Raw genomic sequence first — 112,932 nt, 5'->3', positions numbered from 1 at the left:
CCAGCTGCACCTGGCTGGTAACGGCCTCGGCGTCGAGCGCCTGCCGCTCCTCGGTACGGTCGCTGTTCGGGCGCAGGAACACGTTCTCGCGGCCGTCGATCAGGATGCGGGCCTCGGACTTGTAGCGCGGCGTGACGAGATTGACGACAGCGAGGGACGCAACGAGCGCCAGCACCGTCGGCACGATGATCCAGCCGCGCTTGCGCGCCAATGCCGCGCCGAGCGCGTGCAGGTCGATGTCGCCGGATTCGACTGCGGACTGCTTCGCGACAACGGGCGCAGGCTTTGCTTCGGCCTTGGCTTCGATCTTGGCTTCGACCTTGGCTTCGACCTTGGGCGCAGCTTCGCCTTTGGACTTCGAGACGGCTCGCTCGATCACCGCCTTGTCCTTGCCGGCACGCCAGAACGCTAAACGCATCGAACACTCCCGCAGGGCAACGCTGCGACTCTACCTCAACCGGGGCGATTACACTCCATTAAGGTTGCCGCTGGGTTAATCGCGGCATCGCGCGCCTCGCGCGCGTGCGCCCGTCACCGTTTGTTAACCACGAGGCCCCTTAATCCCTCTCGATTATTTCGTGAGAATTGTTCGGCAGTCGCCGTCGAGCTGGTTTTGATCATGCCCCCCTCTCCCGACCGGCCGCTTCGCATCCTGCACGCCGTGCGTGCTCCGGTCGGCGGAATCTTCCGCCACATCCTCGACGTCGCCAACGGCCAGGTCGACCGCGGCCATCATGTCGGCATCCTCGCTGACAGCCTCACCGGTGGCGAACGTGCCGACAAGGCGCTGGCCGAGCTCGCGCCGCGCCTGAAGCTCGGCGTGCACCGCATGGCGATCCGCCGCGAGCCGTCACCCGATGATGTCATGGTATGGCTGCGGATGCGGCGCCTGATCGCGAAGCTCAAGCCCGACGTGATGCACGGCCACGGCGCCAAGGCCGGCGCCTTCATCCGCATGCGGCGGCGCTCGGACGACACGATCCGCATCTACACCCCGCATGGCGGCTCGCTGCATTATCCCCTCAACACCTTCAAGGGCGAGTTCTACGCGCGGCTCGAACGCGCGCTGATGGACTCGACGGACCTGTTCCTGTTCGAGAGCGCGTTTGCCCGCGACACCTATCAGCGCATCGTCGGCACACCCAAGGGCGTGGTGCATTGCGTCTTCAATGGCGTCACTCCGGAGGAGTTCGAGCCTGTCTTAACGGCCGACGATGCGACCGACCTCTGCTATGTCGGCGAGTTCAGGCACATCAAGGGCGCCGACCTCTTGGTCGATGCCGTGGCACGCCTGCATGAAGGCGGCAAGAAGGTCACGCTCACGCTCGGCGGCGACGGCGAGGAGACGGCCGCGCTGAAGGCGCAGGTCGAAAGGCTCGGCCTCACCGGTGCCATCCGCTTCATCGGTCACGTCAAGGCGCGCTACGGTTTCTCCAAGGGACGGCTGCTGGTCGTCCCCTCGCGCGGCGATTCCATGCCCTACGTCGTGATCGAGGCCGGCGCCGCAGGCATTCCGATGATCGCATCCAAGATCGGCGGCATCCCCGAGATCTTGGGCGCCGAGAGCCCAGCTCTGTTCGCGCCGAGCGATCCCGAAGCCATGGCGGAGGCGATCGCCGCAGCGCTGGACGATCCGCAAACCACCACGCAGCGCGCGGTGTCCTTGCGCGAGCGCATCTCTGCGCATTTCTCGCAAGCGGCGATGGTCGAAGGCGTGCTTGCCGGCTATCGCGACGCATTTGCCAATCATTAACCATCCTTAAGCCCGCTTTAGAAAATCTTCCGATTTGTTCGATAATCGAAGCGCCAGGGGATGCTTGCCCGGGGCGCGCAAGGCCGTGCCGCGGGTTTTTGGAATGGACGTGGACGCCCGTGGAACCGCTCAACGCACGCTCGATGCTCGATGCCGCGACCAGCGCTGCGGCAAAGCCTGCTGACCAGCCCTTTGTGGAGCGCCGTCGCCGGCTCTCGCCTGCGGCGCTCGAAGTCGTCAACCAGAAGGTCGCCCGCGCCTATTCGCCGATCGTGATCGCCGGCTTCGTCCGACTGGCTGATTTCGCGCTGCTGAGCCTCGTCGGCATTGCGCTCTATGTCGGCTATGTCATGCCGCTCTCCGGCGCCTTCAGCTGGGTTTATCCCGCCGAGGTCATCGCCGTCGCCATCGCCGCCGTGATCTGCTTCCAGGCCGCCGACATCTATCAGGTGCAGTTGTTCCGCGGTCAGCTCCGGCAGATGACGCGGATGATCTCGTCCTGGTCGTTCGTCTTCCTGCTCTTCATCGGCATCTCCTTCTTCGCCAAGTACGGCAGCGAAATCTCGCGGCTGTGGCTGGCCGCCTTCTACTTCCTCGGGCTCTCTGCGCTGATGGCCGAGAGACTCGTGCTGCGCTCGCTGGTGCGCGGCTGGGCGCGCCAGGGCCGGCTCGACCGCCGCACCATCATCGTCGGCTCCGACAGCAACGGCGAGCAGCTGGTCGAGGCGCTGAAGGCGCAGGAGGATTCCGACATCCACGTGCTCGGCGTGTTCGACGACCGCAACGACAGCCGCGCGCTCGACACCTGCGCCGGCGCGCGCAAGCTCGGCAAGGTCGACGACATCGTCGAGTTCGCCCGTCGCACCCGCGTCGATCTCGTGCTGTTCGCGCTGCCGATCTCGGCGGAGACGCGCATCCTGGAGATGCTGAAGAAGCTCTGGGTGCTGCCGGTCGACATTCGCCTGTCCGCGCACACCAACAAGCTGCGCTTCCGTCCCCGCTCCTATTCCTATCTCGGCGAGGTGCCGACTCTCGACGTGTTCGAGGCGCCGATCACCGACTGGGACCTGGTGATGAAGTGGCTGTTCGACCGCATCGTCGGCGGCCTCGCGCTGCTCGCCGCCCTGCCGGTGATGGGACTGGTGGCGCTGGCCGTGAAGCTCGACAGCCCGGGCCCGGTGCTGTTCCGCCAGAAGCGCTTCGGCTTCAACAACGAACGCATCGACGTCTACAAATTCCGCTCGATGTACCACCATCAGGCCGATCCGACCGCTTCGAAGGTCGTGACCAAGAACGATCCGCGCGTCACCCGCGTCGGCCGCTTCATCCGCAAGACCAGCCTGGACGAGTTGCCGCAGCTCTTCAACGTGGTGTTCTCCGGCAATCTCTCTTTGGTGGGCCCGCGCCCGCATGCGGTGCAGGGCAAGCTGCAGAGCCGCCTGTTCGACGAGGCCGTCGACGGCTATTTCGCCCGCCACCGCGTCAAGCCCGGCATCACCGGCTGGGCCCAGATCAACGGCTGGCGCGGCGAGATCGACAACGAAGAGAAGATCCAGAAGCGCGTCGAGTTCGACCTCTATTACATCGAGAACTGGTCGGTGCTGTTCGACCTCTACATTCTCCTGAAGACACCGATCTCGCTGCTGACCAAGAACGAGAACGCGTATTGAGTTGAGTTTCTCCGTCATGCCCCGGCTTGACCGGGGCATCCAGTACGCCGCAGCGCCAGCCGTTTCCTGCAACGCGCGCCGCGGCGTACTGGATCGGCCGGTCAAGCCGGGCGATGACAGCGTGGTGTGTAGCGTACCAGTGGCGTGAGCGTGTGATGGCGTATGCGGCGACAGCCGGTGAAGTGAAATTGGCCGCGCCGGCTGCGCCCGGCGTGCTGGCGCTGCAGCGCGCGCTGGTGTGGCTGGTCGGCGCCTCCGGCGCCATCGTGTTCATCGAGCCGAGCCCGTACGAGATCGCGACACTGCTCGCGACCGTCGCCTTCTTCGCCACCGGCCTGCGCCTGCGGCTCGTGCTGATGCCGCTGGTGCTGATGCTGGTCCTGCTCAATGTCGGCTACACCATCAGCGCGATCCCGCTGTACGACCAGCCCGAGGTGGTGAGCTGGATCGCGACCTCCTGGTATATGGCAGTGACGGTGGTGTTCTTCGCGATGGTCACCTCCGAGGACACCGCGGCCCGGCTCGACATGCTCCGCCGCGGCCTCGTGGTCGGCGCGATGGTTGCCTCGCTGCTGGCGGTCGCCGGCTACTTCCACCTGGTCCCCGGCGGCAACGACCTCCTGACGCTCTACGGACGCGCGCGCGGCACGTTCAAGGACCCCAACGTGCTCGGCGCCTTTCTGATCCTGCCGGCGCTGTTCGCACTCCAAAGCGTGGTCTCGGACAAGTTGGCCAAGGCCTTCCGCAATGTCATCGCCTTCGGCATCATGTCGCTGGCGATCCTGCTTGCCTTCTCCCGCGCCGCCTGGGGCGGGCTGGTGCTGACCTCCGCCTTCATGCTGGCGCTGATGGTGCTGACCAGCCGCACCAATGCGCAACGCTCGCGCATCATCATCATGGCGATCGTCGCCGCGGTGCTGGGGCTGGCGCTGATCGCGGTGCTGCTGTCGTTCGATGCCACCGCCGAGATGTTCAAGCAACGCGCGAGCTTCGACCAGAGCTATGACGAAGGCCGCTTCGGCCGGTTCGGTCGGCACATTCTCGGCGCGGAGATGGCGCTCGAGCTGCCGTTCGGCATCGGCCCCCTGCAATTCCACCGCTACTTCCCCGAGGACACCCACAACTCCTACCTGAATGCCTTCATGTCCGGCGGCTGGCTCTCCGGCGTGTGCTATCCCGCGCTGGTCTTCACCACCGTCATCATGGGTTTCCGCCACGTCTTCATCCCTGTGCCGTGGCAGCGCGCCTATCTCGCGGTGTTCTCCGCCTTCCTCGGCACCGTCGGCGAAAGCTTCGTGATCGATACCGACCACTGGCGGCACTTCTGGATGATGCTGGGCGCGATGTGGGGCATGATCGCGGCCGCGCAGGCCTACAAGATCAGGGGTTCGGACGAAGCTTCTTCAGCTTGAGATCGGGACGCTTCTCCGGCGGCGTATCGAGCAGGCTCTTCAGCGCTTCCGTTGCCGCGAGAACGCCCTTGTAGCCCTCATTGGCGAAGCGCAGCAGCAGGCGCAATTCTTCTTCGGAATAGCCGGCAAACACCTTTTCCATCGCCTGCTGCATCGGCACGTAGAACTGGCCGATCTTCATGGCCGCTTCCGGCACGACGGCAATGAAGACCTTGCGGCGATCGGCCTCGTCGCGCTCGCGGCGCACGAGGCCAGCCTTTTCGAGCCGGTCGATCACGCCGGTGATCGCGCCCGTCGTCAGGCCCGTGACCTCGGCGAGCCGGCCCGCGGTGACGCGTCCCTCGAGATAGAGGATGTCCATGCATTCCAGGTCGGAATTGGCAATTCCGGCAACGTTGGCAACGGTCTGGCCGTAGAGCACGCCCTGCGCGGACGACCTGCGCATCGCCGCCTCGAGCTCCTGCAACAACGCCGCACGCGCCTTCGTCCTTGACAAGACAGGCCTCTTCTCTTACTCGATATATATCTTAGCCACTAAGAGATTTAGCGACCGTAATTTCTCCTAGCACCACGGAAACGTCGGGAGCAAGCCATGTCCTATCGTCCCCGCAAGGCCCTGATCATCGGCGCCGGTATCGCCGGACCCGTTGCCGCCATCCTGCTGCGCCGCGCCGGCATCGAGTCCGCGATCTATGAGGCCTGGCCCTATTCGAAGGGCATCGGCGGCGGCCTGCAGATCGCACCGAACGGCATGCAGGTCATGGACGAGATCGGGGTCGCGAACGAGCTGATCAGCCGCGGCTCGGTGGCGGAAGCCTTCGACTTCTATTCGCAGGACGGCGAGAAGCTGGGCTCGATCAACCGCGACTTGGCGCGGCGCTTCGGCCAGCCAGCCGTCAACATCTCCCGCGCCACGCTGAACGAGATCCTGATCGACAAGGCCTGGTGCGCCTGCGTCTCGCTGTATTTCGAGAAGCGCCTGATCAAGATCGAGGATCGCGGCGACCAGCCGATCATCGCCTACTTCGCCGACGGCACCACGGCCGAAGGCGACTTCCTGATCGGCGCCGACGGCGTCCACTCGGTGGTGCGCCGCCAGGTCGTGCCTGATGGGCCGCAGCCGTTCGACACCGGCCTGATCGGCTTCGGCGGCTTCGTGCCGTACGCCGTGCTCGACGGCAGGCCGATCGGCCGGCACGTCGAGACCACGTTCGGACAGAGCGGCTTCTTCGGCTACGGCTATTGCAGCCCCGATCCGAACGACGGCGTGATGTGGTGGAGCACGCAGCCCGCGCACGGCATGGACGCGGCGATGTTCCGCGCGCTCGATCACGCGACGCTGAAGCAGCATCTGCGCGGCTTCCATCGCGGCTGGCACGATCCGATCCCCGCCATCATCGAGGCAGCCGAGAACATCGTGGTCACCGACACGCTCGACGTCGCGACCCTGCCGACCTGGTCGCGCAAGCGTTCACTGCTGATCGGCGATGCCGCGCACGCAACCAGCCCCCATGCCGGCCAGGGCGCCTCGCTGGCGCTCGAGGACGCGATGCGGCTCGCGCGCTTGATGCAGGAGCGGCAGGAGCTCGGCGCCACCTTCCAGGCCTTCGAGGCCGAACGCCGCCCGCGCACCGAGAAGATCGTCGCGATCGCCCGCCGCAACGGCAACAGCAAGCGCGAGTTCAGCGCCACCGGCGCGTGGATGCGCAATCAGATGCTGAAATGGCTGTTGCCGCTGGGCGCCAAGGGTATGGATTTCATGTACGCCTATGACGCAAGGGCGGTGTAGCGATTGACGCTGTCATGCCCCGGCTTGACCGGGGCCCAGTACGCCGCGGCCTGTCGGTTCTTGTCTCATTGTCTCGGAGTACTGGATCGCCCGGTCAAGCCGGGCGATGACAGCGTATTTGCGGCGCGCGACTGCGCCTACTTCTCCACCTCAAATGTCAGCCCCGCATGGTCCCGCAGCCGCTTGATCAGCTTGTGCCGCATCGCTGCGCCCGGCGTCCAGAAGCCGGCCGGAACGTCCGCCGCGTCGCGCAGCAGGCAGATCGCGCATTCGGAGATCATCTTCGAGGTCGAGCCGTAGCCGGGATCGCGGTCACCGGTGACGCCGGCGCGGACCATGCGGCCGTCGGGGGCGATTGCGACGTAGAGCAGATTGAACAGGCCCTTCTCGCGCTCTTCTTTCGACGGCCCCTCGCCCGGCTTCGGCGCGTTCGGCCCGGTCTTCTCGGCATTGGCCGCCATCACGCGCTTGGCGTTGGTCTCGCCCTTCTCGCCGGGGCCGGTCAAAACCATCTCGTCGTAGACGAAGTCCTTGCCGTAGGGAAAGCCCAACAGCATGTTGGAGCGATGGACGTTGCGGGTGTTGATGAGCGCCATCATGAACGGCGCGGCCCAGGATTGCAGGTCCTCCTCGAAGACCGCCCTGTTGCCCTTGGGCTGCTTCGGGCCGGTGAAGCCCGGCGTCAGCGCGAAATGATCGTTGAGGATGGCGACGAGGCTGAGGTCCTTGGCGACGGCATCGAAGGTCGCCTTCGCGCTCGCCGCGGTGCCGCCAGACAGCGTGCCGCGCATGTCGCGCACGCGGCCCTTCACGCGCGCTGTCGGCGCGCCGAACACGCGCTTGGCCTCTTCCTGCACAAAGAACGTCCCAAGCTCGAACGGCACGGAATCATAGCCGCAGGAAAACACGATGCGTGCGCCGCTCGCCTTGGCCGCCGCCTCGTACTTGTCGATCATCTGCCGCATCCAGACCGGCTCGCCGCAGAGGTCGAAATAATCCGTACCCGCGGCGACGCAGGCCGCGAGCAGGTCCTCGCCATAGAATTGATACGGACCGACCGTCGTGATCACCGATTTGGTCTGCGCGACCATCGCCTTCAGCGACGCCGCGTCCGACGCATCCGCGACGATCAGCGGCGTGTCGGCGGGCGCGCCGATGGCATCACGCACCGCTTTCAGCTTATCGAGGCTGCGGCCCGCCATCGCCCATTTGAGCGCCTTGTCATCCTTGTAATGCGCCGCCAGATATTCGGCGACGAGCTGGCCGGTGAAACCGGTCGCGCCGTAGACGACGATGTCGAATTTCGCAGAGCTCATGATCGGCCTTTACTTCTTCGCGTAGCTCACGCCCATGCCGGCACGGACGTCGCTTTGAATGCCATAGGGCGGGATCGGATAGCGCAGGCCGTTCTTCGCCAGCGCCTTCATGCCCTCGATTGCCTTGGCGAGATGCGAGGGCTTCAAGGCCATCAGCATCTCCTCGTCCGGCACGCCGCCATAGCGCCGTTCGGCATAGCATGGCAAGGACAGGCTGGGCTCCCCGGTCTTGAGCGCCCGCCCCCAGGAATCCGCGCACGCGGTCTCGCCGACCACTCCCCATTCAAATTTCTTGTAGCCGGTATATTGCAGCCCGTTGATCAGGATGATCATCTGCCCCGGCGTCGCATAGACGAGGCAGATGTCGGGCGGATCGAGCCGGCCGCTCGCGAGCGGACTGACGGCGAGCGCCTGATAGTGTCCGAACGGAACCACGTCCAGCGCCTCCTGGCGCTTGCGTGCGTCCTCTGTGGTACCATGCCAGACCCCGACATAGTTTTCGCCGGCGAGCCATTTGTCGTCCTGGGGGCTGAGGCCGATCACCGCGCGGCACTGGCTGCCTACGAGATCGTCGGCGGTGATGCCGACGGTCCAGCCCAGACGCGCGGCCATGCTGACGATCTGGTCGGTGGTGTGAATTGCGTTCGGACGCCGGATCTTCGGGACCGCCTCCATCTCTGCCGCTGTTGCGAACAGCTTCATGCCGATCACGTTCGTCTTCAGCCGCAGCAGGCTGTTGAGATCGGCGACGAGGCGGGCAGGATCGATCGTGTCTGCACTCCGCTGTTGCATGGCTTCCTCCGCGCCGGCGATCGCGCGCCGGTTCTTGTCTTGGTGCCCTCGTTCTAGTCCTTGCCCGGCCCCGGAAGCAACTCGCCGGTCCGGCCCATCAGACGGTAAGCCACGAGGCCGATCCACTCGCGGACGGCCACTTCAGTTCGGCCCAGTCCGTCAGCGCCCATATTCGTGAAGGAGAACAGATCGTCTCGTCCCCCCATCCGCCAATCCACGGGATACGCCTCGACGTCAAATCCGGCCTTGCGGAATATCCCCATCGAGCGCGGCATGTGGAAGGCCGACGTCACCAGGAGCCAGCGCTCGCCCGGCTTTGGTGACACCAATTTCCTGGTGAAGATCGCATTCTCCCAGGTGTTGCGAGAGTTACGTTCGAGGATCAGGCGTTCCTTCGCGATGCCGAGATTCTCCAGGATCGGCGCGGAATAGTCGGCCTCCTTCGCCTCGGTCGAAACCAGGTTCGCTGTGCCTCCGGTGAAGACGATGCGCGCGTTGGGATAGCGGCGAGCGAGCTCGGCCGGCGCAAACAGACGATCGGCCGCGTGCGCGACAACCGGCGTGCGATGCGCCGCCGACAGATCGGTGTCGACCGAGCCGCCGAGCACGATGATGCCGTCGGGCGCGCCGCGCGACGGATCCCACGCCGGGAAGCGAGACTCCAGCGGATAGATCAGGAGATTGCCGAGCGGCGAGAACGCAGCGAGCGCCATCAGCACCAGCGTGGTCACGGCAAGCCTGCGGCCGAGCGCGGCAAAGCGCGTCGCCATCAGCACGACAGACAGGATTCCGAGCTCGACCAGGAGATTGATCGGCAGCAGCGCGGTGCCGAGGGTCTTGGAAAGAACGAAAAACAGGGGAGCCTCGCTGAAATCGTCTGGCCTGTCTGTGCGGGGCTTGACCGGCCCCGCCATCTTCAGAAATCTTCTTGAAAGAGGATCGATCGCCGGGTCAAGCCCGCGCTGATGAAACCGAACGGACGCGGCACATGACCCATCATCACCTGCATTCCAGCCCCGAAACCTGCCATTGGGGCTTCTTCGAAGCCGCGCTTCAGCCCGTGCTCACCATTGCCAGCGGCGATGAGGTGACGGTCGACACCATCAGCGGCGGACCCGACATGCTGCCCGATCGCGACAAATTTCACATTCCGCCCGAGATGCACGAGGTTCATGCCAAAAACGAGCGCATGCTGCCGGGCCACATCCTCACCGGTCCGATCGCTGTCGAAGGCGCCGAGCCCGGCGACGTGCTCGCGGTCGAGATCCTCGACGTCCAGCTCCGGCAGGATTGGGGCTGGAACATGATCAAGCCGCTGGCCGGCACCCTGCCCGACGATTTCCACGAGACGCGCATCCTGAACATCCCGCTCGACCGGACGCGGATGACCGGCCGCATGCCCTGGGGTTTGGACCTGCCGCTCAAGCCGTTCTTCGGCGTGATGGGCGTGTCGCCGCCACCAGCCTGGGGGCGCATCTCATCGCTGATCCCGCGCGCGATGGGCGGCAACCTCGACAACAAGGAGCTCGGCGCCGGTGCGACGCTGTACCTGCCGGTGTTCGTCCCCGGCGCGCTGTTCTCCTGCGGCGACGGCCATGGCGTGCAGGGCGACGGCGAGGTCTGCGTCACCGCCATCGAGACCGCGCTGCGGGGCCGCTTCCGCCTGACGCTGCGCAAGGACCTCAAGCTCGACTACCCCCGCGCCGAGACGCCGACGCACTACATGACCATGGCGATGGACCCCGATCTCGACCAATGCGTGGTGCGTGCGCTGCGCGACATGATCGCGCTGCTCGGCGAGACGCGAAACCTGTCGCGCGAGGATGCCTACACGCTGTGCAGCCTGGCCGCTGATCTCCGGGTGACCCAGACCGTCAACGGCGCCAAAGGCATCCATTGCATGATCGAAAAGGCGATCGTGCACGGCTGAGCCGCCGGGCCCTTCCCTGACCTGCCGACATCGAGCCGCCGCCCGGTCTTCCCCGCGGCGTGTCCGATTCTCAAGCGATTCCAACCAGGTGAGCCGCTGCTTGGCGCTGATTTGACTCCCACCCCCGAACCTAAATAGAGTCTTAATCGTTACTTTTATGTACCCGAGTAAGAGGCTAGCGTTCGCGCCATGGCCACCGAAAAAGCCGAGACTGACCGCATTCCCGTAACCTTGGCGCTCTCGACCATCGCCTATCTGGAGAAGCTGGTGAGACAGGGCACCCACGGCACCAGCGTTCCCGGCGTCGCACGGACATTGATCGAGGAGGGCATCCGCCTCGCCATCAAGGACGGGCTTCTGTCGATCCGCGACAATGGCAGGACGTGAGCGCGACGGACGTGAAGCGGACGGATCTCGAGACAGCGGATGGCCGACATCTGCAACCTTGGACCGCACCACATGCCTGCTCTCTCACCAGCCTCTTCACGAACCTGGACCGACGAACGCATTGAACTGTTGAAGCAGCACTTCGAGGCCGGCCTCTCCTGCAGCGAGATCGCCGCCGACATCGGCGTCAGCCGCAACGCCGTGATCGGCAAGCTGTCGCGGCTGAATCTGACGCGCGGCCGGACGGTCGACGACCGCAAGGTCCAGGACAGAGGCTTTGCGCCGGCGCGGGTGCGCAAGGCCGTGCCGCGGCTGCAATACGAGATGCTCGCCACCATCTATGGCGAGACCGACGCGCCGGTGGTTGCAGGCCCGATTGACGAGGCCAATCGCTGCTCGCTGCTGGAGCTGTCCGAGAACCGCTGCCGATGGCCGATCTCGACGCCGGGCGAAGACGATTTCTGCTTCTGCGGCAACGCTGCTCCCGACGGCCAGCCCTATTGCGCCGGTCACAGCCGCCTCGCCTACCGGCCGCATGCGCGCGCCCGCGTGATGCGCGGCTGACGCTGCGCCATCCAAAAACAAAAAACCTCCGGCGGGGCATCACCGGAGGTTTCTGGAGGCTTAGCATGAAGCTAAGAGCCGCAACTTTCGTATTTGGCTGAGAGCTATATGGCTTAGTAACTCAGGTAAGTAAATAAATCTGAGGCCGATCGAATCGCATGGCTCGTCTTCGCCCTCCGCACAGGGTTTTCCCAACACCGCTCCGTGCGAAAAAGCCCCGGCGGTTTCCCGCCGGGGCTTCATCAAGGTTCGGTAATCGCAGGGCTTACCAGTTGCGCTGGGCGCGCAGCAGCAGGCTGTAGGTGTCCTGGTCCTTCAGCTCGTAGGTCGCAGCCGGCTTGGCGACGCCCGTCAAGGCTCCGGTCGTGATCGCGCCCGAATACTTCTGGTCGAGATGGCTGTAAGTGAAGTCGGCCGAGAAGGTCAGGTTCTTCACGGGCGTCCAGCGGGTGATGACGCCGACCTGGCCGATGTTGAAGTCCGGGTTGCAGGTGCCGGTCAGGGTGGCGAACGCGGCGCTGCCGCAGATCAGGCTCTTCGCCGTGCCGCTGTAATTGACCGCAGCCCACGCGCCGTAGAGCGCGGTGTTCCAGTACGGGCTCCAGTTGTGGGTGTAGGCACCCCGGAAGCCGTAGGTCTTGGTCAGCTCGAGGTTGCCGCCGGGGCCGAACACCGCGTCAGAGACGCCGGCGAAGCCGATGCTCTGATAGGCAGCGTTCGAGCTGCCGAACATCGAGTAGCTGGTCGCTGCCAGCGACTGGAAGTTGTAGCGGCTCGCGCCCTCGGTATAGACGCCCGAGATGTTGATCACGTCGCCGGCGCCGGTCGGAATGTTCTTGATCGACAGAGCGAGCTGGACGGCCCAGCCCCACTTGTCTTCGGGATGACCGGTGACTTCAGTGGCGCCATAGTAGCCGACGTGATTGTCGTGCGCGGCGACCGACGCCTGGAACAGGCCCCAGGCCTGGTCGACGCGGACGGTACCGACGATGTCGGGCGACCGGGTGCCGCCGATGTCGTTCGAGCCGTAGGCGCCGCCGAGGACACCGCTGGTGCTCATGCCGGCCGTGTTCCAGATATTGGTCGTGAAGAACTGAGTCTGGTCCTGCGCCGAGATCGTCGCCGTCACGCCCTGGCCGAAATCGGCCGTGTAGGTGAACTGGGCGACGCCGTTGGTCGAGCCGCTGCCGCCGACCAGCTGGTCGAAGTTGTTGCCGGGATAGTTGATCCAGGGCGCGTCGAACTGCGAGACCGCCTTACCCATGGTGAAGCCGGCGAACTGGATGAAGGCATAATAGACGCCGAGCGAACCGCCCGAGATGCCGCCGTCCGTCGGGTTGATAGTGGACGAGCCAGCCGTCGTGGCACTGTAGGCGGTCGCACCTGTGCCAGAGCCGGTGCCGACATAGCTGCCGGTCGTCCAGGTGAAGACCGCATCGAAATAGGTGCGGACCACGCCGTATTCGGTCGCGGTGCGGGTGTCGATGTTGAGATCTTCACGAGCGCGCATCGAGTAGTAGTTGGTCAGGCGGTTGTTGGCCGCGAACACGCCGTTGTACTGGGCGCTGTAGTTGCCGCCGGCGTTGAGCGCCACTTCGGCACGCAGATAGCCGCCCAGCTTGATGCAGGTGTCGCTGCCCGGGATGTAGTAGAAGCCGGCGCCGTACAGCGTGCAGATCTTGACGTACTCGACCGCCTTGGCCTTGACCGGAAGATCGGCCGCCTGGGCTCCTCCGACGGCGATCAGACCCGCCGCAGTGCCGAGCAAAAGGCTCTTCACCACTTTCATATAAAACCTCCAAGTTGCTCATTTTACGGAGACCGGACCGTGAGGCCCCCCATGATCCCCGTCTCTCAAATCCGCTCGGCCGCTTTGCGCTTTCGGCCACACCCGCATTCGAGGCGAGGGACGTGAGCGAACCACCTGCAACGGGACGATCGAGTACCCCCCACCGTCGCGGATCAATATGCCTGCGCTGTTCCGCTAATCAAAATAGTTTATTAGATCAGCTATTGGTTTCGCCGAACCTGTGCCCTGCGGGCAACACCCCGGGTCGGGCCGATCTGCTGACTTGATCATCTTTGTAGTTTCAGTGACGAAATTACCCTGCTCTGCACTTGCGTCAGAGCAGGCTTGCGTGGACTATGGCATTCCACGAACACCGACCTGACCAATCGGTTCACGGAGTGACGCTGTGTCCACGACGAGGAAAGAAGGATCGCGCCTGCGCGCCATCGGCAATCTGGATATCATCAGGCGCTTCACCTGGGAGATATCGTCGATCAACATGTATCTCGAGGAGCTGCGTCAGTTCTGGGCGAGAACGCTCGGCATCAGCGGGCCGCAATGGCTGATCCTGATGGCGATCTCCGACCTCGACAAGGACGACGGTATTCCCGTCAACGTCGTGTCCAAGCTCCTCCACGTCGATCCGTCCTTCGTCACCACCCAGTCCAAGCTGCTGGAGAAGAAGGGCCTGTTGCGCCGCCGCCCCTCGCCGACCGACGCGCGCGTGGTCCGGCTGTCCCTGACCGAGAAGACGCAGAAGCACCTGGCGAGCCTCAACGAGCAGTACAAGACCATCAAGGAATTCGTCTTCCAGGAATTCGACGAAGCCGAGCTGACGGAATTCACCACCAAGCTTGCGACGCTGAAGACCCGCCTGGAAAAGGCCTGCGTCCGCCTCACGCTCGACTTCTGACGCGAAGCTAGATCCGCCCGGCGGCGCCGAGCCGCGATTCGAGCCAGTCGAAGATGTATTCGTTGGCGAGGCTCGGATTGTCGGCATGGGCCTGCGCCGCGCCCGTCTCCGCCGCAGTGAACACCTTCAGCATGACATCCGAACTGCCGAGCCGGGAGTTCTGGACGAGCTGACGCGCCCGATCGGCCTTGAGCCAGCCGTCCTCGCCGAGCGTGATCAGCACCGGACAGTCGGCGCTGGAGGCCATCAGCGGCGCGTGCGGCACCGGGACGATGCTGACGTCGCTCATCGCGAATCGGCTGGCAAAGAAGGCCCGCTCGTGCAGGTCCCACAGGCCGCCGTCGCAGACGGCGGCGGCCAGCCGCGGCTCCTGCAACACCGCGCGCGCCACGAAGGACGAGCCCCAGCCATCGGCGATGATCCCGACGCGCGCGAAGTCGACGTCGCCGCGCGTCTCCAGATAGTCCATGACGCCGGGGATCGCGCTCTCGAGATCCCGGCGCCGCAACAGCGCGTCGATAAAATCGTCGCGCTGGTCGCCGAACAGGTCGAGTGCCAGCAGCGAGAAGCCGCGCTCGCGCGCATGCGGCACGAGCTTGACCAGAAACTCTTCCTTGCGGTGACCGGGCTCGCCGATGCAGATCACGGTCGGAGCCCGCCCCTTCCCCGACGGCGCAGGAAGGAAGTAGCCCTGCAGCGGATGCCCATCGAGCCAGGGTATCGTCACCACCTCGCCGGCCGGGCTGCGCGCCGCGAGGTAGCGGCGCGCGCATTCCTGCATCGCCAGCACCGCGACCCAGCGGCGCTCGTCCGCGGGGTCGAGCGGCATCGCCGCGGCACCATAATAGTTCAGCGCGCGCAGCCAATTGCGCTGTGCGCTCGCAAGGTGGCCCTCTGCGAAGGCGGCCTCGGCGCGCTGCCGATTGGTTTGCGCCAGCTTCTTCCACTCGCGATGCCAGGACCGGTCGTCGCCGCGCTTCAGCTGCCGCGCGATCATGAGGCATTCGGCGATCGTGGCGCCGCCCTCCTGGGCCGCGGTGAGCAGCCGCGTGAACTCAGCGGAAATGTCCTCTCGTTCCGGGCAAAGGGTCCAGTCGTCGGAGAGGCATGCGGGCATCATCGGGAGCTACGCTCTATCGTCGCGTTACCCTCGATTGACTAGACCATTTCAGTTCGCCAACCAAGCGGCCGTGCGCCCGATGAGAGGCGTTTCAGATCACCATCGCTTGAACATCGTCATGTCGCATGCGTGACATTCCGATTGGTCATGGAGCGGGCGAACATTGGCAAGAGATGGCACGCAGAATTGCTGACGCATCCCTTGCTATGATGATCATCATACCTATATCGGCGCCCGCTCGGAGGCGGCCTCAACCAAGCCGCCAACCGACCTCCTGCGTGAAACTTTCGTAGAAGGCGCGGTCGTAGGCCTGCTCAGGGGTGGCGCGCACGCGCTCGTCGAGGCGCTTGGCGTCCTCGCCGACCAGGATGCGCCAGCGCTCCGCCTTGACGCCGTCGAGGATGATCTTCGCCGCCTGCGCAGCCGTCGTCGGCGCGTCCTCGAGGAAGCTGCGGGCGCGCTCGGCGAACGCCGCCTGGATGTCCTCGTCCGACATCTTGTCGGCATCGGGCACGCCGGCCGCGACCATGCGCTTGCGGGTCAGCGCCACCTCGTCGGCATTGAGCCGCTCCGAGCCGTCGGCGCTCTGCACCTTGCGCGAATTGGAGACGATCGAGGTACCGATGTGGCCGGGCATCACCACCGAGCATTTGACGTGCGGGGCGTGCAGGCGGAGGTCGTTGATCAGCGCTTCGGTAAATCCCTTCACGGCGAACTTGGCCGAGCTGTAGGCGGTGTGCGCCTGGTTCATGCCGATCGAGGCCCAGAAGCCGTTGACGCTCGCGGTGTTGACGATGTGGGCTTCGTCGGCCGCGACCAGCATCGGCAGGAAGGTGCGCACGCCGAGATAGACCCCGCCCCAGCAGATGTTGAAGGTGCGCTCCCACTGCTCGCGCGTGTTGGTGAACAGGCTGCCGCCACCGCCGATGCCGGCATTGTTGAACAAGAGATGGATCCTGTCCGTCTTCTGCTGCCCGGCGAGCTCATCGCGAAAGCGCTTGAGGTGATCCTCGATCGCGACGTCGGCGACATGCGTCGTGACGCGCAGGCCCTGCGGCAGCTTCTCGACCTCGCAGAGCCGCTTGGTCTCGGCCATCGCGGCTTCGGAGACGTCGCACATCGCCACATTGCAGCCTTCGGCGACGAGCTGCCGCGCGAGCTCGCGCCCCATTCCCGTGCCGCCGCCGGTGATGACCGCGATCTTTCCAGCAAAATCCTTCATGGGACTTTCGGCCCCTCCCTTGAACGGTGTGTTTCTTCGTGTCTGCCCATGCGGGCCGCGCAGAAACTGTAGCAGCGCCGCATCCGCGCGCAAAAGGGGGATCGGCCCGGCGCTGCGACCAAACATTCCGCCTTATTTCGACGGACGGAGTATTCCGCCGCAGATCCGGAGCGCCGTGTCGCCGGAACGGCTCGCGGCTGCGGGTCCCCTCTCATATCGCGCTATGTGCGAATCGGGTCGGGCCGTGGGACTGCCGCCACAGGCGGCCAGTTCGTCGACTTCCCCCGTATTCGCCCGGCTTCGGTTGAGAGGAAATTTTTTTACAATCCGAATCGTCAAATGAACGCCGGACGCTGAGGGGCGAGTCGGCTCGGCGGCCAGCGTGTTATCTGCGTCACAGACTCTGGCACTCCCCTTGCATTCTCTTCGTGGTCAGAAACAACCGATGAGGTGACAGGAATGTTCGTGACCGTCGTTGCCGTGCTCTGCCGGCTAGGTGCATCTGCCTCGGGCGCTTGCGTCGAGGAAATCGTGACCGACAGCAACATGACGCCCGAGATTTCGATGATGCAGTGCGCGGTCGGCGCACAGGCACCCCTGGCGAAATGGATGGGCGAGCATCCGATCTATCACGCCAATTGGCGCCTCGAGCGTTACAAATGCGTGCCGGGTCACTACGAGATCAAGGGCCACGCCTGAAGGCCCCGCAAAACGACTGATCCGAACACGACGGATCGAGGAAACGCCCCGGGGGCCGCCTCCGACGGGCCGCACCGCGCCAGTTCCGATGAGACGGCGCGCTCTGTGACAACGATCACGCCCCTCTCCAATCAAGCCACCTCACGCAGGATCATCGCACGCGCCCGTCGCCCTTCCGGCGTCGGCATCAACGCATAGTTGTGCGGCTGGTCGCGGAGCAGATGCAGCTCGACCGGCACGCCCACCGCCCTCGCCCTTTCGGCCAGATCGACGCTATCGGGATAGAGCAGGTCGCGCGTGCCGGAAAAGATCGTCATCGGCGCGAGCGCGCGGAAGGCGCCGTTGAGCGGGCTGACGAAGGGATGGCCGACATCGAGCTCGCCGGCATAGAGCCGCCCCGCCTCGACGATCCCCGGAATGTCCTGGATCGGATCGCGCGCCGCGATCGCCACCTGCTCCGGCCGGCTGACCGAGGCATCGGCCGCGGGCGAGATCAGCACCATCCGGCTCGGCTGCCGATGGCCGCGATCGCGCAGCCATTGGCACGCGGCGAGCGCGAGGCCTGCGCCGGCCGAATTGCCTGCGACCGTGACCTTTGCGCTTCCCGCATCCTCCAGCAGCATGCGCAGCAGCTCGGCCGTCGCCGGCACGATGTCCTTCGCCGTGGCCGCCGGCGCGAGTGGATAGATCGGCACGACGCAAACGACGCGCGCCTTGCGCGTCATCTCGCCAATGAAGCGCCAATGCGCCGGCACGATTTCGTTGATGAAGCCGCCGCCGTGCAGGAACATGACGTAGTTGCAGCCCTCGTGGCCGGACGACGGCGCGGTGTAATAGACCGGCCATCCGCCCATCCTGGTCAGCGTTGCGTCGACGCTGCGGCCAAGTCCCGTCGGCTCGAACGATGCCGGCTCCAACGCGAGCTTTTGCACATGCGCCTGCACCATCTCGGCTGACGCGAGCTGCTTCTTGAACGGAAGAAGGCGCAGCAGGACGTTGAAGCACCGGCTCTGCAGGCTCGCTGCGGGATCGTTTGACGCCGTGCCCTGCGTGAAATGACCTTCACCGCACAGCCGCCCGATCGACAGGATTTTCGCTACGCTCATGCCCGTGCCCTCATCTGCTGCGCCGGCCGCCGCGATTGTCTCTGTCCATCGGACGCCGCTTGCGCCTATAATGCGAGCATTCACTCGCTTTTCCTACTCGCATTCGGATCGCTGGGGCATGGCTCGCAAAACGCCGACAAAACCCCGGAAAAATGCCTCGCAGGCGAGATCCCGCGCCACCGTCGACGCACTGGTCGAGGCGACTGCTCGCATTCTGGTCCGCGAAGGCTTTGAGAAGGCGAGCACCAACCGCATCGCGGAAGTAGCCGGCGTCAGCGTCGGTTCGCTCTACCAGTATTTTCCGAGCAAGGAGGCGCTCGTCGCCGCGGTGATCGAGCGGCACAACGAGGAGATCATGGGGCTGGTGCGCAGCGCGCTGGCCGAAGTCGCCGACCTGCCGATCGACAAGGCCGTGCGAAAACTCGTCACCGTCGCAATCGAAGCCCACCGCATCAACCCGAAACTCCATCGGGTGCTCGCCGAGCAGATCCCCCGCACCGGCCAGCTGAAGGACGTCGAAGCCTTCAACCGCGAGGTCCACGCTTTGGTGCGCACCTATCTCGAAAGCCGGCGGAAGGAGATGCGCAAGGTCGACCCGGGGCTGGCGACGTTCATCTGCGTCAGCACGATCGAAGCGGTCGCGCACAACACGGTGCTGAACCAGGCGGAGATGCTGACGGAGAAGACGGTGCGGACGCTGGTGGAGGAGACGACAAGGATGGTGGTGGGGTATTTGAGGTAGGTGAGTCGCTCAGGACGCTATTAGCATTCGCGGGGTCGCGAGAAGAGAGACGTCTATTCCTTCGGCGCGGCAATTAGCTCCGCGTCTGCAAGCGACGACAGTGCAATCTCAATTGTACGATCTTCGAACAACCTCAACTTCCGCTCGCCCGCTTCCTTTCCTCCCGGCCAGCTAGCGAGCCGCTCGCGCACCGCGCCTTCCCCGTATTCACAGTGTCATCGTCCTAAGCGACAACGCACACCAAGAACAAACTACGAACAACTTAAGATTCGGTCAATAGGAAGTCGGCTAACGCTGGAAGCCGTTGGGATCAGACAATGCCGCTTGCGGCGGTAACGAGGGCGAAGCTGTAAAGTCGCTATAGGACGAGTTCTTAGAACGCGAGAGGAAGATCGTTCTTCGCAGGGTATGTTTTCACCCCACAAGCCGGAAGGATAACATATGCCCTTGTTTTGCCCGACGCGTCAAATCGCTTCGGAAAAACATCATTCCGCCAATAACTTCGCTACTGTGCATGGGGTTGTTTTCGGCATTTTGATTGACGGACCACCAAATAGCCATCTGCCACTGACCGTCACGCACGCGTCACCGCCGGGAGCAGCCCCACGCCGACCGTCATCCACCCGACAGATGCTTTGAGAAAAATGGTCGGAGCGAGAGGATTTGAACCTCCGACCCCTAGTCTCCCAGACTAGTGCGCTAACCGGGCTGCGCCACGCTCCGAATGCCGTTCCATTAGCTAGGATCGCCGCTTTGCGCAAGGCGACGTCACAGCATTTTGGTGTATCCGCCCAAACCGCCCCGGAACTGCAGGCGAAGCCGGCGGAAAGCGGCCCCTAGCCGTCCTTCAGCGCCTGATCCAGCATCTCCTTGGCCGCGACGAGGTCGGCGAGCGCCCGGCCCAAGCGCTCCCGGTCGAGCGCGCTGGGGCCGGCGGGCGCAGCAGTGGCGCCGCCCTTGCGGAAGGTGGTGAGGATGTCCTCGTCGTCGATCTCGGTGAAGCGGAAGTCGATGCCTTCCGCCTCATCGCCCTGGAAGTCGTCATCGTCGGTGTCGGTGATGCCCTTGATGGGCGCCTCGTCCTCGGGCTCCATCAGGCTCGCGCCGATGGCGTCCTCGATCGCCCCGAACGAGACCGCGGCCGCGCTGTCGGCGAGGCCCTGCACCGATTTGACGCCGTGCTCTTTGAGGATCCGCTGCACCCCGCGGATGGTGTAGCCCTCGCCGTAGAGCAGCCGGCGGATGCCCTTGAGCAGGTCGACGTCGTCGGGGCGGTAATAGCGGCGGCCGCCGCTGCGCTTCATCGGCTTGATCTGGGAGAAGCGGGTCTCCCAGAACCGCAGCACGTGCTGCGGGATGTCGAGCTCCAGCGCTACTTCGCTGATGGTTCGGAACGCATCCGGCGCCTTGTCCAAATGCCAGTCCTTTCCGAAAGGCGGTTACGCCTCTTCTTGAGCCTTGGTGGTGGCGTCGCCATTGGTGCGATGCTGGGCGTTGATCCGCTGCTTCAGGATCGCCGACGGCTTGAACACCATGACGCGGCGCGGCGAGATCGGCACCTCGGTGCCGGTCTTCGGGTTGCGGCCGATGCGCTGACCCTTCTTGCGCACCATGAAGGAACCGAACGAGGACAATTTCACCGTCTCGCCCTTCTCAAGGCAGTCGGTGATCTCCTTCAGCACGAGTTCCACGAAGGCGGACGATTCCGTGCGCGACAGGCCCACCTTCTGGTAGACGGCTTCGCACAGATCGACACGCGTTACGGTTTTACTTTGATCGGTCATCGCCCTGCCCCACATCACGGCGAACAATTGTTGTCTGAAATTAGGAGGTTACGATACGGCGGTCAACAGCGCTCATCAATCCGACGCGTCGATAATCGGCGCGGATTCCGGCAAAATTTTATCTGATGTGGCTTACCAGCGCACCAGCGCGGAACCCCAGGTGAAGCCGCCGCCCATGGCTTCCAGCAGGACCAGATCGCCCTTCTTGATGCGACCGTCCTTGCGCGCCACCGCCAGCGCCAGCGGGATCGAGGCGGCCGAGGTGTTGCCGTGACGGTCCACCGTCAGCACCACCTTCTCCGGCGCGATATGCAGCTTGTGCGCGGAGGCGTCGATGATTCGCTTGTTGGCCTGGTGCGGCACGAACCAGTCGATGCTGTCGGCATTGAGCCCGGTTGCGTTGAAGGCATCGACGATGACGTCAGTGATCATGCCGACCGCATGCTTGAAGACCTCGCGGCCCTCCATGCGCAGATGGCCGACGGTCTGGGTCGAGGACGGGCCGCCGTCGACGAACAGCTTGGCCTTGTGGCGGCCGTCGGAGCGCAAGTGAGTGGTCACGACGCCGCGGTCGGTCGCGGCATTGCCCGGCTGCTCCTGCGCCTCCAGCACCACGGCGCCGGCGCCGTCGCCGAACAGCACGCAGGTGCCGCGATCGTTCCAGTCGAGGATGCGCGAGAAGGTCTCGGCGCCGATCACCAGCGCGCGCTTGTAGGCGCCGGTGCGCAGGAAATTGTCGGCGGTGGCAAGCGCGAACACGAAGCCCGAGCACACCGCCTGGAGATCGAACGCCGCGCCGTGATTGATGCCGAGCCCGTGCTGCACGGCGACTGCGGTTGCAGGGAAGGTGTTGTCGGGCGTCGAGGTCGCCAGCACGATCAGCTCGATCGACTGCGCATCCACGCCGGCATCGGTCAGCGCCGCCTGCGCCGCCTTGAGTGCCAGGTGCGAGGTGAACTCACCCTCGGCCGCGATGTGCCGCTCGCGAATGCCGGTGCGCTGCACGATCCACTCGTCGGAGGTGTCGATGCGCGCCGCCAATTGGGCGTTGGTCACCACCTGCTCCGGCAGATAAGAGCCGCAGCCGAGCACGACCGAACGAATTTTCGTCACGAAACAGCCTCCTGCGCGGCCTGCACGGAACTGAGTGCACCACCCTCGCGGTTGAGCATCTGATTGATCTTGTTCAGGAGATCGTAGTGAGCCATCTCATAGCCAACATCGATCGCATAGGCAAAGCCTTCGGCGTTGGTTCCGCCATGGCTCTTGACCACCACCCCGTTCAGTCCCAGCAGCACGCCGCCATTGGACTTGTTGGGGTCCATCTTGTCGCGCAGGGCCTGGAAGGCGCTGCGGGCGAAGACATAGCCGAGCTTGGAGAGCCAGCTCCGTTGCATCTCGTTACGGAGCAATTCCGCCATCTGCCGCGCGGTTCCCTCGGCGGCCTTGAGCGCGATGTTGCCGCTGAAGCCCTCGGTCACGATCACGTCGGCCAGCCCCTTGCCGATGCCGTCGCCCTCGACGAAGCCGATATAGTCGAGCTCCGGCAGGTTCCGCGCCCGCAGGATCTCGCTGGCCTCGCGGATCTCCTCGTGCCCTTTGATCTCCTCGGCGCCGATGTTGAGCAGCCCGACCGTGGGCCGCGTCTTGTTGAACAGCACGCTCGCCTTGGCCGCGCCCATCACCGCCATCGACACCAGGTGATGGGCATCGCCGCCGAGGGTGGCGCCGAGGTCGAGCACGACGGATTCGCCGCGCATGGTCGGCCAGATCGCGGAGATGGCCGGGCGGTCGATGCCCGGCAGCGTCCGCAGGTGGAAGCGCGCCATCGCCATCAGCGCGCCGGTATTGCCGGCGGAGATCGCGACGTCCGCCTCGCCCTTCTTGACCGCATCGATCGCGAGCCACATCGAGGAGCTCTTGCGGCCGCGCCGCAGCGCCTGGCTCGGCTTGTCCTCCATGCTGACGGCGACGTCGGTATGGACAATTTTGGAGGCGGCTTTCAGCTTCGGGTGCTTTTCGAGCTCGGGCTCGATCCTGGCGCGATCGCCGACCAGCAGAAACTCGGTATCGCGATGCCGCCCAAGCGAGATGGCGGCGCCCGGAATGACCACGGCGGGGCCGACATCGCCTCCCATGGCGTCCAGCGCGATGCGAACCTTGCTTGGCATAAAAGTCCTGGAAACCTGGTCTGGTGCGGTCTTGAGCTAGCGGGGCCGCAAAATGGGTTCGCCACGGACATGGCGATCGGCCAAGCGCCACGCCGCACCCGGACCGGGGCGCGACAATAGCGTTTTGTGCCCCCGAAACAACCTCTTGCCCCCAGCCTTTTGCATTCGGGGCGATCCGGCCACGAGCCCCGCATTTCGCAGGAAAGACATTGAAATCAGACAGATAAGCGGTTCTTTCAAACCATCAAGGCAAACGGCTCGCGTCCCCTATTGGCCCTTCTTCTTATCCTGAAGCGCCTTCAGCGCCGCGAAGGGATGGTCCTCGGGATCGGGAGCGGTGACCTCCGCCTCGAACACGGCCCCGTCCTTGCGAGGATAGGGATCGATCGCCAGGAACAGCGCGTCGGTGGCGAGACGGCCGAGGTCGATGATGCCATTGACGATCGGCTCGGGAGGGTCGGCGACCTCAGGCGGCTCCTCGTCGTCCCGCCCCTCCTCGATCAGGTCCGCCAGCCGGCGCGCCTCGGCCTCGGGGGCGAAGATCAGGTCCACCTCCTCCTCGATCTCGCTCTCGATCGGATCCAGCGTGACGACGCAGGTCTGGCCGATCCGGCCGCGGACCAGCCCCGTGACCTGCACACGACCGCCGCTTTTCGGCACGACATCGAAGCTGGCATGCGCGGACAGGACCTCGCGGAGGCCTGCGGCCTCCGCCATGGCCTGCCGCTCGGCCACTGATGCCTCGAGCTCGCGATGCAGCCCGGCGTCGGGGATCTGCGCAACGATGATGGGCGCCCGCCAGGGATCGGGCTCGGATCCGGCATTCGATCGGCTCATGGCGTGACATCCTCAGGGAGTGCTGGAGGAAACTTGAAGGCGGCGCGCAGCAGCGTGGCCTCCTCGGCCTGGCCAAGATCGGCCTCACTGGCCCTCGCATAGGCCGCAAGCCGCTGCGCCTGGTCGAGGCCGGTCCCATTCAAGATATTCTTGCAGATCGCCGATGCCAGCGCCTCGCCGCCAGCTTCCATGGCCTGGTCATAGGCCTGGACGCGCCCGTAGAAGGCCTCACCGAAGGCCCGCATCCGCTTCGGCACGGTCTGGTCCCCCACCCCCATCTCGCGCAGATTGTCGTCCATGTCCTCGCAGAAGCGGTCGAACAGCGCCTGGGACAGCTCGGTGGCGCCTCCAGTGACGCCTTGGGCCGTGCGCAGGCGGCGCAGCAGCAGCCAGAGATGCAGCAGCAACAGGTCGAAACGCCCGTTAACCGTATCTGGCACGCCCAAGTCGCGGTAAAAGGTGGGTTCTCGCGCCTGCGTCACGATCATGCCATAGATGGCTTCAATGGTGCCCGGCGGGGTTCGCCGGGGTTTCCTGAAGTGATTGAACGGCCAAAGCATTGTGGTTTCCGCAAGCGGGCGCGCGCGTGTTGCATTCAGACGCCCTGCCCGGTACTTCAGCGCCTCGCGCGACGCAAGGGGACGGAATCAGTTCCGCTATGACGACAACGAACCAGACCAGCCTGCGCGCGGACAAGCGGCGCGGCCTTCACGCATGCTGGCGCGGCTTGCGCATGCTCGCGGCTACGGCCGCGGTCGGCGTGGCACTTGCCGCCTGCACCGGCGAGCAGTTCCAGAAGGGGTACATCCTGCCGCCCGGCGCGCTCGAGCAGATTCCGATCGGCGCAAGCCAGGACCAGGTGCTGATCGTGATGGGCACGCCCTCCACCGTCGCGACCCTCGACGGTGAAGTGTTCTATTACATTTCTCAGCGCTCGGAGCGTCCGGTCGCCTTCATGAACCAGAAGGTGGTCGACCAGCGCGTGATCGCGATCTATTTCGACAAGAACCGGCGCGTGCGCCGACTTGCGAATTACGGTCTCCAGGACGGCAAGATCTTCGACTTCATCAGCCGCACCACGGCGACGTCGGGTCAGGAGATGAGCTACCTCGCGCCGCTGTTCAAGCTGCTCAGCTTCAACTGAGGCTCCACGGCATTTTCGAGCGAAATGGAAATGGGTTCGCATCAAAGAGCCCTTCCAATTCCACCGCAAGGTAAATGAGCTTGAGCCTGCGGCGTCGTGCCGCCCTCCGTGCAGCACTTGCCGTTGCGCGCGACTTGCGGTCGCACGAGCGGTTCCGTACCGTCCCTGCAAAGCAAGAAGCAGGGAGTGGATTCGTGCCCAAGAAATTTCAGAACACTTTGTTGTCCCGCCGTCGCCTGCTCACCGGCGCTGCCGGCCTCTCGGCCGCAGCGATCCTGCCGCGATCGAGCCTTGCCGACTGGAAGCCCACCGAAAACGTCCGCCTCATCGTGCCGGCCGCAGCCGGCGGCTCGACCGACGTGATGGGCCGGCTCCTCGCCGCGCATCTGCAAACCGCCTGGGGCCAATCGGCGGTCGTGGAAAACCGCTCCGGCGGCGGCGGCACGATCGGAACGGCCGAGGCCGTGCGCGCCAAGCCGGATGGTCACACCATCCTGGTCGGCAACCCCGGGCCGAACGCGATCGCCTACAGCATCTTCAAGAACCTCACCTACAAGCCGGACCAGCTCCAGCCGGTCTCCAACATGATCCGGATTCCGAACATCGTCTCGGCGCATCCGAAGACCGGCATCAAGTCGATTCCCGAGCTGATCGCGTATCTGAAGTCCAATCCAGATAAGCTCAGCTACGCCTCCTCCGGCGTCGGCCAGAGCCCGCACCTCACCGGCGCCTGGTTCCTCCAGCTCACCGGGCTGAAGATGACGCACATCCCATTCCGCGGCGCCGGCCCCGCCCTTCAGGCCGCGCTCGCCGGCGACATCCAGATCCTGTTCGACAATCTCTATCCGAGCCTGCCGCAGGTGCAGAACGGCACGCTCAACGGCCTCTGCGTCACCACGACCGAGCGCAGCGACCTCGCGCCGAACTTGCCGACGATGCGCGAGAGCGCGCCGGAGCTGGCCAATTTCGACATATCGTCCTGGTTCTGCGTGTTCCTGCCGAAGGGCGTCTCACCCGAGGTGCTCAACGCGCTCAATCTCCAGGTCAAGGCGATGCTCGAGCGCGACGACATCAAGAAGCAGATCGCCGCGATGGGCGCCCGCGCCGACTACGGCACCCCGCAGCAGTTCGCCGCCTTCGTGGACGCCGAGACGAAGAAGTTCGCCGGCATCATCCAGAAGGAAGGCCTGCAGATGGATGTGCAGTAGCCATCACCATCGTCATTACCAGCGTAGCGAAGCAATCCAGGCTGCCACAACGGAAAGATCCTGGATTGCTTCGTCGCATCAGCGCAAAATTGCTACGCAATTTTGTCGCGAGCTCCTCGCAAGGACGCGGTGAGATCAGCGGCAAGGGAGCACGGAACGCTGCGACTGCGCCATGGTGGCGTTCGCGGACTCGCTGATCTTCGTAGTGGCGCACCTACTTCGTACGGGGTGCGCCGATCGCCACACCGGTGAGCGTCCCGTTGATATGCATCGGACCATACAATTCGCCATAGGTATTGCACCCAAACACGCGATGGGTCCGGTACAGTTCCGACATGTCGCGGTCGCATTGATGCTCGACGCCCATACGCCTCTGAACGGACTCGAATCCGATATAGAGTGAGACCTCCCCGATTTCTTCCTGGATTTGCGCGAAAAGATCGCTGGTTTGGTCGACCGGGTGACGCAGCGTGGCCACCGTAAACACGAGGCCTTTGTCAATGGCGGAGGCAAAATGTAGCGTGCCGTCCGCATCGACCCGCCGTATCGAGCGTGCGTAATACGCATCGCCGATCCGCACGAGCACAGGATGGGATGCAAACGCAGTCACATCGAGTACGCCGCCGGCGATGCCGGCCATACGTGAATACTCGGCTGCTGCCGGCTCGGCATTCAATTCGCTAACAGTACGTCGATCTGGATCGGCCTCCGTCACTACCATTTTTTCTGTGCTGGGCTCGCAAGTGTCGCAAGAAAAGATGAGGAACGGCAACGACGTCTTGAACACAAGGAGCACCGCCGCATCCGTATGGGCACGGCCCCCGAAATAAACCCAGCTGCGCTCAAATCGCAGACCATCTGCGGCCGAGCCGCCGACCAGCGGCATGTGACCGAGCGAGGCATGAATCGCGGCCAAAACGACCTCTTCCCGCTGGCACATACCATCGATGAGCAACAGCCCGAAACAGCGCTCGCCATCGGCGTTGCCGCCGTGCCGGAAGAAGCGATGCCGAATATCTGCGCCAATCGTGCGATGGTCTTCGATGCGAAAATCCGAGAGTCCCGGGATAGGGTGAGCCGTCACGTCGAAGTCGGCAGCGCTAAAGGCGAGCGCGACGACGCTGTTCTCATCCCGTCCGTTGAGCGCAATCTCGCCGGCGGTCGTGCAGCCGAAGACGGGCGTGCCCATGAAGCGAGCCGTCATTTCGGCCGCAAACCGTTGCGGATCGTAACAAGGTGAAACAAACACGAGCACCGCCGCAAGCCCGCTGGCTGGGAGAACGCTTGCCAGCTCCGCCGCCGCACCCGCGGGGGTAGACGCTTTCGTCTCGACGGCAACAACGCCGGATGAGCATCGATTGAGCATCCGCGTCAGAAACCTGGTTGCTGAAGCGCGATGAATTCCGATTGAACCATCATCGCGCTTCAGCTCGTTCAGTTTACACGTGTGGCAAGCAACTCGGACAGGTTAGCGTCGAGCTGTGCGAGCATCTGCGGATCGGTGCCGAATAGACCCAGGTGCCCGTCGATGCTGGCCAGCGGACGGAACTCGCTTCCCGGAATCAGCCGTTGCTCGGCCTCGCAATCGGCCGGCGGGAAGAACATGTCGTGACTGATCGGCATCACGAATGTCTTCGCCTTGATACGCCCGAGAGCGGCAGCAAGGTCGCCGCCGGCGTTGCGACTGACGTCGCCGCGCTGCCATTTCCACGCCATGGACAACAGATTGTTCGGGTCCATCGGCGCGAAGTAACCGGTCATAAAGGTGTCGATAAAGGCCTGCACGGATTCGAAACCAAGCGCCTTGTGCCGATTGGCGCGGAAGAAGTCGGTGCTCCAACCCATCACGGTCCAGAGCTTCGCCTGTCGCTTGAGCCCCGCGGCGACGTCGGCCGGCGAGCCGTAACGTCCCTCGCGGAAGCCCGGATCGGTCGTGATTGCCTCATTCAGCGTCTCCGCGAAGAGGAAGTCGTGCTCGGTATTCTTCGCCGTACCGGCGATCGGCGCCGCGCGTTTGACGAAATCCGGATAGCGCACGGCCCACTCGTAGGTCTGCTGCGCGCCCATCGAGCCTCCGACCACGAGCGCCAGGCTCTTGAGCCCGAAGTTTTCGGTCAACAGCCGATGCTGGGCGCGAACGTCGTCGCCGATGCGGACCTTTGGGAAATTTGGCCCGGTCATCGCCCCACCGGTGTTGTGCGGCGATGTCGACAATCCACTGCCGATTTGGTTGACCACGATGATGAAGTATTTCGCAGGATCGAGCGCCCGGCCCGCACCGATATAGACCTGCTCCATGATCTTGCTCGTGCCCGAATACCAGGTGGGGACGAGAATGGCGTTGTCCTTCGCAGCGTTGAGCGCGCCGTGTGTGGCGACGGCGAGTTTGCAGTTGGGAATGGTGCCGCCATCCTCGAGCAGCAGGTCGCCGATGTCGATCATCTCGTAGGGGCCGTGACCTTCAGGCCCGTAATAGGGATTGTTGTTCATGTGAATTTTCCTTTGGAGCCCGAGGTCAGTTCATCGCGAGACCGGGATAGCCGCTGGCGGCCAGCTCGTCGCATTGTCGATTGTAGTTGCCGACGCCCCCGATATAGGACAACAGCCGGCGCGGCTTGCCGTCGACGTTGGAGCCCATGTACCAAGAGTCGGTTTTGACCACGAGCGTCGCCGCAGCGGTGTCGTCATGGTGCTTCACCCAATTGTCTTCGAACTCGCGGGTGGCCTCGATCGTTTGCTTGCCTTGCGTCCGCGCGTACCCGATGCAGTCGGTGATCCAGTCGACTTGCTGCTGCAGGCAGGTGGTCATGTTGCAGAGTGCAGCCGAAGGTGCGAGCGGCGCGCCGGTCGTGAACAGGTTCGGATAGCCATGGACCTGGAGGCCCATGGCGGTACGAATCTCCTGCTTCCATTGTTCTTTCAGCGAACGACCGCCGCGGCCGCGGAAGTCGATCCGGCTCAGCGCGCCGGAGCCGGCGTCGAAGCCGACAGCGAGAATAATGACGTCGACCTCATGCACCTTGCCGTCGGAGGTTTGGATACCCTCGGGTACGATGCGCTCGATCGGCGTGGACCGGCAGTCGATTGCTTCGACGTTGTTCTGCAGATAGACCTCGAGATAGCCGTTCTCGAGCGGCACGCGGTGCGTGCCGAAGCCATAATCAGAAGGGATCAGGAGGCTGCACAGTTTCGGATCGTTGCGCAGGCGCTCACGCATCTTGCCCCGTACGAAGTCGGATACGACGGCGCTGACCGATTCGTCGAAGAACATCTCCGGGAAGGTCGCGAGCCACATCGATAGCGAGCCTTCCTTCCAGAACTTTTCCAGCACTTCCGTGCGCTCGCCGGGCGTCAGCTCCGCCCAGGGACGGTTCTCGAAGTCGTAGTGGAAGCCGGCGAAGGTCGAACGGACGCGCTTCTTCAGGTCGTGGAATTGACTGGCCCAGACCTCCCATTCGGCCTGGCTGTATCGCGGATTTTTCATCGGCACCACGTATTGCGGCGTCCGCACGAAGATCTTCATTTCGGCCACGTCGGGGGCGATGGTCTGGATGACCTGGATGCCGGTCGCGCCGGTGCCGACCACAGCGACGCGCTTACCTTTGAGATCGACGCCGCTCTTCGGCCATCGTCCGGTATGGTGGATCTCGCCTCGGAACGTCGACTGGCCGGGAAAGCGGTCCACGAGCGGAGCCGACAGCATGCCGCAACAAGCGAGGACATATTGCGTGTCGATCGTCTCGCCGGCGTCCGTCGTGACCGTCCAGCGGCCGTCCTTCTCGCGATAGTGGGCCGAGGCGATGCGGCTGTTGAATTGAATGTCCTTCTTCAAGTCGAGGTGATCCGCGACGAAGTTCAGCCAGCGTTCGGTCTCCGGCTGCGCGGGAAATCGTTCGCTCGGCTTCCAGGCCTTGTACAGGTCTTCGGAGAACCAATACTGGTAGACCTCGACCTGGGAATCGAAGCGCGCACCCGGATAGCGATTCCAATACCAGGTGCCCCCCACTCCCGATGCCGTATCGTAGGCGCGGACGTTCAGTCCCATCTCGCGCAGGCGATACAACTGATAGAGACCGGCGATCCCGGCGCCGATGACCAGCGCGTCCAACCGTGTTGTCGGTGCATCCGCACGCGACGCATGTGTCGGCTCCAACAAGGTGTCCATAACGTTTCCCCTCTTTTGTACCGGCCGCTTGAGCGACCGAATGGCCATTCGGCCGTGGGGAGGAACGTTAGAAGCGACGTGCAGCGTCGTCTTGAATGAACCAGTGAGTTTGTTGAAGGATCAGGTGAAGGAGCGCTAGCGAGAGCTGTCGTCGTCCCTCAGGGCGGCCGGTGTCCGGCCCAGCCGTGCGCGCATAACGCGCGTCAAATGAGCCTGATCCGCGAAGCCGCATTCCGACGCGATCGCCTTCACCGGCAGGCGGCCAAGAGCCAACATTTGCTGAGCTTTTTCGAGCCGACGGTCGACGACGTACTGATGGGGGCTGGTCTGAAACGAGGCGCGAAAGCGCTTCCCGAAAGTCCATACGCCCATCGAGGCGACTTCGGCGAGTTCCTCGAGCGAGAGCGCCTGATCGATCCGGGCTTCGACGTAGTCGACAATGCGTTTGCGTATTGCCGGCGGCAGCTCACCCCTTCCGGACTTATCGACAAACTGAACCGATGCAAAGTTGCGAAGCAGATTCACGACGAGCTGTGTGCTCAACGCGTCGACGTATAACGCACCGCCGATGCCGTTGCCGCTGGCTTCGCGAGATATGGCCTTGACGGCTTCGGTCACGATCGGGCTTTGCGTGCGCAATATGTCGTGGAGCCGCACCGCGGCGATCGGCCGCTCAAGGACGTCGGCAGCCACGCGGGACACCACTGCGTCCGAAAGATAGACATGCGAGACGTCGATCTGTTCGGTCCAGTGCCAGTGCGAGGCCTGCGAGCGGGTCAATAGCGAAATATCGCCCGGATGACACTCGGTCCGGGTCCAGCGCCCCTCGAAACGCCGCTCCATCATGGTGCTGCCGCGCTTGTAGGAGACGATCATGAAGTCGGCCATCGCGGGCACTGGGACATCGAGACCGCTATAGCGGTAGGTCCGCAGCTCAACGCCCTTCCAGCCTTGACCGGCACTGCAGCGCAGCAATTCGCCCGGTACCCAGCGCGGCAGTTCTTCTGGTCGAATGAGCAGTGCCATGGGATTTTTCCAACGTCGCGGACTGGCGGCACCTGTGCGAACTATTGTCAACAGCAGGTTTGTACGTGTCAAGCCGAGCCTGCAGCGCATCACTTCGTGCTGCGCAGCGTCCGGGGAACGCCGACAAAGGAACGCTCCCAAACAAAAACCCCGCGGCTCGCGCCGCGGGGTTTTGTCTTTCAGGCTTGCGCAGCTCAGTGCGCCAGGATCGCCAGCAGCAAGAGGGCCACGATGTTGGTGATCTTGATCATCGGGTTCACCGCGGGGCCGGCCGTGTCCTTGTAGGGATCGCCGACGGTGTCGCCAGTGACGGCCGACTTGTGGGCATCAGAGCCCTTGCCGCCGAAATGGCCGTCCTCGATGTACTTCTTGGCGTTGTCCCAGGCGCCGCCGCCCGAGGTCATGGAGATCGCGACGAACAGGCCCGTCACGATCACGCCGAGCAGCATCGCGCCAACGGCCGAGAACGCCGCCGACTTGCCGGCCGCACCGCCGCCCGCGATCGCGTAGATCAGGAAGTAGACGACGATCGGCGACAGCACCGGCAGCAGCGAGGGGATGATCATCTCCTTGATCGCCGCACGGGTGAGCAGGTCCACGGCCTTGCCGTAGTCAGGCTTGTCGGTCCCCTGCATGATGCCCGGCTTCTCGCGGAACTGCCGACGGACCTCCTCGACGATCGCGCCGGCCGCACGGCCGACCGCCGTCATGCCCAGCGCGCCGAACAGGTACGGCAACAGACCACCGAACAGCAGGCCCACAACAACGTAAGGATTGTTCAGCGAGAAGTCCGGATTGACGCCCTGGAAGTAAGCATTCTTGCCGGCGATGAAGAACTTGAGGTCTTCATTGTAGGCCGCGAACAGCACCAGAGCGCCGAGACCGGCGGAGCCGATCGCGTAGCCCTTGGTCACTGCCTTGGTGGTGTTGCCGACCGCGTCGAGCGCGTCGGTCGACTTGCGCACCTCCTTCGGCAGGCCCGCCATCTCGGCAATGCCGCCGGCGTTGTCGGTGACGGGGCCGAAGGCGTCGAGGGCGACGATCATGCCGGCCAGCGCCAGCATGGTGGCGGTCGCGATCGCGATGCCGAACAGCCCGGCGAGGCTGTAGGTGACCAGGATGCCGGCGATGATCACGAGCGCGGGCAGCGCAGTCGCTTCCATCGAGACGGCGAGGCCCTGGATCACGTTGGTGCCGTGACCGGTGACCGAGGCTTGCGCAATCGACTTCACCGGACGGTAGTCGGTGCCGGTGTAGTATTCGGTGATCCAGATGATCAGCGCGGTGACGACGAGGCCGACCACGCCGCATTCGAACAGCGCCATGCCGGTGTAGCCGACACCCTCGAGCTTGCCGAAGCCGATCAGGTAATAGATCACCAGCGCGATGCCGATCAGCGACAGGATGCCGGTCGCGATCAGGCCCTTGTAGAGCGCGCCCATGATCGACTGGCTCGGCCCGAGCTTGACGAAGAATGTGCCGATGATCGAGGTGATGATGCAGATGCCGCCGATCGCGAGCGGCAGCGTCATCATGTTGGCGAGGATCGGCGTCTTGGCGAAGTAGATCGCAGCCAGTACCATGGTGGCGACCGCGGTCACCGCATAGGTCTCGAACAGGTCGGCGGCCATGCCGGCACAGTCGCCGACATTGTCACCGACGTTGTCGGCGATGGTCGCGGGGTTGCGCGGATCGTCCTCGGGAATGCCGGCCTCGACCTTGCCGACGAGGTCGCCGCCGACGTCCGCACCCTTGGTGAAGATGCCGCCGCCGAGACGGGCGAAGATCGAGATCAGCGAGGCGCCGAAGCCGAGTGCCACCATGGCATCGACCACGGTGCGGCTATCGGGCGCGAGCTTCAGCGAGTGGACCAGGAAGCCGAAATAGAGGGTCACACCCAGCAGTGCGAGACCGGCCACCAGAAGTCCGGTAATGGCGCCCGCCTTGAAGGCGAGCTCGAGGCCGCCGGCGAGCGACGTCGTTGCGGCCTGGGCCGTGCGCACGTTGGCGCGGACCGAGACGTTCATGCCGATGAAGCCGGCTGCCCCCGACAGGACGGCGCCGATGGCGAATCCGATCGCGACATAAACTCCAAGGAAGTAGGCAAGCAGCGCGAAAATGACGATGCCGACGAGACCGATCGTGGTGTACTGGCGCCGCAGATAGGCCTGTGCGCCTTCACGCACGGCTCCCGCGATCTCCTGCATGCGCGGCGACCCCGCATCCGCGCCCAACACCGAAGACGTCGCCCAAATCGCGTAGACGACGGAAAGCACTCCGCAGAGCACTATCAACCATAATGCTGTCATGTGATTTTTGCCTCAGATCCTTGATGTACCCCCGGCGCCTTTTGTTGTCCGTCGTGCGGTGCGGCGCCTTGATTTTGAACAAAGCCGCCCCCTTTGCCCCAAGGGACGGCCTCAGTCGGTTGCGAGCTTGCCAAAATCAAATTGAGGGTGCAACGCCGGATGAGGTCGAAAACGCCGATCTGGGCAGGTATTTAGGGCCCAATGCCGCGAACTAAGATGCCGGTTTGGAGCAATTCCTAGAAGTGGCTGTAAGACAGCCGCGTCAAGAGCAGTTCCTGGCCCTGCCCGTCCAGGAAACGCGGCTGCTCGTGACCGTCCACGATCGTACCGATCGCGGTCACGGCAACGCCCATGGCCCGCCCCGCGGCGATCAGCGCGTCGCTTTGCGCGGGCGGAACGGTGCACAGCACCTCGTAGTCATCGCCTCCCGCAAGCAGCGCCTCGACGCCAACGACATTGCGGGCGAGCAGGCCGGCCGCCGCGGCCGAGAGTGGCACGCTCGTCACGTCGACCGAAGCCGAGACCCCGGACGCAGCGCAGAGCTTGGTCAGATCACCGGCGAGGCCGTCGGAGACGTCCATCGCTGCGGTCGCATGATCGCGCACCGCTCGCGCCAGCACGTTGCGCGGCTGCGGCACCCGATAGCGTGAGATCAAAGCTTCCCTTGCCGCGGAATTGGACGCGAGCGCCGCGGCAACGGCGCCGCCCTTGAGCACGTCGAGGCCAAGCGCGGCATCGCCAATCGTCCCGGTCACCAGGATGCGGTCGCCCGGCCTTGCACCGGTACGGCCGATCATCCGGCCCCGAGGCACACGTCCGAAGGCCGTGATCGAGATCATCTGCGGGCCGGGCGTCGACACCGTGTCGCCGCCGAGCAGAGGACAAGCGAAGGTCTTGGCGTCCTCGCCGAGCGAGTCCGCAAACGGGCGGAGCCAGGCATCCTCCTTGCTGCGCAATGCCAGCGTCAGCACGAAGCCGGCAGGCAGCGCGCCCTTGGCGGCGAGATCGGACAGGTTCACCCGCAGTGCTTTGCGCGCGATGGTCTCGGGCGGATCGTCGGCAAGATAATGCACGCCCTCGACCACGGCATCGGTGGTGACGACGATGTCGTCGCCGGACGAGGATAGGACCGCAGCGTCATCGACCAGCCCGAACGCGCCGGGATCGGTCGCCAGCGGCTTGAAATAGCGCGCGATGAGGGAGTCTTCGCCGGAGGGATTGTTTGCCATGAGCGTCAGCCACACCCACCGCTGTCATCGCCCGGCTCGACCGGGCGATCCAGTATTCCAGAGACGGTCATGTGAAATCGATAGGCCGCGGCGTACTGGATCACCCGCCTTCGCGGGTGATGACAGCGGAATATGGGGCAGCCGCACTGCATCACTTCACCGCCCTTGCGGAAAACTACCCCCGCCCGAACTCGTCGCCACGGAACTGCCGGCCGATCTGGTCGAGCACGGCATTGACCATGCCGGTCTCCTCGCGGTCGACGAATGCATTGGCGACGTCGACATATTCCGAGACCACGACGCGGCCCGGCACGTCCTTGCGATGCTGGAGCTCATAGGCTCCCGCGCGCAGCACCGCGCGCAGGATGGCTTCGATCCGCTTCAAGGGCCAGCCCTTCGACAGCGCCTCGTCGATCAGCGGATCGAGCTTCTTCTGGTCACGCACCACGCCCGAGACGACGTCGCGGAAGAACGCCGCCTCGGCCGGCAGGTAAGTGTCACCCTCGACCTCGTTGCCCAGCCAATGGCTCTCGAACTCGGCGAAGATGTCGTTGATGCCGGCGCCGGCGATATCCATCTGGTACAGCGCCTGCACGGCGGCGAGCCGCGCCGCGCCGCGCCGGTTTGCTTTCTTCTCCGGAGTGCCCGCCGGCTTCTTGCTGTTGTCGGCCATGGCTTCAGGCCCGCGCCAGGCGGCGTTTGATGCGCAGCATCGCAAGCGCTGCGCGCGCGGCATCGCCGCCCTTGTTGAGCTCGCTGGCGCGCGCCCGCGCCCAGGCCTGGTCTTCGTTGTTGACGGTGAGGATGCCGTTGCCGAGCGGCAGTTTTCGCGAAACCGCGAGGTCCATCAGCGCGCGCGAGGATTCCTGCGAGACGATCTCGAAGTGAATGGTGTCGCCGCGGATGACGCAGCCGAGCGCGATCACCGCGTCATAGGGCTTGCCGTTCGCCGCCGCGGCATCGACCGCGATGGCGACCGCCGCCGGGATCTCCAGCGCACCGGGAACCGTGATGACGTCGTGCGTCAGACCGGCCGCCTTCAACTCGGCCACCGCGCCGTCGAGCAGCGCGTCCTGGAGATCGTCATAGAACCGCGCCTCGACAATCAGCGCGCGTGCGCCGGAAATGTCGGTCTGGTCCTTCAGGGGTGCGCGCCGCGCGTCTGCCATGGTCAACCTATTCTGTCATTGCCGGGCTTGACCCGGCAATCCATCGGGCAAGCACCTCTTAAGAGGATGGATGCGCGGGTCAAGCCCGCGCATGACGAACTTTATGCGCCGTCACTTCATTTCCGTCAGCCGCGCCGCGTAGCGGGCCATCAGATCGACCTCGATATTGACCTCGGCCCCGGCCTTCCAGCCGCCGATGGTCGTGACCGTCAGCGTGTGCGGGATGATCAGCACCGAAAAGGTCTCGTCTGCAACCGTATTGATCGTCAGCGAGACGCCATCGAGCGTGATCGAGCCCTTGGTGGCAATGAACCGCGCCAGCTCCCGCGTCGTCGAGAGCACGAACCGCGCCATATCTGGCAAGTCCTCGCGGCTGACGATGGTGGCAATGCCATCGGCGTGGCCGGCGACGATATGGCCGCCGAGCTCGTCGCCGATCTTCAGCGCGCGCTCGAGGTTGAGCTTCGTCCCGACCTTCCAGTGCTTGGCCGTCGTCAATGCCAGTGTCTCGGCGGCGGCATCGACGTCGAACCAGGTCCTTTGCTTAGAGTCCCTGCCGTCTGCAACGCCCGAGGCGACCACGGTCAGGCAGACGCCGTTGCAGGCGATCGAGGCGCCGTCGGCGATGGTGCTCTGATCGTAACGGCAGGCGATGCGCAGCCGGTGCAGCTGCCCCTGCGCCGTTGGCGTGAAGCTGACGATCTCGCCGATATCGGTGATAATGCCGGTGAACATTACGCGCGCTCGTAGATGGTGAGAGTATCCTTGCCGTAGGTGTCGCTAGCATGAACCTTATGGGCCGGCGACTGCGTGATTTTCGACAGGGGCAATGCATCGAGCGCATCGACGCCGCCCTCGCCGACCGCTTCCGCGCCGCGGAACAGCCAGATCTCGTCGACGAGATCGGCCGCGACGAAGGACGCCGCAATACGGCTGCCACCCTCGACCATCAGCCGCGTGATGCCCTTCTCGGCCAGCGCTTGCAGCACGGCCGGCAGATCGAGCCCTGATGCACTGCCCGGCGGCACGCGCAGCATTTGCGCACCGGCCGCCCCAAGCCGCGTTGCGGCCGCGGCTTCGGCGAGTTCGGAACCCACCACCCAGAGCGGCGTCTCGCGCGCGGAGCGCACGAGCCGGCTCGATGCGGGAATCCGCAGGCTCTGGTCGAGCACCACACGCACCGGCGAGCGCGCCGCCATGCCCGGCAGGCGGCAGGTAAGAAGCGGATCGTCCGCCAGCACCGTACCGATGCCGACCAGGATGGCATCGCTCTGCGCGCGCAAGAGATGCACGCGATCGCGTACGGCCTCGCCCGTGATCGCAAGCGGCTTGCCGCCGGCCGCGCCGATCTTGCCGTCAGGCGACACCGCGAGCTTCAGGATCACATGCGGGCGCTTGTCCCGGATGCGGCGGAAATGTCCGGCATGATCGTACGCGGCCGCCGCCGCGCACAGACCGACCTCCACCGCGATGCCGGCGCCGCGCAGGCGCGCATGGCCCTGGCCGGCAACTTCCGGATTGGGGTCCTCGATCGCCGCCACCACCCGCTTGATGCCGGCCGCAATCACCGCATCGGCGCAAGGCGGCGACTTGCCGAAATGCGAGCACGGCTCCAGCGTGACATAGAGCGTGGCGCCCCGCGCCGCTTCGCCTGCGCGCCGCAACGCTTCGGGCTCGCCATGCGGACGCCCACCGGGCTGCGTCCAGCCGCGGCCGACGATGACGCCGTCCTTGACGATGACGGCGCCCACGGCCGGATTGGGCCAGGTCCGCCCCTGCCCGCGCCTGCCCAGCGCGAGCGCCAGCTCCATGAAACGGCGATCAGCATCCTTGGCCTCGCGGGCCCTCTGCGCGAATTGGTCTTCCAGGATGCGGAAGATCATTTGCGGATCGCGGCGAGCCGCGCTTCCTCCTCACCGGAGAGCTCGCCGAGCACGTCGGCGAAATCCTTGGCCTCGCGGAAATTGCGGTAGACCGAGGCGAAGCGCACATAGGCGACGTCGTCGAGCGTGCGCAGATGCTCCATCACGGTCTCGCCGATCACCTCCGAGGAGATCTCGGCCTCGCCCCCGGTCTCGAGCTCGCGCACGATGGTGGAGACCATCTTCTCGACCCGCTCCGGCTCGACCTGCCGCTTGCGCAAGCTGATCTGCACCGAGCGCATCAGCTTGTCGCGGTCGAACGGCACGCGGCGGCCGTTGCGCTTGATCACCGTGAGCTCGCGCAGCTGCACGCGCTCGAAGGTGGTGAAGCGGAAATTGCAGGCGACGCACACGCGCCGCCTGCGGATCACGGACGAGTCCTCGGTCGGACGCGAGTCCTTTACCTGCGTATCCAGACTATTGCAGTTCGGGCAGCGCATCCGCGTGGGCCTTGCCTTACTGGTAGATCGGGAACCGGTCGGTGAGCGCCTTGACCCGTTCCTTGATCGCAGCTTCCACCAACGGCGCCTTGCCGTCGGAGGATTGCGCGATCGCGTTGAGAACCTCGGCGATCATGCCGCCGACCTGCTGGAATTCGGCGACCCCGAACCCGCGGCTGGTGGCCGCCGGCGTGCCGAGCCGAATCCCGGAGGTGACGAAGGGCGACTCCGGGTCGAACGGAATTCCGTTCTTGTTGCAGGTGATGGCCGCGCGGACCAGCGCCTTCTCCGAGACGTTGCCCTTCAGGCCCTTGGGCCGGAGATCGACCAGCATCAGGTGATTGTCGGTGCCGCCGGAGACGATATCGAGACCATGGCCCTTCAGGGTCTCGGCCAAGGCCTTGGCGTTCTCGACGACGTTCTTGGCGTACACCTTGAAGTCCGGACGCAGCGCCTCGCCGAAGGCGACCGCCTTCGCCGCAATCACGTGCATCAGCGGACCGCCCTGCAGGCCCGGGAAGATCGCCGAGTTGAGCTTCTTGGTCAGCGTCTCGTCATTCCACAGCATCAGGCCGCCGCGCGGACCGCGCAAGGACTTGTGCGTCGTGGTGGTGGTGACGTGCGCGTACGGCACCGGCGAGGCATGCACGCCGCCGGCGACCAGCCCGGCGAAATGCGCCATGTCGACCAGCAGGTACGCCCCGACGCTGTCCGCGATCTCGCGGAAACGCTTGAAGTCCCAGGCGCGCGAATAGGCCGAGCCACCAGCGATGATCAGCTTCGGCTTGACCTGCTCGGCCTGCTTGGCCACCGCGTCCATGTCGATGATCTGGTCCTCGCGGCGCACGGTGTAGTGCGCGGCCTTGAACCACTTGCCGCTCATGTTGACGGGCGAGCCGTGGGTGAGATGGCCGCCGGCGGCGAGATCGAGACCCATGAAGGTGTCGCCGGGCTGGAGCAGCGCCAGAAACACCGCCTGGTTCATCTGGCTGCCGGAGTTCGGCTGCACGTTGGCGAAGCTGGCGCCGAACAGCTTCTTGGCGCGATCAATCGCGAGGTTCTCGGCGACGTCGACCCACTCACAACCGCCGTAATAGCGCGCGCCCGGATAACCCTCCGCGTATTTGTTGGTCATCACCGAACCCTGCGCTTCCAGCACGGCCCGGCTGACAATGTTCTCGGACGCGATCAGCTCGATCTCGTGGCGCTGCCGGCCGAGCTCGCCCTTGATGGCGGCTGCGATTTCCGGGTCGGCCTGCTCGAGCGAGGCGGTGAAAAACGAATCGGGCGCGGAGGCGGTTTTTGCGAGGGTCATCTTGAGAATATCTCCACCGCCGCAGCCTTTTGGCGGGCTACGGGCGGGTCTGGTGTGGCGATAGGAAGCACGCGCGATCTACCACATCGCCCGCCACCGGCCAAGCATTTGCGGGTCTGGCCTGATATTTATGCAAGATATGGTGGGATTGAAGGTTTTCAGCCGGGAGCGGTTCTATGGAACCGCTCCTCTGCAATGTCTGGACTAGGGCCGCTTTGGGCCTCATCTTTCGCCAACAGCCACCGGGCGGAGCCGGCGTCGTTTCATAACCCCGTATACCCCGCCTTCACCGGGTCAACGCTGCCGTCGAGCTGGCGCAGATAAGTCAGGCCGCACACCGTCAACCTGTGCGGGTCGGTCTCGCCGGCTTCCATCAGGATGTTGAGGTAGTTCGTGACCTTCGCACGCGCCTCCTCGCTGGCCGCCGCGGTGCGGTTGGCGAGCAGGTCATAAGTCTGCATGATGCGGTCGATGGCAGCTTCCATGGCATCCTCTGGTTCGTCGGGATTTTGGGAGTTTTGATCAGGCAACCGCTCTGGCCTCGGTCTGCGCCTGGAACCGGGTGATCGCCTTGTTGGCCAGCCTGATCCTGTTGAATTCACCTTGCTGGATCAGCTTGACGATGAGGCCGAGCAAGCGTTCGTCGGTGACGAGAGAGTCGGGGATCGCGCCGGAACGGCGAAGGTAGTTCGCGGCGATGGCGTAGGCTTCGCTCACGAGTTCCACGTTCATCGCCTGAAGCCCGCGCTCGACCAGCATCGCACCCTCCGGTTGGGGAGAACAACGGCAAGGCACGGAACTGGTTCCGCTGGCGACCAGATTTTTTTGCAGGTGCGAACGGGGCCGTCGGCGGCGTTTCGGGCGACCTACCAGGTCACGCGCGCGCCGCCCTTGCCGAAATAGGTGCGCGAGACATCGTTGGTATAGCTTGCCTCGCCCAGCGCAAACAGCGTGAGCCGGCCCATCTGCCAGTCGACGCCGGCGCTGCCATAGCCGCCGGCGACGCTGCTGCGGTCCGACGTGGCTGCGACGAAGTTCTGCCCGAGCAAGACGACGTTGAGCAGGCCGCCCGCGCTGCGCTGTTGCGCGAGCGCACCGGCAGAGACGCGCGCGGTCACGCGATGTCCGTTGGCGAGCGTCGCGCTGTTGGCGAAAGTGAGTTCGGCACGCTCCTCCCAGGCCTGGAAGTCGCGGCCGGCGACGCTGACATTGGCGAGGCCCGCGCCCGTCTCGGTGTAGCCGCCGAAATGCGCCGCCACGTAGCGCACTCTTACCGCCGGGGTGATGGTGAAACCGCGTCCGTCGACGTCGAGGCGGCGCCCGAACATCAGCGCTGGATTGACGAACCAGCCGCCATAGGAGGCCGTCGCCGTCGCGAAGGCGAGACCGCCCCCGATATTGCGCTGGTTGGTATTGTCCAGGCTTCCTCCAATCACGGACAGATCGAGGAAGGTGCCGCCCCAGATCTTGCGGCCATAGGCCCCGCCGAACACGGTGTCGGTGCCGGTGCTGCCGGCATTGAAATGAAGGTAGGTCTTGTTGGCGCTGCCGCCCGCCAGCACACCGAGCCTGAGGTCCGGACCGACGAGGCGCTCATAGCCGACGGCACCGCCATAACCGGTTGTGGTCCCGCCGATCAAAGCGCCGCTGTTGTCCTGCTGGCGTTGGCCGCCGAAGGCCTTGGCCCAGACCGCGTTGCCGTCGCCATAGCTTGCGCTCGCCGCCTTGAGGACGGGCGCCCGGGCGTATCCCGGGGCATCGGAGGGGAAGCTGGCGAACGCATCGAACGGGGACGGCGAGCTTTCCGTCGCGGCAAACGCGGTGGCCCCACCCGCGCCGGGCGCGGACACCGGCGCATCGGGCAGGACCGACGCGATCCAGCCGGTGATGTCCATGATGGCGCGGTTCTGGGCGCCGGCGCCGGAGAGATCGGCAACGATGATCTGGTTGGGCGTAACCACATAAGGGTTGCCGGCGGTGGTCACCGTCGATAGCGTCTTGTCAAAATTGGCCGTGTTCAGGATCCAGCTTCCCGGTCCGAACCTGACCGTATCGGCACCGCCGCTGAAATCGACCACGCCGCCGAAGCGCGCGCCGGGAAGCACGGTCAGGCTGTCGGATTGTGCCGGGGTCGTCGCTCCGAACTGGATCGCCGTCCCGCCCGCGCCGATGATCGTGCCGGAATTGACCACGCTGCCGGCGGCGCCCGAAACCACGCCGACACCCGAAGGCCCGGTCCCGACGATCGTCCCCGAATTGACGACGTTGACGCTGCCATTGACCGCGCGAGCGCCCGCGCTGCTTCCGCTGATCGAGCCCGAGTTCGTCAGCAACAAATTATCGTTGCTCGCCGAGATACCCGCCGAATGGTCCCCGATGATCGTGCCCGAATTGGTAACGCTCGCCGTCTGGGAGGCGATGACGCCTTCCCAATAGCCGCGCAGCACCCCGGAATTCGTGATGTCGACGTTGGTGCCGCTCACGCCGGAGCCGTTATTCGCGATGATCGTGCCGGAATTGGTCACCTTGGCATTGCCGGCAGAAATGGCCGGGCCAAATCCCGTGACGATGATCGATCCCGAATTGGTCACGTCGATATTGCCGCTCGAGAAAGGCCCTGCTCCGGCAGACATGATGGTGCCGGAATTGACGAGCGTCAGACTGGTCAAGGCGTACATGGCGCTGCCGGAACTCCCCAGCATCGATAGCGTACCCGAATTGATCACGACGGCACTGCCGCTGGCAGCCCGGATCACATTCGCCTGGGCGACGATGGTGCCGGAATTGGTCACGAAGGCGTCGCCACCAACGAGGATCCCGTGGGAATTGCCGGTGATGCTCCCCGAATTGACGACGGTGGCGTTCTGGCCGGCATAAACGCCCTCAAAGGGGGCGGTGATGGTACCGGAATTGGAGACGGTGACGTTGGTGCCGCCCCGTACACCGTCACCGTTGAAGGACGAAATCGTCCCGGAATTCGTCACGACCGCAGTCCCGCTGGAGGCGACGCCGTACAGGCCGCTGAGCGCCCCGGAATTCGTCACGGTGACGCTGCTGATGGCCTCGATGGCCGACAGGTTCGTGCCGGTGACCGTACCGGAATTGACGACCGATCCGCTGTTGAACCTGATGCCGTAATTGGTGCCAGTCACCGTCGCCCCCTGGACGACGGTCACGCCGAGATTGTTGATCAGAGAGGTGCCGAAGCCATTTGGATTGTCCTGGTTGACGGTACTGCCCGTACAGGTCGCCGAGACATTGTCGGCGGCCGCGGGGGTGCAGACCGCGTGAGCCGGCGCCGCGAACAGCGTTATGGCGGCAAAAGCCGCGAGGGCCCCAGCGAAGGAAACAGCCGCCGCGCATCGGCGCCCGGACGAATGCGGAAAATGACCGGGAGCGGCAGGCAACGGATAGGGAGAGGGCATCTGCAAAAGCCTTGAGCGTCAAATCACTTGCGACCAATAGGTTGCCAGCACGGAATCGTACAAGGGATTCGGGCTCCGCGAAACGCGGCAGATCGATTTTGAATTCAGCGGTCAAGTCTTCCGGTCCGGGAAGTCAAATTCTTCTTCGGCGCGCGTCGGGCGCCGTTCTATAACGGCCCTCGAAAGACGTTGGGATTTCACCGGCAGATCATGTCCACCCCCATTCCCGTGCTGCATTTCGACACCACAGATTTTCCAGAGCAGGACAGATTCGACATTTGGCGTTCGGGCATTGCCACCCATCAGGTGAGCCGTCTCGAGCCTGATGCTCCTTTCGAGGCCATCGTGGATGCCTGGACCCTGGGCGACATGGTCGTGACCCATTCCCGAATCGGCGCAGCCAGGATGGCGCGGACCGCCGAGATGGCGAAGGCCGACGGGCTCGACGTGATCCAGGTGGTCTTCCTCAAGGCCGGCACGGTAACCTTCACCGACGACGCGCCCTCCCCGCGCACGATGCGGCAGGGCGAACTGGCCGCGTTCGATACGCGCCGCGCTCTCGTGACCGAGGGCTCGGCGCTGGATTGCATCACCTGCACCATTGCGCGGCGCGCCTTCGAGCGCACCGGCTACGATCCCGCCACGCACGGACTGATCATTGACGGTGCATGGGGCCGCCTCGTCGCGGATTTCCTGTTGTCCTTCGTGCAACAGCTCGAGGAGATGAGCATCAAGGATGCGGCCAGCCTGTCGGCCGCATTCGTCGGATTGCTGACGACGGCGATGCGCGCAAGGCCGCCGAGCGTCGACGGCGCGAGCGGCAGGTCGGTGACATTGGTCCGCGAGCGGGCCGAGGCCTATATCGACCGGCACCTCGCCTCCGACAAGCTCGGCATCGCGGCGATGAGCCGGGCGCTGGCGACGTCGAAATCCAACCTCTATCGCGCTTTCGCCGATGCCGGTGGCGTCACGGCCTACATCCGCAAGCGACGGCTCGAGACGATCCACGTCCGCCTGAACGCGGGAGAGCCGCTTGCGATTTATGATATCGCCAGGGAATATGGTTTTGCCAGCGCGGCGCATTTCAGTCGCGCGTTTCGCAAGCAATTCGGATTCAGCCCGCGGCGCGCACGCCTCGGCGGCGTGTCGGCCCCGGTCGTCGCGGCCGATGACGACGTCGCATTGTTTCGCCAGTGGGAGGAACGTTTGCGCTGATGGACGCGCGGGCTCGCTCGACGTGAAGATGCTGCTCGGCGCATCAGAGTTGCGTGCGAACGGCGCACCAGTCCGAACGAGCGGACCGGCGCGCTTGGGGAGGTCAGACTTTCGTTCGGGAGGCTACCGGTCTTGTTCCGGGCCGGCTTGGCTTCCCTTTTCGAAAACTCAGAGGCGATAGAGGATCTGGTCGGTCCAGAACCGCTCGAGGCGGTGCAGCGACTTGTTGAGGGTCGCAAACTCGTCGCCGGAGATGCCGCCGACCTGCTCCACCGTCTTGACGTGCTTCTGGTAGAGCGCATCGACGATGCGGCGGACGTCCTGGCCCTGCGGGGTCAGGCGGATGCGCACCGAGCGGCGATCAACGCGCGAGCGCTGATGATCGAGGAAGCCGAGCTCGACGAGCTTCTTCAGATTGTAGGAGACGTTGGAGCCGAGATAGTAACCGCGCGTGCGCAGCTCGCCCGCGGTCAGCTCCTTGTCGCCGATGTTGTAGAGCAAGAGCGCCTGGACCGAGTTGATGTCCGCACGGCCGCGGCGATCGAATTCGTCCTTGATCACGTCGAGGAGCCGGCGATGCAGCCGCTCCACCAGCGTCAAAGCTTCCAGATAGAGCGACTGCACCGAACCCTGCTGGCCGGAGACGCGCTCTGCGGTATCTGCCGCAGTTGCGACGGCTTTCATCATGACACTTCCCCTGTTGTCGTTTTTATCGACACTTATTCGACGAAACTTGTGTCCCGTCTGATAGGTGCAACTTAAGGGGCGCGTTTGAAGATCGGCTTAAATAAGAGAATAAAGAGATCATGAATTTAAGACAGTGAATCGCGGATTAAGCCTGTGCCACAAGCACTTTTCGCAACCGTCTGTTGACCTTCGCAAGGTCCTGTTCACCCTCCGTCCGCCGCTGTTGTCGCATTCCAGAACAGCCCCGCCCCGTTTCGAAACGGGCGCGTAACAGCTGTGGCGGAACCGGCTGGTCAACGAAAACTTATCGCGAATTTTAGGCAACCAACGGTCAACCAAATGCAACACTCTCGTGTCCCGGACAAGCGCCGCGAAGCGGAGCGCAGAGCCGGGACCCAGATGTTCCAAAGCGGGATCGCGGAGAGATGGGCCCCGGCTCAGCAGCGCACCACGCCGCACGTGCGGCGCGCTGCGCTGCGTCCGGGGCGCGAGAGCATCTATGTATCGAAGGTATCGCTACGGCGGTCGTTCCCGCGCGGCCATCCAGGCGAGCGCGAGATAGGCGGCGAGCATGAAGGCCTCGACGCCAACCACGATCAGGCTGCCGCCATAGATGCCAGGGAACATCAGCTCGATCACCGCCATCGACACCACGGTCGTCAGCCACACCACCGCGCCCCAGGGCGTCGCGAGCCACAGGCCGACGGCGGCGACGAGCTCGATCACGGCGAAGTAGACGGTCGCGGCCTGCCAGGCCATCGACTGGTTCTCGAACGCCTCGTCCTCGCCGCCGACAAAGCCCGTGACCTGCGCCCAGTGATAGAGACCCTTGAGGATCGAGAGCAGCGCCATCACCCGCAGGAACAGCACGAGCCGCCGCGTCCAGACATTGTCGTCGGACTCTGAGCGGTCCGACGAGATCGCCGCCACCGAGAGCGCACTCTCTCTGGCATTGTCTCGGGCAGCGTCCCTGGCATTGGTGCCGTCGCGGGCCGCATCGCGGGTGGAGATCTCGGACATGGCCCCTTCTGGCTGCTTCGGCCCGCAAAATCAATCGGCTGCCCAGGTCGGTTCAATCCAAGTCGGTTCAATTCTGCCTTGCGGCAGGTCAAGCCGCGGTGACGGGAACCATGCGAGCTGGTATAAGAATAATTCCAGCCGGAGGAAGAGTGATGGCGATCAAATACGGACGTCCGATCGAATTGCGCGAGGTTTCGCGCCGGGATGGCGGAACGGCCTCCCCTGCCCTCGATCTGACAGTCCGCCCACGCCGCAACCGCAAGGCCGAATGGGCCCGACGGATGGTGCGCGAGAACGTCCTCACCACCGACGATCTGATCTGGCCGCTGTTCCTGATCGACGGCCACAACAAGCGTGAGCAGGTCGCCTCGATGCCGGGCGTCGACCGCCTCAGCGTCGACCAGGCCGTGCGCGAGGCTGAGCGCGCGATGAAGCTGACGATCCCCTGCATCGCGCTGTTCCCCTACACCGATCCCTCCTTGCGCGACGAGGAAGGCTCGGAAGCCACCAATCCGAACAACCTGGTCTGCCAGGCGGTGCGCGCGATCAAGAAGGAGTTTCCGGAGATCGGCATCCTCTGCGACGTCGCGCTCGATCCCTTCACCAGCCATGGCCATGACGGCCTGATTTCCGACGGCAAGATCTTGAACGACGAGACGGTGGCAGTGCTGGTGCGCCAGGCCTTGGTGCAGGCTGAAGCCGGCTGCGACATCATCGCGCCCTCCGACATGATGGACGGCCGCGTCGGCGCGATCCGCGAGGGGCTGGATCGCGCAGGTCTGCTGGATGTGCAGATCATGGCCTATGCGGCCAAATACGCCTCCGCATTCTACGGACCGTTCCGCGACGCCATCGGCTCGGCCAAGACACTGACGGGCGACAAGCGCACCTACCAGATGGACAGCGCCAACACCGATGAAGCGCTGCGCGAGGTCGAGCTCGATATCGCCGAGGGCGCCGACATGGTGATGGTGAAGCCCGGCATGCCCTATCTCGACGTGGTCCGCCGCGTGAAGGACACGTTTGCGATGCCGACCTTCGCCTACCAGGTCTCCGGCGAATACGCGATGATCGCCGCCGCCGCGGGCAACGGCTGGCTCGACGGCGAACGTGCCATGATGGAGAGCCTGCTCGCCTTCAAGCGCGCCGGCGCCGACGGCGTGCTGAGCTATTTTGCGCCGAAGGCGGCGGAGAAGCTGCGCGCGCAGGGATGAGGTGCTTCGTCCACTCCATCCGTCTTCCCGTGCCCCGGACGCAATGCAGCACGGCGCACTTGCGACGTGATGCGTTGCAGAGCCGGGGCCCATCTCACCGCGATCTTGCTTGTGGCCTCTGGATCCCGCCTCTGCGCGCCGCTTCGCGGCGCTTGTCCGGGACATGAGGGCGGGTTGCGCGCACATCGTTGTGGGATGGCTAGAGCGCAGCGAAACCACTGATGCAAGCGCGACGATGATGGGTGCCGCTGCCCCTGCTTACGGCACCGCGCCGGTCCCCGCCCCCGAATCGCCGGAATATTTCGGCGTGTTAACGTCCCTGCGCCCTTGGCACAGGGATGGCCTGCTCCCATGTCCTGCCTCGAGGGTTTCCCTCTGTTCCCCTTGGGAGGACGGACGATGTCGTACGACTCGGGTAATTCAGGCGCCTGGCGCAATGACGGCGCAGTGCAACCGCATGCGTACGATCCCTATCTGCACCCGGAACTGTTCCGAGGCGTGGCGACGCGGCGGGCGTTCGCCTTCCTGATCGACATGGTCGTGATCTCGGTACCGGTGATCCTCGGCTACATCTTCATCGCCTTGTTCGGCGTGGTCACCCTCGGCCTCGGCTGGGCGCTGTTCTGGATCGCATGGCCGGCCTCCGTGATCTGGGCCATCGTCTATTACGGCGCCAGCATCGGCGGCCCGTCCTCCGCCACGGTCGGCATGCGCCTGATGGACCTGGAATTGCGCACCTGGTACGGCGCGCCAGGCTACTTCGTGCTCGGCGCCACCCATGCCGTGCTGTTCTGGGTCACGGTCTCGTTCCTGTCGCCCTTCGTGGTCCTGGTCGGCCTGTTCAACGGCCGCCGGCGCCTGCTGCACGATTTCGTGCTGGGAACGGTCGTGATCAACAATTCGGTTCGCGTACCCGCCCCCCAGGCGGCGCGGACGTGGTGAGCTAACCGATTGACCGGGGGCTTCTGGAGCGCGATGCTGATGCCCGTTTCGGAGGCCCACGACGTCCCTTGACCCAGCATTCGCGCGACACCCCCCAATTTTACCTCACGGCGCCATCGCCCTGCCCGTACTTGCCGGGCCGGCACGAGCGCAAGGTGTTCACGCATCTTGTCGGGGACCGGGCCGGCGACCTCAACGACCTCCTGACCCATGGCGGCTTCCGCCGCAGCCAGTCGATCGCCTACCGGCCGGCCTGCGACCAGTGCCGCGCCTGCGTCTCGGTCCGGGTCATCGCCAACGAGTTCCGCCCCTCCCGCAGCTTCCGGAAAGTCATGGCGCGCAATGCCGACATCATCGGCGAGCAGCGCAGTGCGGTGCCGACCTCCGAGCAATATTCGGTGTTCCGCGCCTATCTCGACGCCCGCCACCGCCACGGCGGCATGGCCGACATGACCGTGCTCGACTACGCCATGATGGTCGAGGACAGCCATGTCGAGACCCGCATCATCGAGTACCGCAAGCGCGGCCCCGACAGCGGCCTCACCGGCCGCGGCGAGGAGCTGATCGCGGTGGCGCTGACCGACGTGCTCAGCGACGGCCTGTCGATGGTCTATTCGTTCTTCGAGCCGAGCCAGGTCAGCCGCTCGATGGGCACCTTCATGATCCTCGACCACATCGCCCGTGCGCGACGTCAGGGCCTGCCCTACGTCTATCTCGGCTACTGGATCGAGGGCTCCAAGAAGATGGACTACAAGGCCCGCTTCCTGCCGCAGCAGCGCCTCGCACCCTCAGGCTGGCTGCGCGTTGACGCGCAGGGCGATACGGCGTCCGAGCCGCAGGATTAGCCCAGCTCACGCGCGCTCTCTCTGTCATGCCCCGCGCAGGCGGGGCATCCAGTATTCCGAGACGTCTCGGCTCTATCGCAGATATCTCGGAGTACTGGATCGCCCGCCTTCGCGGGCGATGACAGCGGTGTGTTGGCGAACACTCACCCGAACAGCGTATCGGCCAGCAGCTTCACGTTCAAAACCACGATCACGCCCGCGACGATCCACGCGACCGCGGCGACGGACATCGGGATCGCGAACTGGCCCATCTTGCGGCGGTCGGAGACGAAGCGGACCAGCGGGATGACGGCGAAAGGAAGCTGCATCGACAGCACGACCTGGCTGAACACCAAGAGATCAGCCGTACCGCGCTCGCCATAGATCGCGGTGACGATGATCACGGGAACGATGGCGATACCGCGCGTCAGCAAACGGCGCGCCCAGCTCGGCAGGCGCAGGTTGAGAAAGCCTTCCATCACGATCTGGCCGGCGAGCGTCGCCGTCACCGTCGAGTTCAGGCCGGAGGCAAGCAGCGCCACCGCGAACAGGGTCGAGGCGATGCCGAGACCGAGCAGCGGCGACAACAGCTCGAAGGCCTGGCCGATCTCGGCAACATCGGAATGGCCGCTCTTGTGGAAGGTCGCAGCCGCCACGACCAGGATCGCTGCGTTGATGAACAGCGCCAGCATCAGCGCGATGGTCGAATCCGTCGTCGCCCATTTGATCGCCTCGCGGCGGCCTTCGTCGTTGCGCTGATAGGCGCGCGTCTGCACGATCGAGGAATGCAGGTAGAGATTATGCGGCATCACGGTGGCGCCGATGATGCCGATCGCGATGTAGAGCATGTCGGAGTTGGTGAAGATCTCGCTCTTCGGCACGAAGCCACGCAGAACCTCCGCCACCGGCGGGGCCGCCGCCGCGATCTGGACCACGAAGCAGGCTGCGATCACCGCCAGCAGCGCAATAACGAAGGCCTCGAGGAATCGGAAGCCGCGGTTCATCAGGACGAGAAGCAGGAACGCATCGAGCGCGGCGAGCAATGCGCCGCCGATCAGGGGAATGCCGAACAGCAGCTTCAGCGCGATCGCTGTGCCGATCACCTCGGCGAGATCGCAGGCGATGATCGCCGCCTCGCAGGCGAGCCAGAGCAGGAAGTTCACCGCCGGCGAATAGGTGGCGCGGCAGGCCTGCGCGAGGTCGCGGTCGGTGACGATGCCGAGCCGCGCTGCCAGCGACTGCAGCAGGATCGCCATCAAATTCGAGAGCAGGATGACCGAGAGCAGCGTGTAGCCGAACTTCGCCCCGCCGGCGAGATCGGTCGCCCAATTGCCGGGGTCCATGTAGCCGACCGAGACCAGATAGCCCGGACCGACGAAGGCCAGCAGCCGTCGCGTCCAGTGGCCGGCGGCCGGGATCGCGACTGTGGAATTGACCTCGGCGAGGCTCCTGGTGACCGGCGCATCAGCGCGCCAGCCGCTGGCGTCTTGGGTCAAGTCTTGGGTCAAGTCTTGGGTCAGGGTTTGGGTCAGGTCGGGCGATCTTGCATCCATGGGGCGAGAATACCGAAGTCGGGGCTTATTGCAACTCATTTGCAACTGCATCTAGCCGCATCGGTTCCCGGTGCGGTCGTTATCCGCCGCCCTGTCGGGAAGCGGGTGGGTTTGGCCATCCGTGGGAGCAGATACTGGCGCCAACTCGACTTTGCAGGAAATGAGCCATGTCAATGCCCCCTCACCTCCCTGACACCTTCAACCGCCTTGCCTGGTCGAATCTCGCGGCGCAGTCGGCCGAGCAGATCGCGCTCGCCGCAGCGCCCATTGTCGCCGTGCTGACGCTGGGCGTTGCCGAAGGTCAGACCGGCCTGCTCCAGACCGCGCTCACTCTCCCCTTCGTCCTGTTCGCCATCCCCGCCGGCGTGCTCGCCGACCGCATCTCCCGCCGCTGGCTGATGGCGGGCGCCGAAGCGCTGCGGGCCGCCGCGCTCGCGGCCGTCGTGCTGCTGCTCGCGCTGGGAGTCCTCAACTTGCCGCTGCTCGCCCTGCTCGGCTTCGCGGCCGTGTGCGGCACCGTTGTCTACAGCGTGGCGGCGCCGGCGCTGGTGCCCTCGCTCGTGAGCCCCGACCTGTTGCCGGCGGCGAATGCCCGCATCGAGCTCGCGCGCACCATCGCCTTCGCCAGCGGCCCTGCGCTCGGCGGGGTACTGGTGGGATGGTGGGGCGCGAGCCCGGCGTTCGGCTTTGCCGCGGCGCTCTCGGCCATCGCCGTCGTGCTGCTCTCCGGCATCTACGAGCCCGCGCGAGCGCCTCTGCCGCGCCGTCATCCCTTCCAGGAGATCCGCGAAGGTGCGGCCTTCGTGTTTCACCATCCGCTGCTGCGGCCGGTGTTCATCACCCAGTTCATCTTCAACACCGGCTGGTTCCTGCAGATCGCGGTGTTCGTGCCCTACGCCGTGCGCCATCTCGGCTTGACCGCCGCGGGCGTCGGCACGGTGCTGACGATGTACGGTGTCGGCATGGTGATCGGCGCGCTGGTCGCCACGCGCGTGATGAAACGCATCGCGTTCGGCCTCGTGGTCGGACTAGGCCCCGTCACCGGCTTCGTCGCCGCATTGGTGATGGCGCTGACGGTGCTGCTGCCCTCGCCCTGGCTCGCGGGCCTGAGCTTCTTCCTGCTCGGCGCGGGGCCCATCCTGTGGGTGATCTCGACCACGACGCTGCGCCAGTCGGTGACGCCGCCGCGCCTGCTTGGCCGCGTCTCCGCCATCAACATCATGAGCTACGGCGCCCGTCCGCTCGGCTCGGCGCTCGGCGCGATCGTCGGCGGTCTCTGGAGCGCGGAAGCGTGCCTCTATCTCGCCGCCGCCGTCTTCGGCCTGCAGGCGCTGGTGATCCTGCTGTCACCGGCGGTGGCGCTGGATCGGCAGCCGGACATGGTGGGGGATGAGGTGGCGGTGGGGTGCTAGTCGTCGGAACACTGACCGAGGATCCTTGGCGTTCCGAACATCCCTCTGGGATTACCGCGCCATCGCCGTCCAACTGGACTTTCTGACAGCCAGCTGTGCTGTCTGGAGGCGCATACTGCTTCTCCATTCCATGCTAGGCGATTGTGAATTAGGCTAAAGGCTGGTTGCGTCATCGCAAAAGTGCAATCATGATTGACTCGGGCGCCGTGTTTTGCTGCACGTGCGAGGGGGAAATGCCTGCCAAATCAGACCAAATGGCTTGTGCGAGAACGTATCGATAATGGATACGCCGCGCTCACCATTCTCTGCCGCCGAGCAGGGCCTAACGCGCCTTGAAGCCGAAGAGCGCCGGCTAAAGAACAAGGTCGAGGACCTGGAGAAGAGAATTGGCGACAATGATGCGGACGAGCGCCTAGCTTCCACCCTGAATAACATTTCAATGCATATGTCCGGGTACATTGGAGACCTCGGTGGTGAGTTTGGTCAATTCCCGGCCCGGCTCGACCTCCATCATCTCACAGTTGTCATAGATCGTCCTGGCCGCCCGATCTACATGAACAGAACAGGCGGCGGCGAGAATCATCTTGCCTATCACCTCTCGGCTCTTCTGGCCTTACATCGGTTTGCGACAAACAATGGCCAATCGCTGCCGAACTTCCTGCTGATCGATCAGCCAACTCAGGTGTATTTCCCTTCCGAGACGGTCTACGCCGAGGCCGCAGGATCAATTGAGCGAACTGAAAGGGATGCAGATTTGGAGGCGGTCCGGCGGCTGTTTGAACTCCTTCTCCGTTTTGTTCAGAAGGATGCCCCGGGTTTCCAGGTGATCGTGACCGAACATGCCAACTTGCGAGACGACTGGTTTCAGAAATCGTTGGTTGAAGGGCCGTGGGCGAAACCGCCGGCGCTGGTTCCCGACGATTGGCCGGATGAACAAACGTCCTGATGGTTTTCCGCCTGACGGCTTGGACCCTCGTCAAACCGCCACCGCGTGCCGAAGCGGCATCAAAGCCAGCTAAATTTCCATGCCACCGACGAGGCCGACAGCCGGGTGCGCTCAGAAGGTTCCAATGTATGCACTTTAGGGCGCTCGCGTAGGCTTCAGCAGCGGCGGAGCCGGTGAATGCCACGCTGAGCAGAAGGGTATCAAGCAAATAGACGTCGAAGCCGATCGCCGAAGGCGTCTAAAGTCTTTCGACTAGTTACCTCGTCATTGCAATGACGAAGCAAGTTGTTGAAGCAGCCTGCCCTAACCCGCCAGATAGCGCTCGTAGCTCCCCATCACCGGCTCGCTCGCGTCGACCTCCGGATCCAGCGTGTAGAGATCCTGCGCGCGGCCGATGCCGCGCAGCGCGTAGCGGCCGGTGGAGACGAGATAGCGGCGCCCAGTGGCATCGAGGCCCTTATAGAACTCGGATGAGGCCAGCAGCTCGCGGTCGACCGAGCGGCTCATCGAGGCGATGCGGCTGACCTCGTTGACGGTCGGGCCGACCACGGTGAAATCAAGCCGGTCCTCGCTGCCGATATTGCCGTAGAAGACCTCGCCGACATGCAGCCCGATATAGGCTGACGTGGTCGGACGGCCCTCCGCCGCCCGCCGCTTGTTCAGCGCGGCGACATTCTTGCGGAACAGGTGTTCGGCCCGTAGCGCGGCCCGCCGCGCATCCGCCATGTCCTCGCCCCAGAACATCGCGAGCACGCCGTCGCCGATCAGCTTCAGCACGTCGCCGCCCGCTTCGTGGATCGGATCGATCACGGCCTGCGCATAGTCGTTGAGGAACGGGATGATCTCGTCGGGACCGATGCTCTCGCTGATCCCGGTCGAGCCGCGCAGGTCCGAATACCACAGCACGGCGTTGATGCGCTCAGTGACGCCGCGCGAGATGCGCCCGCGCAAGACCTGCTCGGAGGCGTCGCGGCCGAGATAGACGCGGCCGAGCGTGCGCGCGATGTCGACCTGCTGCGCCGATTTGATCGCAAGACCAAGGACGGGCACGAGATCGCGCAGCGCAGCCAGCTCGAATTGCGTGAAGCCGTCCTCGCGCCGGGTCGTCCAGTAGGAGTAGAGACAGTCCATCTGCCCCAGCGCGCCGCTCTCGCCGAAGCGATGGACGAAAGCGAGGAAATGCCGATGGCCCTTCTCGGCGAGGTCGCCGATCTGCGAAAAATCGAGCGTGGCTGCGTCGGCGAGATCGATCACCATCTCGTCCTCGCCATGCTCGAGCAAATGATAGAACACCGACCGGCGCCAGTTCTTGTTCGGATCCCCCACAGCTGTCGAACCATATTCGAACATGTCGCTCTCGTTGCTCGACCGGTCGGTCCAGCGAAAGCCGCGCCCCTCATAGATCGGGTGCAACGTGTCGATGAAGACCAGCCCGCGCGACAGGTCGAGCCCCTCGGCGCAGCAGCGCTCGCAGAAGCCGCGGAGCAGTTCGGGTTCAGGCAGGCCCGTAAGCCCCTGGCTGGTGACCCAGTTCATCAGTGAGAGGCGCGAGGTGACTTGCATGCGCCATTATGGCGTGCATTCGTGACCGGCGAAAGGCGCGAGGGGCCGGCATGCGCGCCAGGCTCCCGCCCCTTGCAGATCGAATATGTCGCGGGCGCGGTTGACGCACTTGCCGTGCGGGCGGCAAATGCCGGCAATGAAGACTTCGTCGGCCAGAATCGGCGGCACGCGCCGATGACCCAGCGCCAGCTTCCGATCATCCTGGCGCTCGGCACCACGCAGACCCTCGCCTGGGCCTCCAGCTATTATTTGCCGGCGCTGCTCGCCGATCCCATGTCGCATGAGCTCGGCGTCTCCTCCAACTGGATCTTCGGCGCGTTCTCGGCCGCGCTGGTGATCTCGGCGATGCTCGGCCCGCGCATCGGACGGCAGATCGATCTCGTCGGCGGCCGTCAGGTGCTGTCGGCCTCGAACCTGACCATCGCCGCCGGCCTCGCGCTTCTGGGGTTCTCGCAACCGATCGTGGTGATGGCGATCGCCTGGCTCGTGCTCGGCATCGGCATGGCGATGGGTCTCTACGACGCCGCCTTCGCCGCTTTGGGGCGCATCTACGGCACCGAGGCGCGCAGGCCCATCACGGGGATCACGCTGATGGCGGGCTTCGCCTCCACCGTCGGCTGGCCACTCACCGCCTGGGGCATCGCCCATATCGGCTGGCGCGACACCTGTTTTGCCTGGGCCGCCGCCAACATCCTGATCGGCCTGCCGCTCAATTTCTTCATGCTGCCGGTGATCAAGGGCGCGAAGCAGGCCGCGGCCACGGCCAAGAAGCCGCATTTGCCGCTCGACCGCACCATGCTCCTGCTCGCCTTCATCTTCGCCGCGGTCTGGACCGTCACCGGCGCGATGGCCGCGCATTTCCCGCGCATCCTGGAGACGACGGGGGCGACGCCCGCCGAGGCCATCGCGGCCGGCGCACTGATCGGTCCGGCGCAGGTCGGTGCACGCATGTTAGAGGCCGGCTTCCTCAGCCGCTTCCATCCGCTGTGGTCGACACGGCTCGCCAGCCTCACCCATCCGGTCGGAGCCGTGATCGTCGCGATCTTCGGCGGTGCTGCGGCGAGCGCGTTTGCGCTGTTCCACGGCTCCGGCAACGGCATCTTGACGATCGCCCGCGGCACGCTGCCGCTGTCGATCTTCGGCCCGAAGGATTTCGGCTATCGCCTCGGCATCATCGGCGCACCGGCGCGGATGGCGCAGGCGGTGGCGCCGCTCGCCTTCGGCCTGCTGATCGACGTCATGGGCGCCAAGGTGCTGATCGTCTCGTCTGCGCTCAGCCTATCGGCGCTTGTGGCGCTGTTCCTGATCCGCCCGGTGCCGCGGCCTGATTGACGGCACAGCCGCTTTCGCGCACAAGCGGGCCATGAGCAACGACGCCGGCCCGCCCCGCACGTTCAAAGGCCTCCTGCGCTGGGCGACCACGCCGCCGCAGGCCTGGGGCGTCTACCTCCTCGCCGTCCTCCTGGTCTGGCTGCTCTCGTTCTATGCCGGCACGCTGAAGCCGAAGAAGACGCCCGAGGCAAGTCCGCCCGCAGCGACCGCGCCGAAAGGCTGATTCTTAGGCCGCAGCATCCACAGATGCTCGCGCGCCTCGCCCTTCGAGACGACCGCTTCGCGGTCTCCTCGGGGTGAGGCTGAACAGCGCCGGTGCTCGTTGGAACCAGTGCTGCGCATCCGGTCCTCATCCTGAGGGCCCGCCAACGGCGGGCGTCTCGAAGGATGGCCACAGTCGAGATCGCGGCCACTTGCGATAGCCCCCGTCAATGCGGGCAGGTCTCGACCTCGACCGTGACGTGGCTGAGGCCCTTCAGGCCGGCAAGCCGCCGCTTGTAGACGGCCGGCTGCTTCGGCTGGTCCGACACCACCGAGAGCAGCACGGCACAATGGCCGGGGCCGACCTGCCAGAGATGGAGGTCGGTCACGCGATCGTCGCCGACTTCCATGCGGGCCCGGATCACCCGCTCCAGCTTCTCGTCGGCGCGCACGTCGAGCAGCACCGCCCCCGACGTCTTGATCAGGCCGAACGCCCAGCTCGCGATCACGACGCTGCCGATCAGGCCCACCGCCGGATCGGCCCAAACCCAGCCCGAATACATGGCGACGGCGAGCGCCGAGATCGCCAGCACCGAGGTCGCGGCATCGGTCATGACATGGACATAGGCCGCGCGAAGGTTGTTGTCGTGGTGATGATGATGGCCGTGATGATCGTGGTCGTGGTCATGATCGTCGTGGTCATCATGCGCATGGCCGTGGTCGGGACCGTGATTGTGATGATCGTGGCTATCGCGCAGCAGCCACACACTGGCGAGATTGACGCACAAGCCGAGGGCCGCCACGGCGATGGCTTCGCCGTAGACGATCGGCACCGGCGTGATCAGCCGCAGCACGCTCTCATAGGCGATCTCGACCGCGATCAGGCCGAGGATGATCGCGCTGGCGAACGCGGCAAGATCCCCGAACTTCCCGGTGCCGAAGGTGAAATGCGTATTCCCCAGGTGCCGGCGCGCGAAGCGGTAGGCGAAGGCGGCAATGCCGAGCGCCGCCGCATGCGTGCCCATGTGCCAGCCGTCGGCTAGAAGCGCCATCGAACCGAACAACGAGCCGGCAACGATCTCGCCGACCATCATGACCAGCGTCAGGACGACCACGACCCAGGTGCGCCGCTCGTTCTCGTCGTGCTTCTCGCCCAGGAACGCGTGGTCATGGGTCCATTGTTCGATGGAATGGGAATGCATCGAATTCTCCCGAAGATTCAGGTCTGTTGGAGTGCAATATAGACGGCGGGAACCAATTTTCTAAGGTCCAATCGTCCCGCGGATTGACAGTGCTTCTTAGTTTCGCTGTAATCTACCTCATGGGGATTTGAGCGATCTCCCCACGAGGCGACAGGCCCAAGCATCGCGTCCCGTTCGTTTTTTGCGAGGACGCATCATGTCTACATTCACGACCATCTCATCCGACAAAATGGCACGGCTGATCGGCACGGCGAACGCGCCTGTCCTGATCGACGTGCGCACCGAGGAGGATTTCGCCGCCGACCGGCGGCTGATCCCCGGCTCCATCAGGCTCAGCCACGACAATGTGACGGACTGGGGCGGCGCCTTCGCCGGCCGCCGTGCCGTCGTTTCCTGCTTCCGCGGAGAGAAGCTCGCGCAGGGCACCGCGGCCTGGCTGCGCCAGCTCGGCGTGCAGGCCGAAACGCTGGAGGGCGGCTTCGAGGGCTGGAAGGCGGCCAAGCTGCCGCTGGTCGACGCCGGCAAGCTGCCGCCACGCGATGCCAAGGGGCGCACCGTCTGGGTCACGCGGGCGCGACCGAAGGTCGATCGCATCGCCTGCCCCTGGCTGATCCGCCGTTTCGTCGATCCGGGCGCGGTGTTCCTCTATGTCGTGCCGTCCGAGGTGGTCGCCGTCGGCGAGCGCTTTGGCGCGGCCCCCTTCGACATCGAGAATGTGTTCTGGAGCCACCGTGGCGAGCTCTGCACCTTCGACGTGATGATCGAGGAGTTCGGGATTGCGACGCCGCCACTGCTGCGGCTGGCGACGCTCGTGCGCGGTGCCGACACCGCGCGGCCCGAGCTCGCGCCGGAGGCGCCCGGCCTGCTCGCGGCCTCGCTCGGGCTGTCGCGCATGTATGATGACGACCTCGAACAGCTCGAGGCCGGCATGTTGCTCTACGATGCCTTCTACCGCTGGTGCCGCGACGCGACCACCGAGACCCACAACTGGCCGACCAACAAGGTGAAGGCGTAATGGACACCCGAAACGTTCAAGCAGGAGCTGACGCCGGTCACGGCGTCAGCTTCAACGAGGCCTTTCGCGTCTGGCTCCGCGTCGCGTCCTTGAGCTTCGGGGGGCCCGCGGGCCAGATCGCGGTGATGCACCGCATCCTGGTCGAGGAGAAGAAATGGATCTCCGAAGGCCGCTTCCTGCATGCGCTGAACTACTGCATGCTGTTGCCGGGGCCCGAGGCGCAGCAGCTCGCGACCTATGTCGGCTGGTTGATGCATCGCACCGCCGGTGGGCTGATGGCGGGCGGGCTGTTCATCCTGCCCGGCATCATCGCCATCATGGGCCTGAGCTACATCTACGCGGCCTTCGGCAATGTCAGCTTCGTCGAGGCGCTGTTCTTCGGGCTCAAGGCCGCCGTGCTCGCCATCGTCGTCGAGGCCGTGGTGCGCGTCGGCAAGCGCGCGCTGAAGAACCGCATCATGATCGCGCTCGCCGCCGCGGCCTTCATTGCGATTTTCTTCTTTGCCGTCCCCTTCCCGATCATCATCATCGCCGCCGGCATCATCGGCTATGCCGGCGCGCGGAGCGGCCGTCCGGAGTTCGCGCCGGCCGATCACGGCCATGGCGGCAGCGGCGCCGTGATCGACAGCATGCTCGGCGAGGCCGTGCCCGAGCACGTCAAACCCAACACCGCCCGCGCGATCCGCGTCGGCGCGTTGTGGCTCGCGCTCTGGCTGGTGCCCGTAGTCGCGCTGCTCCTGGTTCTCGGGCAAGGCAACGTCTTCAGCCAGATTGCGCTGTTCTTCTCGAAAATGGCGCTGGTCACCTTCGGCGGCGCCTATGCCGTCCTGGCCTACGTCGCCCAGCAGGCGGTCGAGCATTATCACTGGCTCAAGCCCCACGAGATGCTCGACGGCCTCGGCATGGCCGAGACCACGCCGGGCCCGCTGATCATGGTGCTGCAATTCGTGGGCTTCATGGCCGCTTACCGCGACCCCAGCGGTTTGTCGCCGATGCTGGCGGCGACGCTCGGCGGCCTGCTCGCAACCTGGGTCACCTTCACGCCCTGCTTCCTCTGGATCTTCGTCGGCGCCCCCTACATCGAGCGCCTGCGCGGCAACACGGGCCTCGCCGGCGCGCTGAGCGCGATCACCGCCGCCGTCGTCGGCGTGATCCTCAACCTCTCGATCTGGTTCGCCCTGCACACGCTGTTCCGCGAGACGGTGCCAGTGCACGCCTTTCCGCTGGACTTCGACATGCCGGTGCTGAGGAGCGTGGACATTCCAGCGCTGGTGCTGTCGATCGCGGCAGCCACCGCGATCTTCAGGTTCAAGCTCGGGATGCTGACCGTGCTCGCGGGCAGTTGCGCCGCGGGCGTGGCGCTACGGCTGGCGGGGGTGATCTAGGGGGGGCAGCCCTAGGCCAGTCCGGTGCGCACAATGCGTTGCACGATCAGCGGTCTGGATTGGGGACCCATTCCTCCGCGGTTGAGTCCCAATGATGGGTGTCGTCGAAGTGCTTCCAGAGTGGCTGCTTCTGCTTGCTTTCGCCGCTCTGCCGGCTTGCGTGTGTGCGGAGTTGGCCGACAAGCGCCACAGCCATAACGACCCATTCGCGAGCACTATGTCGGGAGTTCCATTTGATTGCCGCGAGCATTGGATGCCTCCGTCAACGTAAGGAGCCTTCTTTACATTAATCCGGACCAAGAGCGCGGGCCTGTAAACTACTTCACAGGCGGCCAAGATCTTCGACATGGCGCGCTCACTGCGCGGTGGCTGCATCGAGAATTTCTTGTTCTCCGGATCTTATCCCACGTAGCCGGAGGCAGCATGAGTTGCGAGCAATTCATCGTGTGGCAGCTGCAGGCGGCCGGAAAAGCCAGTCCACATTCCATTGCAGAGGAGCGAATCGAAGCCGACAACCTGTTTGCGCGCGGGCGAGCTTCGGTTCGCTGGGCCTGGCGCCTGCAAGCGTCCTTTCCGTCGCAAGGTGGAATGGGCCCGGAATCGAAGCAGCAATCCCTGCAACAATGGGCTCGCCTAGTGATGTCGCGGTAATCGTGATGGTCACCACAGACATGGCGACTACAAGCACATAGGTTACAATTCCAATCGAAAAATGCTTCGTCATGAGTTGAGCCCTCACAACCGAAATGAAGAACTCCGCAACTACAATCTTAGTTCGTATGCCAATGGGTATTTGAACGAGTGCTCACCGCACGTGGGGTGCTTTCGCTCTTATAGTCCAGTAATGAACAATGGTGCAGCAGCGATACAGACCTAGTCTGGAGCCAAAGTACGTAGGATGGGTAGAGCCCTTGCGAAACCCATCATGCCTCTTATCGGCGGAGGGATTGATGGGTTTCGCTTACGCTCTACCCATCCTACGAGCTTGTCAGGCTCCTTAGCGGCCGTAGGGGAAGCAGCGGTTGCGATCGAGTGTGAGACCGAAATGCGCTCCCAGTGCAGCGATGGCCGCGTCCTGCTGCGGATAAGGATCGGCATTGGATGCGGCAACGATGATGATCCGGAACCCGCCGCGATCCTTGCCACCCGGTGGCAGCATCGCTGTAGTCAGTGCATTGCCCTCCCTGTCGCGCAGCGTGAGGAAAAGCGGCATCTCTCGCTGTACATGGGCCTCGAGGCCGATGTCGCGCTCGATCGCGTTGGGCCGCTCGGGACGCCAGGACTGGACTGCCTTCTCCCGCTCGCGGCGGAAATATTTCTCAACTGTGTGGCCCATCAGGCGCGACTCAAGCATCGCTTCACCTTCCGTCTCGATACGGAACCAGGTCTTGCCCTTCGGCGCGTCGCAAACATACTGCATTTCGCCCGTCCTGCGATCGCCGCAATTCTAGGGCGGCGGGCCTGCAAAGCCAATATGAGACTCGCTCCCGTGTATAGCGCTGCACGATCAGAGGGGCTAAGAGTTCTTGATTGGACGTTGAAGTTCTAGTGAGCCCAAACAATACTAGGTCGACCGGAATAATCCTCTTCAAGGAGCGTCCCGATGCCTGACGTAAGGGAAAAGCAACGTGAAGCCCGCCGGAAGATCATTCGCCAATGGGCGAAGCTTCCGAAGGATAAACGGCAGTCTATGGAGGGGATTTCTGAATTCGCCAGGACCGCCGCTCAGCAGAACGAGAACGCATTCGTCCGCAGTCGTCGCGATCCGTATCAGAAGATCATGGGATGGCTATTGCCGCGTGCTCATCTCTGAACGACTGAGTCCTCTGCACATCCTTGGCGACACCGGGTTCTTCAGCTTGACCCCATGTGGCTAACGGCCCGCGCGATTTAGGAAGCAAACCACGCACCTTGTCGCAACCACATTGAGCGGGATTTTGTTAATCCGATCAGGCGACGCCCGATTTCCGTTTAGGGTCACAAGCGGCCATCCCGCCGCTGTCCGATCTTGGCCCGGTCAGCGCCCGAAAGCCGACATTCAGGCGGTCTTGAGATAAAGGGCAACTCTGGGCCCCGTCAGCTATTTCAGGAAGTCCGTTGCCCGTCGGGCAAAACAGCCCGGTCAATTTGACCTCGCCGCCTGTCAAGTCCTGCCCCGTAAAATATTCCAGTTTACCAAAATTCGGATTTATCGTACAAGCAAAACACCCTGGCCCGAGACGAGGGGCGGATCGCGATCGTCACGAACCGCGGGCTGGGCAGCGATGGACGCGACGGCGGCGGGCGTAGAAGACATTGCAGGGCGGGACACCGTGAGCAATGGCTTTCCGCGCATACGACACGACGCTGACAGCGTCTTGGCATGGCTTCGGGGGCGAGCACGCGCCACCCCTCGAAGTCCCAGCGAAGACGTGCGCGGACGGAGAAGTCGTGTGGTCCTGACGCCCGGGGTCTGTGCGTCAAGTCCTGTAGTGATGTAGCGGCCCAACCGGGCGCGCGCATCAGTCATCTGCATGGCGACGGGGGCAATAGTGCATCGCTCCCCGGGGAGCACGAAGGACACCGTTAAAACCATTCGCGCAGGGAAGGCCGGGCGACCGGCAACACCTGTGGTCCACCCCGTGTGCATTTCTACAGCGCACGGATCGCGGGTGCCGGCCGGCGCCCGGCCTTCCCTGCGCCCTTGTCTCTTTGGGCGCGGCACATGAAGCAAAACTCGGGCGAGATGCGCCGCGAGAAGGCGAACGCGTGTCTGCTGTTTGAAACGTGTAACCTAGCGACGACCCGTCTAGCCTCACTCTCGGTGTCATCGCCCGGCTCGACCGGGCGATCCAGTACTCCGAGACGGCGCGGCTAGAACCGAGAAGCCGCGGCGTACTGGATGCCCCGCCTTCGCGGGGCATGACACCATCGTTGTCGCACTACCGCATCATCATCCGCGCGATCGCCTCGCCGATCACCACCGTGGTGAAATGCGTGTTGGCGCGGCAGTCGGACGGCATGATGGAGGCGTCGGCGACGCGCAGACCCGAGATACCCTTCACCGTGCCGTCAGGATTGACCACGCCGTCGGCATCATCGACGCCGCTCATGCGGCAGCTGCCGGCAGCGTGCTGGATGTCGCCGGTCTCACGGCGCAGCACCGCGTCGAGCTCGTGATCCGGCAAGGCGGCTGCCTGCGGCAACGTCAGATCGGTGTCGGCGAGCCGGATCCAGTCGGCGATACCCGAAAGCGCCGGCTGCGAGGTGATCACCGCGAGCCGCTTCACCGCATCCATCATCCGCAGCATGTCGCGGGGATCGGCCAGCATGTTCTCCTCGACAACAGGATCGATCGCGGGATCGGTCGAGGCCAGCTTGAGCGTGCCGCGCGAATAGGCGTTGAACAGCCCGGCGCCAATCGCTCCGGGCATGCCGATGCCGCGGTGATTGAAGGCGATCAGGATCATGTCGCGCTTGCCGCCATCGGCGAGGCCCGAGGAATAGGTCACGCAGCAATTGGTGTGGCGCGTATCGGGATCGGTGGGACGGAGCTCCTCCCGCAGCTGGATCGTGGCGCGAAACAGCGGGTGATCGAAGAAGTGGCGGCCGACCGGCAGATCGCGCGCGACCGCAATGCCCATCGCCTTCAGCTCCTCGGCCGGTCCGATGCCCGAGCGCAGCAGGATCGCCGGACTGTGAATGGCGCCGGCGCAGAGCACGATCTGCCGCGCGCTGATCTCGTGGGTGCCCTGCCCCTCCATGTGAACGCGAACGCCGGTCGCGCGGCCGTCACTGATCAGCACGCGATCGACCAGCGCATGTCCGCGGATCTCCAGATTGGTGCGGCCACGCGCGGGCTCGAGATAGCCCTCATTGGTGCTGATGCGGCGGCTGTCGCGGCTGTTGATGGGATAGCAGGCAACGCCCTCGCCGTCGGGGCCGTTGAGATCGGCGCACCAGTTATAGCCGCTCGCCAGCGCCGCATCGCGCAAGCCGCGATCGATCGGGCCCCATTTGTCCGGTGGCGCGCGGTAGACCGGCAACGGCCCACCGCGGCCGTGGCCATCGGCATCGCCGAACTCCAGATCGTCCTCGATCACCGAGAAGAGTGGCATCACCTCCCTGGCCGACCAGCCGGTGCAGCCATTGGCCGCCCATACGTCGAAGGCATCCGCGACGCCGCGGATGGCAATCTGGCCGTTCATCATCGAGGAGCCGCCGAGCCCCTTGCCGCGCCAGTAGAAGCGCGGCTGCTGCCCCGCTACCCGGCGCGACAACAGATCCGGCCACTGCCATTTCTCCTGGTACTCGCGCTTGTGGATGATCGGGATCGGGTTCGGCGTCCGCACCTCCCAAGGCGCCTCATCGGCGCGCCAGTCGCGGCCCGCTTCGAGCAACAGGATGCGCCGCGCCGGATCCTCGGACAGCCGCGCCGCAACCGCAGCGCCGGCGGAGCCGCCGCCGACAACAATGACATCGTACATCGCGTTACTTCTCAACGTTCCAGAACACCGGGATGGCGGACGGTATCAGACCGCGCAAAGTCGCGCGATAGGCGGCGGGCTGGGCGAACTGGCCCCACGGAATTGCGGGCGCCTGATCGTACATGACAGCCTGGATCTCGCCTGCGATCTTCATGCGATCCGCCTCGGCCGGCGCCTTGGCGAAGGCTTCCATCAGCGGCGTGATGCGCGCATCGCATTGCCAGCCGGTGAAGTCGGCGCAGTTGAAGGCGACCATGACATTGGTCAGCGGCGAGCCGAGATCGAAACCGCCGGCGTGAACGCCATAGACGCTCCAGCCTTCCTTCTTGGCGCGGCGCGCCAGCACGCTCGCCCAGTCCATCACCTGCAGATCGACGTTGAAGCCGGCAGCCTTCAGCCGCTCGGCCAGCACCTGCGCCGAAACGCGCGGGGCTTCGAGGTCATTGGCCTCCATGACGACCACGGGCTCGCCGGCATATTTGGTCGCCTTCAGCGCAGCCTTCGCCGCTTCGATCGACGGCTTGGCGGCAGCTTCAATGCCGGCCTTGCTTTCATAGGTGGTGCCGCAGGTGAAATAGGTCGCACAGGGCGTTGCGTATTTGGCATCGAGCCCGAGCGCATCCAGCACCTCGCGCTGATCGACCAGCTTCCACAGCACGCGGCGAATCTCGGGATCGTCGAACGGTTTCGACGCCGCGTTGAGGCGGTAGGCACCGGCAAACATGTTGCCGCCGGTGAAGTTGACCAGCTTGACGCGCGCGTTCTTCTCCAACTGCGGCAGCAGATCGAACGGCGCATATTGCATGAAGTCGACTTCGCCGGCCTGCAACGCGGAGGCCGCCGTCGCGCCATCGGGAATGACGCGAATCTCGAGCGTGTCGACGTTGACGCGCTTGCCGCCGGCGAGGAAGTCGGCGGGCTCGGGGCGCGGCACATAGTCGGCGAATTTCTTCAGGATCATGCGGTCGCCGGTGCGGTGATCGGCCTTGCTGTAGACGAACGGTCCAGAGCCGATGATCTCGGTGATGCGCGGGTCGCCCGGCGTCTTCGCGATGCGCTCGGGCATCATGAAGGCGACGGGGCTGACGGGGTTGCCGAGCGCATCGATGACGAGCCCGGACGGCTCCTTCAGCGTCAGCACGAAGGTCTTTGCGTCGGTCGGGTCGAGCGAAGCCGTGATCGCGAAAATGCGGCGACCGAGCGCGCTGCGGGTGCCCCAGCGCCGCAGCGAGGCCACGCAATCGGCCGCCGTGACCGGCTGGCCGTCATGCCATTTCAAACCGTCGCGCAGCGTGAACGTGTAGGTCAAGCCATCGGGCGAGACTTTCCAGTCCTGCACCATTTGCGGCTTGATGTCGCCCTTGGTGTCCTTCGCAAACAGCGTGTCGAACACCATGTAGCCGAACGTGCGCGAAATATAGGCCGTGGAGAAATGCGGATCGAGCGTGACGATTTCCGCCTCGAGCACCGCGACCAGATTGCCCGCCGCATGCGCCGGTGCCGCCACCAGCGCGAGGCCCAACAGCGCCGGAATGAAAGCCTTGAGTTTGAACATTGCGGGTTATTTGCCTTTTGACCAGCCGTTTGCAGTCGCCAGGAAAAAGCAATGTTCGTGCCCATACGCCTCGATTACGTATGCGCTCGGGACTATCTGCCACGCGTTTGCGCGCCACGCGCTCGCTGTCATCGCCCGGCTTGACCGGGCGATCCAGTATTCCAGAGACGGCTGAGGGATACGGCGAAGCCGCGGCGTACTGGATGCCCCGGCCAAGCCGGGGCATGACACCTGTGTTGTGGCGTGGGTCCCGGCTCTGCGCAGCAACGCCATAAGCGCGTTTACGCGCGTCCTCGACACGCTATGGAGCGTTGCAGCGCGTCCGGGACACCAGAACCGCCGCCCTACCCGATCACCTTGCCGAACTTGTTCGACTTCGGAAAACCCTTCGGCGGCAGGCGGCCGGCGTCGGCGCGGGTGCCTTGCCACTCGGCGAGCTCCTTCATGGTCGCGGAGAATTCGCGGCCCGCGGAGTCCTTCCAGGTGAGGCCAGCCTTGGCGTCGAACACGGCGACATCCGAGAGGCCGCCGTCCTTGTACTTCTGCAGGCGCACGCCGCGGCCGCGGGCCATCTCCGGCACCTGGTCGAGCGGGAAGACCAGCATCTTGCGGTTCTCGCCGATGACCGCGACGGTGTCGCCGAGAACTTCGGTGATCGCGCGCGCCTCATTCGGCATGTCGACGTTGAGGACCTGCTTGCCCTTCTTGGTGGTGCCGACGCAATCGTCCTCGTTGACGACGAAGCCCTGGCCCTCGTGGCTGGCGACCAGGAACTTCCGCCCGCCCTTGTGGACGAACAGCGCGACGGGCGCCGCCTCCTGCTCGAGGTCGATGAACAGGCGGATCGGCTCGCCGTGGCCGCGGCCACCCGGAAGCTTTGCGACATCGAGCGAATAGAACTTGCCGTTGGTGGCGAACAGCAGCAGCTTCGACGTCGTCTCGGCGAAGAAGGCGAAGCCGAGCTTGTCGTCCTGCTTGAAGGCGAGGCCCGAGAGATCCTCGACATGGCCCTTCATGGTGCGGATCCAGCCCTTGTCGGAGACGACGACGGTCACCGGCTCGCGCTCGACGAAGGCCTCCTCGATCGCGGCGAGATCGTGCTCGGGGGCGTCGGCAAAGGTGGTGCGGCGCTTGCCGAGCGGCGTCTTCGGTCCGAACATGTCGCGGACCTTGCCGACCTGCTCGCCGACCTTCTTCCACTGCTCGGTCTCGGAGGCGAGCACCGCGTTGATGCCCTTGAGCTCGGCGCGGAGGTTCTTGTCCTCGGTGCGGATCTCCATCTCCTCGAGCTTGCGCAAGGAGCGCAGGCGCATGTTGAGGATGGCTTCAGCCTGCACCTCGGTGAGCTTGAACGCCTTCATCAGCTCGGGCTTCGGCTCGTCCTCGGTGCGGATGATCTTGATCACCTTGTCGATGTTCAGATAGGCGATCAGGAAGCCGCCGAGCACTTCCAGCCGGTGCTCGATCTGCGCCTTGCGGTAGTTGCTACGCCGGATCAGCACGTCGCGCAGATGGTCGAGCCATTCGCGCAAGCATTCCGCGAGCCCCACGACTTTGGGGATGCGGCCCTTGATGAGCACGTTGAGGTTCAGCGGAATCTTGTTTTCGAGCTCGGTGAGCCGGAACAGCGATTCCATCATCAGCGCCGGATCGACGTTCTTCGACTTCGGCTCGATGATGATGCGGACGTCTTCGGCCGACTCGTCCCTGATGTCGCCGACCAGCGGCAGCTTCTTCTGGTCCAGCAGCTCGGCGACCTTCTCGATCAGGCGCGACTTCTGCACCAGGAAGGGAATCTCGGTGACGACGACCACCCAGGTGCCGCGCGCGCCCTCTTCCTGCTCCCACCTGGCGCGGACGCGGAACGAGCCGCGGCCGGTGGTGTAGGCTTCGGCAATGGCCTGCTTGGAATCGACGCAGATGCCGCCGGTCGGGAAGTCCGGGCCCTTGACCCATTTGAGCAGCGCCTTGGATTTCGCGTCGGGCTTCTCGATCAGATGCAGCGCGGCATCGCACAGCTCGGCGGCGTTGTGCGGCGGGATCGAGGTCGCCATGCCGACCGCGATGCCCTGCGCGCCGTTGGCGAGCAGGTTCGGGAAACCGCCGGGCAGCACGACCGGCTCCTTCGACTGGCCGTCGTAATTGGCACGGAATTCGACGCCGTCCTCGTCGATGCCCTCGAGCAGAAGCCGCGCGACGTCGGTCATGCGCGCTTCGGTGTAGCGGTAGGCAGCGGGGTTATCGCCGTCGATATTGCCGAAATTGCCCTGGCCGTCGACCAGCGGGTAGCGCGAGGAGAAATCCTGCGCGAGGCGAACCATGGCGTCGTAGATCGCCTGGTCGCCGTGCGGATGGAACGAGCCCATCACGTCGCCGACGATTTTCGCGGACTTCTTGAAGGCCGTGCCGGGATCGAGCCTGAGCAGCCGCATGCCGTAGAGGATGCGCCGGTGCACCGGCTTCAGGCCATCGCGCGCGTCCGGCAGCGCCCGGTGCATGATGGTGGAGAGCGCATAGGCGAGATAGCGCTCTTCCAGCGCCTCACGCAGCGGCACATCATGAATTTCGGCCGGTTCTTCCGGCGGAACGATTCGTTTTCCCATGCCGCCCGGTTAAACCGTGGAAGCGAATCGGGCAAGGATCGAATGGTTCCCTGTGGGCGACCTACTGGCCTGTCCAGCCGGCTGTGACCGTCTGGGTTTTGGCCGGACCAGGCGTTTGCGGCGCATTGGTCAGGCAACGGCGGGCTGCCTCGATCTCGGCCTCCGTCGCGCCATGGGACCGCGCCCATGTCTCTGCGGCCGCAGCGGAATATTTCGCCACATAATACCGGACGAGCGTGCACGACGCCCGGCGAAACACGCCGGGTTGCGGCTCGCCGGCGATTGCATCAGGCGCGAATGCAAGCAGCGCCGCGGACAAGGCGAATCCCCTGATCAACATTTGGGCTGTCCCCCCGATGTGGAACCTGGAGGCGAACTCGACCGGCCGGATTTAGTTCCCCGGAACTCCATACCCAGGAGCAATACAGAACCACGATTGGCTCATGGCGCGGGGACCGCCGCTCTCGCTTGCTGCCGCATCAGGGCATTGATAAAGCCGGCCCGCGCATCGGAATGGCCCTGCCCGCGCGGCTCCAGCACGTGGCGCAACAGGAACAGGCCGGTCAGCCGAAAACCGTCCTGAAGATCCTGTTCGGTGAGGTCGCTCGCAGCCTCTCCATGACGAAGGAACGGCGGCAGCCGCAACAGGCGGTCGCGCCACGGCTCGCCTGCCGTGCGCGAGACCGCGCCGCCGGATTTCGGCGAGACGTAGATCAGGTCCGTGGTCTCGCCGGTCACCGCGCAATTGTCCAGCGCCAGGCCGAAACCGAGCTCGGCGAGCATTGCCAGCTCGAAATGGATGACGTGCACGGCGGCGCTGCCGATGTCGTCGAAATCATCGAGCGAGTGTTCGAGCAGCGCAAAGATTGCTTCGTGCGGATCGCGCTCCGGCAAGAGCCGCGCGATCGAGGCGAGATGGGTGACGCCATAGACGCCATGGGACGATGCCAGCAGTGTCGCCGCGCGCAGCTTCAATCCCTCGATCGCATAGGTGCCGAGATGCTCGTCGAGCCGCGCCCGCCACACCGCACTGACGCTGTTCCCCGGCTGCAAAAGCGGCCGCATCCGCGAGCTGGCCCCGCCGCGCACGAGGCCGAGATGGCGGCCGTGCGCGCGCGTCAACAGCTCGACGATGGCGCTCGATTCGCCATGCCGCCGCACCCCCAGCACGATGCCTTCGTCGGTCCATTCCATGGGAGGAAGCTTACAGGATTCCGGCGCCTCTCGCACCCACTCGTCCCCCGGACAAAGCGCGGCGCGTAAGCGACGCGTTGCCGAGCCGGGGCCTATCTCTCCGCGCACTGCTGGGTCCCGGCTCCGCGGCGCAGCGCTGACGCACTGCACCTTGTCCGGGACACCAAAGCCTCACGCGTTGAACCAGCCCTGCGCGTCGCCGGTGAACGAGAAATAGAGGCCCATCGTCGTCAGCGCGCAGGAGACGATCTCGATGGCACTGTCGAGCTCCATGCCCTTCTCGCCGATGATCTGGCCGAGCGAAATCACCGACAACACCAGGGCCGCCGCCAGCACCCAGCGCGGCCAGTTCTTGCGCCAGTGCGCAGCGAGCCAGACGAAATAGACCAACAGCAGGATCATGCCGCCGGCGAGCAAGGTCGCCGTCATGATCATCTGCTCGGTCATCTCGGCATTGGGCGTGCGGTCCTGCACCGCGACCGAGAGAGCATCCAGCATCAACGATGCGTAGAGCAGCGCTTCGAAGCGCCTGATGTTGCTGGGCACGCTCATCGGAAACCGATCTTGTCTTGGTTATTCCTTGGGGAAGTCCAGGCCCATCTCGCGGTAGCGATCGGGATCGTCGCCCCAGTTCTCGCGCACCTTGACGAACAGGAACAGATGCACCGGCACGTCCAGGATCTGCATCAGCTCTTTCCGCGAATCCGCGCCGATCGACTTGATGGTGGCGCCGCCCTTGCCGAGCACGATCTTGCGCTGGCTTTCGCGCTCGACGAAGATCGTCTGCTCGATCCGCACCGAATGATCCTTGCGCTCCTCCCACTTGTCGGTCTCGACCGTGGACTGGTAGGGCAATTCCTGGTGCAGCTTCTGATAGATCTTCTCGCGGGTGATCTCGGCCGCCAGCTGCCGCATCGGCGCGTCCGACATCTGGTCCTCGGGATAGAGGAACGGGCCCGGCGGCACCATCTCGGCGAGCGTCTTGCGGATGTCGTCGACGCCATCGCCCGAGATCGCCGAGATCATGAAGGTCCTGGCGAACTTCATGCGCTCGTTGGCGGCCTGCGCCAGCGCCAGCAGCTTCTCGCGCTGGACCAGGTCGACCTTGTTGATGACGAGGATCTTCTCGTGATTGACGCTTGCCGCCTTGGCGAGGATCGCCTCGGCCTCCTCGTCGATCCCGGTCTTGGCATCGAGCAGCACGCAGACGAGATCGGCGTCATGCGCCCCGCTCCAGGCGGTCGAGACCATGGCGCGGTCGAGCCGGCGCTTGGGCAGGAAGATGCCGGGCGTATCGACCAGGATGATTTGCGCGTTGTTCTCGATGACGATGCCGCGGATCAGCGCGCGCGTGGTCTGCACCTTGCGCGAGACGATCGTGACCTTGGCCCCGACCAGCGCATTGACCAACGTGGACTTGCCGACGTTCGGCGCGCCGATCAGCGCGACGAAGCCGCAGCGCGTCGCAGTGGGCGCCTCGCCGCTTGCTTCAGCCGTCATTGCCGCCGCCAACGCCTTCACGTTCGATCATCACCGAGGCCGCCACCTTCTCTGCCGCGCGCTTGCTGCCGCCGATGCCCTCGGCCGGCGCAAGCCCCGGCAGATCGACGGCGACACGGAACTGCGGATCGTGATGCGGGCCGGTGCGCTCGACCTCGCGGTAAACCGGCGTCGGCAGCCCCTTGCCCTGCGCCCATTCCTGCAGCACGGTCTTGGGATCGCGCAAGGGACGGCGCGGCTTGTGCATGCGCTCGGTCCAGTTGCGCTTGACGAATTCGGCTGCCGCAGCATGCCCGCCGTCGAGGAAGATGGCACCGATCACGGCCTCGCAGATGTCGCCGAGCACCGACTTGCGCAGGCGCGCGTCGGCGCTGGGGCCGACCGAGCCGAGCTTGATGTCGTCGACGAGACCAAGCGACTTGGCGACGTCGGCGCAGCTTTCCTTGCGCACGAGCTCGGCAAGGCGCTTGGACAGCTCGCCTTCGTCGGCGTTCGGGAAGGCATGATAGAGCATGTCCGAGACGACGAGCCCGAGCACGTGGTCGCCGAGGAATTCGAGCCGCTGATAGCTGTCGCCGCGCTTGCGTCCGGACTTCAGCGCCGAGACATGCGTGATCGCCTGCATCAAGAGGTTCGGGTCAGTGAAGCTGTGGCCGATGCGCGCCTCGAGCGCCGCGTTCGCATCCGTGCCCTTGGCTTTGCTGCTGCGCGCCCGCTTCTTCTTCGCAGGTGTCTTGTTTGCAGGCGTCTTGTCTGCAGGCGTCTTGGTCGCAGCTTCCCCTTCGGGGCCCGCTTGCGCCTCGATCGGTTGGGTCGCGATGTCCTTTGCTTCGTCTTTCATCGGACGATTTTGAAGAAACGATTCCAGCGCACCGCCCACGGCCAGCGCCAGAACATCCAGGCATGCTCGCCTTCAGCGATGGAGAAGAAGATCATCTGGGCGCGGCCGATCAAGTTCTCCTGCGGCACGTAGCCGACCTGGCCGAGAAAGCGGCTATCGGTGGAGTTGTCGCGGTTGTCGCCCATCATGAAGAAGTGGCCGGGCGGCACGTTGTAGACGTTGGTGTTGTCCATGTAGCCGTTGTCGGCGCAATCGAGCGTCTCGTAGGACACGCCGTTCGGCAGGGTCTCCTTCCAGCGCTTCACCCGGGAGATGCCGCCGCCTTCGGAGCCGCAGGGGTCCTCGCCGACATATTCGCTCATGCGCTGCCGCTCGACGGGCGTGTCGTTGATGTAGAGCAGCCCGTCCCGCATCTGGACGCGGTCGCCGGGAAGACCGATCACGCGCTTGATGTAGTCGGTGGAATCGTCCTTCGGCAGGCGAAACACGACGATGTCGCCGCGGTTCGGATCCGAGCCCCAGATCCGCCCCGAGAACAGAGGCGGCGAGAACGGGATCGAGTAGTGGCTATAGCCGTAGGAATATTTCGAGACGAACAGATAGTCGCCGACCAGCAGCGTCGCCTTCATCGAACCGGACGGGATGTTGAAAGGCTGGAACAGGAACGTGCGGATCACCAGCGCGATCAGGAGAGCATGAATGACGACCCGGATCGTCTCGCCGACGCCGCTCTCAGTTTTCGTTCCCGAAGTCACGCTCATTGCTCTCTCAATTCCGGCCGGCGGTCACAGAGCGCCCTCCTGGCGCGAACAGCCCATTGCTTCGCGGCCCATGGAGATTGTCCTGATTCTGATAGTGAGGGCCAATTCCGGCGTAAAGCCGAATTCGCCCAAGCTGATTTGCGTCGGCGGACTTTTAGACGGTTGTCGGAGGTCGCGCAATCAAGGATCGCATCAAAACTGAATAAGGCATTGATTTCAAATACGAATTATAAAATCGAACGGATCGTGTCAGGGCTTCGCCAGCGGCACGGCGGAAATGATGACGAAGGCCTGCGCCAGCGGCCAGTCGTCGGTGATCGAAACGTCGATCCGCGCCTCGAATCCCTCCGGCGTCAGGGCCTGGAGCCGGACCAGGGCGCCGCCGGTCAGGTGCATGGTCGGCCGCCCGCCCGGCAGGTTGACCACCCCCATGTCGCGCCACCAGACACCGCGCCTGATGCCGGTGCCGAGCGCCTTGGAGCAGGCCTCCTTGGCGGCGAAGCGCTTGGCGTAGGTCGCCACCACCATCTTCTCGTTCTTGGCGCGCCGCTCCGCCTTGGCCCGCTCGGCCGCGGTGAAGATGCGGTCGAGGAAGCGCTCGCCATGGCGCTCGATCACCTTGGCGACGCGGGTGATGTCGATCAGGTCGGACCCGATGCCGATGATCATGCCCGGCTCCGGCCGCGGTCCATCGCCGCGCGCATGCTGCGCACGGTCTCGGCCAGCCCCACGAACAGCGCCTCGCCGATCATGTAGTAGCCGATGTTGAGCTCCATGATCTCAGGCAGCGCGGCGATGGTCTCCGCCGTCGCATAGTCCAGCCCGTGCCCGGCATGGACCTCCAGCCCCGCGGCCTTCGCCAGTTTCGCCCCGGCCACGATCCGCTGCCATTCGGCCTCGGCCTTCTCGGTGTGGCCGTCGACGACGGCGTCGCACCAGGCCCCGGTGTGGATCTCGATCACGGGCGCGCGCAGCCGTGCCGCCATCTCGATCTGGGCGGGATCGGCGGCGATGAACAGCGAGACCCGGATGCCGGCATCGTTCAGCCGCGCGATATAGGGCGCGAGCGCATTGTGCTGGCCGACCACGTCGAGCCCACCTTCGGTCGTCACCTCCTGGCGCCGCTCCGGCACGAGGCACACCGCGTGCGGCCTGGTGGCGAGCGAGATCCGCATCATGTCGTCGGTCGCCGCCATCTCGAAATTGAGCGGCTTGGAGATCTCCGCCTTCAGCCGCGCCATGTCCTCGTCACGGATGTGCCGGCGGTCCTCGCGCAAATGTGCGGTGATGCCGTCGGCGCCGGCCTCGATCGCGAGCAGCGCCGCGCGCACCGGATCTGGATTGCGGCCGCCGCGCGCGTTTCGCAGGGTCGCGACATGGTCGACATTGACGCCGAGGCGGAGCGGAGTTGCGGGCATTTCAGAACTCACGAAATCGGGGCGATAGACGCGTACGCAAAGCGTCTATCCATTAACACGTTCGACACGGGCGACGACCGCCTTCGCGCGCAACTGGGCTATGATCGCGCTCAGGTGCTTCAGGTCGTAGACTTCGAGATCGATCGTCGTCTCCGTGAAATCCGGCGAGCGGCGCTGCATGCTGATGTTGTCGATGTTGCCGTCGTGCTCGGCGATCACCGTCGCAATCTGGGCGAGCGCGCCGGGCTCGTTGACGTTCTCGACCTTGATCCGGGCCGGAAAACGCTGCGGCACCGTATCCTCGATGTCCCAGCGGACGTCGAGCCAGCGCTCCGGCTCCTCCTCGAAATCCTTCAGCGCGGGTGCCTGGATCGGGTAGATCGTGATCCCCTCCCCCGGCGTGACGATGCCGACGATGCGGTCGCCCGGTACGGCGCCGCCGTTCGGCGCGAACTTGACCGGCAGGTCGGAATTGATGCCGCGGATGGGGATGGCGACCGGGCTGCGCGACGGTTCGGAGACCCCCTTCTCCTTGAGCTTGGCGGCGAGCCCCTTCTTGACGCCGTAGCGCGCGACGCGCTCCTCCTTGTAGTCGGGATACATCGCACGCGCGACGTTGGAGGCCTTGATCTCGCCGCGGCCGACCGCCGCCATGACGTCGTCGATCGAGGTGCGCGCGAGCCGCGGCAGCGCGCCCTTGAGCTTGTCGTCGGCATATTCGATCTTGGCGCGCTCGAACAGGCGCTCGACGATGCGCCGGCCGAGCCCGGCATATTGATCGCGCACGGCGGTGCGCGTGGCGCGCCGGATCGCGGCGCGTGCCTTTCCGGTGACCGCCAGCGTCTCCCAGGCCGACGGCGGCGCCGATTGCGCCTCCGAGGTCAGCACCTCGACCTCGTCGCCGTTCTGGAGCTCCGAGGACAGCGGCGCGAACTTGCCGTTGATCTTGCAGCCGACCGCGCTGTTGCCGACGTCGGTGTGCACCGCATAGGCGAAATCGATCACGTTGGCGTGGCGCGGCAGCGCGATCAGCTTGCCCTTCGGGGTGAAGCAGAACACCTGGTCGTGGAACAGCTCGAGCTTGGTGTGCTCGAGGAATTCCTCGGGATTGGCGCTCTCGGAGAGAATTCCGATGGTGTGGCGCAGCCAGGCGAACGCGTTGGACTCGCGCTTGAGGTATTCGGTCGGCGAGCCCACGCCTTCCTTGTAGAAGACGTGCGCGGCAATGCCGCGCTCGGCGATCTGATCCATCGCCTCGGTGCGGATCTGGAGCTCGACGCGCTGGTTACCGGGGCCGATCACCGTGGTATGGATCGAGCGGTAGTCGTTCTGCTTCGGCGTCGAGATGTAGTCCTTGAAGCGCCCCGGCACGACCGGCCAGGTGGTGTGGACGATTCCGAGTGCGCGATAGCAGGCCTCGATGTCGCTGACGACGACGCGAAAGCCGAAGATGTCCGACAATTGCTCGAAGCCGATCGACTTGCGCTCCATCTTGGTCCAGATCGAGAAAGGCTTCTTGCGGCGGCCGTAGACCCGCGCCCCCAGGCCCCGGTGGCGCAGATTGTTGGAGAGCTGGTCCTCGATCTCGCCGATCAGGTTGCGGTTGCGCTCGGCGAGCGCGTCGAGCCGCTGCATCACGACCGAATAGGCTTCGGGATCGAGGGTGCGGAAGGACAAATCCTCCAGCTCCTCGCGCATTTCCTGCATGCCCATGCGTCCCGCCAGCGGCGCGTAGATGTCGAGCGTCTCCTCGGCGATGCGCCGGCGCGATTCCGTCGGTACGAAATCCAGCGTGCGCATGTTGTGCAGGCGGTCGGCGAGCTTGACCAGGAGCACGCGGACATCGTCGGCAATGGCCAGCAGCAATTTGCGCAGGTTCTCGGCCTGCTTGGCCTCCCGCGAGACCAGCTCGAGCCGCTTCAGCTTGGTCAGGCCCTCGACCAGCGCGCCGATCTCCGGCCCGAAGATCTGGTCGATCTCGGCCCGCGTCGCCTCGGTGTCCTCGATCGTATCGTGAAGCAGCGCGGCCACGATGGTGGCATCGTCGAGCTTCAGGTCGGTGAGAATCGCCGCCACTTCGAGCGGGTGCGAGAAATATGGATCGCCCGAGGCGCGGGTCTGCGAGCCGTGCGCCTTCATGGCGTAGACATAGGCGCGATTCAGCAGGTCTTCGTTGGTGTTGGGATTGTAGGATCTGACGCGCTCGACGAGGTCATATTGACGCATCATGCGCGCGCGGGGCCTGGCCGGGCGCGCGACCGGCGCAGTCGGGGCCACGGCAACCGATTCGGTTGCGGCCTGCATCTGCGTGGATCTGCGGCGCCGATATACCATGCCGTCCTGCCTTCAAACGGGCTCCGAGCCGGCCCGTTGTATACATCCTAGCTCCGATCGCGCCTGTGTCCGATCAATTCAGTGACGGGGCGCAGCGCCAACCGGCAACGCTATGGTAACCACGAAAAGGTCAACAAAAGCAAAGGCCCGAACGACGGTTCGGGCCTTTGCTGAGATCACAAGAAGTCGATGATCGCGACGGAGGACTTACTCGTCTTCCTCGGGCTGCTCCTCGGGCGGAGCGAGGCCTTCCAGGCCCTTCAGAAGCTCCTCCTCGGTCATGCGCTCCACGGCGACTTCGGTGTCGTCCGCATCGACGCTGGCACCTGCGGAACCGATCAGCGGCACCGTATCCGGCTCGGGCTCATCCACCTCGACGAACTTCTGGAGCGAGTGCACCAGCTCCTCGCGGAGGTCCTCCGGCGAAATCGTCGTCTCGGCAATTTCACGCAAAGACACAACAGGGTTCTTGTCGTTATCGCGGTCAACCGTTAGTTGTGAGCCGGACGAGATCATGCGGGCACGGTGGGCGGCGAGCAGGACCAAGTCAAACCGGTTGTCGACCTTGTCGATACAATCTTCTACGGTGACGCGAGCCATGGACTGTCGCTCCGTTGTGGGTGGGACGAAATATGTGGATGATTGGGGCTAGTTATAGGGGCCGGGACGGTTTCGCAAGGCCAATTTGTGATTTGGCCTCGCCAAATGGCTCTGGTACCCCCACATTGGGGCTGAGGTGGGTGATTTTCCGGGGCTGCCATCGAGGGGCGGCGCCGGGTGCATGAGAGTCCGCCATAACTATACCTTGATTGCCCCGACTTCTCCGGATTTGCGGTTTCGACGGGTTTAGGCGCCACCTTGGGACTGCGCGGCTGGCTGCCGCCGCGCCAACAATAAACGATCAATCACGACACACTACGCGAGCAAACTGAATGTCACCTTCTCCTACCAACAAGATCGCGCTCTTCATCGACGGGGCCAATCTCTACGCGACGGCGAAAACCCTGGGCTTCGACATCGACTACAAGCGCCTGCTGAAGGAGTTTCAGAGCCGCGGGACACTGCTCCGGGCGTTCTACTACACCGCCATCATCGAGGATCAGGAATACTCCTCGATCCGCCCGCTGATCGATTGGCTGGACTACAACGGCTACACCGTCGTCACCAAGGCGACCAAGGAATTCATCGACGCTTCCGGCCGCCGCAAGGTCAAGGGCAACATGGACATCGAGCTGGCCGTGGACGCCATGGAGCTCGCCGAGCACATCGACCAGATGGTGCTGTTCTCCGGTGACGGCGATTTCCGCTCCCTGGTCGAGGCGGTGCAGCGCCGCGGCGTGCGGGTCACGGTGATCTCCACTATCGCCAGCCAGCCGCCGATGATCGCCGACGAGCTGCGCCGCCAGGCCGACGTCTTCACCGACCTCGTCGAGCTGCAATCCAAGCTCGGCCGCGATCCGTCCGAACGCCCCGCCCCGCGTGACCGCGGCGAGCGTGGCGAACGCCACCACGCCCCACAATTCCTCCAGCGCGCAACCACGATGGCGCCGAGGGGCGATGACGACTTCGAGGAGTGAGGCGGCCCGGCCGAGCCGCCAGCCTTCCACCGTCGTTCCCGACCGTGACTGCCCCCTTTGCCCGCGCCTGGTCGCCTTTCGCGAGGCGAATCGCGCGCGCGAGCCGTCGTGGCACAACGCGCCGGTCGCCCCCTTCGGTGACATCAAGGCGCGCCTTTTGATCGTGGGCCTCGCGCCGGGAATGCAGGGCGCCAACCGCACGGGACGGCCGTTCACCGGTGATTATGCCGGCGACCTGCTCTACGCGACGCTGCTCGAATACGGGTTCGCCAAGGGCACCTACCAGGCGCGCCCCGACGACGGCCTGAGACTGGTCGACTGCCGCATCGCCAATGCCGTGCATTGCGTGCCGCCGCAGAACAAGCCGCTGCCGATCGAGATCACCACCTGCCGCCGGTTTCTCGTCGCCAATCTCGAAGCGATGCCGAACCTGCGCGCGATCATCGCGCTCGGGCGGATTGCGCACGACAGCGTGCTCAAGCCGCTGAAGCTGAAGGCCTCGCAGGCTCCCTTCGGCCACGGCGCGGTGCATCAGTCCGGCCCATTCAAGCTCTACGACAGCTATCACTGCTCGCGCTACAACACGAACACCGGCGTGCTGACGCCGGACATGTTCAGATCGGTGTTCGCGAAGGTAAAGGCCGATCTCGATTAGAGCCTGAACAGTCAGACTGGGCAGGGCTCACCTCTCCCCGGCGGGGAGAGGTGAACCCTCGGCGCGCATCGATCCAACCCATCTCATTGCACGTCAGCTGACGATCTAGCCTTTGGCCGGATTCGCCTTCAGCCAGTCCAGGACGTCGCCGGCGTTCCGGTCGGGCGGAAATACCGGATAAAACACGTGCGTGATCCTGGCGTCGTCGATGATCAGCGCCAAGCGCTTGATCAGCGTCAGGCCTGCCACCCCCATGGTCGGCAGATTCAGGGCGCGCGTCAGCGCCAGCTTCTCGTCCGAGAGCACCGGGAACGGCAGATGCAGCCGCGAGGCCATCTCGGTCTGGTAGTCGTTGCTCTGGGTCGAGAGGCCGAACACGTGTGAGGCGCCGGCGGCTTTCAGCTCGGCGAACAGATCGCGAAATGCGCAAGTCTGGGGCGTGCAACCGCGCGCCCCCGGGATCATGTCCCAATCGTCGACCAGCGCGATCTTGCCGGGCTCGCCGGTGCGGGGATAGGCGAACACGACGGTGCGGCCGCGCAGCGCCGACAGCGTGACCGACGTATCGTCGGTCGCGAGCAGGCCGATCGGCGGCAACGTCATGCCCTTGAGATGCGCGGCGGCGCCGTCGTCGGCGGGCGCGGGAATCTGGCTCCAATCGACTTCGAGCAGGTTCCGTTGATTCATCTCGTCATCCCCTCGCCCGCATCAGCCGGCCCTTCTCCCGGCTCCAGTCGCGCTTCTTCTCGGACTCGCGCTTATCGTGCAGCTTCTTGCCCTTTGCAACTGCCAGCTGCAATTTCGCGCGCCCGCGCTCGTTGAAGTAAAGCTTGAGCGGGATCAGCGTCATGCCCTCACGGTCGACCGCGCCGATCAGCTTGTTGATCTGCCGGCGGTGGAGAAGCAGCTTTCGCGGACGCTTGGGCTCGTGATTGAAGCGATTGCCCTGGAGATATTCGGGAATGGTGGCGTTGATCAGCCAGATCTCGCCGTTCTTGGAATCGGCGTAGGATTCCGCGATCGTGCTCTTGCCGTTGCGGATCGACTTGACCTCGGTGCCGGTCAGCGCAATGCCCGCCTCGATCGTGTCTTCGATCGCATAGTTGAAGCGGGCCTTGCGATTTTCCGCCATCACCTTGATCGGACGTTCGTTCTTATCGGCCATGACGGGCAAACCTGATCGAGATGCGCTCGGATTCTAACAGTTCGGATGAAGTGGGCGCGTCACTTCTTGAGGAGATCGCGGATCTCGGTCAGGAGCTCGACCTCGGCCGACGGCTTTGGCGGAGCGGCAGGGGCGGCCTCGTCCCTGCGCTTCAACGTGTTCATGGCGCGGATCACCAGGAACAGCACGAAGGCGATGATGATGAAGTTGATCGCCAGCGTGAGGAAGCTGCCCCAAGCCAGCACCGCGCCTTGCTTTTTCGCATCGGCTAAATTGGTGGCTGTGACCTTCGCCGACAAGGGGGTGAAGTAGTTCGAGAAGTCGAGCCCGCCGGTGACGGCGCCGATGATCGGCATGATGACGTCGCCGACCAGCGAGTTGACGATGGCGCCAAACGCCGCGCCGATGATGACGCCGACCGCGAGGTCGACGACGTTGCCCTTCATGGCGAACTCGCGGAACTCCTTGAGCATCCGCGCGCCCTTCTCCTCGACGCTCATGAAAGGCTCCCCCGACGGGCTAACGCGTCAGTTGATCAGGCCGGCGTGAACCATCGCGCTGCGCACGGCAACGCGGGGCGGCTCGGAAACCGGAACCATCGGCAGCCGCAGCGTCTCATCCAGCTTGCCGAGCAGCGACATCGCGTACTTGATCGGCGCCGGGTTGCTCTCGATGAAGAGGTTGTTGTGCAGCGGCATCAGCTTGTCGTGGATCGCGAGCGCCGTCTTGGTGTCGCCCTTCTGCCAGGCGGCGTGGAACTCCGAGCACAGGCGCGGCGCGACGTTCGAGGTCACCGAGATGCAGCCATGGCCGCCATGGGCCATGTAGCCGATGATGGTGGCGTCCTCGCCCGAGAGCTGGTTGAAATCCTCGCCCATCGCCGCGCGCTGCTGCGACACGCGAACCATGCTGGCGGTGGCGTCCTTGACGCCGGCGATGTTCTTCAGCTCCCACAGCCGCTTCATGGTGTCGACCGACATGTCGATCACCGAGCGCGGCGGGATGTTGTAGATGATGATCGGAATCCCGATCGCGTCGTTGATCGCCTTGAAGTGCTGGAACATCCCTTCCTGGGTCGGCTTGTTGTAGTAGGGTGTGACGATCAACACGGCGTCTGCGCCCGCCTTTTCGGCGTGCTGGGAGAGCTCGACCGCCTCCTTGGTCGAGTTGGAGCCGGCGCCCGCGATAACAGGCACGCGGCCCTTGGCTTCAGCGATGCACCATTCGACGACCTTCTTGTGCTCGTCGTGGCTCAGCGTCGGGCTCTCGCCGGTGGTGCCGACCGGGACCAGGCCATTGGTGCCCTCTGAAATCTGCCAGTTGACCAGGGAGCGGAACGCCGCCTCGTCCAGCGAGCCGTTCTTGAACGGCGTGACCAAGGCGGTGAACGACCCCCGGAATTTCGTCTTGGCTGCCATGGACTTCCTCCGTACGCGGCGATCTCTTGAGCAAGCCCATTCATATCGGGTCTATCCCGCCGGTAAAAGGCCCGCTTCGGTACGAGGCTGGGTTTAGGCCGCGATTTTGCCGCGGTGATGGTGCAAATCGGCCCGAGGTAAGCGGCTGTTGGTATTTTTTCCGCATATACAATCAATACAGCTAGATCTTGAGCCGCTTGGCTGATTCGGGGCGACGTAACGCCGTGACCTCCCTTCCTCGCGCCGTATGGCGATCGACCGGTCTGATCGTGTGCCTGATCGCAGGGCTGTCGGTCGGCTGCGCCGCGTTGGCCAAGTCCAACGAGACGCCCCAGGAAGGACCCAAGGAGACCGCGAAGCCAGCCGCCAAGGACGCCGCGAAGGGGGCGACCAAGGGAACCGGCAAGGAAACCCGCAAGGAAACTTCGAAAGACGCAGCCAAAGGCGCGAGCAAGGGTGCTCTCAGCGCCCCAGCCAAGGATGCCGCGAAGAAGCCTGGCAACGACGCGGGCAAGAACGCCGGCAAGGAACCCGCGACGGACAAGCCCAAGCCCGCGGCAGCATCCAAGCCCGCGGCAGCATCCAAGCCTGCGGCGGCATCCAAGCCTGCGGCGGCGGCGCCTGCGTCCAAGCCGCATCCGGCCGCCAACGGTTCGGCGCCCAAAGCCGCGCCCGCCCCGGCCGTGACGGCCACCGTCAAACCCACAGCTCCAGTCGCCGCCAGACCTGTCGCAGCTCCCGTGCTGGCGCCTGCAACCCGCCAGCATGCAGCGCCGCGCAAGCCGGTCATCCCGGCCGCCGTCGCTGCGATGTCGTCGACGTCGCAAGCCGACAAGGACACGCTGGAGAGCGTTATCGAGCTCGTGCGCAAGCGCAGGTCCGGTGACGCCACCAATGCGGCGGCCGGCATCTCGGATCCGGTCGCGCGAAAGCTCGCCGAATGGATCATCCTGCGCAGCGAGGACAACGGCGCCACCGTGGAACGCTATCGCGCCTTCCTCTCCGCCAATCCAAGCTGGCCGTCGCAGACCTTCCTGCGCCGGCGCCTCGAGGCCGCGATGTGGGACGACAGACGCGACGATTCGGTCGCGTGGTCGTGGTTCGAGAACGAGTCTCCGATCTCCGCCAAGGGCCGCTTCACACTCGCCAAGGCGATGCTGGCGCGCGGCGACCGCGCCAATGCCGAGCGGCTGGTGCGCGAGGCCTGGCGCAGCGATCCGATGTCGGAGGACACCGAGAACAACGCGCTCGACCAGTTCGGCGCCCTGCTGACGCCGGGCGACCAGAAGGCGCGGATGGATACCCTGCTCTACGGCAGCGAGAACGAAGCGGCGCTGCGCGCTGCAAAGCGCCTCGGCGCCGGCTATGTCGCCCTCGCCAAGGCGCGCATCGCCGCGGTCAAGAAGGCGCCGAACGCGCGGGCGCTGCTCGATGCGGTACCGCGCGAGCTGCACAGCGATCCCGGCTTCGTCTTCAGCAAGATCCAGCTCTTGCGCCGCGAGGAGAAGTTCACTGAAGCCGCCCAGCTGATGCTGTCCGCGCCCAAGGATCCGGGCCGCCTCCACAATCTCGACGAATGGTGGATCGAGCGGCGCCTGCTGGCGCGCAAGATGATCGACACCGAGGAATTCCGCAGCGCCTATCTGATCGCGCGCGACGCCGCACTGCCTTCGCGCGACATCTACAAGACCGAGCAGGAGTTCACCGCCGGGTGGATCGCGCTGCGCTTCCTCAACGATCCCGCGACCGCCGCCCAGCATTTCGCCCGCATCGGGGTCGGCAGCGTCAATCCGACCACGCTGGCGCGTGCCGGCTATTGGCAGGGCCGCGCCGCGGAAGCAATGGGCCGCCAGCAGGAGGCGCGCAACGCCTATGCCCGCGCAGCCGAGCAGTCGACCAGCTATTACGGCCAGCTCGCCCGCGCAAAACTCGGCCTGCCGCAGATCGAGCTCAACAGCCAGCCGCGCGGCCGCGGCGCCGAGCGGCTGGAGATCGTGCGCGCCGCGCAACTGCTCTACGAGCTCGACGAGCGCGAGCTCGCGGTGCCCATGCTCGCCGACATGGGCGAGAACGGCGATCCCGAAGCGCTTACCGGCCTCGGCGAGCTCACCCAACGCTACAGCGATGCGCGCGGCATGTTGCTGCTCGGCAAGGCCGCGCTCAACCGCGGCCTGCCGTTCGACTTCTACGCCTACCCCATCAATGGCATTCCGCACTTCACGCCGATCGGCCCCGAGGTCGAGCGCAGCATCGTCTACGCGATTGCCCGGCAGGAGAGCGCGTTCAATCCGTCGGTGGTCTCGCCGGCTCAGGCCTATGGGCTGATGCAGGTGACGCCGGATGCCGCGCGCTATGTCTGCAAGCGGCACGGCGCGACCTACGATCTGGGGCGCCTCAAGAACGATTCAGTCTACAACGCCACGCTCGGCTCGGCCGAGCTCGGCGGACTGCTCGAAGATTATCGCGGCTCCTACATCATGACCTTCGCCGCCTACAATGCCGGCCGCGGCAGCGTGAGGAAGTGGGTCGACCGCTACGGCGACCCGCGCGATCCCAAGGTCGACGCGGTCGACTGGGTCGAGCTGATTCCGTTCTCCGAGACGCGCAACTACGTGCAGCGGATCATGGAGAACCTTCAGGTCTACCGCGCCCGCTTCGGTGGCGGCACGCGCTTGCAGATCGAAGCCGATCTGCGCCGCGGCGCCGGAAGCGTGGAATAGAAGAAACCCCTTTCGATCCACCACCGTCAGCACGGATGGCGAGCGCACGCTCGTCGGGAGCTGAGTCGCCCAGGCACATCCAGCGACCGTCCACGATCGCCAGGCGAGCCGTTTCGATCCGCCACGACCATTGCGGTCGGATCGGCATCCTCGCTGGTGCGGGAGGCTCGAACAGGAAGGCTTCGGTCGCACCTGCTGCAGCGCGCTTCGATCAGGGCGTTTTGCGCCGCGGCCGGGCCGGCCCCGCCGCACTCCCCTTTGCGTGCGAAGCTCGGGGACGGCATGCAGCCCGCCCCTCTCCTTCACGGCGACTTCCATCGGGTTGCGACGAAGAGCGAGCAACGAAGAGCGCAAGGGCAGCTCGCGCGCCCATTGCGTGAAGCGAGCACAGGAGGGCTGGCACAACAAAAAGCCCCGGCGGTTTCCCGCCGGGGCTCTCTGTCAGGTCGTTAGACCAAACTTACCAGTTGCGCTGAGCGCGGAGGAGCAGGGTGAACGAGTCCTGATCCTTGAGCTCATACACTGCGGTCGGCTTGGCAACGTTAGCAGCCGGAGTGATGACGGCAGTGCCGGCATACTTCTGGTCCAGATGGGTCCAGTTGAAATCCGCCGAGAAGGTCAGATTCTTGACGGGAGTCCAGCGGGTGATGACACCGATCTGGCCGATGTTGAAGTCGGGATTACAGCTGGTGACACCAGCCACCGCCATGACACCGACGAAGCCGCCGCCGCCGCAGATGGCGTTCTTGGCCAGCGAACCAAACTGGGCCGCAGCATAAGCACCGTAGAGCGCCGTGTTCCAGTAGGGATCCCAGTTGTGGGTGTAGGCGCCACGGAAGCCCCAGGTCTTGACGCTTTCCTGCGCGCCGCCGGTCACGAACACCGTGTCCGGAGCATTGGCGAAACCGATGCTCTGATAAGCACCGACGAGGCCCGTGCTGCCGTACATCGCGTACGAGCTGCCCGCCAGGTTCTGGAAGTTGTAGCGGGTCGCACCGTCGGTGTAGACGCCCTGGATGTTGATCGTGTCACCCGCACCGGTCGGGATGTTCTTGATCGACAGAGCGAGCTGAACCGCCCAACCCCACTTGTCGTCGGGGTGGCCAGTCGGCTCGGTCGCGCCGTAGTAGGCAACGTGGTTGTCATGCGCGGCAACCGACGCCTGGAACAGGCCCCAGGCCTGGTCGACACGCACCTGAGCAACGAGGTTCGGCGAACGCGAGCCGCCGATGGCGTTGGAGCCGTACGAACCGCCAGCGATGCCAGCAACCGTGGCGCCGGTCATGTTCAGATTGCCTGCCTGATAATAGGCAGTCGCGTCTTCCGCCGAGAACGACGCCGTGATGCCCTGACCAAAGTCAGCGGTGTAGGTGAACTGGTTCACGCCAGTGACCGTGCCGCTGCCGCCGACGAGGCTGTCGATGTTGTTGCCGGGATAGTTGGTCCAGGGCGCGTCGAACTGCGACACGGCCTTACCCATGGTGAAGCCGGCGAACTGGATGAAGGCGTAGTACACGCCGAGCGAACCGCCCGAGGTACCGCCGTCCGTCGGGTTGATGGTGGTGTTACCAGCCGTCGTGGCGGTGTAACCAGTCGTGCCCGTAGCGGAGCCCGTGCCGACGTAGCCACCGGTGGTCCAGGAGAACGTCGCATCGAAGAAGGTGCGGACGACGCCGTATTCGGTGGCGGTGCGCGTGTCGATGTTGAGATCTTCACGAGCGCGCGCGGTGTAGTAGTTGCTCAGGCGGTTGTGCGCACCGGCGGGAGCGCCGTTGGCAATGCCGTAGACGCTGTTGGTGCCGAGCGCGACTTCAGCGCGCAGATAACCACCCAGCTTGATGCAGGTGTCGGTGCCCGGGATGTAGTAGAATCCAGCACCGTACAGGGAGCAGATCTTCACGTACTCGACCGCCTTGGCCTTCACGGGGAGATCGGCTGCCTGCGCTCCGCCCACGGCGATCAGACCCGCCGCTGAGCCGAGCAAAAGGCTCTTAACCAACTTCATGTTAAACCTCCAAGTTGCTCTTCAGGGAAGGTCACTGACCGGACGGCCAATTCCCCAACCCCCTCTAAATCACCGCTTTGGGCCCCTTCGCGCCTTCGGACACACCCGCATGAACGCGAGGGACTTAAGCGAACGACCTAAACGGGACGACCTCGGGATGCCCCCCTCCGTCGCTCAGTCACAATTACCGAACGTCCTTGCACACACAACAAGAGAACGCTCCGAAACGGGCCGATGAAGCGTGTTTTCCGACGGGTGTTGCACAAATAACACGCAGATGTGATCAGACTGCCCTCGCAACATATTGTTTACATTGATGTTTTTTGGGCGGTTCCATTTGCCATCAAAGTTCCCCACATGAGGCGCCGCAGCCGAGACCTCGGCCCGAAGCCGCTTTGACGCGCTCGAATCGTGGAATCAGAAAGGAGACTCAAGGAGCAGGCATCAACCGCCCTCCGCGCCTCCAGGCTGGCGCAAGCCCGGTCACTGCAGCGCCTGAAAGGGCGCCGGCAAACACGCTTTATGGAGTTATGAAGGCGGGGATGATTGGGGACAGGCCGGCAGCTCAGCGAGCCAAGACGCAGGGATACCGATTTTCCATAGGCCCCTCTCACGCAGCATTGAATTTCCTAGCAAATTCGCCGTTCGACACGCGCGAAGATGTCCTTCAACGCGGATCATCCCTGCGCCATGTGCCAGATGTTCCAGCCTTGGCTCTGTTCTCGCAGCGCCACACTCTCGCCCGGGAACAAACCCGTTCTGCTTCGAAAATCACTGGGAATATTCGAGCGAAAACACACGCTTCCAAATTGACCGCCCCAAGTAATTAGAGGCATAAGGCTCGCACCGGAGAGGTGGCCGAGTGGCTGAAGGCAACGCTTTGCTAAAGCGTCATACGGTCTCAAGCTGTATCGAGGGTTCGAATCCCTCCCTCTCCGCCACCCAGCAGAATCAACCAAGGTCTTCTGCGCTCTTTCACCTGAGAGCGATCGAGCCGCCGGCGCGAAAGCCTGGCGCAAGGATGAGCGCGGCGAGCCCGGCTCGATTCGCGTGCCCTTATATATGTGTGCACGCACCTAGATACCGGATCGCCATATCCGCCAATGCGAGGGCGATATCAGCACAGCCTCGTCGGCCCAAACATTGAACCAGACGCCGCCCTTGCGCCGGCATGGAAAGGACCAGGGCAAAATTCCCGTCTTGTGCAGGCGTCCGAGTTCCAGATCGCACTCATCGGGAGCGATCTGAATCGGCAGCCATCGTCCATTCGTGTCTTGATCGCCCATGCCGTCGGGTCTTATGCGGCGGCACAACGCGGAAGCTTGATTCAGCGCAACCAGGCCCACCCGTGCAAATACGGGTCAGACGCGGTTCTCATCTCAGTGCGCGGTGACCCAGGCCCTCGCCTCGCGCTGCGCAACCGAGATCTCGGCATCCGACATCTGCCCGGCGACTTCCTGGCGCAGCGCTACGGCGTCCTTGCGGCCCTTCAGCGCGGCGAGGTTGAACCATTTGTGCGCGGCGACGAGATCGACGATCCCGGAGCGGCCGCTCGCCCAATAGATCCCGCGCTCGAACAGCACGTCCGACAGCGCGCTCGCGTCGACCGGCGTTGCCGTCTCCAGATCGAAAGTACCCTGAAACATCACGCATCCCCTTTGTTCTTATGCCGTCTCGTTCCCCCGAGCGCGGCCCCCGTCCAACTCTGACTTGCATGATCCCTTCTGGGACCGTGCGCTGTTCAACTCATCCCCGATGCCGTTTGCCGGCTTGTTGGAGGCGATGATGGCGGGCAAATTTGAATGGCAGTTTAAGTATCGCGATGAAGCAGACGTAAACGCGAGCGCGCGAGGCCGGCGCGTGGAATTCAAGAAGCCCCTGATTTGCAGGCGCTTCTGCGATTCGTCAGATTCGGTTTACCGTGGAATTTTGGGAGAACGATAACCATTGCGCGCGGAGGCGCGGATCCTTCGGTTACAATTTGTGGGAGCGGCGCTGTCGTGACCGCACCCTCCCCTGTCATTCCCGGCGCACGCGGGGAATCCAGTACGCCGCGGCCCATCGGTTCAACCACTGCCGTCTCGGCGTGGATCGTAGCCGGCCGATGACACCGCACATGAGGAGATGGCGCACAACGCCATTAGCTCCGCGGCCCTCGCCTGCCTCAGGGCAGCGCGACCGCGTCGCGGTCAGATCAGCAATGTGGGGGGAGAAGGAATGCCGGCAATGCCCCGGCTTCAAGAGAACGAGGGCGTCGGCGAACACGTCAGGACCAGATTTCACATTGGCCCGAAGGCCTCTCGTGAAATTGCGGAGCCCCTTGAGGAGAACCGCACCGAACGAAGAAAACTCGTTTCTTCTGCCGGACCGCGAAAGAGAACGGTCCGACCGTTGACCTGATGTCTCGCCGACACCCTCTATCGTCGACCAGAACCTCTAGGAGGCGCTGATGACGTGCCGGCTATCTGGAGCCGGCAACTTCAGAAGCGAAGTTACTTCTTCTTCTTCGCGACCTTGCGGGTCTTCTTCGCAGTCTTCTTCACTGCGCTCTTCGCCTTCTTCGCCTTCTTCGCTTTCTTGGCCATGTTGCCCTCCGATGTGTGAGATGGCTTTAATCGCTGCGTGCACTCGGGGATCGAATGCACTTCATCCCGAATACACCAACACGAAGAAAAAAACAGCTTCTCGCTTAAAGAAGTGTTGACGCAGCAAGGCGCGTGCGCTTGGCGAACGCGACGCAGGCGCTTCGCACGACGTGCACTTGCGATCACGCAGAGTGATCGCATCGCCGATGTTCGCGAACGACGCGATTGCACAAAAACACTATGCAGCAAGTATGTTTTCGCGCGCGCGCATCGCGTGCGATCAATGCGACGATGCGCATCGACAATCGCGCGATCGCCTCGCGAAAGCGTTTCGCGGACTCTGAGTCGCGACTTTTGGCAACGAAAATATTTTCATGCTTAACGGCGCGAGCGCTCGTCGGAGCGAGCGCAAGGCGCCGTTTTGGACGAATCGCGTGGCGGCGATTCGGGCGCCGCATCGCTGTCGATCGGGATGAAGTTTGCCGTTCGAGGATGCGCGCGAGCGTCGCACCGAGAGCCGAAAGCGAGGTGACGAAACGTGTCCGTCACCTCGTTCGAACGCGTGAAGCTAGACGCCGAGCTTGGACTTGAGCAGGTCGTTGACGCTTTGCGGGTTGGCCTTACCGCCGGACGCCTTCATCACCTGGCCGACGAACCAGCCGAGCGACTGCGGCTTGTCCTTGACCTGCGCCGCCTTGTCGGGATTGGCCGCGATGATGTCGTCGACCACCTTCTCGATCGCCGAGAGGTCGGTAACCTGCTTCATGCCGCGGCTTTCCACCAGCGCGCGGGGATCGCCGCCCTCCTGCCAGACGATCTCGAACAGGTCCTTGGCGATCTTGCCGGAGATCGTGCCCTCGCCGATCAGGTCGACGATCGCAGCCAGCTGCTCGGCGTTGACGGGCGAGGCCGTAATATCCCGGCCTTCCTTGTTGAGACGGCCGAACAGCTCGTTGATCACCCAGTTCGCCGCCACCTTGCCGTCGCGCGCGCGGTTGGCGAGCTTGTCGAGCACCGTCTCGTAGAACACCGCGCTCTCGCGCTCGGCAACCAGCACGCTCGCGTCATAGGCCGACAGGCCGAAATCGGCGACGAAGCGCGTCTTCTTCTGGTCCGGCAGTTCGGGGAGCTTCGCCTTCAGCTCGTCGACGAATTCCTGGCTGAACTCCAGCGGCAGCAGGTCGGGATCGGGGAAGTAGCGATAGTCATGCGCCTCTTCCTTCGACCGCATCGAGCGCGTCTCGCCCTTGTTGGGATCGTAGAGCCGGGTCTCCTGGTCGATCTGGCCGCCGTCCTCGAGGATCTCGATCTGGCGCCGCGCCTCGTACTCGATCGCCTGGCCGATGAAGTTGATCGAGTTCATGTTCTTGATCTCGCAGCGGGTGCCGAGCGGCCCGCCGGGCTTGCGCACCGAGACGTTGACGTCGGCGCGCAGAGATCCCTTCTCCATGTCGCCGTCGCAGGTGCCGAGATAGCGCAGGATCGAGCGCAGCTTGGTCACATAGGCCTTGGCCTGCTCGGCATCGCGGATATCCGGCTTGGAGACGATCTCCATCAGCGCCACGCCGGAGCGGTTGAGATCGACATTGGACATGGTCGGCGACCGATCGTGCAGCAACTTGCCGGCGTCCTGCTCCAGATGCAGCCGCTCGATGCCGACAGTGGCTGTCCTGCCGCCCTCGAGCTCGATGATCACCTCGCCCTCGCCGACGACAGGCGACTTGTACTGGCTGATCTGGTAGCCCTGCGGCAGGTCCGGATAGAAATAGTTCTTGCGGTCGAACACCGAACGCAAATTGATCTTCGCATTAAGGCCAAGCCCGGTCCGGACAGCCTGTCTGACACATTCCTCGTTGATGACGGGCAGCATGCCCGGCATCGCGGCATCGACCAGCGAGACGTGGCTGTTCGGCTCGCCGCCGAATGCGGTGGACGCGCCAGAGAACAGCTTTGCGTTCGAGGTCACCTGGGCATGGATCTCCATGCCGATGACCATCTCCCAATCGCCGGTTGAGCCCTTGAGAAGCTTGTGCGTGGCCGTGCTCATGTCTTGCTCCCGAGCAGCGTGGCAGCGATCCGCTCCCACTCCGCTTCCAATGAATCCTTTGCAGCGACCTGGCCGGCCTGGCGATACCAATAGCCGGCATTGCCGAGATCGCCTTCGACGCGGTGCAGATAGGCGTGCACCCAGGCGGCATCGCGGCCGCTATCGTCCTGAACGATCTTGTGCGCGCGGTCCCAGTCGCCCTTCGCCGCCCACCAGAGGCCGGCGAGCGGCGCGTTCAACTCCGGCGCGGGCGCCGCGCCGTCGAGGCTCGCGATGAAATCAGCGACATTCACCACCACCTCGCGGGCGTGAAGCGGCCGGCGGCCTGCTCGATCACCTCGCCGAGCGAGAACAGCGTCTCCTCGTCGAACGGCCGGCCGATCAGTTGCAGGCCGAGCGGTAGGCCCTGCGCGTCCTTGCCGGCGGGCACGGCAATGCCCGGCAGGCCCGCCATGTTCACGGTCACCGTGAAGATGTCGTTGAGATACATCTCGACCGGATCGGCGCCGCCCTTCTCGCCGATACCGAAGGCCGCCGAGGGCGTCGCCGGCGTCAGGATCGCGTCGACGCCTTTGGCGAAGCAATCCTCGAAATCCTTCTTGATCAGCGTGCGCACCTTCTGGGCGCGCAGGTAATAGGCGTCGTAATAGCCGGCCGAAAGCACATAGGTGCCGATCATGACGCGGCGGCGCACCTCTGCGCCAAAGCCTTCGGCGCGGGTGTTCTCGTAGAGCTCGTTGATGCTTTTGCCCTGCTCGCGCAGGCCGTAGCGGACGCCGTCATAGCGCGCGAGGTTGGAGGAGGCCTCCGCCGGCGCCACGATGTAATAGGCCGGCAGCGCGTATTTCGTGTGCGGCAGCGACACCTCGACGAGCTCGGCGCCGGCGCTCCTGAGCCAGTCCGCGCCCGATTGCCAAAGCTTCTCGATCTCCGCCGGCATGCCGTCGAGGCGGTACTCCCGGGGAATACCGATCTTCATACCCTTCACCGACTTGCCGATCGCCGCCTCGTAATCCGGCACGGGGATGTCGACCGACGTCGTGTCCTTCGGGTCATGGCCCGCCATTGAGCGCAGCAGCATCGCGGCATCGCGCACGCTGCGCGCGATCGGACCTGCCTGGTCGAGCGAGGAGGCAAAGGCGACGACGCCCCAGCGCGAGCAGCGGCCATAGGTCGGCTTGATGCCGACGGTCGCGGTGAACGCCGCCGGCTGGCGGATTGAGCCGCCGGTATCGGTTGCGGTGGCGCCCATGCACAGCAGCGCCGCCACGGCCGAGGCCGAGCCGCCGGAGGAGCCGCCCGGCACCAGCGTGGTGTTGCTGCCGTCGCGCCGCCAGGGATTGCCGACGGGCCCGAAGCAGGAGGTCTCGTTCGACGAGCCCATCGCGAACTCGTCATTGTTGAGCTTGCCGAGCATCACCGCGCCGTCGCGCCAGAGCTGCGAAGTGACGGTGGACTCATAAGTCGGCACGAAATTGCCGAGGATTTTTGAGCACGCCGTGGTGCGGACGCCCTTGGTCGCGAATAGGTCCTTGATGCCGAGCGGGATGCCGGCGAGCGGGCCGGCATCGCCCTTCGCGATCCTGGCGTCGGCCTCGCGCGCCATCGCGCGCGCCTGGTCGGGCGTCTCCATCACGAAGGCATTGAGCACGCGCGCGGCCTCGATCGCGGAAAGATGCGCGTCGGTCAGCTCGAGCGACGTGAAAGTTTTTGCTGCGAGACCCTTGCGGGCCTCGGCGAGCGTCAGCGATGTCAAATCGGTCATTTATTGATCGGGCTGCAGAAGAACGGAGACAGGGTCTTGTCGTTGGCCGGGTCGTCTTTTTTGGCGGCGGCTTTCGCGGCAGCCTCGATCTCGTCGAGCACGGCATTGACGGCGACATTGGGATCGGCAGCCTTGCCCTGCCGCTCCATCTTGTCGAGGTAATTCATGTAGGCCTGGTAGGCCTTCTCATCGTCGCAAAGCAGGCACATCGGACCTAACCTGTTTATTCAACGACCTTCGGCACCAGGAAGAAGTGACCTTCGGTCGCCGGCGCGTTGGCAACGATATCGTCGGCGATCTCGCCGTCATTGACCACGTCCTGCCGCTTCTTCATCTGCATCGGGGTCACCGAGGTCATCGGCTCCACGCCCTCGACATTGACCTCCGAGAGCTGCTCGACAAAGGCGAGCATGGCGTTGAGCTCGCCCTGCAGGTGCGGAACCTCGTCCTCGGAAACCGCAATGCGCGCCAGATGCGCAATGCGGCGGACGGTAGCGGCATCGACGGACATTATATAGGGCCTCTCACGGCAAAACCTACGTGCCGTATAGCAGAGGCCGGTTTTGCGCCGCAACCGGCGAAGGCAGGGATGGGCTTTGCTTGAATCGGTGCACGCCCAGAACTCGACTCACCTCTCCCGTAGGGAGAGGTCCGATCGCATCGAAGATGCGAGCCGGGTGAGGGGTTTAGGTCTCACTGAGCGCCGCGGCCCCTCACCCGGATTGCTGCGCAATCCGACCGTTGGGGAGAGGTGAACCACGGCTAGCCGGCCGCCCTGATTTCATGCCCGCTCTAGCCGGCTAGGGCCTTCAGGCGGGCCAAGGCCGATTTGGCCAGATCCCGGGTCAATTCAGCGGCCGGGACCTCGCGACCGAGGGCAATCGCCTGTCCCGCCCACAGATTGGTGAAATCCACCCTGCCGTGCTTTTCGGCAGCGGCCTTCAGCGGCCCCAGTGCGGTCGCGGCGTGGGGAAAAGGAGGCGCATCCGGCGAGATCGGGCCGGCCTCGCGCATCAGGCGGTTCTGCACACCGCGCGCCGGCCGGCCGGTCATGACATTGGTGATGACGGTGGAATCGTCCCGCGCTTCAGCGAGCGCCTTGCGGCCGCCTGCGCTGACCTTGGATTCCGGACAGCGCAAATAAGCGCTGCCGATCTGCACGCCGGATGCACCGAGCGCAAAGGCCGCGGCAATGCCGCGCCCATCGGCGATGCCGCCCGCCGCGATCACCGGCACCTTCACGGCATCGACGACCTGCGGCACCAGCGCGAAGGTGCCGGGTTGCTCGGCGATCTTGTCGGTCAGGAACATGCCGCGATGGCCGCCCGCCTCGGCACCTTGTGCGATCACGGCATCGACGCCGCGTTCTTCCAGCCAGACCGCCTCCTTCACCGTCGTGGCGGACGAGATGACGAGGCAGCCCGCCGCCTTGACGCGCCTCAGCAGCGCTTGCTCCGGCAGGCCGAAATGGAAGCTGACGACCTCCGGCTTCAGCTCCTCGACCACCTCGCAGAACGCCGCATCGAACGGCGCGCGGTTCGCCGCGGCAATCGGCGCTGAGGAATCGAGACCGTGCTCGGTGTAATAGCCCGTCAGCCGCTGCTTCCAGCGCGCCTCGGCCTCGGTCGTGAGCTCGACCGGCGTGTGGCAGAAGAAGTTCATGTTGACCGGCGCCTTCACCCGCTGGCGGATGAGGCCGACCTGCTCGCGCGCCTTCTCCGCCGAGATCATCGCACACGGCAGCGACCCCAGCGCCCCGCCTTGCGCGGCCGCAATCACCAGCTCCGCATCCATCACGCCGGCCATCGGCGCCAGCACGATCGGGAATTCGGTCTTGAAGAGGTCGATCAGTCGACGGTCAGGCCACATGGTATGTCTCTCTCGTTCTTTCTTACCCTCCCCTGGAGGGGGAGGGTCGATCGCGCGAAGCGCGAGCGGGGTGGGGTGACAGTCTCTCCAAGGAGAAACTGTCCCCGTGGAGAGATCACCCCACCCCGCTTCGCATTTCGCTTCGCTACATGCGTAGCGACCCTCCCCCTCCAGGGGAGGGTAAAAAGTTTACGCCGCGGTCACCGAATTCCGCCGCCCAGCAAGCAGCTGCTCCGCCTCCACCACAATCCGCTCGACGATCTCGGCGGCGGGCGGAATATCATGGATCAGCCCGACCGCCTCGCCGGCAAAGACCGCGGCGACCTCGAAATTGCCAGCGGCCTTCGCCGCAGCATAGTCCTTGGCAACCTCGCTTGCGCGCTGCATGAGCTCGATCTCGCGGCCGGTCCAGTTCCGGATATGGTCGTTGACCAGCGAGCGTGCCGTGAACGGTGCCGGCCAGAACAGGCTGCGCGACCAGTCGAAGATGACGCCACGCACCGTGTCGTTGCTTCCGGCATTGCGAATGCGCCGCTTCGCTTCGTCGGCACCGTTGGCCTCCACGCTCGCATAGAAGCGCGTGCCGATCAGCACGCCGGATGCCCCGAGCATCATCATGGCGGCGAGACCCCGGCCATCGGCGATGCCACCGGCCGCGACGACCGGCACGCGCCCAGCCGCGAGATCGACGATCGCCGGGACGATGTCGAGCGTGGTGCGCGATGCGCCATGGCCGCCGGCTTCGGTGCCCTGCGCGATCAGGATCTCCGCGCCGGCATCGAGCGCCTGCTTGGCCATGTCCTCGCTCTGCACCTGGCAGATCAATCGTGCGTCGCCCGCCTTGATGCGCGACGCGAACGGCGCGGGATCGCCGAAGGACAGCATGATGGCCTGCGGGCGAGCGTCGAGCGCGATGTCCAGCAACTCAGGCTGTTTCGAAAGGCTCCAGGTGATGAAGCCGATACCGAACGGCGCAAAACCCTTCAGCTCTGCGGCCTCTGTCTGAAGTCGGGCCCGGTCGCCGTATCCGCCGCCGAGGATGCCGAATCCGCCGGCCTCGCTGACAGCGCGGGTTAGCCGGCCGCCAGCGATCGTGTCCATGGGAGCCGACAGGATCGGATGCCTGATCCCGAGGAGCTCCGTCAGCGGTGTGGTGATCGGCATGGGTCCTCCCACTCTGGACAGGCAGATTAGGCGCGAATAGCATTCTCCAAAATTGAATTCTTGTGAACGCTACCATCTCAAAAGAGAAACGGGCCATGGAACTCAGCGATCTCCAAACCTTCGCCGCCGTCGCCCGCACCGGCGGCACCCGCGCCGCCGAAGAGCTCAACACGGTGCAATCGAACGTCACCCAACGCGTGAAGGCACTGGAAGCCGAGATCGGCACGCCGCTGTTCGAGCGCCACAGCCGCGGCATGACGCTGACCGGCGCCGGCAAGCGCCTCCTCCCCTACGCGCAAAAGATGGCGGCGCTGTCACGCGAAGCCTTGCTCGCCGCGCGCGACGATGGCGAACCGAAAGGACCGCTCGCGATCGGCTCGATGGAGACAACGGCAGCCGTGCGATTGCCGCCGCTGCTGGCAGATTTCCACCGCCGCTTCCCGGCCGTGCGCCTCTCCCTGCGCACCGCCACCACGGCCGACCTCGTCGCCGGCGTGCTCGAAGGCACGCTCGACGGCGCCTTCGTCGCAGGCCCTATCGCACATGCCGATCTCACCGCGACGAGCGCCTTCCGCGAGGAGCTGGTGCTGGTCAGCGCACGACGCTGGGCTTCGCTGGCCGAGCTGCGCGCCGGCACGCCGGAGTCAGGCCCGACCGCGCTGGTTTTCCGCACCGGCTGCACCTACCGTCAGCGGCTGGAGCAGGTGTTCGTCGAGTTCGGCTGGCCGTCGGCCGCACGCTTCGAGCTCGGCACGCTCGACGGCATGATCGGCTGCGTCGCCGCCGACATGGGCGTGACGCTGCTGCCGCGCGCGATCGTCGAGCGCAGCGCGATGCACGGCAGCGTGTCGATTCACACGCTGAGTTCTTCGCATGCACGCGCGGAGACGCTTTTCATCCAGCGCAGTGCCGGACATCAATACAGCGCGCTTCAAGGTTTTGTCGCGTGCTTGAAGAAGGACGAGGACGTGATTGCGGCTTGACGCGACGCGAACGTTCCACGTCACGAAATTCGTCACAAATCTATCGCGTTTGAATCAATCCGCGCCGCGTTCTGCCATCGCAGCGCAGCACTTCGAAAAGCTTTGAAGCGCGCGATCATTCCACGTTAGGATGAGCGACTGGCCAGCGCGAAACCATAACGAAGCCAAAACATCGGGAGGACTATCGATGCGCAATACGCTCGTGTTGTGCTGTGTCGCCGCGTTGTCGGCGATATCAGGAACTGCAAGCGCACAGGACTGGACCAAATCGAAATGGGGGCCGAACGACGAGATCGGTGCCGCCAATTACATGACGCCCGAGCTCGTGGTGAAGGCAGCATCGCTGGTGAAGACCGGCAAGACCTATGCGCTGGGCATTCCCGTTACGCCACAGACGCCGGCGTATCCGCCGCGCGCGTTCAAGCTGACCATCGTGCAGCCCGGACAGGCCGGCAGTTCCGGTCTCGGTCCCAACAAGGCGACCTATAACGACGATATCCTCGACACCTGGGTCGGAATCGGCAGCCAGCTCGACGGGCTCGGCCATCTCGGCGTCGAGCACGTCTATTACAACGGCAACAAGCTCGCCGATTTTGCCGATCCCAACGGACTGAAGAAGCTCGGCATCGAGAAGGTACCGCCGATGGTCACCCGCGGCATCCTGCTCGACATGGCCGCCTATTTCAAAACCGACGTGGTGAAGGAAGGCACCGCCTTCAACGTCAAGGAGATCGAGGAAGCCGCCAAGCAGCAGAACGTTGAGATCCGCCAGGGCGACGTCGTCATCTTCCACACCGGCTGGCTCAGCCTGATCGGCAAGGACGACAAGCGCTATTCGGCCGCCGAGCCCGGGCTCGGTGTCGAAGGCGCGAAGTATTTGACCGGCAAGGGCGTCGTCACCGTTGGTGCCGACACCTGGGGACTCGAAGTGCTGCCGTTCGAATCCAAGAACGTGTTCGAGGTGCACCAGATCCTGCTCGCGATGAACGGGACCTACATCCTCGAGAACATGGACACTGCCGCGCTCGCCAGAGACAAGGGCTACGAATTCCTGTTCGTGCTGGGACAGCCGCGCTGGACCGGCGGCGTGCAGGCGATGATCAACCCGATCGCGATCCGCTGACATCCCACACGGGATCCGTCGCAACAGCCCGGGTGAGGATCTTGCAGTGTCTTGAGTACACCGCTCCCCTCACCCGAATGCCACGCGGGTCCTGCCACTCGAAGAACCTAGGCCTAGATTCGAATGTCCTCATAGGATTCGATCCGCCGCGGGCCGACCGAGGTCGCCTCGTGCGAGTCCGCGTCAGCGAGATTGCCGAAGTCGAGCTTGGTCAATTTCGCGAGGTCCGCGATCGAGACCTGGAACACGCTGACGTCCTCCTCGGACATCCGCTCAAGCAGATCCGCCTCCTGGATGCGGTCGATCTCCATGACCTGCTTTCGCTGGCTCATCAGGAATGCCGCCGCCTTGAGCGCGTCGTCATCCTCGTTGCGCCGGATCAGGATCTTCCAGAAATATTTCGGGATTTGAACGCCGCCGAAGCTCGGATCCTTGTGCGGCCGGCCGGCCGGATTGGGCAGATCCGATCCGTCGGCATCCGGTCCGTCGAACACCGGGCCATTCATGACGATGCCCTTCTCCTCGCCTTCGAGCAGGACATCGCGCGTATAATCTTCCAATCCCGCCCAGAGCTGCTTGCCTTGGTTGAACGAAAAGAACTGCGGCGAGCAGTTGGTGAAATGGAAGGAATCGTCGCCATGCTGCTTGGCCGCGGCGACGGTGTCGCCCCAGGTTGCATCCAGGCGGCGCACGAGATGACCGCGGTCGAACGGATTCTTGCTGCGGTCCGCCTCGAAAGTGGCCTGCTTGCGGTAGAACTCATCGCCGGTCTGGGCATCGTCGTCGATACGCGGATCGCGCAGCCAGGAATCACCTTCACGCTTGCCGACGTCCTGCTGCTTACCGCCGTCGATATTGACACAACTGAAGAAGGCGAGCCTGCGCTCCTTGTTCATGACGACGCTGTAGTTGAAATATTTCAGCTCGGACTGCTTGGAGCTTCCCTTGAGCATCGCGATCCGGGACTTGAGGCCGGCCGGAATCTTCGGCAACGGGACCGAGAACTTGCCGGTGCCCAGAAAATTTGCCTTGTACCCGGGACGCGCTTTCAACGTGCTCTGATCGATATGCACGGCCTCCATGGGCAGGCCGTTCTTCGCACTGATGTGAGGCAAGAGGCCGGCCGGTGGAGTGATCAACGGCTTGCCGCCGTTCGGCGCCTTTCCGTTGCTCTCTGCCGGGCCCGGCACGGGCGCGAGCGGAGCCATCGGAATCTCCTTCCTGAACATCGGCAATGGCACGCGGACCGGAACCACGAGCGAGGTCCCGTCAAGGGATTGCTCGACCCAGGCATTGGCTCCGAAAGCAGGCGGCGCGGCGGCCGACGGCCGGACTTTCGCGACCTCGTCCCGGATCGGCGGTTCCTCCTCGTCGAGCACCGGCCTGATTAGGGGATGAGAACCAACGGCAACCTTGAGATCGGCGATGATCGCGCTGATCCGGATGCCTTCGTTGGCGATCCAATCGATCTGGGATTCGTCCATCGACGGCTTCCACACCCTGCCGTCCTTCGTCAGGGTGCGGCCCTGCGGATCCTTCCGGGGAACGCCACTGTGGTGCAGCGCGACCACTTGCCAGAAGCGGTTGAACGCCGGCGATCCTGACGATCCGGCCGTCGTATCGGTGTTGTACCAGAGGAAGTCGCCGACATATTTGAGCAGCTTGTTCTCGCGGACGCAGACCTGCTTCATCTGCCCGCTGGGATGCTGGATGATGGTGAGGTACTCGCCGGGGTCTGCCTTGCCGGGCGCGCCGCTCAGTGGCAGCCATCCCCAATCCTCGAGCTCCTCGTGGCCTGACAGCGAGGTTGGCGCCACGGCAACGACCGAGAAATCCAGCCTGTCATTGGTGTAGAAGAATTTGCCCGGCTCGAATCCGAACCGCACCGGCACACGCTCCTGTCCCGAAACGTCCAATTCGTAATTGAAATCGGCAATCGAATTGGCTGCGTCGGCCGGCTTGCCGAAGACATGATGGTTCGTCAGCAGCAGGCCGGGACCGATCAGAAAGCCCGAGCCATAGCCGAGCAGATTCGACTTGAGATCCCTGAGCTGAATGCGGCAGACCGAGCGCGAGGCGGCCGTCCCCTTGGCGAGATAGTTGATGCTGTCGAGATCATTGCCCTGGAGGATCCGCTCCAGGCCGATCTCGGCCGCTTGCACGTCCTGCGTCTCGGCCAGGAGCTGGCGCTGGCGCTGGCGTATCTTTTCAGCGGTCAGCTCGATCGGGCCGTCACCCAATTTCCGGTTCAGGGCATCGGGTGAGAACTCGGCCTGCTTGAATCGCCTTTCTGAGCCCGCGATCAGGCTTGGCTTGATGAGCATCATGACCTCTCAAAATATCTGGCGAATACTGGATATGGTCGGCGCCTGAAAATCTGCGCCAAGGTTGCAGCGCGGCCGGGCTGCCGGTCGCTGCCGATCGTTCTGAAAAATCGGGGCACACTCGCCCGCACTACTTTAGACCTATATATTTATCGCTTCGCAACCAGAGCGTCAATCGACGTGCGCTACCGAGGACGCGACATCATGCCATGGTCTGCGACGTCACCCGTGTGAGATTTGCCACAAATGATCGTTGCATTTGTGCGCCACCATTCTCACGCGCTTCTTCCCATCGCCTTCAGGTGCCACCGGCGCAGCGCCACGACGGACCAGATCGCCTCGACCAGGCCGAATGGCCAGGCGCCCTGAAGGAAACCGTAGACCGAGCCGAGCGCGCAGGATGCGGCGAACAGCAGCACGAACCAGCGGCTGCGATCCTCCAGGGCGTAAGTGACCAGCATCGCCGTGACGGCGAACAGCCCGAATAATGTCAGCGCATCCATGTTCCGGGTTCACTCCGCAGCGTGACGCGTGATATGCGCTAACGCCATGCCGGCTCTTATCCTGCCTCTCGTCGATGCTGCAACCCACTGGCCCGCGCGCGGCGCGCTGGTCGGGCTCGATCTCGGCACCAAGACCATCGGCGTTGCCGTGTCCGACCCCGATCGTCGGCTTGCGACCGGCGTCGAGACCATCTCCCGCAAGGCGTTCAAGCAGGACGCCGCCCGCCTGCTCGCGATCGCGGCCGAGCGCAAGGCGGTCGGCTTCGTGCTGGGCCTGCCCATCAACATGGACGGCAGCGAGGGCCCGCGCGCGCAGTCCACTCGCGCCTTCGCGCGCAACCTTGCCGGCCTGACCGCGCTCCCCATCGGCCTCTGGGACGAGCGTCTGTCGACCGCGGCGGTCGAGCGCGAGCTGATCGGCATGGACGTCAGCCGCGCCAAGCGCGCCGAGGTGATCGACGAGCATGCCGCCATCTTCATCCTGCAAGGCGCGCTCGACCGGCTCGCCAATCTTCGACAAGGCTGACAGCAGCGACATGGCCTCGCCGGCGAGAGCAAGAATTTCGAACGTCGCGGCCGTCAGTGCCCTTCTCGTCATCCTTGCGACGCCCTCCGCAACGGCCGCCGACGATCGTGCCGGCGCGGAGCTCAAGGGCGCCTGGTCCGGAACGTTCAATCAATACTCGCACGGCATCAACGGCAGTTTCGCGGTCAAGCTAACGATCGAGGCGATCTCCGGCGACGAATTCACGGGCACCATGGACTGGCCGACCTTCGACAACACCCGGACCAGGGTAAGGGGAATGATCGACGGCCCGCTGATCAAGTGGACCGAGACCGAATACCTCAAAGGCGACAACGCCATCCTCAATGGACTTTACGTCGCGCGTTTCAAGGCGACCAACGAGATCGCCGGCGACTGGATGGACCCAAAACACACCATCACGTCGAAGGGCCCCCGCTTTGGGACGCGCGGGGCTGACTTCATCATGAAAAAGGAATAGGCGCCTGCCATGGTCGTCGTGATCGCGGCGCTGCTGCCGGTCTTCATCCTCATCGTGCTGGGCGTCGTGCTGAAGCGCAGCCTGATGCGGCTCGACACCCAATGGCACGGGCTGGAGCGGCTGACCTATTTCGTGCTGTTCCCGATGCTGCTGATCCAGACGCTGGTGAAGGCGGACTTCTCCAAGGTGCCGGTCGCCGGCGTCGGCGGCGCGCTGCTGCTGTCGGCGCTGGCGATGTCGCTGCTGTGCCTCGCGCTGCGCCCGGCCCTTTCGCGGCTCGGTATCGACGGCCCTGCCTTCACCTCGATCTTCCAGGGCGCGACGCGCTGGCAGACCTTCGTCGGACTGTCGGTGGCCGCCAACATGTTCGGCGACGTCGGGCTGGCACTGGCCTCCGTGGCGATGGTCGCGATCATCCCCCTGGTCAACGTGTTCAGCGTCGCCGTGCTCGCGCATTATGCCGCGCCCGAAAAGCAATCCGGCCGCGCCATCGTCATGACCTTGGTGCGCAATCCCCTGATCTGGGCCTGCGCGATCGGCCTCTTCATCAATGTCACCCACCTGCCGCTGCCGAAGCTCTGGCATGAGGTTGCCGACGCGCTCAGCCGTTCCTCGCTCGCCATCGGCCTGCTCGTCACCGGCGCGGGGCTGCATCTGGAAGGCCTGCTGCGTCCGAGCGCCGCCGCTGCGATCGGCGTCGCTTTCAAGCTGGTGCTGATGCCTGCACTCGCCCTCGCGCTTGCCGTCTGGTTCGGCCTGTCGGGCGAGAGCCTGGCGATCGTTGCGATCTGCTCGGCGGTGCCGACCTCGTCGAGCGCCTATGTCCTCGCCCGCCAGATGGGCGGCGACGCGCCGCTGCTGGCGCAGATCATCACGCTGCAGACGATCTTTGCGGCGATCACGATGCCGACGGCGATCGCGCTGGCGGCTTAGCTCCCCAGCCACATCGTCAGCACCACCGCGGTCAGATTATTCAGCGCGTGCAGCACGATGGTGAGCCACAGTGAGCCGGAGCGATAGCGCATGTAGCCGAACCACAGGCCGATGGTGAAGACCTCGGCGAGGAAGTAGATGTCGTATTGCAGGTGCACGACCGTCCAGATCAGCGACGACAGCAGGATCGCGCCTGGTACCCGCAGGAAGCTCGCCGACCAGCCGCGATAGAGGAAGCCCCGCGCCAGAATCTCCTCCGACATCGGCGCGGCCACGCTGAAGGCAAACAGAAGCGACAGCGCGGCGCCCTTGTCGCGTCCCGATTTCAACAGATCGGTCATGAAGCCCGGCGTCGCCTCGCGGCCGAGCGCGCGCGACATCGTCTCCCAGACCAGCACGATCAGGATGAGGCCGACGGCGCCGAACAGCAGCTGCTTCCAGGACGGCCAATGCAGCGCCAGATAGTCGACAAAGGAGGCCTTCTTGATGCGAATGGCGAGCCAGACCGCGGCCAGCGTCGCCGGCAGGCCCATGATGACCGAGAGCGCGAGCGTCTGCGGCTCATGGCCGATGAGCTGAAGCGAGGCGAGGTCCATGGGAAGGCCACGCTGCGCTGCCAGCAGAACGACGGCGCCGATCTGCCCGACGAACATCGCGACGAAGATGAAGAGGCCCCACAGCGCCGTGCCCCAGAACTTCCAGACACGCGGCACGTGCTCCGCTGGCGTCATGACGAGAGGCGGATGATCGGGATTGAGGGAGTCCATCAGGAGGCTTTCGTTGGGGAGAGTTACGGCAGCGCCCGCTCCAGCAGCGCGCGCACGTCGCCGCTGTCTAGCTCGACCGCGCCATACATGCTGGCATGGTTGGTCGCGAGGCGCGTCGCGGCGAACAGTTCGGCACTGTGCGGTGATACGCCGTTCAGCGCCGCAGCCGCGGCAAGCAGCGCCAGCTTCTCGACCGCAAGCCGCGCGACGCGCTCGCCGTCGGCGCGGCGGAAGGTCTTGCCGATGAACGCGACCGCCTCACCAGCCCCCGGCAGGCCCGTCGTGTCGGCCGCAAGCGATTGCAGCACCGCCATCGCCGGCTCCGGCTCGCGCGAGAGCGCGCGGAGCACGTCGAGGCACATCACGTTGCCCGAACCTTCCCAGATCGCATTGACCGGCGACTCGCGATAGTGGCGCGCCAAAATGCCGTCCTCGACATAGCCGTTGCCGCCGAGGCACTCCATCGCCTCGTAGAGGAACGGCGGCGCACTCTTGCAGGTCCAGTATTTGATCGCGGGCGTCAGCAGCCGCATATAGGCGGCCTCCGCCGCATCGTGGGGCGTTCGGTCGAAGGCGCGGCAGAGCCGCATCACCAGCGCCGTGCTCGCCTCCACATGCAGCGCCATGTCCGACAGCACGGCCTGCATCAGCGGCTGATCGGCAAGATGCTTCTGGAACACGCTGCGGTGACGGGCGTGATGCAGCGCATGGGCGAGGCCCGAGCGCATCAGGCCGACGGACGCGATCGCGCAATCCTGCCGCGTCAGCTGCACCATCTGGATGATGGTACGGATGCCCTTACCCTCCTCCCCGACCCTTTCGGCGTAGGCGCCGACGAACTCGACCTCGGACGAGGCATTGGAGCGGTTGCCGAGCTTGTCCTTCAGCCGCTGGAACTGGATCGCGTTGACCGATCCATCCGGCGCGAAGCGCGGCATGAAGAAACAGGTCAGCCCGCCATCCGCCTGCGCCAGCACCAGGAACGCATCGCACATCGGCGCCGACATGAACCACTTATGGCCGGTGATGCGATAGCCGTCTCGCTCGCGCACCGCGCGCGTCATGTTGGCGCGCACGTCGGTGCCGCCCTGCTTCTCGGTCATGCCCATGCCGAGCGTCATGCCGCGCTTCTGCCACCACGGCGCAAAGCTGGGATCGTAGCTCCTGGTCGACAGCACCGGCATCACGCGCGCGAGCAAGTCGGGCTGCATCGCCAGCGCACCAACGGAGGCGCGCGTCATCGTGATGGGGCAGAGGTGGCCGGTCTCGACTTGCGAGGCGATATAGAATTTCGCGGCACGAATGACTTCGGCGGCACCGCCGGCAGGTTTTCCATCCGCCGTCCACGTCGAATTGTGCACGCCCGCATGCGCACTATGCGCCATCAGCTCGTGATAGGCAGGATGAAACTCGACCTGGTCGCGCCGGTTACCTTTGGCATCGAAGGTGCGCAGCTTCGGCGTGTTCTCGTTCGCCACGCGCCCGCGTTCGGCCATCGCCGCCGAGCCCCAGTGCTTGCCAAACGCTGACAGCTCGCGTTCCGCCGCCACGCCGCCATTGGCCTTGACCGCCTCGACCAGCGGCCGATCCACGGCAAACAGGTCGACGTCCTCGAACGGCGGCGACTGGTTGAAGACCTCGTGGGTCGCAAAGCTCGGCTGGGTCATGGTGCTTCCATCGAATTTATCTCGGCGCGGGCAGTGCCACCTCTCCCGACGGGAGAGGTCGCGCCGAAGGCGCGGGTGAGGGGTTACGCTCTATCGAGGGACCTGACCCCCTCACCGGGCGCTTCGCGCCGACCTCTCCCCTTGGGCCCCTGCTCGCGGCTGCATCTGCTTCAATCGAACTCTACCTCGTTCGCGGCTGGATCGGGAAATCATAGGCCGCCCCGCCCGCCCCCGGCAGGGAAAAATGCCACCACTCCTTCGAATAGTTCACAAAGCCTTGCCTGGCCATCGCAGCCACCAGCCGCTTGCGCCGGGCGCGCTGCTCCGGATTGATCGAGGGTGCAGCGGTATGCCCCTTCGCGTCGGTACAGTCGTAGCTGGTGCCCATGTCGACGCTGCCCTCCGGCGCCCGCGCCTCGACCGGCGCCGTGCAATCGGCATAGCTCTTCGACGGATCATATTTGGCGGAATTGTCGACTTTGAGATCGACCAGGGTGAGATCGAGCGCTGCACCCGTTGAATGCTGCGAGCGGCTCGCAATATACCCGAGGCGGAACAGCTCGGTCTTCGGGATCTTCGGGTTGTAGCGCCGCTCGGCGGCCGTCTCGTGGCCGTTCTGCGACCACCTCACCATATCGAGCGAGGCCCGCGCCGGCCGGTAGCAGTCGAACATTTTCAGCGACAGGTTCTGTGCGGCGAGCTCCTGCTGAACCGCCTTCAGCCGCAGCCCCACCTCGCGCTTGACCACGCATTCGCCGGCGCCGTAGCCGGCGAGCGGACGGCCGACGAAATTGTTCGATGTGGCGTAGCGGATGTCCTGGATGATGCCGGGGTCGATGTCGCGCAGATAGACGAAGCCGCCGGGGAGCGATTGGGCGTGGGCTGGTGAGATTGAGCCGATTGCGAGAAATGAAATCAAAACTGGTCTAGCGAAGCGCATTCATTTCCCCCTTGTCATTCCGGGGCGGCTCGAAGAGCCGCACCCCGGTGCGCCCTTGCGCACCTGAGAATCTCGAGATTCCGGGTCTGGCGCTTGCGCGCCATCCCGGAATGACCGGGTGGGCGACAGATCAGGGGATAACTCGCCTCCCGCGGTTTGCCCCTTGCTCCCCCCGCCATCCCCCCCTATAGCTCTGCTTTTAATGACATCGAAATCGACCTTCGTCCTCGGCCACCGGCATTTGCTGGGCATCGAGGGCCTTTCCGCGGCCGACATCAGCGGCCTCCTCGACCTGTCCGAAGAATATGTCGAGCTCAACCGCCAGGTTGACAAGAAGCGCACCGTCCTGCGGGGACGGACGCAGGTGAACCTCTTCTTCGAGGCCTCCACCCGGACCCAGTCCTCGTTCGAGCTCGCGGGAAAGCGGCTCGGCGCCGACGTCATGAACATGTCGGTCTCCTCGTCCTCGATCCGCAAGGGCGAGACGCTGATCGACACCGCCGTGACGCTGAATGCGATGCACCCTGATATCCTGGTGGTGCGCCATCACGCCTCCGGCGCGGTGGAACTTCTGGCGCGCAAGGTTGACGGTTCCGTGATCAATGCCGGCGACGGCGCGCATGAGCACCCGACGCAAGCGCTGCTGGATGCGCTCACCATCCGCCGCAACAAGGGGCGGATCGAGGGCCTCGTGGTCGCGATCTGCGGCGACGTGCTGCATTCGCGCGTCGCCCGCTCCAACATCATCCTGCTCAATACCATGGGCGCCCGCGTCCGCGTCGTCGGCCCCTCCACGCTGCTGCCACCGGGCATCGAGCGGATGGGCGTCGAGGTCGCACGCGACATGCGCGAGGGTCTCGAAGGCGCCGACATCGTCATGATGCTGCGGCTGCAGCGCGAGCGCATGAACGGCTCGTTCGTGCCCTCGTCATCGGAATACTTCCACTATTTCGGGCTCGACCAGAAGAAGCTCGCCTACGCCAAGCCGGATGCCCTCGTGATGCATCCCGGCCCCATGAACCGCGGCGTGGAGATCGACTCGATCGTGGCCGACGGCGCCCAGTCCCTGATCCGTGAACAGGTCGAGATGGGCGTCGCCGTGCGCATGGCCGTGCTGGAAGCGCTCGCCCGCAACCTGCCGAACGCGTGATGCCGATGTTGATCGACCGCCGCCCCATCCTGCTCGCCAACGCCCGCGTCGTCGATCCCGGCAGGGATTTCGACGGCATCGGCGACGTCCTGATCGCCGACGGCACCATCCGCGAGACCCGCCGCGGCATCGGCGCGGCCGGCGTCCCCGAGGGCACCGACATCGTCAACTGCTCCGGCAAGATCGTGGCGCCGGGCCTGATCGACATGCGCGCCTTCGTCGGCGAGCCCGGCCTCAGCCATCGCGAGACCTTTGCCTCGGCGAGCCAGGCCGCCGCGACCGGCGGCATCACCACCATCATCTGCCAGCCCGATACTTCTCCGGTGATCGATAACTCGGCGACGGTCGATTTCGTGATGCGCCGCGCCCGCGACACCGCGATCGTCAACATCCAGCCGATGGCGGCGCTGACCAAGGGCATGCATGGCGAGGAGATGACCGAGTTCGGCCTCTTGAAGGCGGCCGGCGCGGTCGCCTTCAGCGACGGCGACAAGAGCGTGACCAACGCCCTGGTGATGCGCCGCGCACTCACCTACGCCCGCGACTTCGATGCGCTGATCGTGCATCACACCGAGGACCCCAACCTGGTCGGCGAAGGCGTGATGAACGAAGGCGAGTTCGCGACCCGGCTCGGCCTGATGGGAATCCCGAACGCCGCCGAAGCCGTGATGCTGGAGCGCGATCTGCGCCTCGTTGCGCTCACCGGCGGCCGCTATCACGCGGCTTCGCTGACCTGCATCGACTCCCTCGACATCCTCAAGCGGGCCCGCGACGCCGGGCTCGCCGTCAGCGCCTCGGTCTCGATCAACCATCTGGCGCTGAACGAGAACGACATCGGCCCCTACCGTTCCTTCCTGAAGCTGTCTCCGCCGCTACGCACCGAGGACGACCGCCGCGCGGTGGTGGCGGCGCTCGCCTCCGGCCTGCTCGACGTCATCATGTCCGATCACAATCCGCAGGACGTCGAGGTCAAGCGCCTGCCGTTCGCGGAAGCCGCACCCGGCGCCGTCGGGCTCGAGACCATGCTGCCGGCGGGCCTGCGGCTGGTGCATAATGGCGAGATGGAACTGAAGACGCTGATCCGCGCGATGTCGACCCGCCCGGCCGAGCTGCTTGGGCTGCCGGGCGGAACCCTGCGCAGCGGTGCGCCCGCGGATGTCATCGTGATCGATCCCGATACGCCCTGGGTGGTCGATCCCGCCGACCTCAAATCGCCCTGCAAGAACACCCCGTTCGACGAGGCCCGCTTTACAGGCCGCGTGGTGCGCACCATTGTCGGCGGACGGACGGTCTACGAGCATGTCTAGAGTGCGGGATCATGCGTGGCGTCTCGGTTCGACATGGCGATGCCGCCATTGGAGGTTCGGCCATGGGGCTTGAAGCGTTCCTGCCGGTGGCCTTCGTCATCGGCTACCTCCTCGGCTCGATCCCGTTCGGGCTGATCCTGACCAGGCTCGCGGGCACGCAGGATATCCGCTCGATCGGCTCCGGCAGCATCGGCGCCACCAATGTGCTGCGGACCGGACGCAAGAGCCTTGCCGCGGGCACCCTGCTGTTCGACGCCCTCAAGGGCACCGTGGCCGTCGTGATCGCCGGCTACATCGCAGGCCCCAATGCCGCCATGGTGGCCGGGCTCGGCGCTTTTCTCGGCCATCTCTTCCCGGTCTGGCTGAAATTCAAAGGCGGCAAGGGCGTGGCGGTCTATATCGGCATCCTGCTCGGGCTGTTCTGGCCGGGCGCGGTCGTGTTCTGCCTGCTTTGGCTGGCCACCGCCTTCACCACCCGCTATTCCTCGCTCTCGGCGCTGGTGGCGGCATTCATCACGCCGATGTTCCTGTGGTGGTTCGGTCACCTCGCATTGTCCGCACTGGCAGCAGTGCTGACGCTGCTCCTGTTCTACGCGCATCGCGAGAACATCAAGCGCCTGCAAGCCGGCAAGGAAAGCCGGATCGGCGAGAAGGCCTAGAGCGTTTTCGAGCGAAGTGGATGCCGGTTCGCGTCAAGAAAACGCGTCAAACAAGAATCTGAGGCCGGAAAAAAGTACAGATACCGCCGCACCCTTTCCGCATTATATGCCAAATCCTGTTCGCAACTTCGCTGCGAGTCACGGCAGGCTGTAGCGAATGGGTTCCGAGCCTGTCATCCTGACACAGGAAACGGCGTTACGCGGTTGCTCAGAATGAGCGAGAGATGATCGGCGCGCATGACGGAGATGGTTCGCTAGGTGCTTCCGGCACCGCGGCAAGCCGGCTGCTCTCGGCGACCAACATCTGGTCTGATGCGCCAGCGCCTGCCCCTGTTTCAGGGCCAGCGCCGCAGCCTGAGCCCGTCGCGCAAGCCGCCGCTCGGCTCGATATCGTGGTCACCAAGGCTGCACCGGTCGCGCCCGCGCAGGCGCGTTCCGACCAATGGCCGCCGCGAAGACTTTCGCTGGCGCTGCAGGGCGGCGGCACCTTTGCCGCCTTCACCTGGGGCGTGCTGGAGCGGCTGCTGGAAGAGCCTGATATCGCGATCGACACCGTCAGCGGCGCCAGCGCCGGCGCCATCAATGCGCTGCTGCTCGCTTGCGGCCTGGCCGAAGGCGGCCGCGAAGGCGCGCGCTCCCGGCTGAACCGGTTCTGGGTCCGGCTGATGCACGAGGCCTCGTTCCGCTCGCTGATGCTGATCGGCGGCTTTTCGCCGGCGGGAAGCTCGGTCGCGTTCGGCCCGACGCTGCGCTCCGGCCAGTTCGATCCGTTCGATCTCGACCCGTTGCGGCAGGCGCTGTCGCGCGACATCGATTTTGCCGCCCTGCGCGACCCAAGGTGCCCAAAGCTGCTGATCGCCGCGACGCGGATTCGCGACGGGCAGCAGCAGGTCTTCCGCAACGACGTCATTACCGCCGACGTTGCGCTGGCCTCGACCTGCCCGCCCCTGGTTCACTGCGCCGTCGAGATCGACGGCGAAGCCTATTGGGACGGCGGCTTTGGCGGCAATCCGCCGCTGTTGCGGCTGGCGCAGGAAACGACGACCTCCGATGTCCTGCTCGTCCAGGTCACGCCGACGCGCGACAGCTACGTGCCGATCACGCTCGCCGCGATCGATCGCCGTCTCGACCAGATCGCAGCCAACGCCGCCCTCAACGCCGAGATCGCGGCGATCGAATGGGCGCAGGCCCATGCAGCGCCGTCGCTGCGGCTCTCCAGGATTGCGGCAGAAGACTCCGTCGACGGGCTGGCGCAGCGCTCGTCCACCGATCTCGGCCGCGGCTTCATTCGCGCGCTGCACCGGAGCGGTCGCGAGGCGGCCGAGCGCTGGCTTCGGCAAGGTACTGCTGTCAGTGCAGCCCCGCCTGCATCCGATCAGCGCATCGCTCCAGCTGAACCCGCGCTGGCTTAGGGCGTCGAAGTGAGGCTGCCGGTGGTTCACCTCTCCCCGACGGGGAGAGGTCGGATTGCGTCTGGCGATGCGAAGCATCGTCCAGTGCAATCCGGGTGAGGGGCCGCAGCATTCAGTGAGACCATAACCCCTCACCCGGATCGCATCTTTGATGCGATCCGACCTCTCCCTACGGGAGAGGTGTCCCCGCCCACGGACGCGCATCGATCCAACCGCGACTCATCCCGCGCTAGCCTGATTTCGCCAGCGCCTCCTCCAGGAACCACGCAGCCGCAAGTGCGAGCGGATCGTTGCCAAAGCGCGCGATCACCTGCACGCCGATCGGCAGGCCATTGACCTTCAGCACCGGCACGTTGACGCAAGGATTGCCCATCAGCGTCCAGAGCCGGTTGTAGCGGGGATCGCCGGTGGTCGCGAGCTCCTTGGCCGGCGCCGTGCCCGGCGCCGAATAGGTCAAGAGCACGTCGACGCCTTCGAAGACTTCACCGAGCTCGCGGCGGCCGCGACGGCTGATGCGGCGCGCCTCGTCATATTCCCTGGGCGTCAGCCCAACCGTCGCATCGAGACTGGCACGCAGCATCGGCGCGATCTCGTCGTGACGCTCGGAAAACTCCCAGGCGAGCGCGCGATGCGCCTCAAAATCCTGGATGATTGGGTGGATGCGCCAGGCCTCCTGCACCGCCTCGGGCAGATCGATGGTCTGCACGCTGGCACCGGCGCGCTCCGCCGCCTTGATCGCGGCTTGCAGCCCCTCTTCGGCCGCCGGCTCCACGGCGCCCGCGAACTCCTGTCTGACCACGCCGATCCGCGGCGATTTCGCCGCGACGATGCCCGAGAATTCGCTGCGGCCGGTCATCGCCAATAGCCCGCAAGCGAGATCCTCCGCGCGCGCGCCGAACAGGCCGACCGTGTCGAGCGCCCACGAATAGCACTTCACGCCGACCGTCGGCAGCATCCGGAACGACGGCTTGATCGCGGCCGTCCCGCAATAGGCGGCGGGCCGGATCACTGAGCCGCCGGTCTGGGTGCCCAGCGCCAGCGGGATCATGCCGGCGCCGACGGCCGCCGCCGAGCCCGAGGACGAGCCGCCGGGCGAATGACCTATATTGTGGGGATTGCGCGTCGGCGTCGGATCGCGCGAGGCGAACGCGGTCGTGGTGGTCTTGCCGATGACGGTGGCCCCTGCCCGCTTCAGCATCATCACGACCGGCGCATCCGAGCGCGGCTGCCAGCCGCGATAGATCTCCGAGCCCATCTCGGTCGGCAGATTGGCGGTGTCGATGATGTCCTTGATGCCGACCGCGATGCCGCGCAGCGGGCCGGAGGCTTGCACCTTCGCCGATTTGTCATGACGGACGAAGGCGCGGACATCCTTCTCCTTGGCCTCGATTGCCGCATGCGATTGCGCGATGGCGGCCTCGGGCGAAAGCTCCCCCGCTTCGATGCGGCGCTGGAGGTCGGCAAGTGAGATCATGGCAAAATCCTTCTTATTGCCATCGCTTTTAGCATCGCGACGAAGCCGCGCAAGCGCACGTCCCTGTTGCGCAACGCCCTCAGGTTGTTCCATGCTGTCTCTGCAAGGAGACACCGTGGACGCCATCAATCCGAGCGTGGAGCTGACCGAGGCTGAGCGGATCGACCGCTTGCGGCTGATCCGCTCCGACAATGTCGGGCCGCGCACTTTTCGCTCGCTGGTCGATCATTTCGGCACCGCGCGCGCCGCGCTGGAGCGGCTGCCGGATCTGGCACGCCGCGGCGGCGCGCAGCGATCAGGACGCATCTGCAGCGCGGACGAGGCGAAGGCCGAGTTGGCCGCAAGCCGCAAGTTCGGCATCGCCTGGCTCGCACCCGGCGAGGACGGCTATCCGGCGCGGCTGGCGATGATCGATGACGCGCCACCGCTGCTCGCCGTACGCGGCGACACCAAGAGCTTGATGCGGCCGATGATCGCGATCGTCGGCTCGCGCAATGCCTCCGGCGCCGGCTTGAAGTTCGCCGGCCAGCTCGCGCGCCAGCTCGGCGAAGCCGGCTTTGTCGTCATCTCCGGCCTCGCCCGCGGCGTTGATCAGGCCGCGCATCGCGCGAGCGTCGAGAGCGGCACGATTGCCGTGCTCGCCGGCGGGCATGACTGCATCTATCCGCCCGAGCATGGTGATCTCCTCACATCGATCCTGGATCACGATGGCGCTGCGATCTCCGAGATGCCGCTCGGCCACGAGCCACGCGCCCGCGACTTTCCGCGCCGTAACCGGCTGATCTCGGGCGCATCGCTCGGCGTCGTCGTGGTGGAAGCGGCGCACCGCTCGGGCTCGCTGATCACGGCGCGCATGGCGGCCGAACAGGGGCGCGAGGTGTTCGCGGTGCCGGGCTCGCCGCTCGATCCGCGCGCCGCCGGCACCAACGATCTGATCAAGCAGGGCGCAACGCTCGTCACGGAAGCTGCCGACATCATCAATGCGGTTCAGCCGATCATGGAGCGGCCGCTGATACACCCCGTGGGCGAACCCGACAGCGAGCCGTTCGAGAACGATCCGCAAGGCCACGACCGCGACCAGATCACCGGCCTGCTCGGCCCCGCCCCCATCTCCATCGACGATCTCGTGCGGATGTCCGGCGCCTCGCCCGCGATCGTGCGCACCGTGCTGCTGGAGCTCGAGCT

The 112,932-nt window shown here is 64.8% G+C and carries 104 protein-coding genes and 2 tRNA genes (1 of these 106 only partly in view); 37 read left to right on the top strand and 69 right to left on the bottom strand.

All coding sequences use genetic code 11. From position 1 onward, the window contains the following. Positions 1-418, bottom strand: partial view of a GumC family protein gene (locus CVM73_RS14635; protein ID WP_100232673.1) — the 5' end (the start) only. 1,889 nt of this gene lie to the left of the window's left edge; the window shows 418 of its 2,307 coding nt (coding positions 1-418); its start codon is at positions 416-418; its stop codon lies beyond the left edge, outside the window. A 201-nt stretch (positions 419-619) separates the two neighbouring features. On the opposite strand from CVM73_RS14635, the gene CVM73_RS14630 reads away from it, so the two are divergent. From CVM73_RS14630 to CVM73_RS14620, 3 genes are all read left to right on the top strand, one after another. Further along, complete coding sequence (locus CVM73_RS14630; protein WP_100232759.1) at positions 620-1,753, top strand: glycosyltransferase family 4 protein; 1,134 nt, start codon at positions 620-622, stop codon at positions 1,751-1,753. Between the two features lie 119 nt (positions 1,754-1,872). Next, positions 1,873-3,423: an undecaprenyl-phosphate glucose phosphotransferase gene (locus tag CVM73_RS14625; protein ID WP_100232672.1), complete on the top strand. Its 1,551-nt coding sequence runs from the start codon at positions 1,873-1,875 to the stop codon at positions 3,421-3,423. Positions 3,424-3,578: 155 nt separating this feature from the next. Continuing rightward, entirely contained in the window at positions 3,579-4,835 is a 1,257-nt protein-coding gene (locus tag CVM73_RS14620) for an O-antigen ligase family protein (RefSeq protein WP_167406833.1), read from the top strand. Here the strand turns inward: CVM73_RS14620 and CVM73_RS14615 are convergent. Then, entirely contained in the window at positions 4,804-5,280 is a 477-nt protein-coding gene (locus tag CVM73_RS14615; protein WP_167406845.1) for a MarR family transcriptional regulator, read from the bottom strand. The two genes, CVM73_RS14620 and CVM73_RS14615, sit on opposite strands and share 32 nt — an antisense overlap. A 147-nt stretch (positions 5,281-5,427) precedes the next feature. Between CVM73_RS14615 and CVM73_RS14610 the strand changes: the two genes are divergently transcribed. Further along, positions 5,428-6,624, top strand: a complete 1,197-nt coding sequence (locus CVM73_RS14610) for an FAD-dependent monooxygenase (protein ID WP_100232669.1) — start codon at positions 5,428-5,430, stop codon at positions 6,622-6,624. Positions 6,625-6,761: 137 nt separating this feature from the next. Here the strand turns inward: CVM73_RS14610 and CVM73_RS14605 are convergent, their stop codons facing one another. Genes CVM73_RS14605 through CVM73_RS14595 form a run of 3 tightly spaced genes read right to left on the bottom strand, consistent with a single transcriptional unit; the run spans position 6,762 to position 9,553 of the window. Then, on the bottom strand, positions 6,762-7,940 hold the full coding sequence (locus CVM73_RS14605) for a saccharopine dehydrogenase family protein (RefSeq protein WP_100232668.1): 1,179 nt from the start codon (positions 7,938-7,940) through the stop codon (positions 6,762-6,764). A 9-nt stretch (positions 7,941-7,949) separates the two neighbouring features. Further along, positions 7,950-8,732, bottom strand: coding sequence for a DUF169 domain-containing protein (locus CVM73_RS14600; protein WP_100232667.1), 783 nt, complete (start codon positions 8,730-8,732; stop codon positions 7,950-7,952). A gap of 53 nt (positions 8,733-8,785) precedes the next feature. Next, positions 8,786-9,553: a YdcF family protein gene (locus CVM73_RS14595; RefSeq protein WP_167406844.1), complete on the bottom strand. Its 768-nt coding sequence runs from the start codon at positions 9,551-9,553 to the stop codon at positions 8,786-8,788. Positions 9,554-9,720: 167 nt separating this feature from the next. On the opposite strand from CVM73_RS14595, the gene CVM73_RS14590 reads away from it, so the two are divergent. The 3 genes from CVM73_RS14590 (at position 9,721) to CVM73_RS14580 (ending at position 11,613) form a co-directional block, all read left to right on the top strand. Beyond that, the gene (locus tag CVM73_RS14590; RefSeq protein ID WP_100232665.1) at positions 9,721-10,662 is read left to right on the top strand and encodes an acetamidase/formamidase family protein; all 942 of its coding nucleotides are present in this window, start codon (positions 9,721-9,723) and stop codon (positions 10,660-10,662) included. 189 nt (positions 10,663-10,851) lie between these two features. After that, complete coding sequence (locus tag CVM73_RS14585; protein ID WP_024341172.1) at positions 10,852-11,049, top strand: hypothetical protein; 198 nt, start codon at positions 10,852-10,854, stop codon at positions 11,047-11,049. 72 nt (positions 11,050-11,121) lie between these two features. Then, positions 11,122-11,613 carry a GcrA family cell cycle regulator gene (locus tag CVM73_RS14580; protein WP_167406832.1) on the top strand — a complete coding sequence of 164 codons (492 nt, stop codon included), beginning with the start codon at positions 11,122-11,124 and terminating at the stop codon, positions 11,611-11,613. A gap of 265 nt (positions 11,614-11,878) precedes the next feature. Here the strand turns inward: CVM73_RS14580 and CVM73_RS14575 are convergent, their stop codons facing one another. After that, complete coding sequence (locus tag CVM73_RS14575) at positions 11,879-13,402, bottom strand: porin (RefSeq protein WP_100232663.1); 1,524 nt, start codon at positions 13,400-13,402, stop codon at positions 11,879-11,881. 406 nt (positions 13,403-13,808) lie between these two features. Here CVM73_RS14575 and CVM73_RS14570 point away from each other — a divergent pair, with 406 nt between their 5' ends. Then, positions 13,809-14,315 carry a MarR family winged helix-turn-helix transcriptional regulator gene (locus CVM73_RS14570; protein ID WP_100232662.1) on the top strand — a complete coding sequence of 169 codons (507 nt, stop codon included), beginning with the start codon at positions 13,809-13,811 and terminating at the stop codon, positions 14,313-14,315. 7 nt (positions 14,316-14,322) lie between these two features. On the opposite strand, the gene CVM73_RS14565 is transcribed toward CVM73_RS14570, so the two are convergent. Together CVM73_RS14565 and CVM73_RS14560 are read right to left on the bottom strand one after the other, a co-directional pair. Beyond that, on the bottom strand, positions 14,323-15,435 hold the full coding sequence (locus CVM73_RS14565) for an alpha/beta hydrolase family protein (protein WP_100232661.1): 1,113 nt from the start codon (positions 15,433-15,435) through the stop codon (positions 14,323-14,325). Between the two features lie 250 nt (positions 15,436-15,685). Continuing rightward, positions 15,686-16,657 (bottom strand): SDR family NAD(P)-dependent oxidoreductase, encoded by a 972-nt coding sequence (locus CVM73_RS14560; RefSeq protein ID WP_100232660.1) that lies wholly within the window; start codon positions 16,655-16,657, stop codon positions 15,686-15,688. Between the two features lie 459 nt (positions 16,658-17,116). On the opposite strand from CVM73_RS14560, the gene CVM73_RS14555 reads away from it, so the two are divergent. Then, positions 17,117-17,356 carry a hypothetical protein gene (locus CVM73_RS14555; protein ID WP_100232659.1) on the top strand — a complete coding sequence of 80 codons (240 nt, stop codon included), beginning with the start codon at positions 17,117-17,119 and terminating at the stop codon, positions 17,354-17,356. Positions 17,357-17,487: 131 nt separating this feature from the next. On the opposite strand, the gene CVM73_RS14550 is transcribed toward CVM73_RS14555, so the two are convergent. Continuing rightward, the gene (locus tag CVM73_RS14550; RefSeq protein ID WP_100232658.1) at positions 17,488-18,462 is read right to left on the bottom strand and encodes an alpha/beta hydrolase fold domain-containing protein; all 975 of its coding nucleotides are present in this window, start codon (positions 18,460-18,462) and stop codon (positions 17,488-17,490) included. Positions 18,463-18,580: 118 nt separating this feature from the next. On the opposite strand from CVM73_RS14550, the gene CVM73_RS14545 reads away from it, so the two are divergent. Next, on the top strand, positions 18,581-19,204 hold the full coding sequence (locus CVM73_RS14545) for a TetR/AcrR family transcriptional regulator (RefSeq protein ID WP_167406831.1): 624 nt from the start codon (positions 18,581-18,583) through the stop codon (positions 19,202-19,204). Between the two features lie 645 nt (positions 19,205-19,849). On the opposite strand, the gene CVM73_RS14535 is transcribed toward CVM73_RS14545, so the two are convergent. The 7 genes from CVM73_RS14535 to CVM73_RS14505 all read right to left on the bottom strand — a co-directional run bounded on the left by CVM73_RS14535 (position 19,850) and on the right by CVM73_RS14505 (position 24,556). Then, positions 19,850-19,927: transfer RNA gene (locus CVM73_RS14535), tRNA-Pro, on the bottom strand. 113 nt (positions 19,928-20,040) lie between these two features. After that, a complete protein-coding gene (locus tag CVM73_RS14530) occupies positions 20,041-20,619 on the bottom strand; it encodes a MerR family transcriptional regulator (protein ID WP_100232656.1) in 579 nt (192 codons plus the stop codon). Between the two features lie 24 nt (positions 20,620-20,643). Further along, the gene (locus CVM73_RS14525; protein ID WP_208639202.1) at positions 20,644-20,988 is read right to left on the bottom strand and encodes an integration host factor subunit alpha; all 345 of its coding nucleotides are present in this window, start codon (positions 20,986-20,988) and stop codon (positions 20,644-20,646) included. Between the two features lie 132 nt (positions 20,989-21,120). Continuing rightward, positions 21,121-22,101 (bottom strand): beta-ketoacyl-ACP synthase III, encoded by a 981-nt coding sequence (locus tag CVM73_RS14520; protein WP_100232655.1) that lies wholly within the window; start codon positions 22,099-22,101, stop codon positions 21,121-21,123. Further along, positions 22,098-23,159, bottom strand: coding sequence for a phosphate acyltransferase PlsX (gene plsX / locus CVM73_RS14515; protein WP_100232654.1), 1,062 nt, complete (start codon positions 23,157-23,159; stop codon positions 22,098-22,100). The genes CVM73_RS14520 and plsX overlap by 4 nt, the downstream gene beginning before the upstream one ends. Positions 23,160-23,426: 267 nt before the next feature. After that, the gene (locus CVM73_RS14510) at positions 23,427-23,996 is read right to left on the bottom strand and encodes a YceD family protein (RefSeq protein WP_100232653.1); all 570 of its coding nucleotides are present in this window, start codon (positions 23,994-23,996) and stop codon (positions 23,427-23,429) included. Further along, complete coding sequence (locus CVM73_RS14505) at positions 23,993-24,556, bottom strand: ubiquinol-cytochrome C chaperone family protein (protein ID WP_100232652.1); 564 nt, start codon at positions 24,554-24,556, stop codon at positions 23,993-23,995. The genes CVM73_RS14510 and CVM73_RS14505 overlap by 4 nt, the downstream gene beginning before the upstream one ends. A 98-nt stretch (positions 24,557-24,654) precedes the next feature. Here CVM73_RS14505 and CVM73_RS14500 point away from each other — a divergent pair, with 98 nt between their 5' ends. Together CVM73_RS14500 and CVM73_RS14495 are read left to right on the top strand one after the other, a co-directional pair. After that, the gene (locus CVM73_RS14500) at positions 24,655-25,140 is read left to right on the top strand and encodes an outer membrane protein assembly factor BamE (RefSeq protein ID WP_167406830.1); all 486 of its coding nucleotides are present in this window, start codon (positions 24,655-24,657) and stop codon (positions 25,138-25,140) included. Between the two features lie 194 nt (positions 25,141-25,334). Beyond that, on the top strand, positions 25,335-26,348 hold the full coding sequence (locus CVM73_RS14495) for a Bug family tripartite tricarboxylate transporter substrate binding protein (protein WP_100232651.1): 1,014 nt from the start codon (positions 25,335-25,337) through the stop codon (positions 26,346-26,348). A gap of 214 nt (positions 26,349-26,562) precedes the next feature. On the opposite strand, the gene CVM73_RS14490 is transcribed toward CVM73_RS14495, so the two are convergent. From CVM73_RS14490 to CVM73_RS14420, 15 genes are all read right to left on the bottom strand, one after another. Then, positions 26,563-27,714 carry an FIST N-terminal domain-containing protein gene (locus tag CVM73_RS14490; protein WP_100232650.1) on the bottom strand — a complete coding sequence of 384 codons (1,152 nt, stop codon included), beginning with the start codon at positions 27,712-27,714 and terminating at the stop codon, positions 26,563-26,565. Between the two features lie 68 nt (positions 27,715-27,782). Continuing rightward, positions 27,783-28,838: an alpha/beta fold hydrolase gene (locus CVM73_RS14485; protein WP_100232649.1), complete on the bottom strand. Its 1,056-nt coding sequence runs from the start codon at positions 28,836-28,838 to the stop codon at positions 27,783-27,785. A 25-nt stretch (positions 28,839-28,863) separates the two neighbouring features. After that, on the bottom strand, positions 28,864-30,513 hold the full coding sequence (locus tag CVM73_RS14480) for a flavin-containing monooxygenase (RefSeq protein ID WP_100232648.1): 1,650 nt from the start codon (positions 30,511-30,513) through the stop codon (positions 28,864-28,866). 135 nt (positions 30,514-30,648) lie between these two features. Next, complete coding sequence (locus CVM73_RS14475; protein ID WP_100232647.1) at positions 30,649-31,539, bottom strand: helix-turn-helix domain-containing protein; 891 nt, start codon at positions 31,537-31,539, stop codon at positions 30,649-30,651. 194 nt (positions 31,540-31,733) lie between these two features. Beyond that, positions 31,734-33,848: a sodium-translocating pyrophosphatase gene (locus tag CVM73_RS14470; RefSeq protein ID WP_100232646.1), complete on the bottom strand. Its 2,115-nt coding sequence runs from the start codon at positions 33,846-33,848 to the stop codon at positions 31,734-31,736. Positions 33,849-34,084: 236 nt separating this feature from the next. Beyond that, complete coding sequence (thiL, locus tag CVM73_RS14465) at positions 34,085-35,077, bottom strand: thiamine-phosphate kinase (protein ID WP_100232756.1); 993 nt, start codon at positions 35,075-35,077, stop codon at positions 34,085-34,087. A gap of 175 nt (positions 35,078-35,252) precedes the next feature. Continuing rightward, positions 35,253-35,750, bottom strand: a complete 498-nt coding sequence (gene nusB, locus CVM73_RS14460) for a transcription antitermination factor NusB (protein ID WP_100232645.1) — start codon at positions 35,748-35,750, stop codon at positions 35,253-35,255. Positions 35,751-35,754: 4 nt separating this feature from the next. Continuing rightward, positions 35,755-36,246, bottom strand: a complete 492-nt coding sequence (ribH, locus tag CVM73_RS14455) for a 6,7-dimethyl-8-ribityllumazine synthase (RefSeq protein ID WP_100232644.1) — start codon at positions 36,244-36,246, stop codon at positions 35,755-35,757. Between the two features lie 111 nt (positions 36,247-36,357). After that, positions 36,358-36,981 carry a riboflavin synthase gene (locus CVM73_RS14450; protein WP_100232643.1) on the bottom strand — a complete coding sequence of 208 codons (624 nt, stop codon included), beginning with the start codon at positions 36,979-36,981 and terminating at the stop codon, positions 36,358-36,360. Continuing rightward, positions 36,981-38,129 (bottom strand): bifunctional diaminohydroxyphosphoribosylaminopyrimidine deaminase/5-amino-6-(5-phosphoribosylamino)uracil reductase RibD, encoded by a 1,149-nt coding sequence (ribD, locus tag CVM73_RS14445; RefSeq protein ID WP_100232642.1) that lies wholly within the window; start codon positions 38,127-38,129, stop codon positions 36,981-36,983. The genes CVM73_RS14450 and ribD overlap by 1 nt, the downstream gene beginning before the upstream one ends. After that, complete coding sequence (gene nrdR, locus CVM73_RS14440) at positions 38,126-38,608, bottom strand: transcriptional regulator NrdR (protein WP_011087793.1); 483 nt, start codon at positions 38,606-38,608, stop codon at positions 38,126-38,128. The genes ribD and nrdR overlap by 4 nt, the downstream gene beginning before the upstream one ends. Positions 38,609-38,624: 16 nt before the next feature. After that, entirely contained in the window at positions 38,625-39,923 is a 1,299-nt protein-coding gene (gene glyA / locus CVM73_RS14435; RefSeq protein ID WP_100232641.1) for a serine hydroxymethyltransferase, read from the bottom strand. Positions 39,924-40,186: 263 nt separating this feature from the next. Beyond that, positions 40,187-40,408 carry a hypothetical protein gene (locus CVM73_RS14430; protein ID WP_100232640.1) on the bottom strand — a complete coding sequence of 74 codons (222 nt, stop codon included), beginning with the start codon at positions 40,406-40,408 and terminating at the stop codon, positions 40,187-40,189. 37 nt (positions 40,409-40,445) lie between these two features. Continuing rightward, complete coding sequence (locus CVM73_RS14425; RefSeq protein WP_100232639.1) at positions 40,446-40,682, bottom strand: hypothetical protein; 237 nt, start codon at positions 40,680-40,682, stop codon at positions 40,446-40,448. A gap of 107 nt (positions 40,683-40,789) precedes the next feature. Next, positions 40,790-43,348: an autotransporter outer membrane beta-barrel domain-containing protein gene (locus tag CVM73_RS14420; protein ID WP_100232638.1), complete on the bottom strand. Its 2,559-nt coding sequence runs from the start codon at positions 43,346-43,348 to the stop codon at positions 40,790-40,792. Positions 43,349-43,558: 210 nt separating this feature from the next. Here CVM73_RS14420 and CVM73_RS14415 point away from each other — a divergent pair, with 210 nt between their 5' ends. After that, entirely contained in the window at positions 43,559-44,563 is a 1,005-nt protein-coding gene (locus tag CVM73_RS14415) for an AraC family transcriptional regulator (RefSeq protein WP_100232637.1), read from the top strand. A gap of 168 nt (positions 44,564-44,731) precedes the next feature. Here CVM73_RS14415 and ldtR read toward each other — a convergent pair whose 3' ends face one another. Together ldtR and CVM73_RS14405 are read right to left on the bottom strand one after the other, a co-directional pair. Then, positions 44,732-45,250, bottom strand: coding sequence for a transcriptional regulator LdtR (gene ldtR, locus CVM73_RS14410; protein WP_100232636.1), 519 nt, complete (start codon positions 45,248-45,250; stop codon positions 44,732-44,734). 516 nt (positions 45,251-45,766) lie between these two features. Then, on the bottom strand, positions 45,767-46,270 hold the full coding sequence (locus tag CVM73_RS14405) for a DUF6163 family protein (protein WP_100232635.1): 504 nt from the start codon (positions 46,268-46,270) through the stop codon (positions 45,767-45,769). A 152-nt stretch (positions 46,271-46,422) separates the two neighbouring features. Here CVM73_RS14405 and hemB point away from each other — a divergent pair, with 152 nt between their 5' ends. The 3 genes from hemB (at position 46,423) to CVM73_RS14390 (ending at position 49,271) form a co-directional block, all read left to right on the top strand. After that, the gene (gene hemB, locus CVM73_RS14400; RefSeq protein WP_100232634.1) at positions 46,423-47,484 is read left to right on the top strand and encodes a porphobilinogen synthase; all 1,062 of its coding nucleotides are present in this window, start codon (positions 46,423-46,425) and stop codon (positions 47,482-47,484) included. 399 nt (positions 47,485-47,883) lie between these two features. Beyond that, positions 47,884-48,426: an RDD family protein gene (locus CVM73_RS14395; protein WP_100232633.1), complete on the top strand. Its 543-nt coding sequence runs from the start codon at positions 47,884-47,886 to the stop codon at positions 48,424-48,426. Between the two features lie 68 nt (positions 48,427-48,494). Then, positions 48,495-49,271 carry an arginyltransferase gene (locus CVM73_RS14390; protein ID WP_100232632.1) on the top strand — a complete coding sequence of 259 codons (777 nt, stop codon included), beginning with the start codon at positions 48,495-48,497 and terminating at the stop codon, positions 49,269-49,271. Between the two features lie 143 nt (positions 49,272-49,414). On the opposite strand, the gene CVM73_RS14385 is transcribed toward CVM73_RS14390, so the two are convergent. Continuing rightward, positions 49,415-50,803, bottom strand: coding sequence for an Nramp family divalent metal transporter (locus CVM73_RS14385; protein ID WP_100232631.1), 1,389 nt, complete (start codon positions 50,801-50,803; stop codon positions 49,415-49,417). Between the two features lie 167 nt (positions 50,804-50,970). Here CVM73_RS14385 and CVM73_RS14380 point away from each other — a divergent pair, with 167 nt between their 5' ends. Then, on the top strand, positions 50,971-52,215 hold the full coding sequence (locus CVM73_RS14380) for an MFS transporter (protein WP_100232630.1): 1,245 nt from the start codon (positions 50,971-50,973) through the stop codon (positions 52,213-52,215). Between the two features lie 280 nt (positions 52,216-52,495). After that, positions 52,496-53,161 carry a DUF3732 domain-containing protein gene (locus CVM73_RS14375; protein WP_245452298.1) on the top strand — a complete coding sequence of 222 codons (666 nt, stop codon included), beginning with the start codon at positions 52,496-52,498 and terminating at the stop codon, positions 53,159-53,161. A 303-nt stretch (positions 53,162-53,464) separates the two neighbouring features. Here the strand turns inward: CVM73_RS14375 and CVM73_RS14370 are convergent, their stop codons facing one another. Then, positions 53,465-54,724, bottom strand: coding sequence for an adenylate/guanylate cyclase domain-containing protein (locus tag CVM73_RS14370; protein ID WP_100232629.1), 1,260 nt, complete (start codon positions 54,722-54,724; stop codon positions 53,465-53,467). Positions 54,725-54,898: 174 nt separating this feature from the next. On the opposite strand from CVM73_RS14370, the gene CVM73_RS14365 reads away from it, so the two are divergent. Together CVM73_RS14365 and CVM73_RS14360 are read left to right on the top strand one after the other, a co-directional pair. Beyond that, positions 54,899-56,056, top strand: a complete 1,158-nt coding sequence (locus tag CVM73_RS14365; RefSeq protein ID WP_100232755.1) for an MFS transporter — start codon at positions 54,899-54,901, stop codon at positions 56,054-56,056. Between the two features lie 31 nt (positions 56,057-56,087). After that, complete coding sequence (locus tag CVM73_RS14360) at positions 56,088-56,279, top strand: hypothetical protein (RefSeq protein WP_100232628.1); 192 nt, start codon at positions 56,088-56,090, stop codon at positions 56,277-56,279. Between the two features lie 205 nt (positions 56,280-56,484). On the opposite strand, the gene dmeF is transcribed toward CVM73_RS14360, so the two are convergent. Next, positions 56,485-57,459, bottom strand: coding sequence for a CDF family Co(II)/Ni(II) efflux transporter DmeF (gene dmeF, locus CVM73_RS14355; protein WP_100232627.1), 975 nt, complete (start codon positions 57,457-57,459; stop codon positions 56,485-56,487). 196 nt (positions 57,460-57,655) lie between these two features. On the opposite strand from dmeF, the gene CVM73_RS14350 reads away from it, so the two are divergent. Further along, positions 57,656-58,474, top strand: a complete 819-nt coding sequence (locus CVM73_RS14350) for a chromate resistance protein ChrB domain-containing protein (RefSeq protein ID WP_146006598.1) — start codon at positions 57,656-57,658, stop codon at positions 58,472-58,474. After that, the gene (gene chrA, locus CVM73_RS14345; RefSeq protein ID WP_100232625.1) at positions 58,474-59,859 is read left to right on the top strand and encodes a chromate efflux transporter; all 1,386 of its coding nucleotides are present in this window, start codon (positions 58,474-58,476) and stop codon (positions 59,857-59,859) included. Before CVM73_RS14350 ends, chrA begins: the two co-directional genes overlap by 1 nt. Before the next feature lie 997 nt (positions 59,860-60,856). Here the strand turns inward: chrA and CVM73_RS14340 are convergent. Beyond that, positions 60,857-61,279, bottom strand: a complete 423-nt coding sequence (locus CVM73_RS14340) for a hypothetical protein (protein ID WP_100232624.1) — start codon at positions 61,277-61,279, stop codon at positions 60,857-60,859. A 183-nt stretch (positions 61,280-61,462) separates the two neighbouring features. Here CVM73_RS14340 and CVM73_RS14335 point away from each other — a divergent pair, with 183 nt between their 5' ends. Then, complete coding sequence (locus tag CVM73_RS14335; RefSeq protein ID WP_063707793.1) at positions 61,463-61,672, top strand: hypothetical protein; 210 nt, start codon at positions 61,463-61,465, stop codon at positions 61,670-61,672. Positions 61,673-62,780: 1,108 nt separating this feature from the next. On the opposite strand, the gene CVM73_RS14325 is transcribed toward CVM73_RS14335, so the two are convergent. From CVM73_RS14325 to rpoZ, 13 genes are all read right to left on the bottom strand, one after another. Further along, positions 62,781-64,325 (bottom strand): GMC family oxidoreductase, encoded by a 1,545-nt coding sequence (locus CVM73_RS14325; RefSeq protein WP_100232623.1) that lies wholly within the window; start codon positions 64,323-64,325, stop codon positions 62,781-62,783. Between the two features lie 4 nt (positions 64,326-64,329). Further along, positions 64,330-65,880 (bottom strand): ABC transporter substrate-binding protein, encoded by a 1,551-nt coding sequence (locus tag CVM73_RS14320; RefSeq protein WP_100232622.1) that lies wholly within the window; start codon positions 65,878-65,880, stop codon positions 64,330-64,332. Between the two features lie 344 nt (positions 65,881-66,224). Further along, positions 66,225-68,483: a DNA topoisomerase IV subunit A gene (gene parC, locus CVM73_RS14310; RefSeq protein WP_100232620.1), complete on the bottom strand. Its 2,259-nt coding sequence runs from the start codon at positions 68,481-68,483 to the stop codon at positions 66,225-66,227. 61 nt (positions 68,484-68,544) lie between these two features. Next, a complete protein-coding gene (locus tag CVM73_RS14305) occupies positions 68,545-68,823 on the bottom strand; it encodes a hypothetical protein (RefSeq protein WP_100232619.1) in 279 nt (92 codons plus the stop codon). Between the two features lie 101 nt (positions 68,824-68,924). After that, the gene (gene recO / locus CVM73_RS14300) at positions 68,925-69,677 is read right to left on the bottom strand and encodes a DNA repair protein RecO (RefSeq protein ID WP_100232618.1); all 753 of its coding nucleotides are present in this window, start codon (positions 69,675-69,677) and stop codon (positions 68,925-68,927) included. 171 nt (positions 69,678-69,848) lie between these two features. Next, positions 69,849-70,229, bottom strand: a complete 381-nt coding sequence (locus CVM73_RS14295; protein WP_100232617.1) for a hypothetical protein — start codon at positions 70,227-70,229, stop codon at positions 69,849-69,851. Positions 70,230-70,250: 21 nt separating this feature from the next. After that, complete coding sequence (era, locus tag CVM73_RS14290; protein ID WP_100232616.1) at positions 70,251-71,177, bottom strand: GTPase Era; 927 nt, start codon at positions 71,175-71,177, stop codon at positions 70,251-70,253. After that, complete coding sequence (rnc, locus tag CVM73_RS14285) at positions 71,167-72,018, bottom strand: ribonuclease III (RefSeq protein WP_100232615.1); 852 nt, start codon at positions 72,016-72,018, stop codon at positions 71,167-71,169. Before rnc ends, era begins: the two co-directional genes overlap by 11 nt. Further along, a complete protein-coding gene (gene lepB / locus CVM73_RS14280; protein WP_100232614.1) occupies positions 72,015-72,779 on the bottom strand; it encodes a signal peptidase I in 765 nt (254 codons plus the stop codon). Before lepB ends, rnc begins: the two co-directional genes overlap by 4 nt. 249 nt (positions 72,780-73,028) lie before the next feature. Next, positions 73,029-73,448 carry a holo-ACP synthase gene (gene acpS, locus CVM73_RS14275; protein ID WP_100232613.1) on the bottom strand — a complete coding sequence of 140 codons (420 nt, stop codon included), beginning with the start codon at positions 73,446-73,448 and terminating at the stop codon, positions 73,029-73,031. Then, on the bottom strand, positions 73,445-74,197 hold the full coding sequence (locus CVM73_RS14270) for a pyridoxine 5'-phosphate synthase (protein WP_100232612.1): 753 nt from the start codon (positions 74,195-74,197) through the stop codon (positions 73,445-73,447). Before CVM73_RS14270 ends, acpS begins: the two co-directional genes overlap by 4 nt. A 45-nt stretch (positions 74,198-74,242) precedes the next feature. Further along, positions 74,243-76,531: a RelA/SpoT family protein gene (locus CVM73_RS14265; protein WP_100232611.1), complete on the bottom strand. Its 2,289-nt coding sequence runs from the start codon at positions 76,529-76,531 to the stop codon at positions 74,243-74,245. 207 nt (positions 76,532-76,738) lie between these two features. Next, positions 76,739-77,131, bottom strand: a complete 393-nt coding sequence (gene rpoZ, locus CVM73_RS14260) for a DNA-directed RNA polymerase subunit omega (protein WP_007603391.1) — start codon at positions 77,129-77,131, stop codon at positions 76,739-76,741. Positions 77,132-77,463: 332 nt separating this feature from the next. On the opposite strand from rpoZ, the gene CVM73_RS14255 reads away from it, so the two are divergent. Both CVM73_RS14255 and CVM73_RS14250 read left to right on the top strand, forming a co-directional pair. Continuing rightward, on the top strand, positions 77,464-78,108 hold the full coding sequence (locus CVM73_RS14255) for a LabA-like NYN domain-containing protein (protein WP_027573659.1): 645 nt from the start codon (positions 77,464-77,466) through the stop codon (positions 78,106-78,108). Further along, positions 78,089-78,763 carry a uracil-DNA glycosylase gene (locus tag CVM73_RS14250; protein ID WP_100232610.1) on the top strand — a complete coding sequence of 225 codons (675 nt, stop codon included), beginning with the start codon at positions 78,089-78,091 and terminating at the stop codon, positions 78,761-78,763. The genes CVM73_RS14255 and CVM73_RS14250 overlap by 20 nt, the downstream gene beginning before the upstream one ends. 105 nt (positions 78,764-78,868) lie before the next feature. Here CVM73_RS14250 and CVM73_RS14245 read toward each other — a convergent pair whose 3' ends face one another. Genes CVM73_RS14245 through dapA form a run of 4 tightly spaced genes read right to left on the bottom strand, consistent with a single transcriptional unit; the run spans position 78,869 to position 81,346 of the window. Continuing rightward, positions 78,869-79,450: a peroxiredoxin gene (locus CVM73_RS14245; RefSeq protein ID WP_100232609.1), complete on the bottom strand. Its 582-nt coding sequence runs from the start codon at positions 79,448-79,450 to the stop codon at positions 78,869-78,871. A gap of 4 nt (positions 79,451-79,454) precedes the next feature. Beyond that, entirely contained in the window at positions 79,455-79,928 is a 474-nt protein-coding gene (gene smpB, locus CVM73_RS14240; RefSeq protein WP_100232608.1) for an SsrA-binding protein SmpB, read from the bottom strand. Positions 79,929-79,987: 59 nt separating this feature from the next. Further along, positions 79,988-80,401, bottom strand: coding sequence for a large conductance mechanosensitive channel protein MscL (gene mscL, locus CVM73_RS14235; protein WP_167406842.1), 414 nt, complete (start codon positions 80,399-80,401; stop codon positions 79,988-79,990). Positions 80,402-80,455: 54 nt separating this feature from the next. After that, entirely contained in the window at positions 80,456-81,346 is an 891-nt protein-coding gene (gene dapA, locus CVM73_RS14230; protein ID WP_100232606.1) for a 4-hydroxy-tetrahydrodipicolinate synthase, read from the bottom strand. A 224-nt stretch (positions 81,347-81,570) separates the two neighbouring features. On the opposite strand from dapA, the gene CVM73_RS14225 reads away from it, so the two are divergent. After that, positions 81,571-84,066: a lytic transglycosylase domain-containing protein gene (locus CVM73_RS14225; RefSeq protein WP_100232605.1), complete on the top strand. Its 2,496-nt coding sequence runs from the start codon at positions 81,571-81,573 to the stop codon at positions 84,064-84,066. 460 nt (positions 84,067-84,526) lie between these two features. On the opposite strand, the gene CVM73_RS14220 is transcribed toward CVM73_RS14225, so the two are convergent. Beyond that, positions 84,527-86,071 (bottom strand): porin, encoded by a 1,545-nt coding sequence (locus tag CVM73_RS14220; protein ID WP_100232604.1) that lies wholly within the window; start codon positions 86,069-86,071, stop codon positions 84,527-84,529. A gap of 848 nt (positions 86,072-86,919) precedes the next feature. On the opposite strand from CVM73_RS14220, the gene CVM73_RS14210 reads away from it, so the two are divergent. Beyond that, positions 86,920-87,012 (top strand) — tRNA-Ser (locus CVM73_RS14210). Positions 87,013-87,450: 438 nt separating this feature from the next. Here the strand turns inward: CVM73_RS14210 and CVM73_RS14200 are convergent. From CVM73_RS14200 to CVM73_RS14155, 8 genes are all read right to left on the bottom strand, one after another. Further along, entirely contained in the window at positions 87,451-87,717 is a 267-nt protein-coding gene (locus tag CVM73_RS14200) for a hypothetical protein (RefSeq protein ID WP_027573651.1), read from the bottom strand. A gap of 1,507 nt (positions 87,718-89,224) precedes the next feature. Beyond that, the gene (gene gatB, locus CVM73_RS14185) at positions 89,225-90,703 is read right to left on the bottom strand and encodes an Asp-tRNA(Asn)/Glu-tRNA(Gln) amidotransferase subunit GatB (protein ID WP_100232601.1); all 1,479 of its coding nucleotides are present in this window, start codon (positions 90,701-90,703) and stop codon (positions 89,225-89,227) included. Continuing rightward, positions 90,700-91,002, bottom strand: a complete 303-nt coding sequence (locus tag CVM73_RS14180) for a hypothetical protein (protein WP_100232600.1) — start codon at positions 91,000-91,002, stop codon at positions 90,700-90,702. Before CVM73_RS14180 ends, gatB begins: the two co-directional genes overlap by 4 nt. After that, complete coding sequence (gene gatA, locus CVM73_RS14175; protein ID WP_100232599.1) at positions 90,993-92,468, bottom strand: Asp-tRNA(Asn)/Glu-tRNA(Gln) amidotransferase subunit GatA; 1,476 nt, start codon at positions 92,466-92,468, stop codon at positions 90,993-90,995. Before gatA ends, CVM73_RS14180 begins: the two co-directional genes overlap by 10 nt. After that, positions 92,465-92,677, bottom strand: coding sequence for a hypothetical protein (locus tag CVM73_RS14170; RefSeq protein WP_027547180.1), 213 nt, complete (start codon positions 92,675-92,677; stop codon positions 92,465-92,467). Before CVM73_RS14170 ends, gatA begins: the two co-directional genes overlap by 4 nt. Positions 92,678-92,691: 14 nt before the next feature. After that, the gene (gene gatC / locus CVM73_RS14165; protein ID WP_008548395.1) at positions 92,692-92,979 is read right to left on the bottom strand and encodes an Asp-tRNA(Asn)/Glu-tRNA(Gln) amidotransferase subunit GatC; all 288 of its coding nucleotides are present in this window, start codon (positions 92,977-92,979) and stop codon (positions 92,692-92,694) included. A gap of 281 nt (positions 92,980-93,260) precedes the next feature. Further along, entirely contained in the window at positions 93,261-94,337 is a 1,077-nt protein-coding gene (locus CVM73_RS14160) for an NAD(P)H-dependent flavin oxidoreductase (protein ID WP_100232598.1), read from the bottom strand. Positions 94,338-94,526: 189 nt separating this feature from the next. Further along, positions 94,527-95,501, bottom strand: a complete 975-nt coding sequence (locus CVM73_RS14155; RefSeq protein WP_100232597.1) for an NAD(P)H-dependent flavin oxidoreductase — start codon at positions 95,499-95,501, stop codon at positions 94,527-94,529. Positions 95,502-95,596: 95 nt separating this feature from the next. Between CVM73_RS14155 and CVM73_RS14150 the strand changes: the two genes are divergently transcribed. After that, the gene (locus CVM73_RS14150; protein ID WP_100232596.1) at positions 95,597-96,484 is read left to right on the top strand and encodes a LysR family transcriptional regulator; all 888 of its coding nucleotides are present in this window, start codon (positions 95,597-95,599) and stop codon (positions 96,482-96,484) included. Between the two features lie 187 nt (positions 96,485-96,671). Further along, positions 96,672-97,607 (top strand): cyclase family protein, encoded by a 936-nt coding sequence (locus tag CVM73_RS14145; protein WP_100232595.1) that lies wholly within the window; start codon positions 96,672-96,674, stop codon positions 97,605-97,607. Between the two features lie 113 nt (positions 97,608-97,720). On the opposite strand, the gene CVM73_RS14140 is transcribed toward CVM73_RS14145, so the two are convergent. Continuing rightward, entirely contained in the window at positions 97,721-99,934 is a 2,214-nt protein-coding gene (locus tag CVM73_RS14140) for a DNA/RNA non-specific endonuclease (RefSeq protein ID WP_100232594.1), read from the bottom strand. A 272-nt stretch (positions 99,935-100,206) separates the two neighbouring features. Then, positions 100,207-100,434, bottom strand: coding sequence for a hypothetical protein (locus CVM73_RS14135; RefSeq protein WP_100232593.1), 228 nt, complete (start codon positions 100,432-100,434; stop codon positions 100,207-100,209). A 46-nt stretch (positions 100,435-100,480) separates the two neighbouring features. Here CVM73_RS14135 and ruvX point away from each other — a divergent pair, with 46 nt between their 5' ends. From ruvX to CVM73_RS14120, 3 genes are read left to right on the top strand one after another with little or no spacing between them, the layout of a single operon-like run. After that, positions 100,481-100,960 carry a Holliday junction resolvase RuvX gene (gene ruvX / locus CVM73_RS14130; protein ID WP_167406828.1) on the top strand — a complete coding sequence of 160 codons (480 nt, stop codon included), beginning with the start codon at positions 100,481-100,483 and terminating at the stop codon, positions 100,958-100,960. Next, entirely contained in the window at positions 100,899-101,438 is a 540-nt protein-coding gene (locus CVM73_RS14125) for a hypothetical protein (protein WP_158237570.1), read from the top strand. The genes ruvX and CVM73_RS14125 overlap by 62 nt, the downstream gene beginning before the upstream one ends. A 9-nt stretch (positions 101,439-101,447) precedes the next feature. Beyond that, on the top strand, positions 101,448-102,371 hold the full coding sequence (locus CVM73_RS14120; RefSeq protein ID WP_100232590.1) for an AEC family transporter: 924 nt from the start codon (positions 101,448-101,450) through the stop codon (positions 102,369-102,371). Here the strand turns inward: CVM73_RS14120 and CVM73_RS14115 are convergent. The 3 genes from CVM73_RS14115 to CVM73_RS14105 all read right to left on the bottom strand — a co-directional run bounded on the left by CVM73_RS14115 (position 102,368) and on the right by CVM73_RS14105 (position 105,745). Continuing rightward, positions 102,368-103,138: a CPBP family intramembrane glutamic endopeptidase gene (locus CVM73_RS14115; protein WP_100232589.1), complete on the bottom strand. Its 771-nt coding sequence runs from the start codon at positions 103,136-103,138 to the stop codon at positions 102,368-102,370. The genes CVM73_RS14120 and CVM73_RS14115 overlap by 4 nt on opposite strands. Before the next feature lie 23 nt (positions 103,139-103,161). After that, positions 103,162-104,805 (bottom strand): acyl-CoA dehydrogenase family protein, encoded by a 1,644-nt coding sequence (locus CVM73_RS14110; RefSeq protein ID WP_100232588.1) that lies wholly within the window; start codon positions 104,803-104,805, stop codon positions 103,162-103,164. A gap of 181 nt (positions 104,806-104,986) precedes the next feature. Further along, positions 104,987-105,745 (bottom strand): M15 family metallopeptidase, encoded by a 759-nt coding sequence (locus CVM73_RS14105; RefSeq protein WP_100232587.1) that lies wholly within the window; start codon positions 105,743-105,745, stop codon positions 104,987-104,989. A 202-nt stretch (positions 105,746-105,947) separates the two neighbouring features. Between CVM73_RS14105 and CVM73_RS14100 the strand changes: the two genes are divergently transcribed. The 4 genes from CVM73_RS14100 to CVM73_RS14085 all read left to right on the top strand — a co-directional run bounded on the left by CVM73_RS14100 (position 105,948) and on the right by CVM73_RS14085 (position 110,273). Next, the gene (locus tag CVM73_RS14100; protein WP_008548449.1) at positions 105,948-106,895 is read left to right on the top strand and encodes an aspartate carbamoyltransferase catalytic subunit; all 948 of its coding nucleotides are present in this window, start codon (positions 105,948-105,950) and stop codon (positions 106,893-106,895) included. Next, entirely contained in the window at positions 106,895-108,202 is a 1,308-nt protein-coding gene (locus CVM73_RS14095; protein WP_245452297.1) for a dihydroorotase, read from the top strand. The genes CVM73_RS14100 and CVM73_RS14095 overlap by 1 nt, the downstream gene beginning before the upstream one ends. Before the next feature lie 62 nt (positions 108,203-108,264). After that, positions 108,265-108,861, top strand: coding sequence for a glycerol-3-phosphate 1-O-acyltransferase PlsY (gene plsY / locus CVM73_RS14090; RefSeq protein ID WP_100232586.1), 597 nt, complete (start codon positions 108,265-108,267; stop codon positions 108,859-108,861). Positions 108,862-109,085: 224 nt separating this feature from the next. Beyond that, a complete protein-coding gene (locus CVM73_RS14085) occupies positions 109,086-110,273 on the top strand; it encodes a patatin-like phospholipase family protein (RefSeq protein ID WP_100232585.1) in 1,188 nt (395 codons plus the stop codon). Positions 110,274-110,502: 229 nt separating this feature from the next. On the opposite strand, the gene CVM73_RS14080 is transcribed toward CVM73_RS14085, so the two are convergent. Beyond that, positions 110,503-111,747 (bottom strand): amidase, encoded by a 1,245-nt coding sequence (locus CVM73_RS14080; RefSeq protein ID WP_100232753.1) that lies wholly within the window; start codon positions 111,745-111,747, stop codon positions 110,503-110,505. A gap of 91 nt (positions 111,748-111,838) precedes the next feature. On the opposite strand from CVM73_RS14080, the gene dprA reads away from it, so the two are divergent. Next, a partial coding sequence (gene dprA / locus CVM73_RS14075) for a DNA-processing protein DprA (RefSeq protein ID WP_100232584.1) occupies positions 111,839-112,932 on the top strand: 1,094 nt, incomplete at its 3' end.

It is taken from the genome of Bradyrhizobium forestalis (genome assembly GCF_002795245.1).
Lineage (GTDB): Bacteria > Pseudomonadota > Alphaproteobacteria > Rhizobiales > Xanthobacteraceae > Bradyrhizobium > Bradyrhizobium forestalis.
This window is presented reverse-complemented; position numbering and strand designations above follow the sequence as displayed.

What these genes read in the sequence shown, in the direction of transcription:
- CVM73_RS14630 (WP_100232759.1), top strand. Translation starts at nt 620, where the DNA reads ATGCCCCCCTCTCCCGACCGGCCGCTTCGCATCCTGCACGCCGTGCGT.
- CVM73_RS14620 (WP_167406833.1), top strand. Translation starts at nt 3,579, where the DNA reads ATGGCGTATGCGGCGACAGCCGGTGAAGTGAAATTGGCCGCGCCGGCT.
- CVM73_RS14615 (WP_167406845.1), bottom strand. Translation starts at nt 5,280, where the DNA reads ATGCGCAGGTCGTCCGCGCAGGGCGTGCTCTACGGCCAGACCGTTGCC.
- CVM73_RS14610 (WP_100232669.1), top strand. Translation starts at nt 5,428, where the DNA reads ATGTCCTATCGTCCCCGCAAGGCCCTGATCATCGGCGCCGGTATCGCC.
- CVM73_RS14605 (WP_100232668.1), bottom strand. Translation starts at nt 7,940, where the DNA reads ATGAGCTCTGCGAAATTCGACATCGTCGTCTACGGCGCGACCGGTTTC.
- CVM73_RS14600 (WP_100232667.1), bottom strand. Translation starts at nt 8,732, where the DNA reads ATGCAACAGCGGAGTGCAGACACGATCGATCCTGCCCGCCTCGTCGCC.
- CVM73_RS14590 (WP_100232665.1), top strand. Translation starts at nt 9,721, where the DNA reads ATGACCCATCATCACCTGCATTCCAGCCCCGAAACCTGCCATTGGGGC.
- CVM73_RS14585 (WP_024341172.1), top strand. Translation starts at nt 10,852, where the DNA reads ATGGCCACCGAAAAAGCCGAGACTGACCGCATTCCCGTAACCTTGGCG.
- CVM73_RS14580 (WP_167406832.1), top strand. Translation starts at nt 11,122, where the DNA reads ATGCCTGCTCTCTCACCAGCCTCTTCACGAACCTGGACCGACGAACGC.
- CVM73_RS14575 (WP_100232663.1), bottom strand. Translation starts at nt 13,402, where the DNA reads ATGAAAGTGGTGAAGAGCCTTTTGCTCGGCACTGCGGCGGGTCTGATC.
- CVM73_RS14565 (WP_100232661.1), bottom strand. Translation starts at nt 15,435, where the DNA reads ATGATGCCCGCATGCCTCTCCGACGACTGGACCCTTTGCCCGGAACGA.
- CVM73_RS14560 (WP_100232660.1), bottom strand. Translation starts at nt 16,657, where the DNA reads ATGAAGGATTTTGCTGGAAAGATCGCGGTCATCACCGGCGGCGGCACG.
- CVM73_RS14555 (WP_100232659.1), top strand. Translation starts at nt 17,117, where the DNA reads ATGTTCGTGACCGTCGTTGCCGTGCTCTGCCGGCTAGGTGCATCTGCC.
- CVM73_RS14550 (WP_100232658.1), bottom strand. Translation starts at nt 18,462, where the DNA reads ATGAGCGTAGCGAAAATCCTGTCGATCGGGCGGCTGTGCGGTGAAGGT.
- CVM73_RS14545 (WP_167406831.1), top strand. Translation starts at nt 18,581, where the DNA reads ATGGCTCGCAAAACGCCGACAAAACCCCGGAAAAATGCCTCGCAGGCG.
- CVM73_RS14525 (WP_208639202.1), bottom strand. Translation starts at nt 20,988, where the DNA reads ATGACCGATCAAAGTAAAACCGTAACGCGTGTCGATCTGTGCGAAGCC.
- plsX (WP_100232654.1), bottom strand. Translation starts at nt 23,159, where the DNA reads ATGCCAAGCAAGGTTCGCATCGCGCTGGACGCCATGGGAGGCGATGTC.
- CVM73_RS14510 (WP_100232653.1), bottom strand. Translation starts at nt 23,996, where the DNA reads ATGAGCCGATCGAATGCCGGATCCGAGCCCGATCCCTGGCGGGCGCCC.
- CVM73_RS14505 (WP_100232652.1), bottom strand. Translation starts at nt 24,556, where the DNA reads ATGCTTTGGCCGTTCAATCACTTCAGGAAACCCCGGCGAACCCCGCCG.
- CVM73_RS14500 (WP_167406830.1), top strand. Translation starts at nt 24,655, where the DNA reads ATGACGACAACGAACCAGACCAGCCTGCGCGCGGACAAGCGGCGCGGC.
- CVM73_RS14490 (WP_100232650.1), bottom strand. Translation starts at nt 27,714, where the DNA reads ATGCTCAATCGATGCTCATCCGGCGTTGTTGCCGTCGAGACGAAAGCG.
- CVM73_RS14485 (WP_100232649.1), bottom strand. Translation starts at nt 28,838, where the DNA reads ATGAACAACAATCCCTATTACGGGCCTGAAGGTCACGGCCCCTACGAG.
- CVM73_RS14480 (WP_100232648.1), bottom strand. Translation starts at nt 30,513, where the DNA reads ATGGACACCTTGTTGGAGCCGACACATGCGTCGCGTGCGGATGCACCG.
- CVM73_RS14475 (WP_100232647.1), bottom strand. Translation starts at nt 31,539, where the DNA reads ATGGCACTGCTCATTCGACCAGAAGAACTGCCGCGCTGGGTACCGGGC.
- CVM73_RS14470 (WP_100232646.1), bottom strand. Translation starts at nt 33,848, where the DNA reads ATGACAGCATTATGGTTGATAGTGCTCTGCGGAGTGCTTTCCGTCGTC.
- thiL (WP_100232756.1), bottom strand. Translation starts at nt 35,077, where the DNA reads ATGGCAAACAATCCCTCCGGCGAAGACTCCCTCATCGCGCGCTATTTC.
- nusB (WP_100232645.1), bottom strand. Translation starts at nt 35,750, where the DNA reads ATGGCCGACAACAGCAAGAAGCCGGCGGGCACTCCGGAGAAGAAAGCA.
- ribH (WP_100232644.1), bottom strand. Translation starts at nt 36,246, where the DNA reads ATGGCAGACGCGCGGCGCGCACCCCTGAAGGACCAGACCGACATTTCC.
- CVM73_RS14450 (WP_100232643.1), bottom strand. Translation starts at nt 36,981, where the DNA reads ATGTTCACCGGCATTATCACCGATATCGGCGAGATCGTCAGCTTCACG.
- ribD (WP_100232642.1), bottom strand. Translation starts at nt 38,129, where the DNA reads ATGATCTTCCGCATCCTGGAAGACCAATTCGCGCAGAGGGCCCGCGAG.
- nrdR (WP_011087793.1), bottom strand. Translation starts at nt 38,608, where the DNA reads ATGCGCTGCCCGAACTGCAATAGTCTGGATACGCAGGTAAAGGACTCG.
- glyA (WP_100232641.1), bottom strand. Translation starts at nt 39,923, where the DNA reads ATGACCCTCGCAAAAACCGCCTCCGCGCCCGATTCGTTTTTCACCGCC.
- CVM73_RS14430 (WP_100232640.1), bottom strand. Translation starts at nt 40,408, where the DNA reads ATGGAAGCTGCCATCGACCGCATCATGCAGACTTATGACCTGCTCGCC.
- CVM73_RS14425 (WP_100232639.1), bottom strand. Translation starts at nt 40,682, where the DNA reads ATGCTGGTCGAGCGCGGGCTTCAGGCGATGAACGTGGAACTCGTGAGC.
- CVM73_RS14420 (WP_100232638.1), bottom strand. Translation starts at nt 43,348, where the DNA reads ATGCCCTCTCCCTATCCGTTGCCTGCCGCTCCCGGTCATTTTCCGCAT.
- CVM73_RS14415 (WP_100232637.1), top strand. Translation starts at nt 43,559, where the DNA reads ATGTCCACCCCCATTCCCGTGCTGCATTTCGACACCACAGATTTTCCA.
- ldtR (WP_100232636.1), bottom strand. Translation starts at nt 45,250, where the DNA reads ATGATGAAAGCCGTCGCAACTGCGGCAGATACCGCAGAGCGCGTCTCC.
- CVM73_RS14405 (WP_100232635.1), bottom strand. Translation starts at nt 46,270, where the DNA reads ATGTCCGAGATCTCCACCCGCGATGCGGCCCGCGACGGCACCAATGCC.
- hemB (WP_100232634.1), top strand. Translation starts at nt 46,423, where the DNA reads ATGGCGATCAAATACGGACGTCCGATCGAATTGCGCGAGGTTTCGCGC.
- CVM73_RS14395 (WP_100232633.1), top strand. Translation starts at nt 47,884, where the DNA reads ATGTCGTACGACTCGGGTAATTCAGGCGCCTGGCGCAATGACGGCGCA.
- CVM73_RS14385 (WP_100232631.1), bottom strand. Translation starts at nt 50,803, where the DNA reads ATGGATGCAAGATCGCCCGACCTGACCCAAACCCTGACCCAAGACTTG.
- CVM73_RS14380 (WP_100232630.1), top strand. Translation starts at nt 50,971, where the DNA reads ATGTCAATGCCCCCTCACCTCCCTGACACCTTCAACCGCCTTGCCTGG.
- CVM73_RS14375 (WP_245452298.1), top strand. Translation starts at nt 52,496, where the DNA reads ATGGATACGCCGCGCTCACCATTCTCTGCCGCCGAGCAGGGCCTAACG.
- CVM73_RS14370 (WP_100232629.1), bottom strand. Translation starts at nt 54,724, where the DNA reads ATGCAAGTCACCTCGCGCCTCTCACTGATGAACTGGGTCACCAGCCAG.
- CVM73_RS14365 (WP_100232755.1), top strand. Translation starts at nt 54,899, where the DNA reads ATGACCCAGCGCCAGCTTCCGATCATCCTGGCGCTCGGCACCACGCAG.
- CVM73_RS14360 (WP_100232628.1), top strand. Translation starts at nt 56,088, where the DNA reads ATGAGCAACGACGCCGGCCCGCCCCGCACGTTCAAAGGCCTCCTGCGC.
- dmeF (WP_100232627.1), bottom strand. Translation starts at nt 57,459, where the DNA reads ATGCATTCCCATTCCATCGAACAATGGACCCATGACCACGCGTTCCTG.
- CVM73_RS14350 (WP_146006598.1), top strand. Translation starts at nt 57,656, where the DNA reads ATGTCTACATTCACGACCATCTCATCCGACAAAATGGCACGGCTGATC.
- chrA (WP_100232625.1), top strand. Translation starts at nt 58,474, where the DNA reads ATGGACACCCGAAACGTTCAAGCAGGAGCTGACGCCGGTCACGGCGTC.
- CVM73_RS14340 (WP_100232624.1), bottom strand. Translation starts at nt 61,279, where the DNA reads ATGCAGTATGTTTGCGACGCGCCGAAGGGCAAGACCTGGTTCCGTATC.
- CVM73_RS14335 (WP_063707793.1), top strand. Translation starts at nt 61,463, where the DNA reads ATGCCTGACGTAAGGGAAAAGCAACGTGAAGCCCGCCGGAAGATCATT.
- CVM73_RS14325 (WP_100232623.1), bottom strand. Translation starts at nt 64,325, where the DNA reads ATGTACGATGTCATTGTTGTCGGCGGCGGCTCCGCCGGCGCTGCGGTT.
- CVM73_RS14320 (WP_100232622.1), bottom strand. Translation starts at nt 65,880, where the DNA reads ATGTTCAAACTCAAGGCTTTCATTCCGGCGCTGTTGGGCCTCGCGCTG.
- parC (WP_100232620.1), bottom strand. Translation starts at nt 68,483, where the DNA reads ATGGGAAAACGAATCGTTCCGCCGGAAGAACCGGCCGAAATTCATGAT.
- CVM73_RS14305 (WP_100232619.1), bottom strand. Translation starts at nt 68,823, where the DNA reads ATGTTGATCAGGGGATTCGCCTTGTCCGCGGCGCTGCTTGCATTCGCG.
- recO (WP_100232618.1), bottom strand. Translation starts at nt 69,677, where the DNA reads ATGGAATGGACCGACGAAGGCATCGTGCTGGGGGTGCGGCGGCATGGC.
- CVM73_RS14295 (WP_100232617.1), bottom strand. Translation starts at nt 70,229, where the DNA reads ATGAGCGTGCCCAGCAACATCAGGCGCTTCGAAGCGCTGCTCTACGCA.
- era (WP_100232616.1), bottom strand. Translation starts at nt 71,177, where the DNA reads ATGACGGCTGAAGCAAGCGGCGAGGCGCCCACTGCGACGCGCTGCGGC.
- rnc (WP_100232615.1), bottom strand. Translation starts at nt 72,018, where the DNA reads ATGAAAGACGAAGCAAAGGACATCGCGACCCAACCGATCGAGGCGCAA.
- lepB (WP_100232614.1), bottom strand. Translation starts at nt 72,779, where the DNA reads ATGAGCGTGACTTCGGGAACGAAAACTGAGAGCGGCGTCGGCGAGACG.
- acpS (WP_100232613.1), bottom strand. Translation starts at nt 73,448, where the DNA reads ATGATCATCGGCATCGGGTCCGACCTGATCGACATCACCCGCGTCGCC.
- CVM73_RS14270 (WP_100232612.1), bottom strand. Translation starts at nt 74,197, where the DNA reads ATGCCCGCAACTCCGCTCCGCCTCGGCGTCAATGTCGACCATGTCGCG.
- CVM73_RS14265 (WP_100232611.1), bottom strand. Translation starts at nt 76,531, where the DNA reads ATGGTATATCGGCGCCGCAGATCCACGCAGATGCAGGCCGCAACCGAA.
- rpoZ (WP_007603391.1), bottom strand. Translation starts at nt 77,131, where the DNA reads ATGGCTCGCGTCACCGTAGAAGATTGTATCGACAAGGTCGACAACCGG.
- CVM73_RS14255 (WP_027573659.1), top strand. Translation starts at nt 77,464, where the DNA reads ATGTCACCTTCTCCTACCAACAAGATCGCGCTCTTCATCGACGGGGCC.
- CVM73_RS14250 (WP_100232610.1), top strand. Translation starts at nt 78,089, where the DNA reads ATGACGACTTCGAGGAGTGAGGCGGCCCGGCCGAGCCGCCAGCCTTCC.
- CVM73_RS14245 (WP_100232609.1), bottom strand. Translation starts at nt 79,450, where the DNA reads ATGAATCAACGGAACCTGCTCGAAGTCGATTGGAGCCAGATTCCCGCG.
- smpB (WP_100232608.1), bottom strand. Translation starts at nt 79,928, where the DNA reads ATGGCCGATAAGAACGAACGTCCGATCAAGGTGATGGCGGAAAATCGC.
- mscL (WP_167406842.1), bottom strand. Translation starts at nt 80,401, where the DNA reads ATGCTCAAGGAGTTCCGCGAGTTCGCCATGAAGGGCAACGTCGTCGAC.
- dapA (WP_100232606.1), bottom strand. Translation starts at nt 81,346, where the DNA reads ATGGCAGCCAAGACGAAATTCCGGGGGTCGTTCACCGCCTTGGTCACG.
- CVM73_RS14220 (WP_100232604.1), bottom strand. Translation starts at nt 86,071, where the DNA reads ATGAAGTTGGTTAAGAGCCTTTTGCTCGGCTCAGCGGCGGGTCTGATC.
- CVM73_RS14200 (WP_027573651.1), bottom strand. Translation starts at nt 87,717, where the DNA reads ATGTTTCAGGGTACTTTCGATCTGGAGACGGCAACGCCGGTCGACGCG.
- gatB (WP_100232601.1), bottom strand. Translation starts at nt 90,703, where the DNA reads ATGAGCACGGCCACGCACAAGCTTCTCAAGGGCTCAACCGGCGATTGG.
- gatA (WP_100232599.1), bottom strand. Translation starts at nt 92,468, where the DNA reads ATGACCGATTTGACATCGCTGACGCTCGCCGAGGCCCGCAAGGGTCTC.
- CVM73_RS14170 (WP_027547180.1), bottom strand. Translation starts at nt 92,677, where the DNA reads ATGTGCCTGCTTTGCGACGATGAGAAGGCCTACCAGGCCTACATGAAT.
- gatC (WP_008548395.1), bottom strand. Translation starts at nt 92,979, where the DNA reads ATGTCCGTCGATGCCGCTACCGTCCGCCGCATTGCGCATCTGGCGCGC.
- CVM73_RS14160 (WP_100232598.1), bottom strand. Translation starts at nt 94,337, where the DNA reads ATGTGGCCTGACCGTCGACTGATCGACCTCTTCAAGACCGAATTCCCG.
- CVM73_RS14155 (WP_100232597.1), bottom strand. Translation starts at nt 95,501, where the DNA reads ATGCCGATCACCACACCGCTGACGGAGCTCCTCGGGATCAGGCATCCG.
- CVM73_RS14150 (WP_100232596.1), top strand. Translation starts at nt 95,597, where the DNA reads ATGGAACTCAGCGATCTCCAAACCTTCGCCGCCGTCGCCCGCACCGGC.
- CVM73_RS14145 (WP_100232595.1), top strand. Translation starts at nt 96,672, where the DNA reads ATGCGCAATACGCTCGTGTTGTGCTGTGTCGCCGCGTTGTCGGCGATA.
- CVM73_RS14140 (WP_100232594.1), bottom strand. Translation starts at nt 99,934, where the DNA reads ATGATGCTCATCAAGCCAAGCCTGATCGCGGGCTCAGAAAGGCGATTC.
- CVM73_RS14135 (WP_100232593.1), bottom strand. Translation starts at nt 100,434, where the DNA reads ATGGATGCGCTGACATTATTCGGGCTGTTCGCCGTCACGGCGATGCTG.
- ruvX (WP_167406828.1), top strand. Translation starts at nt 100,481, where the DNA reads ATGCCGGCTCTTATCCTGCCTCTCGTCGATGCTGCAACCCACTGGCCC.
- CVM73_RS14125 (WP_158237570.1), top strand. Translation starts at nt 100,899, where the DNA reads ATGCCGCCATCTTCATCCTGCAAGGCGCGCTCGACCGGCTCGCCAATC.
- CVM73_RS14120 (WP_100232590.1), top strand. Translation starts at nt 101,448, where the DNA reads ATGGTCGTCGTGATCGCGGCGCTGCTGCCGGTCTTCATCCTCATCGTG.
- CVM73_RS14115 (WP_100232589.1), bottom strand. Translation starts at nt 103,138, where the DNA reads ATGGACTCCCTCAATCCCGATCATCCGCCTCTCGTCATGACGCCAGCG.
- CVM73_RS14110 (WP_100232588.1), bottom strand. Translation starts at nt 104,805, where the DNA reads ATGACCCAGCCGAGCTTTGCGACCCACGAGGTCTTCAACCAGTCGCCG.
- CVM73_RS14105 (WP_100232587.1), bottom strand. Translation starts at nt 105,745, where the DNA reads ATGCGCTTCGCTAGACCAGTTTTGATTTCATTTCTCGCAATCGGCTCA.
- CVM73_RS14100 (WP_008548449.1), top strand. Translation starts at nt 105,948, where the DNA reads ATGACATCGAAATCGACCTTCGTCCTCGGCCACCGGCATTTGCTGGGC.
- CVM73_RS14095 (WP_245452297.1), top strand. Translation starts at nt 106,895, where the DNA reads ATGCCGATGTTGATCGACCGCCGCCCCATCCTGCTCGCCAACGCCCGC.
- plsY (WP_100232586.1), top strand. Translation starts at nt 108,265, where the DNA reads ATGGGGCTTGAAGCGTTCCTGCCGGTGGCCTTCGTCATCGGCTACCTC.
- CVM73_RS14085 (WP_100232585.1), top strand. Translation starts at nt 109,086, where the DNA reads ATGATCGGCGCGCATGACGGAGATGGTTCGCTAGGTGCTTCCGGCACC.
- CVM73_RS14080 (WP_100232753.1), bottom strand. Translation starts at nt 111,747, where the DNA reads ATGATCTCACTTGCCGACCTCCAGCGCCGCATCGAAGCGGGGGAGCTT.